The organism is Kutzneria buriramensis (assembly GCF_003387475.1).
GTDB lineage: Bacteria > Actinomycetota > Actinomycetes > Mycobacteriales > Pseudonocardiaceae > Kutzneria > Kutzneria buriramensis.
Genome location: NZ_QUNO01000005.1, coordinates 54,955 through 168,879, shown reverse-complemented (window position 1 = coordinate 168,879; position 113,925 = coordinate 54,955). Strand labels below are relative to the sequence as shown.

113 protein-coding genes and 1 pseudogene (2 of these 114 cut by a window edge) are annotated in these 113,925 nt (G+C 69.2%); 73 read left to right on the top strand and 41 right to left on the bottom strand.

Annotated features, from left to right (window positions below):
- From BCF44_RS16085 to BCF44_RS16030, 12 genes are all read left to right on the top strand, one after another.
- On the top strand, positions 1-877 hold the 3' portion of the coding sequence (locus BCF44_RS16085) for a 3-dehydroquinate synthase II family protein (protein ID WP_116175102.1). It extends 221 nt beyond the left edge of the window; the window shows 877 of its 1,098 coding nt (coding positions 222-1,098); its start codon lies beyond the left edge, outside the window; its stop codon occupies positions 875-877.
- On the top strand, positions 877-2,238 hold the full coding sequence (locus tag BCF44_RS16080; protein ID WP_116175101.1) for a class I adenylate-forming enzyme family protein: 1,362 nt from the start codon (positions 877-879) through the stop codon (positions 2,236-2,238). Before BCF44_RS16085 ends, BCF44_RS16080 begins: the two co-directional genes overlap by 1 nt.
- 12 nt (positions 2,239-2,250) lie before the next feature.
- Complete coding sequence (locus BCF44_RS16075; RefSeq protein WP_116175100.1) at positions 2,251-2,520, top strand: acyl carrier protein; 270 nt, start codon at positions 2,251-2,253, stop codon at positions 2,518-2,520.
- A 73-nt stretch (positions 2,521-2,593) separates the two neighbouring features.
- On the top strand, positions 2,594-2,824 hold the full coding sequence (locus BCF44_RS16070) for an acyl carrier protein (protein WP_116175099.1): 231 nt from the start codon (positions 2,594-2,596) through the stop codon (positions 2,822-2,824).
- Entirely contained in the window at positions 2,821-3,936 is a 1,116-nt protein-coding gene (locus BCF44_RS16065; RefSeq protein WP_116175098.1) for a beta-ketoacyl-[acyl-carrier-protein] synthase family protein, read from the top strand. Before BCF44_RS16070 ends, BCF44_RS16065 begins: the two co-directional genes overlap by 4 nt.
- A complete protein-coding gene (locus BCF44_RS16060; RefSeq protein WP_116175097.1) occupies positions 3,933-4,430 on the top strand; it encodes a hypothetical protein in 498 nt (165 codons plus the stop codon). The genes BCF44_RS16065 and BCF44_RS16060 overlap by 4 nt, the downstream gene beginning before the upstream one ends.
- The gene (locus BCF44_RS16055) at positions 4,427-6,082 is read left to right on the top strand and encodes a class I adenylate-forming enzyme family protein (RefSeq protein ID WP_116175096.1); all 1,656 of its coding nucleotides are present in this window, start codon (positions 4,427-4,429) and stop codon (positions 6,080-6,082) included. The genes BCF44_RS16060 and BCF44_RS16055 overlap by 4 nt, the downstream gene beginning before the upstream one ends.
- 14 nt (positions 6,083-6,096) lie before the next feature.
- Positions 6,097-6,570 carry a hypothetical protein gene (locus tag BCF44_RS16050; RefSeq protein ID WP_116175095.1) on the top strand — a complete coding sequence of 158 codons (474 nt, stop codon included), beginning with the start codon at positions 6,097-6,099 and terminating at the stop codon, positions 6,568-6,570.
- 4 nt (positions 6,571-6,574) lie between these two features.
- Positions 6,575-7,501: an NAD-dependent epimerase/dehydratase family protein gene (locus tag BCF44_RS16045; protein ID WP_116175094.1), complete on the top strand. Its 927-nt coding sequence runs from the start codon at positions 6,575-6,577 to the stop codon at positions 7,499-7,501.
- Complete coding sequence (locus BCF44_RS16040; RefSeq protein ID WP_211353044.1) at positions 7,498-9,369, top strand: FAD/NAD(P)-binding protein; 1,872 nt, start codon at positions 7,498-7,500, stop codon at positions 9,367-9,369. Before BCF44_RS16045 ends, BCF44_RS16040 begins: the two co-directional genes overlap by 4 nt.
- Positions 9,366-10,706, top strand: coding sequence for a class-II fumarase/aspartase family protein (locus tag BCF44_RS16035; protein ID WP_246015129.1), 1,341 nt, complete (start codon positions 9,366-9,368; stop codon positions 10,704-10,706). Before BCF44_RS16040 ends, BCF44_RS16035 begins: the two co-directional genes overlap by 4 nt.
- Positions 10,707-10,956: 250 nt before the next feature.
- Positions 10,957-14,982 carry a carboxypeptidase regulatory-like domain-containing protein gene (locus tag BCF44_RS16030; protein ID WP_116175093.1) on the top strand — a complete coding sequence of 1,342 codons (4,026 nt, stop codon included), beginning with the start codon at positions 10,957-10,959 and terminating at the stop codon, positions 14,980-14,982.
- Positions 14,983-15,025: 43 nt separating this feature from the next.
- Here BCF44_RS16030 and BCF44_RS16025 read toward each other — a convergent pair whose 3' ends face one another.
- Positions 15,026-15,367, bottom strand: a complete 342-nt coding sequence (locus BCF44_RS16025; RefSeq protein WP_116175092.1) for a glycoside hydrolase family 25 domain-containing protein — start codon at positions 15,365-15,367, stop codon at positions 15,026-15,028.
- Between the two features lie 53 nt (positions 15,368-15,420).
- Here BCF44_RS16025 and BCF44_RS16020 point away from each other — a divergent pair, with 53 nt between their 5' ends.
- Complete coding sequence (locus BCF44_RS16020; protein WP_116175091.1) at positions 15,421-15,627, top strand: type II toxin-antitoxin system antitoxin; 207 nt, start codon at positions 15,421-15,423, stop codon at positions 15,625-15,627.
- A gap of 211 nt (positions 15,628-15,838) precedes the next feature.
- Here BCF44_RS16020 and BCF44_RS16015 read toward each other — a convergent pair whose 3' ends face one another.
- Positions 15,839-16,042, bottom strand: a complete 204-nt coding sequence (locus BCF44_RS16015; protein ID WP_116175090.1) for a DUF397 domain-containing protein — start codon at positions 16,040-16,042, stop codon at positions 15,839-15,841.
- Positions 16,008-16,934 (bottom strand): helix-turn-helix domain-containing protein, encoded by a 927-nt coding sequence (locus BCF44_RS16010; protein ID WP_246015127.1) that lies wholly within the window; start codon positions 16,932-16,934, stop codon positions 16,008-16,010. The genes BCF44_RS16015 and BCF44_RS16010 overlap by 35 nt, the downstream gene beginning before the upstream one ends.
- Before the next feature lie 201 nt (positions 16,935-17,135).
- On the opposite strand from BCF44_RS16010, the gene BCF44_RS16005 reads away from it, so the two are divergent.
- The 12 genes and pseudogenes from BCF44_RS16005 to BCF44_RS57520 form a co-directional block, all read left to right on the top strand.
- Positions 17,136-17,342, top strand: a complete 207-nt coding sequence (locus tag BCF44_RS16005) for a hypothetical protein (protein ID WP_116175088.1) — start codon at positions 17,136-17,138, stop codon at positions 17,340-17,342.
- 244 nt (positions 17,343-17,586) lie between these two features.
- Complete coding sequence (locus BCF44_RS16000; protein WP_116175087.1) at positions 17,587-17,775, top strand: hypothetical protein; 189 nt, start codon at positions 17,587-17,589, stop codon at positions 17,773-17,775.
- A gap of 572 nt (positions 17,776-18,347) precedes the next feature.
- A complete protein-coding gene (locus tag BCF44_RS15995) occupies positions 18,348-18,584 on the top strand; it encodes a hypothetical protein (protein ID WP_116175086.1) in 237 nt (78 codons plus the stop codon).
- Entirely contained in the window at positions 18,584-19,291 is a 708-nt protein-coding gene (locus tag BCF44_RS15990) for a hypothetical protein (RefSeq protein WP_147328506.1), read from the top strand. The genes BCF44_RS15995 and BCF44_RS15990 overlap by 1 nt, the downstream gene beginning before the upstream one ends.
- Entirely contained in the window at positions 19,288-19,929 is a 642-nt protein-coding gene (locus BCF44_RS15985; protein ID WP_116175084.1) for a hypothetical protein, read from the top strand. Before BCF44_RS15990 ends, BCF44_RS15985 begins: the two co-directional genes overlap by 4 nt.
- Positions 19,930-20,000: 71 nt before the next feature.
- Positions 20,001-20,288 carry a hypothetical protein gene (locus BCF44_RS15980; RefSeq protein ID WP_116175083.1) on the top strand — a complete coding sequence of 96 codons (288 nt, stop codon included), beginning with the start codon at positions 20,001-20,003 and terminating at the stop codon, positions 20,286-20,288.
- Between the two features lie 278 nt (positions 20,289-20,566).
- A complete protein-coding gene (locus tag BCF44_RS15975) occupies positions 20,567-20,893 on the top strand; it encodes a hypothetical protein (RefSeq protein ID WP_116175082.1) in 327 nt (108 codons plus the stop codon).
- Positions 20,894-21,487 carry a DUF3558 domain-containing protein gene (locus BCF44_RS59140; protein WP_116175081.1) on the top strand — a complete coding sequence of 198 codons (594 nt, stop codon included), beginning with the start codon at positions 20,894-20,896 and terminating at the stop codon, positions 21,485-21,487. It begins immediately after the preceding gene.
- Positions 21,488-21,493: 6 nt separating this feature from the next.
- Positions 21,494-22,885 (top strand): hypothetical protein, encoded by a 1,392-nt coding sequence (locus BCF44_RS55495; protein ID WP_170217560.1) that lies wholly within the window; start codon positions 21,494-21,496, stop codon positions 22,883-22,885.
- Positions 22,886-22,889: 4 nt separating this feature from the next.
- Positions 22,890-23,681: an ESX secretion-associated protein EspG gene (locus BCF44_RS15960; RefSeq protein ID WP_116175079.1), complete on the top strand. Its 792-nt coding sequence runs from the start codon at positions 22,890-22,892 to the stop codon at positions 23,679-23,681.
- A gap of 199 nt (positions 23,682-23,880) precedes the next feature.
- Complete coding sequence (locus BCF44_RS54725; RefSeq protein WP_147328504.1) at positions 23,881-24,417, top strand: hypothetical protein; 537 nt, start codon at positions 23,881-23,883, stop codon at positions 24,415-24,417.
- Between the two features lie 451 nt (positions 24,418-24,868).
- Positions 24,869-25,051 (top strand): annotated as a pseudogene (locus tag BCF44_RS57520) (cell division protein SepF); the annotation flags it as partial.
- 497 nt (positions 25,052-25,548) lie between these two features.
- On the opposite strand, the gene BCF44_RS15950 reads toward BCF44_RS57520, so the two are convergent.
- Both BCF44_RS15950 and BCF44_RS15945 read right to left on the bottom strand, forming a co-directional pair.
- Positions 25,549-26,046, bottom strand: coding sequence for a hypothetical protein (locus BCF44_RS15950; protein ID WP_116175077.1), 498 nt, complete (start codon positions 26,044-26,046; stop codon positions 25,549-25,551).
- 1 nt (position 26,047) lies between these two features.
- Positions 26,048-27,397, bottom strand: coding sequence for a NucA/NucB deoxyribonuclease domain-containing protein (locus tag BCF44_RS15945; protein ID WP_147328503.1), 1,350 nt, complete (start codon positions 27,395-27,397; stop codon positions 26,048-26,050).
- A 959-nt stretch (positions 27,398-28,356) separates the two neighbouring features.
- Between BCF44_RS15945 and BCF44_RS15940 the strand changes: the two genes are divergently transcribed.
- Positions 28,357-28,854, top strand: a complete 498-nt coding sequence (locus BCF44_RS15940; RefSeq protein ID WP_116175075.1) for a hypothetical protein — start codon at positions 28,357-28,359, stop codon at positions 28,852-28,854.
- Positions 28,838-29,152: a winged helix-turn-helix domain-containing protein gene (locus BCF44_RS15935; RefSeq protein WP_211353043.1), complete on the top strand. Its 315-nt coding sequence runs from the start codon at positions 28,838-28,840 to the stop codon at positions 29,150-29,152. The genes BCF44_RS15940 and BCF44_RS15935 overlap by 17 nt, the downstream gene beginning before the upstream one ends.
- A 181-nt stretch (positions 29,153-29,333) precedes the next feature.
- On the opposite strand, the gene BCF44_RS15930 is transcribed toward BCF44_RS15935, so the two are convergent.
- Both BCF44_RS15930 and BCF44_RS15925 read right to left on the bottom strand, forming a co-directional pair.
- Complete coding sequence (locus tag BCF44_RS15930; RefSeq protein ID WP_147328502.1) at positions 29,334-30,095, bottom strand: hypothetical protein; 762 nt, start codon at positions 30,093-30,095, stop codon at positions 29,334-29,336.
- A 684-nt stretch (positions 30,096-30,779) separates the two neighbouring features.
- Positions 30,780-31,007 carry a hypothetical protein gene (locus BCF44_RS15925; RefSeq protein WP_116175073.1) on the bottom strand — a complete coding sequence of 76 codons (228 nt, stop codon included), beginning with the start codon at positions 31,005-31,007 and terminating at the stop codon, positions 30,780-30,782.
- A 573-nt stretch (positions 31,008-31,580) separates the two neighbouring features.
- On the opposite strand from BCF44_RS15925, the gene BCF44_RS15920 reads away from it, so the two are divergent.
- The 7 genes from BCF44_RS15920 (at position 31,581) to BCF44_RS15895 (ending at position 38,828) form a co-directional block, all read left to right on the top strand.
- Positions 31,581-32,318: a hypothetical protein gene (locus BCF44_RS15920; protein WP_116175072.1), complete on the top strand. Its 738-nt coding sequence runs from the start codon at positions 31,581-31,583 to the stop codon at positions 32,316-32,318.
- Positions 32,319-32,639: 321 nt separating this feature from the next.
- A complete protein-coding gene (locus BCF44_RS55490) occupies positions 32,640-33,209 on the top strand; it encodes a hypothetical protein (protein ID WP_170217559.1) in 570 nt (189 codons plus the stop codon).
- A gap of 95 nt (positions 33,210-33,304) precedes the next feature.
- Positions 33,305-34,165 carry a DUF2637 domain-containing protein gene (locus BCF44_RS55485; RefSeq protein ID WP_170217558.1) on the top strand — a complete coding sequence of 287 codons (861 nt, stop codon included), beginning with the start codon at positions 33,305-33,307 and terminating at the stop codon, positions 34,163-34,165.
- A 315-nt stretch (positions 34,166-34,480) separates the two neighbouring features.
- On the top strand, positions 34,481-35,752 hold the full coding sequence (locus BCF44_RS15910) for a hypothetical protein (protein WP_147328501.1): 1,272 nt from the start codon (positions 34,481-34,483) through the stop codon (positions 35,750-35,752).
- On the top strand, positions 35,739-37,355 hold the full coding sequence (locus BCF44_RS15905) for a type IV secretory system conjugative DNA transfer family protein (protein ID WP_170217557.1): 1,617 nt from the start codon (positions 35,739-35,741) through the stop codon (positions 37,353-37,355). The genes BCF44_RS15910 and BCF44_RS15905 overlap by 14 nt, the downstream gene beginning before the upstream one ends.
- Positions 37,355-38,239, top strand: coding sequence for a replication-relaxation family protein (locus BCF44_RS15900; RefSeq protein WP_116175068.1), 885 nt, complete (start codon positions 37,355-37,357; stop codon positions 38,237-38,239). The genes BCF44_RS15905 and BCF44_RS15900 overlap by 1 nt, the downstream gene beginning before the upstream one ends.
- Positions 38,240-38,459: 220 nt before the next feature.
- Entirely contained in the window at positions 38,460-38,828 is a 369-nt protein-coding gene (locus tag BCF44_RS15895) for a helix-turn-helix domain-containing protein (RefSeq protein WP_170217556.1), read from the top strand.
- Positions 38,829-38,924: 96 nt separating this feature from the next.
- On the opposite strand, the gene BCF44_RS15890 is transcribed toward BCF44_RS15895, so the two are convergent.
- Positions 38,925-40,508, bottom strand: coding sequence for a recombinase family protein (locus tag BCF44_RS15890; protein WP_116175066.1), 1,584 nt, complete (start codon positions 40,506-40,508; stop codon positions 38,925-38,927).
- Positions 40,509-40,618: 110 nt separating this feature from the next.
- Here BCF44_RS15890 and BCF44_RS15885 point away from each other — a divergent pair, with 110 nt between their 5' ends.
- Positions 40,619-40,981: a hypothetical protein gene (locus BCF44_RS15885; protein WP_116175065.1), complete on the top strand. Its 363-nt coding sequence runs from the start codon at positions 40,619-40,621 to the stop codon at positions 40,979-40,981.
- 57 nt (positions 40,982-41,038) lie between these two features.
- Here the strand turns inward: BCF44_RS15885 and BCF44_RS15880 are convergent, their stop codons facing one another.
- Positions 41,039-45,028 (bottom strand): discoidin domain-containing protein, encoded by a 3,990-nt coding sequence (locus tag BCF44_RS15880; RefSeq protein ID WP_116175064.1) that lies wholly within the window; start codon positions 45,026-45,028, stop codon positions 41,039-41,041.
- 208 nt (positions 45,029-45,236) lie between these two features.
- Here BCF44_RS15880 and BCF44_RS15875 point away from each other — a divergent pair, with 208 nt between their 5' ends.
- Entirely contained in the window at positions 45,237-46,115 is an 879-nt protein-coding gene (locus BCF44_RS15875) for a patatin-like phospholipase family protein (protein WP_116175470.1), read from the top strand.
- A gap of 53 nt (positions 46,116-46,168) precedes the next feature.
- Positions 46,169-47,353 (top strand): cytochrome P450, encoded by a 1,185-nt coding sequence (locus BCF44_RS15870; RefSeq protein WP_116175063.1) that lies wholly within the window; start codon positions 46,169-46,171, stop codon positions 47,351-47,353.
- Between the two features lie 40 nt (positions 47,354-47,393).
- Here BCF44_RS15870 and BCF44_RS15865 read toward each other — a convergent pair whose 3' ends face one another.
- A complete protein-coding gene (locus BCF44_RS15865) occupies positions 47,394-47,852 on the bottom strand; it encodes a nuclear transport factor 2 family protein (RefSeq protein ID WP_170217555.1) in 459 nt (152 codons plus the stop codon).
- Between the two features lie 184 nt (positions 47,853-48,036).
- On the opposite strand from BCF44_RS15865, the gene BCF44_RS15860 reads away from it, so the two are divergent.
- The 3 genes from BCF44_RS15860 to BCF44_RS15850 are packed head-to-tail and all read left to right on the top strand — an operon-like array spanning position 48,037 to position 53,413.
- Entirely contained in the window at positions 48,037-51,018 is a 2,982-nt protein-coding gene (locus BCF44_RS15860) for a type I polyketide synthase (protein WP_170217554.1), read from the top strand.
- A 14-nt stretch (positions 51,019-51,032) separates the two neighbouring features.
- Positions 51,033-52,205 (top strand): acyl-CoA dehydrogenase family protein, encoded by a 1,173-nt coding sequence (locus BCF44_RS15855; RefSeq protein WP_170217553.1) that lies wholly within the window; start codon positions 51,033-51,035, stop codon positions 52,203-52,205.
- Entirely contained in the window at positions 52,202-53,413 is a 1,212-nt protein-coding gene (locus tag BCF44_RS15850; protein ID WP_246015125.1) for a cytochrome P450, read from the top strand. Before BCF44_RS15855 ends, BCF44_RS15850 begins: the two co-directional genes overlap by 4 nt.
- Positions 53,414-53,504: 91 nt before the next feature.
- On the opposite strand, the gene BCF44_RS58510 is transcribed toward BCF44_RS15850, so the two are convergent.
- The 4 genes from BCF44_RS58510 to BCF44_RS15835 are packed head-to-tail and all read right to left on the bottom strand — an operon-like array spanning position 53,505 to position 55,660.
- Positions 53,505-53,636, bottom strand: coding sequence for a hypothetical protein (locus BCF44_RS58510; protein ID WP_281283112.1), 132 nt, complete (start codon positions 53,634-53,636; stop codon positions 53,505-53,507).
- A gap of 16 nt (positions 53,637-53,652) precedes the next feature.
- On the bottom strand, positions 53,653-54,084 hold the full coding sequence (locus BCF44_RS15845) for a hypothetical protein (RefSeq protein ID WP_246015124.1): 432 nt from the start codon (positions 54,082-54,084) through the stop codon (positions 53,653-53,655).
- A 34-nt stretch (positions 54,085-54,118) separates the two neighbouring features.
- Positions 54,119-54,706, bottom strand: a complete 588-nt coding sequence (locus BCF44_RS15840; protein ID WP_116175059.1) for a PadR family transcriptional regulator — start codon at positions 54,704-54,706, stop codon at positions 54,119-54,121.
- A gap of 33 nt (positions 54,707-54,739) precedes the next feature.
- Complete coding sequence (locus BCF44_RS15835) at positions 54,740-55,660, bottom strand: LysR family transcriptional regulator (protein ID WP_116175058.1); 921 nt, start codon at positions 55,658-55,660, stop codon at positions 54,740-54,742.
- Between the two features lie 71 nt (positions 55,661-55,731).
- Between BCF44_RS15835 and BCF44_RS15830 the strand changes: the two genes are divergently transcribed.
- The 3 genes from BCF44_RS15830 to BCF44_RS15820 are packed head-to-tail and all read left to right on the top strand — an operon-like array spanning position 55,732 to position 59,077.
- The gene (locus BCF44_RS15830; RefSeq protein WP_116175057.1) at positions 55,732-56,421 is read left to right on the top strand and encodes a succinate dehydrogenase cytochrome b subunit; all 690 of its coding nucleotides are present in this window, start codon (positions 55,732-55,734) and stop codon (positions 56,419-56,421) included.
- 2 nt (positions 56,422-56,423) lie between these two features.
- Positions 56,424-58,346 (top strand): fumarate reductase/succinate dehydrogenase flavoprotein subunit, encoded by a 1,923-nt coding sequence (locus BCF44_RS15825; protein WP_116175056.1) that lies wholly within the window; start codon positions 56,424-56,426, stop codon positions 58,344-58,346.
- Positions 58,343-59,077 (top strand): succinate dehydrogenase/fumarate reductase iron-sulfur subunit, encoded by a 735-nt coding sequence (locus tag BCF44_RS15820; RefSeq protein ID WP_116175055.1) that lies wholly within the window; start codon positions 58,343-58,345, stop codon positions 59,075-59,077. Before BCF44_RS15825 ends, BCF44_RS15820 begins: the two co-directional genes overlap by 4 nt.
- 683 nt (positions 59,078-59,760) lie before the next feature.
- Here BCF44_RS15820 and BCF44_RS58505 read toward each other — a convergent pair.
- From BCF44_RS58505 to BCF44_RS15815, 3 genes are read right to left on the bottom strand one after another with little or no spacing between them, the layout of a single operon-like run.
- Positions 59,761-59,892: a hypothetical protein gene (locus tag BCF44_RS58505; protein ID WP_281283111.1), complete on the bottom strand. Its 132-nt coding sequence runs from the start codon at positions 59,890-59,892 to the stop codon at positions 59,761-59,763.
- Positions 59,889-60,059, bottom strand: a complete 171-nt coding sequence (locus tag BCF44_RS55480; RefSeq protein ID WP_170217552.1) for a hypothetical protein — start codon at positions 60,057-60,059, stop codon at positions 59,889-59,891. Before BCF44_RS55480 ends, BCF44_RS58505 begins: the two co-directional genes overlap by 4 nt.
- 44 nt (positions 60,060-60,103) lie before the next feature.
- Positions 60,104-61,075 carry a sigma-70 family RNA polymerase sigma factor gene (locus tag BCF44_RS15815; protein ID WP_211353042.1) on the bottom strand — a complete coding sequence of 324 codons (972 nt, stop codon included), beginning with the start codon at positions 61,073-61,075 and terminating at the stop codon, positions 60,104-60,106.
- A gap of 144 nt (positions 61,076-61,219) precedes the next feature.
- Here BCF44_RS15815 and BCF44_RS15810 point away from each other — a divergent pair, with 144 nt between their 5' ends.
- Genes BCF44_RS15810 through BCF44_RS54720 form a run of 3 tightly spaced genes read left to right on the top strand, consistent with a single transcriptional unit; the run spans position 61,220 to position 62,827 of the window.
- The gene (locus BCF44_RS15810) at positions 61,220-61,798 is read left to right on the top strand and encodes a dihydrofolate reductase family protein (protein ID WP_116175054.1); all 579 of its coding nucleotides are present in this window, start codon (positions 61,220-61,222) and stop codon (positions 61,796-61,798) included.
- Positions 61,799-61,854: 56 nt separating this feature from the next.
- Positions 61,855-62,649, top strand: coding sequence for a class I SAM-dependent DNA methyltransferase (locus tag BCF44_RS15805; protein ID WP_116175466.1), 795 nt, complete (start codon positions 61,855-61,857; stop codon positions 62,647-62,649).
- Positions 62,618-62,827: a hypothetical protein gene (locus BCF44_RS54720; RefSeq protein ID WP_147328500.1), complete on the top strand. Its 210-nt coding sequence runs from the start codon at positions 62,618-62,620 to the stop codon at positions 62,825-62,827. The genes BCF44_RS15805 and BCF44_RS54720 overlap by 32 nt, the downstream gene beginning before the upstream one ends.
- Here the strand turns inward: BCF44_RS54720 and BCF44_RS15800 are convergent.
- A complete protein-coding gene (locus BCF44_RS15800; RefSeq protein ID WP_116175053.1) occupies positions 62,796-63,173 on the bottom strand; it encodes a PPOX class F420-dependent oxidoreductase in 378 nt (125 codons plus the stop codon). The two genes, BCF44_RS54720 and BCF44_RS15800, sit on opposite strands and share 32 nt — an antisense overlap.
- Positions 63,174-63,191: 18 nt before the next feature.
- Positions 63,192-63,785 carry a dihydrofolate reductase family protein gene (locus tag BCF44_RS15795; protein WP_116175052.1) on the bottom strand — a complete coding sequence of 198 codons (594 nt, stop codon included), beginning with the start codon at positions 63,783-63,785 and terminating at the stop codon, positions 63,192-63,194.
- 91 nt (positions 63,786-63,876) lie between these two features.
- Here BCF44_RS15795 and BCF44_RS15790 point away from each other — a divergent pair, with 91 nt between their 5' ends.
- From BCF44_RS15790 to BCF44_RS15780, 3 genes are all read left to right on the top strand, one after another.
- A complete protein-coding gene (locus tag BCF44_RS15790; protein ID WP_116175051.1) occupies positions 63,877-64,329 on the top strand; it encodes a winged helix-turn-helix transcriptional regulator in 453 nt (150 codons plus the stop codon).
- A 152-nt stretch (positions 64,330-64,481) separates the two neighbouring features.
- On the top strand, positions 64,482-65,468 hold the full coding sequence (locus BCF44_RS15785; RefSeq protein ID WP_116175050.1) for a hypothetical protein: 987 nt from the start codon (positions 64,482-64,484) through the stop codon (positions 65,466-65,468).
- Between the two features lie 36 nt (positions 65,469-65,504).
- A complete protein-coding gene (locus BCF44_RS15780; RefSeq protein ID WP_116175049.1) occupies positions 65,505-66,113 on the top strand; it encodes a hypothetical protein in 609 nt (202 codons plus the stop codon).
- Here BCF44_RS15780 and BCF44_RS15775 read toward each other — a convergent pair.
- Genes BCF44_RS15775 through map form a run of 3 tightly spaced genes read right to left on the bottom strand, consistent with a single transcriptional unit; the run spans position 66,103 to position 69,034 of the window.
- The gene (locus BCF44_RS15775; RefSeq protein WP_116175048.1) at positions 66,103-67,863 is read right to left on the bottom strand and encodes a hypothetical protein; all 1,761 of its coding nucleotides are present in this window, start codon (positions 67,861-67,863) and stop codon (positions 66,103-66,105) included. The genes BCF44_RS15780 and BCF44_RS15775 overlap by 11 nt on opposite strands.
- Positions 67,856-68,215 carry a hypothetical protein gene (locus BCF44_RS15770; protein WP_116175047.1) on the bottom strand — a complete coding sequence of 120 codons (360 nt, stop codon included), beginning with the start codon at positions 68,213-68,215 and terminating at the stop codon, positions 67,856-67,858. The genes BCF44_RS15775 and BCF44_RS15770 overlap by 8 nt, the downstream gene beginning before the upstream one ends.
- A 54-nt stretch (positions 68,216-68,269) precedes the next feature.
- Positions 68,270-69,034 (bottom strand): type I methionyl aminopeptidase, encoded by a 765-nt coding sequence (gene map, locus BCF44_RS15765; RefSeq protein ID WP_116175465.1) that lies wholly within the window; start codon positions 69,032-69,034, stop codon positions 68,270-68,272.
- Positions 69,035-69,113: 79 nt separating this feature from the next.
- On the opposite strand from map, the gene BCF44_RS15760 reads away from it, so the two are divergent.
- On the top strand, positions 69,114-69,383 hold the full coding sequence (locus tag BCF44_RS15760) for a helix-turn-helix domain-containing protein (protein ID WP_116175046.1): 270 nt from the start codon (positions 69,114-69,116) through the stop codon (positions 69,381-69,383).
- A gap of 7 nt (positions 69,384-69,390) precedes the next feature.
- Here BCF44_RS15760 and BCF44_RS15755 read toward each other — a convergent pair whose 3' ends face one another.
- The 4 genes from BCF44_RS15755 to BCF44_RS15740 all read right to left on the bottom strand — a co-directional run bounded on the left by BCF44_RS15755 (position 69,391) and on the right by BCF44_RS15740 (position 74,869).
- Complete coding sequence (locus tag BCF44_RS15755) at positions 69,391-70,677, bottom strand: alkaline phosphatase family protein (RefSeq protein WP_246015123.1); 1,287 nt, start codon at positions 70,675-70,677, stop codon at positions 69,391-69,393.
- A gap of 121 nt (positions 70,678-70,798) precedes the next feature.
- Entirely contained in the window at positions 70,799-72,658 is a 1,860-nt protein-coding gene (locus BCF44_RS15750; RefSeq protein ID WP_116175045.1) for a glycosyltransferase family 39 protein, read from the bottom strand.
- Between the two features lie 41 nt (positions 72,659-72,699).
- The gene (locus tag BCF44_RS15745; protein WP_116175044.1) at positions 72,700-74,166 is read right to left on the bottom strand and encodes a sensor histidine kinase; all 1,467 of its coding nucleotides are present in this window, start codon (positions 74,164-74,166) and stop codon (positions 72,700-72,702) included.
- The gene (locus BCF44_RS15740; protein WP_116175043.1) at positions 74,144-74,869 is read right to left on the bottom strand and encodes a response regulator transcription factor; all 726 of its coding nucleotides are present in this window, start codon (positions 74,867-74,869) and stop codon (positions 74,144-74,146) included. The genes BCF44_RS15745 and BCF44_RS15740 overlap by 23 nt, the downstream gene beginning before the upstream one ends.
- Positions 74,870-75,017: 148 nt before the next feature.
- Between BCF44_RS15740 and BCF44_RS55475 the strand changes: the two genes are divergently transcribed.
- The gene (locus tag BCF44_RS55475; protein ID WP_170217551.1) at positions 75,018-75,617 is read left to right on the top strand and encodes a hypothetical protein; all 600 of its coding nucleotides are present in this window, start codon (positions 75,018-75,020) and stop codon (positions 75,615-75,617) included.
- Positions 75,618-75,726: 109 nt separating this feature from the next.
- Here BCF44_RS55475 and BCF44_RS15730 read toward each other — a convergent pair whose 3' ends face one another.
- Complete coding sequence (locus tag BCF44_RS15730) at positions 75,727-77,175, bottom strand: DUF7405 family protein (protein WP_116175041.1); 1,449 nt, start codon at positions 77,173-77,175, stop codon at positions 75,727-75,729.
- Between the two features lie 325 nt (positions 77,176-77,500).
- Between BCF44_RS15730 and BCF44_RS15725 the strand changes: the two genes are divergently transcribed.
- From BCF44_RS15725 to BCF44_RS15695, 6 genes are all read left to right on the top strand, one after another.
- A complete protein-coding gene (locus BCF44_RS15725; RefSeq protein ID WP_116175040.1) occupies positions 77,501-78,085 on the top strand; it encodes a hypothetical protein in 585 nt (194 codons plus the stop codon).
- A gap of 93 nt (positions 78,086-78,178) precedes the next feature.
- Positions 78,179-79,390: an FGGY family carbohydrate kinase gene (locus BCF44_RS15720; RefSeq protein ID WP_170217550.1), complete on the top strand. Its 1,212-nt coding sequence runs from the start codon at positions 78,179-78,181 to the stop codon at positions 79,388-79,390.
- 53 nt (positions 79,391-79,443) lie between these two features.
- On the top strand, positions 79,444-79,923 hold the full coding sequence (locus BCF44_RS15715; RefSeq protein WP_246015122.1) for a GtrA family protein: 480 nt from the start codon (positions 79,444-79,446) through the stop codon (positions 79,921-79,923).
- 78 nt (positions 79,924-80,001) lie between these two features.
- Positions 80,002-81,189: an alginate lyase family protein gene (locus BCF44_RS15710; RefSeq protein WP_116175037.1), complete on the top strand. Its 1,188-nt coding sequence runs from the start codon at positions 80,002-80,004 to the stop codon at positions 81,187-81,189.
- 59 nt (positions 81,190-81,248) lie between these two features.
- The gene (locus BCF44_RS15705) at positions 81,249-81,998 is read left to right on the top strand and encodes a class I SAM-dependent methyltransferase (protein ID WP_116175036.1); all 750 of its coding nucleotides are present in this window, start codon (positions 81,249-81,251) and stop codon (positions 81,996-81,998) included.
- Between the two features lie 785 nt (positions 81,999-82,783).
- Positions 82,784-83,497: an HNH endonuclease signature motif containing protein gene (locus BCF44_RS15695; protein ID WP_342775616.1), complete on the top strand. Its 714-nt coding sequence runs from the start codon at positions 82,784-82,786 to the stop codon at positions 83,495-83,497.
- 1 nt (position 83,498) lies between these two features.
- Here the strand turns inward: BCF44_RS15695 and BCF44_RS55470 are convergent, their stop codons facing one another.
- The 5 genes from BCF44_RS55470 to BCF44_RS15670 form a co-directional block, all read right to left on the bottom strand.
- Positions 83,499-84,380 carry a hypothetical protein gene (locus BCF44_RS55470; RefSeq protein WP_170217549.1) on the bottom strand — a complete coding sequence of 294 codons (882 nt, stop codon included), beginning with the start codon at positions 84,378-84,380 and terminating at the stop codon, positions 83,499-83,501.
- Positions 84,377-85,285 (bottom strand): sensor histidine kinase, encoded by a 909-nt coding sequence (locus BCF44_RS15685; protein ID WP_116175033.1) that lies wholly within the window; start codon positions 85,283-85,285, stop codon positions 84,377-84,379. The genes BCF44_RS55470 and BCF44_RS15685 overlap by 4 nt, the downstream gene beginning before the upstream one ends.
- 15 nt (positions 85,286-85,300) lie before the next feature.
- Positions 85,301-85,762: a DUF6328 family protein gene (locus BCF44_RS15680; protein WP_116175032.1), complete on the bottom strand. Its 462-nt coding sequence runs from the start codon at positions 85,760-85,762 to the stop codon at positions 85,301-85,303.
- Positions 85,763-85,795: 33 nt separating this feature from the next.
- Positions 85,796-86,197 carry a DUF6292 family protein gene (locus BCF44_RS15675; RefSeq protein ID WP_116175031.1) on the bottom strand — a complete coding sequence of 134 codons (402 nt, stop codon included), beginning with the start codon at positions 86,195-86,197 and terminating at the stop codon, positions 85,796-85,798.
- Positions 86,198-86,276: 79 nt separating this feature from the next.
- Complete coding sequence (locus BCF44_RS15670; protein ID WP_147328499.1) at positions 86,277-86,705, bottom strand: ATP-binding protein; 429 nt, start codon at positions 86,703-86,705, stop codon at positions 86,277-86,279.
- A gap of 110 nt (positions 86,706-86,815) precedes the next feature.
- On the opposite strand from BCF44_RS15670, the gene BCF44_RS15665 reads away from it, so the two are divergent.
- Positions 86,816-87,082 (top strand): DUF3040 domain-containing protein, encoded by a 267-nt coding sequence (locus tag BCF44_RS15665; RefSeq protein WP_170217548.1) that lies wholly within the window; start codon positions 86,816-86,818, stop codon positions 87,080-87,082.
- Positions 87,083-87,137: 55 nt separating this feature from the next.
- On the opposite strand, the gene BCF44_RS15660 is transcribed toward BCF44_RS15665, so the two are convergent.
- On the bottom strand, positions 87,138-87,581 hold the full coding sequence (locus BCF44_RS15660; protein WP_116175028.1) for a YdeI/OmpD-associated family protein: 444 nt from the start codon (positions 87,579-87,581) through the stop codon (positions 87,138-87,140).
- Between the two features lie 18 nt (positions 87,582-87,599).
- Between BCF44_RS15660 and BCF44_RS15655 the strand changes: the two genes are divergently transcribed.
- On the top strand, positions 87,600-88,340 hold the full coding sequence (locus BCF44_RS15655) for a nucleotidyltransferase domain-containing protein (protein ID WP_246015121.1): 741 nt from the start codon (positions 87,600-87,602) through the stop codon (positions 88,338-88,340).
- Positions 88,341-88,479: 139 nt separating this feature from the next.
- On the opposite strand, the gene BCF44_RS15650 is transcribed toward BCF44_RS15655, so the two are convergent.
- Complete coding sequence (locus tag BCF44_RS15650; RefSeq protein WP_116175027.1) at positions 88,480-89,484, bottom strand: helix-turn-helix domain-containing protein; 1,005 nt, start codon at positions 89,482-89,484, stop codon at positions 88,480-88,482.
- A 155-nt stretch (positions 89,485-89,639) separates the two neighbouring features.
- Here BCF44_RS15650 and BCF44_RS15645 point away from each other — a divergent pair, with 155 nt between their 5' ends.
- The 10 genes from BCF44_RS15645 to BCF44_RS15600 all read left to right on the top strand — a co-directional run bounded on the left by BCF44_RS15645 (position 89,640) and on the right by BCF44_RS15600 (position 103,845).
- Positions 89,640-90,728, top strand: a complete 1,089-nt coding sequence (locus BCF44_RS15645) for a mandelate racemase/muconate lactonizing enzyme family protein (RefSeq protein WP_211353041.1) — start codon at positions 89,640-89,642, stop codon at positions 90,726-90,728.
- Positions 90,729-90,781: 53 nt separating this feature from the next.
- Positions 90,782-92,842: a fibronectin type III domain-containing protein gene (locus BCF44_RS15640; RefSeq protein WP_116175025.1), complete on the top strand. Its 2,061-nt coding sequence runs from the start codon at positions 90,782-90,784 to the stop codon at positions 92,840-92,842.
- Positions 92,843-92,860: 18 nt separating this feature from the next.
- A complete protein-coding gene (locus tag BCF44_RS15635) occupies positions 92,861-93,799 on the top strand; it encodes a carbohydrate ABC transporter permease (RefSeq protein WP_246015120.1) in 939 nt (312 codons plus the stop codon).
- Positions 93,800-93,829: 30 nt separating this feature from the next.
- Positions 93,830-94,726, top strand: a complete 897-nt coding sequence (locus BCF44_RS15630) for a carbohydrate ABC transporter permease (protein WP_211353040.1) — start codon at positions 93,830-93,832, stop codon at positions 94,724-94,726.
- On the top strand, positions 94,726-97,083 hold the full coding sequence (locus tag BCF44_RS15625; RefSeq protein ID WP_116175024.1) for a glycosyl hydrolase family 95 catalytic domain-containing protein: 2,358 nt from the start codon (positions 94,726-94,728) through the stop codon (positions 97,081-97,083). Before BCF44_RS15630 ends, BCF44_RS15625 begins: the two co-directional genes overlap by 1 nt.
- Positions 97,077-98,057, top strand: a complete 981-nt coding sequence (locus BCF44_RS15620) for an acetylxylan esterase (protein WP_116175023.1) — start codon at positions 97,077-97,079, stop codon at positions 98,055-98,057. Before BCF44_RS15625 ends, BCF44_RS15620 begins: the two co-directional genes overlap by 7 nt.
- 3 nt (positions 98,058-98,060) lie before the next feature.
- Positions 98,061-99,422, top strand: a complete 1,362-nt coding sequence (locus BCF44_RS15615) for an ABC transporter substrate-binding protein (protein ID WP_211353039.1) — start codon at positions 98,061-98,063, stop codon at positions 99,420-99,422.
- A gap of 9 nt (positions 99,423-99,431) precedes the next feature.
- The gene (locus BCF44_RS15610; RefSeq protein ID WP_116175022.1) at positions 99,432-101,552 is read left to right on the top strand and encodes an alpha-galactosidase; all 2,121 of its coding nucleotides are present in this window, start codon (positions 99,432-99,434) and stop codon (positions 101,550-101,552) included.
- A gap of 37 nt (positions 101,553-101,589) precedes the next feature.
- Entirely contained in the window at positions 101,590-102,276 is a 687-nt protein-coding gene (locus BCF44_RS15605) for a GntR family transcriptional regulator (RefSeq protein ID WP_211353038.1), read from the top strand.
- A gap of 93 nt (positions 102,277-102,369) precedes the next feature.
- Entirely contained in the window at positions 102,370-103,845 is a 1,476-nt protein-coding gene (locus BCF44_RS15600; protein ID WP_116175458.1) for an aldehyde dehydrogenase family protein, read from the top strand.
- Between the two features lie 122 nt (positions 103,846-103,967).
- On the opposite strand, the gene trpC is transcribed toward BCF44_RS15600, so the two are convergent.
- Both trpC and BCF44_RS15590 read right to left on the bottom strand, forming a co-directional pair.
- Entirely contained in the window at positions 103,968-104,747 is a 780-nt protein-coding gene (gene trpC / locus BCF44_RS15595) for an indole-3-glycerol phosphate synthase TrpC (protein WP_116175021.1), read from the bottom strand.
- A gap of 150 nt (positions 104,748-104,897) precedes the next feature.
- Positions 104,898-105,506: a TetR/AcrR family transcriptional regulator gene (locus BCF44_RS15590; RefSeq protein WP_116175020.1), complete on the bottom strand. Its 609-nt coding sequence runs from the start codon at positions 105,504-105,506 to the stop codon at positions 104,898-104,900.
- 80 nt (positions 105,507-105,586) lie between these two features.
- On the opposite strand from BCF44_RS15590, the gene BCF44_RS15585 reads away from it, so the two are divergent.
- From BCF44_RS15585 to BCF44_RS15575, 3 genes are all read left to right on the top strand, one after another.
- Positions 105,587-106,138 carry an ester cyclase gene (locus BCF44_RS15585; RefSeq protein WP_116175457.1) on the top strand — a complete coding sequence of 184 codons (552 nt, stop codon included), beginning with the start codon at positions 105,587-105,589 and terminating at the stop codon, positions 106,136-106,138.
- A gap of 111 nt (positions 106,139-106,249) precedes the next feature.
- Entirely contained in the window at positions 106,250-106,864 is a 615-nt protein-coding gene (locus BCF44_RS15580; protein WP_116175019.1) for a DUF4232 domain-containing protein, read from the top strand.
- A gap of 36 nt (positions 106,865-106,900) precedes the next feature.
- Positions 106,901-107,524: a maleylpyruvate isomerase family mycothiol-dependent enzyme gene (locus tag BCF44_RS15575; protein ID WP_116175018.1), complete on the top strand. Its 624-nt coding sequence runs from the start codon at positions 106,901-106,903 to the stop codon at positions 107,522-107,524.
- A 6-nt stretch (positions 107,525-107,530) separates the two neighbouring features.
- Here the strand turns inward: BCF44_RS15575 and BCF44_RS15570 are convergent, their stop codons facing one another.
- Genes BCF44_RS15570 through BCF44_RS15560 form a run of 3 tightly spaced genes read right to left on the bottom strand, consistent with a single transcriptional unit; the run spans position 107,531 to position 112,196 of the window.
- A complete protein-coding gene (locus BCF44_RS15570; RefSeq protein ID WP_147328498.1) occupies positions 107,531-110,011 on the bottom strand; it encodes a WD40/YVTN/BNR-like repeat-containing protein in 2,481 nt (826 codons plus the stop codon).
- Between the two features lie 56 nt (positions 110,012-110,067).
- On the bottom strand, positions 110,068-111,174 hold the full coding sequence (locus BCF44_RS15565) for a M20/M25/M40 family metallo-hydrolase (protein WP_116175016.1): 1,107 nt from the start codon (positions 111,172-111,174) through the stop codon (positions 110,068-110,070).
- Entirely contained in the window at positions 111,171-112,196 is a 1,026-nt protein-coding gene (locus tag BCF44_RS15560) for a pyridoxal-phosphate dependent enzyme (RefSeq protein ID WP_116175015.1), read from the bottom strand. Before BCF44_RS15560 ends, BCF44_RS15565 begins: the two co-directional genes overlap by 4 nt.
- 82 nt (positions 112,197-112,278) lie before the next feature.
- Between BCF44_RS15560 and BCF44_RS15555 the strand changes: the two genes are divergently transcribed.
- Positions 112,279-113,160 (top strand): LysR family transcriptional regulator, encoded by an 882-nt coding sequence (locus BCF44_RS15555; protein ID WP_116175014.1) that lies wholly within the window; start codon positions 112,279-112,281, stop codon positions 113,158-113,160.
- Between the two features lie 2 nt (positions 113,161-113,162).
- Here the strand turns inward: BCF44_RS15555 and BCF44_RS15550 are convergent, their stop codons facing one another.
- Both BCF44_RS15550 and BCF44_RS15545 read right to left on the bottom strand, forming a co-directional pair.
- Complete coding sequence (locus BCF44_RS15550) at positions 113,163-113,786, bottom strand: L-threonylcarbamoyladenylate synthase (protein ID WP_116175013.1); 624 nt, start codon at positions 113,784-113,786, stop codon at positions 113,163-113,165.
- 35 nt (positions 113,787-113,821) lie between these two features.
- Positions 113,822-113,925, bottom strand: partial view of a cytochrome P450 gene (locus BCF44_RS15545; RefSeq protein ID WP_170217547.1) — the final stretch only. 922 nt of this gene lie beyond the right edge of the window; 104 of the gene's 1,026 nt are visible here — the last part of the coding sequence; its start codon lies off the right edge, out of view; it ends in the stop codon at positions 113,822-113,824.

Sequence of the window (113,925 nt, the reverse complement as noted above, 5' to 3'; positions counted from 1 at the left end):
CCAGCTGGACCGGCTCATCGCCGAGAACTTCGCCGGGGCGGCGTTCGTCGAGGTGAGCGACGACCGCACGCTGCAGCTGGCCTGCACCGCGGCGGCCCGGCTGCCGTGGACGATCGTCAGCTTCACGGATCCGACGAAGATCCCGCTGGAGATCGTGATCGCCGCCGCCGACCGCGCCGACGGCAAGCTGGTCTGCGTCGTCGGCGACATCGAGGAGGCCGGCATCGTGCTGGACGTCCTCGAGCACGGCTCGGACGGCCTGCTGCTCGCGCCGCGCGACGCCAACGAGGTGTTCCAGCTGGCCCGGCTGCTCCAGGCCGGCACCCAGGACCTCCAGCTGTCGACGCTGACGGTGGACCGGATCGACCACGTCGGTCTCGGCGACCGGGTGTGCGTGGACACGTGTTCGCACTTCGAGCAGGACGAAGGCATCCTGGTCGGCTCCTACTCGTCCGGTTTCATCCTGTGCGTCAGCGAAACGCATCCGCTGCCGTACATGCCGACCCGGCCGTTCCGGGTGAACGCCGGCGCACTGCACTCGTACGTGCTCGGCCCGGACAACCGCACCAACTACCTCAGCGAGCTGCGTTCCGGCAGCGCCGTCCTCGCGGTGAACACCGAGGGCCGCACGCGGCGGGTCGTGGTCGGCCGGTCGAAGCTGGAATCCCGGCCGCTGCTCCAGATCACCGCGCACTCGCAGGACGGCGTCGAGGTGAGCCTGACGGTGCAGGACGACTGGCACGTGCGGGTGCTCGGCCCGGGCCCGAAGGTCCGCAACGTCACGGAGTTGCAGCAGGGCGACGAGCTGCTGGGCTACATCGCCACCGACAAGCGCCACGTCGGCATCCCGATCGGCGAGTTCTGCAAGGAGAACTGATGGAGCTCGTGGCCGACCTGCTGTCCGAACATCCCGACGACCTGCCGTACCTGATCGCCGATCACGTTGTCACGCACGGAGAGCTGCGCGATGCGGTCGACCAGGAGGCGGCGCTGTTCGCGTCCTCCGGCGTGCGTGCCGGCAGCACGGTCGCGCTCCAGGTGCCGCCGAGCTTCACCCAGATCGAAGCGCTGCTGGCGTTGTGGCGGCTCGGCGCGCAGGTGATGCTCGTCGATCACCGGCTCAAGCCGGCGGAACTGGAGCAGCTGCGCGCGTTGTGCCGACCGCAGCACGTGGTCCGCGCCGGCACGGCGTCGCGGCTGGTCTTCCGGTCGCGGCACGAACTCGTGACGGAGAAGCGCGCCGACGGAGTGCCGGCGTCGACCACACACCGGCTGATCCAGTTCAGCTCCGGATCCACCGGCCGACCCAAGGTCATCGGCCGCACGGAAGCGTCGATGCGGCAGGAGATCCGCCGGTTCAACCGGCTCCCTGGCATGCCGGTGACGGGGGAGCGGGTGCTACTGCTCAGCTCCACCGCGCACAGCTTCGGCCTGATCGCCGGCCTGCTGCATTCGCTCTACGCCGGGGTCGGGGTGGCGTTCGCGCCGCGCGTGGCCGCCACCGACATCCTACGCGCCGCCGCCGAGCACGAGGTCAGCGCGATCTTCGGCGTGCCGTTCCACTACGAGCTGCTGGCCACCGCGGAAAACCCGCCGGTGCTGCCGTCGCTGCGGGCCGCGGTGTCGGGCGGCGAGATCATGCCGCCGGCCGTCGCCGAGCGATTCCACGACGTGTACGGGGTTCGCGTCGGCGAGTCGTACGGCACCACCGAGACCGGCGTGATCGCGATGGACATCAGCGGGCGGCTGCGGCCCACGGTCGGCCCGGCCGCCCCGGGCACGCTGTTGCGCATCCGCGACGGCGAGCTGGAGGTGCGGCTGCCGGACACGCCGTACCTCACCGCCGACGGCCAGGACCGCTACGTCGACGGTTGGCTGCGCACCCGGGACCGGGCCGAGCTGACCCTGGACGGCACGGTCCGGCTGCTCGGACGCGGCGACTCGCTGGTCGTCATCGGCGGTCTCAAGGTCGACCTGACCGAGATCGAGGACGTGCTGACCCGGCACGGCTCCGTGGCCGAGGCGGTGCTGGTGCACGGCGACGTCATCGAGGCGTACGTGTCCACAGTGGACTCGGACGTCGCCGCCGAGGACCTCGTGCGGTGGTGCGCCGAGCACCTGGCCGACTACAAGCTGCCGAAACTGGTGCGGGTGCTGCCGCAACTTCCCCGCACCCCCAACGGGAAGCTCGTCCGCGACCGCGGCGCCCTGCGCGCCGCGGCGCTGGTCTCCTCCTGAAAGGAACTACCCATGACCGCGTCCACCACCGACGTGCGCGAGTTCGTGCTGAGCACGCTGGCCGGCGAGATGAACGTGCCGATTGACCGGGCGAAGGTCGGCGACGACAGCCCGATCGGCACCGGCGGCATCGACCTGGAGTCGCTCAGCCTGGTCGAGCTCACACTGCGGATGGAGCGCGAGTTCGGGGTGAAGATCCCCGACTCCGACATCGAGGCGCTCGGCGCGATGACGCTGGGACAGCTGGCCGCCGACATCGTGCGCCGCAAGGCCGTCCAGTGACCGAGCTTGCGAGGGCGCCATTGGGCACAGAGGCCTGGGTCGCAGACCTGCCGAGCGCCAGCGAGGGGGGACTGTGACTGAGAAGGATGTCCGGGAGCTGTTGGCCGACCAGCGCATCTTTCCGGACCTGCCGGCCGATCTGCCGTCCGATGCCGAGCTGGTGATCGACTCGATGGCGCTGGTGTGGCTGCTGCACCAGGCCAAGGCCCGGTTCGGGGTCGACGCCGACCCGGAGGACTCGGACCTGGACGAGTTCACGTCCATCGCGCGGATCACGTCGTACTTGAACTCGGTCCGGACATGACCGGCGGGGTCGTCGTCACCGGGTACGGCGTGTTCACGGCGTTCGGCTGGGGCGAGAAGGCGTTGCGAGACGGGGTGTTCACCGGCACACAGGTGTTCGCGCCGTCCCGGCGCTTCGATCCCGCGCCGTTCCGTACGCCGATGACCGCCGCCGCGGCCGGCGACCCCGAGCTGGTCGAGGTGCTGGTCGGCTGCGCCGACGACGCCGTCGACATGGCCGGACTGGCCGCCGTCCAGGCCGCTGTGTTGCTGGGGTCGGCCGGGGACTGGAAGGCGGTGACGCGTTTCTCGCGGGGCCAGCCGTATCGGCCGGGTGAGTCGATCCCCGGGGTGCTCGCCGGAGTCCTCGGCGACCGGCTGGGGCTTCGCGGGCCGCGGCTGGCGTTCACCAACGCCTGCGTGGCCTCGGCGACCGCGCTGATCCACGGCTGGCGGCTGATCGCCGCCGGTCGCCAGGACGTTGCCCTGTGCGCGGGGGCGTACCTGGTCGAGGAGGAGAACATGGCTAAGTTCGACTCCGGCCGGGCGCTCGCGCGCGACGGCGTGATCCGGCCGTTTTCCTCCGGTCGTAGCGGTTTGTTGCTCGGCGACGGCGTCGCCGCGATCGTGCTGGAATCCGAGGAGCACGCGTCGCGCCGCGGCGCTCAGGTACTGGCCCGGATGACCGGCTTCGGCGTGGCATCGGACGCCTACCACATCGCCAAGCCGCACCCCGAGGGGCGGGGCATCACTTCGGCCGTGCGGCAGGCATTGCGTCGAGCAGGTGTGTCCGATGTGGACTACGTCAACGCACACGGCACCGGGACCCCGTTGAACGACGGTGCCGAGACGAATGGCCTGCGGGCGGCGTTGGGCGGCGATACCCCCGTGAGCTCGACGAAGAGCACGACCGGCCACATGCTGGAAGCCGCCGGGGCGGTGGAGTTCGTGGTGTCGCTGCTGGCCTTGCAGGACGGGGTGTTGCCGCCGACCGCTGGGTATCTCACGCCGGATCCGGCCTGTGACCTGGACTATGTGACGGAGGGCCCGCGGCGGACCGCGCCGCGACGGGTGCTGTCGCTGAACGCGGCCTTCGGCGGCATGAACACGGCGATCCTCTTGGAGAAGCCATGATCACCGTCGCGCGGACCGAATGTGTCGAGGCCGAGCCGGTTCCCGGCTTCATCGAATCCGCCTTCAACCCTCTGGCCTACCGCGCCGCCGCGGACTGCCTGCGCGGCCGGGAGTTCGACGGCTCCCGGCTGGCGGTGATCGTCACCAGCCTCGCCGGCGACTCGACCACCACCGGCCTGGCCAGCCGGCTGCTCGTCGGCGGCCAGGTGCACAACGCGATCCTGTTCATGCAGGCCACCGCCAACGCCGTGCTGGGCTACCTCAGCCGCGAGTTCGACCTGAGCGGCCCGCTGCTCAGCGTGTCCACAGTGGATGACGATCCGCTGGACACCGCCGACCTGCTGCTCACCGACCCGGAGCTGGACGCCGTGCTGCTGCTCACCGTCGAGCTGGCCGCCGACGAGCGCATCGCGGCCGCGTACCGGCTGCTCGGCCGCACCCCACCGACCCACGACGGCGCGTCAGCGCTCCTGCTGGAAAGGGACTCGAAGTGATCTCCAAACAAGAGCGCGCGCGCATCGCTGCCGACACCGAGCTGGGCGCCGGCAACGTTCTGCACCGGATCAAGGAGTACGGGCGGCCGCTGGACGAGCCGGTGCTGTGGACCGACGGCACCTGGCAGGCTCCGGACGGCAGCTACCCCGAGGTGCTCACGCTCGGCGAGCTGTACGAGGCAGTCGAGACCTACGCCGGTTTCTACGCGAGCAAGGGGATCAAGCCGCGGGACGTGGTCGGCGTGCTCACAGCGTCCAGCACCGAGTTCGCGATCAACTTCATGGCAGTGAACTCGCTCGGCGCGATTCCGTCCTTCGCCAACGCCAAGCTGCGCCCGGAGATCGCCCGCGAGTACATCCGACGGCAGGGTGCCTCCGGCGCGATCACCGACGCCGAGCGGCATGAAACCCTCAGTGGTGAGTTGGGTTTCGTCGTCACCGCGGAGGACGTCAAGCCGGCGCACCGCGAGCAGCTGCCGGCGTCGTGGCCGTACCGGCACGACAAGACCGACCCGATCATCATCTCCCACTCGTCCGGCACCACCGGCATGCCCAAGGCGGTGCCCCACACCCATGAGACGCTGCTCTACGCGCAGCTGCACCGGCTCAAGCTGTCCGTCGGCGGCTCGATGGGCCGGCTACTGGTGGCGCTGCCCGGCAACCACAACGCCGCCATGTCGGTGATGATGTTCGGGCTGCTGCTGGGCTCGCCGGTGATGCTGCTGTCCAGCCAGCGCGGCGAGGACGTGCTCGACGCGGTGCAGGAGTTCAAGCCCACCACCGTCTTCGGCTTCTCCGGCACCTACGCGCAGATGGCCACCGCAGATCTGTCCAAGTGGGACACCTCCAGCATAGAGGCGTACTACAACACCGGCGACGCCGCCCACGAGGCGCACATCAGGGTGCTGGTGGGCCTGGGCAGCCACGAGGAGGTCGGCCCCGACCTCAAGCCCCGGCGGGTGCCGGGCTCGGTGTTCACCGACGGCCTCGGCTCGTCCGAGACGGGCTACTCGATCTTCCACAACGGACACCGGCCGGGCAGCGCCTCCTTCGGCCGCTGCATCGGCAAGCCGATGAGCTTTGCCCAGGCCGCCGTCCTGGGTGAGGACGGGCGTCCGATGCCGGCCGGGGAAGTGGGCCGGCTCGGCGTCAAGTCCCCGACGCTGACCCCCGGATACTGGAACGACACGATCACCTGGCATCGGCTGCGCCTGGGCGGCTACTGGCTCACCGGCGACCTGGCGTACCAGGACGCCGAGGGCAACTTCTACCACCTGGACCGGGCTCCGGACGCCATCCGCACTCGTGAGGGCATCGTGTTCAGCACCCGCACGGAGGAGTTGCTGCTGGCCAACCTCCCGGAGCTCGTCGACTGCACCGTGACGGCGATCGTCGAGGACGGCGTGCGGGCCGACTGGGACGGCGACGGCGTGGGCGACGCGTACGCGCTGTTGCAGTTCGCGGGGGCCGAGGAGCCGGCCGACCTCACGGCGTGGGTCAACGATGTGTTGGCGCGGCACGGATTCCCGCCGATCACCAGGGCGCTGCGAATGGACTACACGGACGTTTCCGTCGGCGTCACCGGCAAGGTGCTCAAGCGTGTGATGCGGGAACGGGCCAGGGAGCTGGTCGCTCGCGCGGAAGGCCTGTGACGGTGGGCTCTCCGATGGAGGTGTACCGGCTGTGGTGGCTGCACGACGCCCGCTGGTACCAGGGGGTCGCCGCCCGCTACGGCCAGGACGTCGCCAACGAGATCAACGCCGAGGCGATGCGGTTCGTCGCCACGCGGGTGGGAAAGCAGGTCGCGCGGGCCCACGGCGAGCCGGTGACGGATGCCGCCACGCTGGCCAAGTTGTACGAGCGCTGCGCCGACATCATGTTCCCGAACGAGCTGCGGGACGGCGGTGTGACGGCGCTCGACGACGAGCTCCTGGAGCTCACCATGCGGCAGAACTTCGCCGTGGTGATGGTCCGGATGGCGGGCTCCCTCGACGGATACCAGTGCCCCTGCACGGAAATCCACGCCGGCTGGTCGGACGGCCTCGGCGTGACCCTGACCGAGAACAGGGCGACCGGATGCCTGCGGCACGGGGATCCCGAGTGCCGCCTGCTGATGCGGATCGCCGAACGGAGAGGCTGAGGACATGCGGGTGCTGCTGGCCGGCGCGACGGGGGTAATCGGGCGGGAACTGCTTCCCCTGCTGCGGCGGGAGAAGCATCACGTGACGGCGCTGGTCCGCCGGCCCGACTCCGACCTGGAGGCGGACGCCGTGGTCGCCGCCGATCTGCTTGATGCTCCCGGGCTGACGGCCGCTGTCGCCGCGGCGAAGCCGGAAGTCGTTGTGCACCAGGTGACTGCGTTGCGGCCGGTCAGCGGCGACACTCGCTGGGAGGTCTTCGAACGAACCGCCCACGTGCGCAGGGTCGGCACCGCGAATCTCGTCGACGCGGCGCGGAAGGCCGGCGCGCGGCGGATCGTGGCGCAGAGCATCGCCTTCGCCACTACGCCCGAAGGTGGCCCGCTGCTCGACGAGAACGCGCCGCTGTACGTGGACGCGCCGGACGCCATGTGGTCCATGACGGTCCGGGCCGTCGCGGACCTGGAGGCAACGGTGCTCGGCGCCGAGGACATAGCGCCGATCGTGTTGCGGTACGGCAGTTTGTACGGCCAGTACACCCAGTACGACGCGTCCGGCGCAATAGGACAAGCCGTACGGCTCGGCCGGCTTCCCCTGGTGGGAGACGGCTGCGGACTCACGTCTTTCGTTCAAGTGCGGGACGCGGCCTTGGCGGCAGCGCTGGCCGTCGGCCACACTGCGTCCGGCGTTTTCAACATCGTGGACAACGAGCCAACGCCCGCGCACTCCTGGCTTCCCGGCTACGCCGAGCTTCTCGGCGCGCCGGAACCCAAACGGATTCCCCTGGAACTGGGGGAGCGCCTGCTCGGCTGGTACGGCGCGTACCAGCAGACCGGACAGCGCGGCGCGGACAACGCGAAGGCTCGCGCCGAGCTGGGATGGCGGCCCACGGTGTCCTGCTGGCGGGACGGAGTCTGTGAGGTGGTCCGGTGAAGATCTGTATCGTCGGGGCGGGTCCGCGCGGCACATCGGTGCTGGAGCGGATAGTCGCGAATCATTCGGGACCGGTGGACGTGCACGTCGTCGACCCGTACCCGCCCGGCGCGGGCGGCGTGTGGCGGACCACCCAGTCCGACCGCCTGCTGATGAACACCGTTGCGTCGCAAGTGAGTCTGTACACCGACGCCAGCGTGCCGATCGAGGGTCCGGTCGTGCCGGGGCCGAGCCTGTACGAGTGGGCGAAGACGATCTCCGGCTCGGAATACCCCGACTGGGTACTGGACGAGGCGTTCCGGCTGGGCCCGGACTCCTATCCCAGCCGGGCGATCTACGGCTACTACCTGGCGGGGGTGTTCAACCGGCTGGTCGCCGACTCCGGTGAGGTGTCCGTGACGGTGCACAGCGGCACCGCCGTCGCAGTGGACGACCAGCCCGACGGCCGGCAGACCGTCCGGCTCAAGAGCGGGTCCACCGTAGACGACATCGACGCCGTGGTGCTGGCGCTCGGCCACGGTCCGGTGGTTCTCACGCCCGAGGAGACCAAGCTGCGCGACTTCGCGGCCGCGCGCGGGCTGACCTACATCCCGCCGAGCAACCCCGCCGACCTGGACCTGTCCCGGATCGAGCCGGGTGAGAAGGTGGCGCTGCGCGGTCTGGGGCTGAACTTCTTCGACTACCTGGCGCTGTTCACCGAGGGCCGCGGCGGCCGCTTCGAGCGCACCGAGGACGGCCTCGTCTACCACCCGTCCGGTCAGGAACCCGTGCTGTACGCGGGATCCCGCCGCGGCATCCCGCACCACGCGCGCGGCGAGAACCAGAAGGGTCCGGTCGGCCGGCACACGCCGCTGTTCCTCACGCCGCCGGTGATCGAGCGGCTGCGCCGGTCCGGCGGGGTGCGGTTCATGCGGGACGTCTGGCCGCTGGTCGACATGGAGGTACGGGCGGTCTACTACTCGACCCTGCTCGAGGATCGCCTGAACTCGGCCCAGGTGACCGAATTCCTCGACCTGTACGTGGAAGCGCTGCGTGCCGGCGGCGACGGCGCCGAGCTGCTGACCCGGTTCGGCGTGCGGCCGGACGAGCTGTGGAACTGGGAGCGGATCGCCAAGCCGTACGGGGAGAAGGCGTTCGAGGATCGCGCCGACTACCAGCGCTGGCTGCTCGGCTATCTCCGCTCGGACGCTCGGGAAGCCCGGCGCGGCAACGTTTCGAGCCCGCTCAAGGCAGCCCTCGACACGCTTCGGGACCTGCGCAACGAGATCCGGATGATCGTCGACCACGGGGGCATCACCGGCGGCTCCTACCGCGACGAGCTCGCCCGCTGGTACACGCCGTTCAACGCCTTCCTGTCCATCGGCCCGCCGCTGCGCCGTATCGAGGAGATGACCGCGCTGCTGGAGGCCGGCGTGCTGAGCGTGCTCGGCCCGGGCGTCCGCGTGTCGCTGGGCGACACGTTCATGGTCGACGCGACGACCGTGCCGGCCCCGCCGATCGCGGTGACCACGCTGATCGAGGCGCGGATCCCGGACGTCGACCTGCACCGCAGCGCCAACCCGCTGCTGCGGTATCTGAAGGCGACCGGGCAGTGCCGCTCGTTCCAGATTCCCGACGAGGGCACGGAGTCGTTCGAGAGCGGCGGGGTGGCGGTCACCGCGCGGCCGTACCGGGTGATCGACGCCTCGAACCAGCCGCATCCCGCTCGCTTCGCCTACGGCGTGCCCACCGAGTACGTTCACTGGGTGACCGCCGCCGGGATCCGGCCCGGCGTCGGCTCGGTGACGCTGGAGGACTCGGACGCGATCGCCCGCGCCGCGCTGTCCGTGCCGGCGGCATCGGCGAGGGAGGTAGGGAGGCCGGCGTGACCGGTAGGGATGCTGGGCTGCTGGCCCCGACGTGGGCCGGCACGCCCGTCGCCGGCGAGACCGACGACGAGGCGTGGCTGCGGGCGATGGTCGACGTCGAGGCGGCGCTTGCCCGTGCGCAGGCGCGCCTCGGCGTGGTGCCGGACGGCGCCGCCAAGGCGATCTCCGCCGTGTCCGCCGACCAGTTGGACGTCGTCGAGTTGGCGGTCGCCTCGCGGGGGGCCGCCAACCCGGTGGTGGCGTTCGTGCCGGCACTGATGAAGCTGGTGCCGGCCGACGTCGCCGAGTACGTGCATCGCGGCTCCACCAGTCAGGACATTCTGGACAGCGCCACGATGCTGGTGGTGCAACGGGTTCGTGCCCTGCTGCTGGCGGATCTCCGGCGGTGCGCGGACGCGCTGGCCTCGATGGCCGTGGCCCACCGGACGACACTGATCGCCGGGCGGACGCTGACCCAGCACGCCGTGCCCACCGCGTTCGGGCTCAAGGCCGCCGGCTGGCTTTCGCTCGTGCTGGACTCGATCGAGCGGCTGGAGTCCCTGGTGCTGCCGGCCGAACTGGCCGGCGCGGCCGGAACCCTCGCCGCGTACGTGGAATACGGGCGGCTTGCCGGCGTCGACGCCGGCGAGCCGCTGATCGCGCCGTTCGCCGAGGAGCTCGGGCTCGCCGAGCCCGTCGCCGCATGGCACACCCTCCGCACGCCCATCCTCGACGTCGGCAACGCCCTCCAACTCGTTGCCGGCGCCCTGGGCAAGATCGCCATCGACGTGCAGGTGTTGTCCCGCACCGAGATCGGCGAGGTGGCCGAGCCCGCCGCCGAGGGCCGGGGCGCGTCGTCGGCCATGCCGCAGAAGCGCAATCCCGTGCTGGCCACCATGATCGTCACCGCCGCGCGTCAGGTGCCCGCGCAGGTTTCCGTGCTGGCGGCCAGCATGGTCGCCGAGGACGAGCGTCCCGGCGGCGCCTGGCACGCCGAGTGGCAGCCGCTGCGGGAAGCCCTGCGTCTCGTCGGCGGGGCCACCCACACCGCCGCGGAGTTGTTGGCAGGACTGGAAGTCTTCCCCGAGCGGATGGCCGCCAACCTGGCACTGTCCGATGGCAGCATCGTCAGCGAGCGGTTGAACGTCGCGCTGGCCCCCGTGCTGGGCAAGGCCGTAGCCAAGAAGCTCCTCGGCGAGGCCACGCGCGAGGCGTCGGCGTCCGGGAAGTCCCTCCGTGACGTCCTCGCCGGCAAGATCGACACCGCCCTGCCCCTCGACGACCTCCTCGACCCCGCCCAGTACATCGGCGACGCCCCGGCCCTGGTCGACCGGATCCTGCGCCGCTACCGGGCCTGACCTCATGCAGGGAAGGACGCCTTACCCTCGTTGAACGCGGGTAAGGCGTCCTTCCCTGCGTTGGGGGAGCCGTCGAGACGCGAGTGGGTCACGTCCTCGGGACGAGCTCGGTGCGGTGTAACCCGTTCGGCCCCTTTTTCTGTCAAGTATCAAAAAATTGCGGGGCGCGGTCCGGTTCTTGTCCGGTTTTCCGGGACCGCGCGGTGCGAAGATCGAATTCGTTGGCCGCCACGCCAGCGAAAGGACACGCATGCCCGCATTACGAACCCTGCTCGCGGTCATGGCGACCGTCGCTGCGGCGCTCACGCCCGTGGCGACGGCGTCGGCTGCCCCTGCGCCGCCGACACAGCATCCCGCCGAGCACGTATGCCCGCAGACGCCCAAACCCGGCGAAGTCACCTGCTTCGCGTTGCAGCGCAGCGATGTGCACGGCGCGGCCGGTGTGCACGCGGACGCGGCCCCGGCCGGCTATGGCCCGAGCGACCTGGACAGCGCTTACAACCTGCCGTCAGCGACCGCGGGCGACGGCCAGACCGTGGCCATCGTCGACGCCTACGACTATCCGACCGCCGAGGCGGAGTTGGCGGTCTACCGCCAGCAGTACGGCCTGCCGGCCTGCACCACGGCCAACGGCTGCTTCCGACGCGTGGACCAGCGCGGCGGCACGCAGTACCCGGGGCCGAACACCGGTTGGCAGCGCGAAGAGGCGCTGGACCTGGACATGGTGTCGGCGACCTGCCCGAGGTGCCACATCGTGCTTGTGGAGGCCGACGACCCGACCGTGGCGAACATGGGCGCGGCGGTGAACGAGGCGGTGGCGCTGGGCGCGAAGTTCGTCTCCAACAGCTACGGCGCCGGTGAGGACCCGTCGGAGCTCCAGATCGACAGCGCCTACTACGACCACCCGGGCGTCGTCATGACGGTCAGCGCCGGTGACTACGGCTACGGCTCGGAGTTCCCGGCCTCGTCGCCGCACGTCACGGCGGTCGGCGGCACCACGTTGCAGCGCGACGGCGGCACCCGCGGCTGGACCGAGTCGGTGTGGCCGGGCAGCGGCAGCGGGTGCTCGGCGTACGAGCCGAAGCCGGCAGTGCAGAAGGACTCCGGCTGCGCCAACCGGACCGTCGCCGACGTCTCGGCCGTCGCCGACCTGAACACGCCGGTCGCGGTGTACGTGCAGGGCGGCTGGGTGGTCATGGGCGGCACCAGCGTGTCCTCGCCTATCGTCGCCGGCATCTACGCGCTGGCCGGCACCCCGCCGGCCGGCTCGTACCCGAACACGTTCCCGTACAAGGATCCCGGCGCGCTGAACGACGTGACCGCCGGCAGCAACGGGAAGTGCACGCCGGCGTACCTGTGCACCGGCGGCCCCGGCTACGACGGCCCGACCGGTCTCGGCACGCCCAACGGCACCGCGGCGTTCACGGCGGGCCCGACCGGTGCGGTCACCGGCACGGTCAGCGACAACACCGGCAAGGCGCTGGCCGGCGCGGTGGTCAAGGTCGGTGACCTGGCCGCGAACGCCGACGCCGCCGGGCACTTCACGCTGGACGTGCCCGCCGGGGCGTATGACGCCACGGCCAGCAAGTTCGGCTACACGGATGCGTCCGTGCGCGGGGTCGTGGTCGGCGACGGCCAGACCGTGACGGAGAACTTCACCCTGGCGGTCATCCCGACGACCACGATTTCCGGTCTGGTGCGGGACGGTTCCGGCCACGGCTGGCCGCTGGCGGCGCAGGTGCAGGTCGCCGGCCAGCCGACGACCGCCGTGCACACCGACCCGATCACCGGCCGATACGTGCTGACGGTGCCGCAGGGCGCCACCTATTCCGTGCAGGTCGACCCGTCGTATCCGGGTTATCTTCAGGACTCGCAACAGGTTCCGGTCGGCAAGGCGGCCGTCGGCCACGACGTGGCGATCAAGGTCGACCCGGTGACCTGCGGGGCTCCCGGCTACGGCGACAAGTTCAGCGGCGCCACGCAGTCGTTCGACGGGGCATCGACGCCGGACGGTTGGACCGTGCAGAACAACGTGCCCGGCAGCCGAGCGTGGGAGTTCGACAACCCGGGCGGCCGCAGCAACAACACCGGCGGCAGCGGCAACTTCGCCGTCGCCGAGAGCAACCTGGACTCCGGCAACCAGGACACCACGCTCACCAGCCCGGTGTACGACCTCAGCGCGGCGACCGATCCGACGCTGACCTTCGGCACGGACTTCGAGGCGTACGGCGACTCGATGAACGCTTCCGCCGAGTACACAGTGGACGGCGGTGCGACCTGGACGCCGGTGTGGCGGCACAACTCCCAGGGCGCGACGGGCAAGCAGGTGCTGCCGCTGCCGGTGGCGGTCGGGAAGTCGGCCGTGCAGGTGCGATTCCACTACGTGGAGCAGACTTTCGGCTTCTGGTGGGAGGTCGACGACGTCTTCGTCGGCGACCACACCTGCACCGTCACGCCGGGCGGCCTGGTCACCGGGCACGTCACCGACAAGGTCGCCAACGTGCCGCTCGCCGGTGCCTCGGTGACCAGCGCCGGCGGACACGCCGCGACGGCCGCCGACGGCTCGTACTGGTACTTCTCCACCCAGACCGGAACCCAGCCGGTCAGTGGTGCGGCGACGAACTACGTCACCGCGACGAAGTCCGCCACGATCACGCCGGACGGCGCGACGCCGCTGGACTTCGCACTTGACTCGGCACGGCTCACCGTGAGTCCGACGACGATCAGCAAGAGCGTTGCCTGGCAGGGGAATGCGACCGCCACGGTCAAGGTGACCAACACCGGCAGCGCGCCGGCGGACGTGCGCCTCGACCCGCGGCCGGGCGGCTACACGCCGGCGGCGCAGGTCTCAGCGCCGTTGCAGAAGATCAAGGGCGACTTCAGCACCGGTCCGTTGCTGGGCAAGGTGAAAACGGCACCAGCCGACAGCCTCGAACCGGCCGCCGCCTGGCAGACGGTCGCCGACTACCCGACGAAGATCATGGACAACGCCGCCGTGACGGTGAACGGCAAGGTGTACTCGTTCACCGGCCTCAACGGCACCGACCTCACCGCCAAGAACTACGTCTACGACCCGGGAACCCAGGCCTGGTCGCCGATTGCGGACCTCAGGGAGCCCAGGGAGAATCCGTTCGCGGTCGCCATCGGCACGAAGGTGTACCTCGCCGGCGGCTGGGGTGTGTCCGGACCGCCCAACGGTGACCTGGAGATCTACGACACCGCCGCCAACGCGTGGAGCACCGGCGCGCCGATGCCCAAGGCGTACTCGGCGATGGGGTCCGCGGTGGTCGGCGGCAAGATCTACGTCATCGGCGGCTGTCTCCAGGATTCCTGCGGCGTAACGGATGTGCAGGTGTACGACCCGGCCACGAACGCCTGGTCGGCCGGGCCGTCGCTGCCGACCCCGTTGAGCTGGACCAGCTGCGGCACCATCGCCGGCAAGCTGTACTGCGCCGGCGGCGCGAGCGGCCTGAACCAGGTCGGTATCGGCTACGGGCTCGACCCGGCGGGCGGTGTCTGGTCGCCGATCGCCAGCCTGCCGGTGTCGGTGTTCGCGGCGTCCAGCACCGTCGCGAATGGACAGTTGGTGGTGTCGGGCGGCATCCAGGACGGCAGCCTCACCAACGCCGGCTACGCCTACGACCCGTCGACCAACAACTGGGGCCCGTTGCCCAACGCCAACGCCACGCTGTTCCGCGGCGGCAGCGCCTGCGGGTTCTACCGGATCGGCGGCTCGGCCGGCGGCTTCAGCCCGACCACGCAGGACCAGTTGCTGCCCGGCTACGACCAGTGCGGCGAGTACGTGTCCATCCCGTGGATGACCGTCACCCCGACGAATGCGGTGACGATCGCGCCCGGCAAGTCGGCCACCTTCACCGTGCAGCTGGACGCCTCCGCGTTGCAGCAGCCCGGCGCCTACACGGCGACGCTCCAGGTCGGCGCGGTCGAGCCGCACCCGGTCGCGCCGATTCCTGTGACGTTCACGGTGAAACCGCCCTCGACCTGGGGCAAGATCACCGGCACGGTGACCGGGCTGGCGTGCAAGGGCGGGTCGGCGCCGATTCCCGGTGCCACCGTGCAGATCGACACCTGGACGGCGTCGTACACGCTCAAGACCGACGCCGCCGGCAACTACGTGCTGTGGCTGGACTACCGGAACAACCCGCTGACGCTGATCGTCGCGCGGGACGGCTGGCAGCCGCAGACCCGTCAGGTGAAGATCGCCAAGGGCACGTCGGTGACGGCCGACTTCGCGCTGAAACCGGATTCCTGCTGAGTAAGGATCGGGCCGGGGCTGGGTGCCCCGGCCCGACCCCTTGTCACGGCGTGTTGTCGGCGAGCGCGGACAGTCGGGTGGCGGAGCCGTTGAACTGGTTCTGATCGCCGGGGAACGTGCCGGAGTCCGCGAACTGCGCCCAGTTGCGCATCGACGCTTGCGACCGGCCGTAGCGCTGGTCGCCGTCTGGCGCGTACTCGATGTCCGGCATCGGCGGCAGCGCCTTGCCGTCCTTGGACCGGCCGCCGCCGTGCGCGACGAAGTAGTCGGGATAGGCCGCGCCGCCGGACGGGTTGGGCCGGGCGAACTTCGCGCCCTGGTCGGATGGTGGCCAATCGGCAACGGGATTGCTGGAGTTTCGGTGAATTGGCCACCGTTCGGGCAAGGTGATATCTACATGCTAGAGTCGAAGTATCACTCGTCAGCCGAGGGGGTGCCGTGGCCGAGCGCAAGGGCGTGTTGCTCAGGTTGGACCCCGCGGTGCACGACGCGCTGGCCCGCTGGGCCGCCGACGAGCTGCGCAGCACCAACGCCCAGATCGAGTTCCTGCTGCGCCGGGCCCTCGTCGACGCCGGACGCATGCCCTCGGGCGTCGGCGGCATCCCCCGCCGCGGCCGCCCTCCCAAGGACGCCCCCGGCGACTGACCCCCGCGAGTCGCGCTCTGGGGAACCGGCATTTAGTTACGTACCCGTTACCTTGCGGCGTCGGGCGGCCGGCACGCCGCACCATGGTCACCAGGGGTGATGGCTCGCGGTTGGGCCACCCTGGTGATGCGTTAGCCCGGTGCACAGTGGACGATGTGACAGAGCCCCCGGCAGCATCCATGCCGGGGGCTCTGCTCTAGCTCATCAACCGCTACGGCGCGTCGGCAGTGAACCCGCGCCGCGCGGCCGTCGCCAGGAACCGCCGCCACGACGCATCGGACACCCGGAGGTCGCCGACGGCGGGGTTCTTCGAGTCGCGCATCGATACTTCGTCACCGATGAATGCGACCTCTACACAGTCCCCCTGCTCGCCGCTGTAGCTACTCTTTCGGTACACGGGGGTACCTGATGTCATTCCCTCTCTCCCACTCCTCTAGCAGTTCGGCAATGAAAGCGAGCGATTCCGGCTCACTCATTGCCCGTCGACGGAGCTTTCCCGCCGCGATCTTGTAGTCCCGCACGTCAGGCTCGTCGTAGAGAAACGAGCCCGAACGGTGAGGCTCAAGACTGACAATCGAGGGGTTCTTTGCAAAGTTGTAGATGGTGAACGGTCCGCTGCGTCCAGAGTGCCACCCCTGGCCGGTCGGCACCACGCGCACCTCAACACGGTCGCCGTACACGGTGCCGACCTCGACGAGGTGGCGGAGCTGCTCAGCCCAGATCGTACGGTCGCCGGTCGACGACAGAAGGTCGTATCCGATGGGGTCACGGAGCGCGGCCTCACCGATGAGGCATGAGAGAACGAGCGGCGGCAGTGAGTCACGCTCGACGGTGAGCACTTCCTGTCGTTCCATGCGAACAGTGGCGCGCTCGTCGACTTCTATTCGCGTTAGCGTCTCGTCGCCGCTGATGACCTCTCGCGCCACGCGCAGCGTTTGAGTCAATCCGGGGACGTTCCACGGTTGCCAAACGACGATCTCGGTCGCCGTCTGTTCGCACTGAATCACTCCGGCAAGGTGCTGGTTGATACCTGGCACGCCGGTGGTCAGCCAATTCGGGTCGACCGCGTGTTTGGCGAGGTCGAGGATCTCGTCCCGCGTCTCGCCGGTCACGCCGACGGCCCCAAGCACCGCCGCGACGTCCTCGACCTCAGGCACGCGCTTGCCGTTCTGCCACTGTGACAGCGTGGTGTGACTGAGGTCGAGGTGTCGACCGATTTCGCGCAGGCTCATGGGCGACGCGTCAAGCACACGCTTAAGCGCTGCCGCAAGTGCTCGAACTCGCGGTGTACCTGCGGTGTCAGCCACGAACCACATCCTACGGGCACGTTCGGTCATCGCGTCGGATCACCCCATCGGACTAGGTCAGCCTGGTTGCGAGTGGTTCGTGACCACCCCATTATGGTTCGTGACCAGTCTCGCACCGGTCACATAACAAGTTCGCGAGACGCACCGTGTGCCACCCAGATGGGTCCGACTCTGCGTTTCCGCTCTGGGGAAGGGACTGCCGTGGACACCCTGACGTTGTTCAGCGTGGTCGTGGGCTTGCTCGGTGTGCTCGCCGCGTGGGGCGGTCTGGTCGGTTTCAGGAGGTTCTGGGCGCACCTCGGCTACCTCCGCGACATCGACGCCGCCGACCCGGTGACGGTCCACCGGCCACCGGTCAGAGCTCACGAGCGCTCACGGCTCGTGTGGGGCGGTCGCCGTCGTGACTAGGTACCTACTGCCCCTGCTGTGCGCCGTGTTGCTGACCGGCGTCGTGTGCTCAGTGGTGTTCGGCAGCGTGTGCGCGCTGACATGGCTTGACGACTGGCTAGCCGAGCGGGCTGAGCACACCAAGCGGGAGGGCCGGTCGGATGACTAACCTCCGCATCCCTAGCGGCGTCGTGTTCGGCGTGGTGCCTGTGCTCGCCAGGCCGACCGAGGCCGGTCGTCCGGTCCTTCTGACCGGCGGCCGGTCATGATCGACCGAACGTCACTTGCCTTGTGCACCATAGGGATTATTGGCGGCGTCGCGGTGCTGATGATCCTCGGCGTGCTCTGGTCCGTCCGGTACGGCAGTCTCCGCGCCGGGCTCGCCGCGATCATGCGCACGGTCGGCCGGCCTGTTCTGCGGTGGCTGGAGCGGGGTGGCAGCGATGATCGTTGACCTGTGCCGCGTAAGCCTCATTGTCGCCTATTCCTTGCTATGGATGGGTTTGCTCGCTCACGCCGCCCTGCATGCCTACGTGATGACCTGGGGTGACCTCTACGCCATGTTCCGGCGCGTGCGCGCACGCGTCTTGCGGCCCGTTCGTGTTGTGCTGCGCCGTTTCCGGCAACGGCAGCGCCGACACGTCGGGCCGGTCTGCCGGGCCGCTCTCGCCCCCACGAGCAGTCCGGCCCCGAACCCGGTCGCCCGCGCGACCGCCGAGCCGTGCGACCTCGCCCCCCGAGTCGCCGACCGGCGGGCAGCGACCGGGAGAGCCGAACCGGTGGTGCCGTCGCCCCGCGCGGCGGCGGTCCCCGGTTCGGCCTTAGCCCCGGCCTGTCAGGGCCGGACCGTCCCGAACCGCCACTCGGGACGCAGCGCCACCCCGCCCGGTCGAGGAACGCCCGGGGAACGCACCTGGAATGCGCCGGGTCTCTCGGGCGGGGTGGCTTCTCAGACCGCGCCGGGGGCACACGTGGTGACGGCTGGTCCGTGTGCCCCCGACGTACCCAACCTTTCGGAGTGAAGACATGACATGGTCGTCGGGCGCGGGCGCACGCGCGGGGCAATGGCAATGGGCAGCGGCGGCTGAACCGCAGGACGGTCACGAGCACGCCTACCCGTTCCCGGACGACTTCGAGATGCCGCCGGGCTACTACGAAGCGGCGTGCGACCTCTCGACGCTGATCGGGCACGGCTACCGGGAGCTAGCGGCGGCGAAGGGTCGCTGCCCGGCGTGCCTGGCGTATGTGAATCGGGACTTCTGATGACGGACCTTGCGTGGTATTGGCTGCGCCCGGTTCAGGTGAACGGTGAGCCCTATGTGTTGCACGCGTTCGCCGGGCGTGAGCTGTACCCGCCCCGGATCGCTGTCGGAGCACCAACGCTGTATGCGGCGGCGTGTATGCGTCTGAGGTTTCTGCCGCCGGCACGTGCGCCCCGTGAGGGTTTGCCGCTGTTGGAACGGTGTCCCGACTGCGCTGTGCAGATGTTCCAGGCGCACGCGGACGGCATCACCGTCTTTGCGCCTCTCCGTCGCGACGAACTGAAGCGGCCTCCAGAGCCACGGCCGACGGACAGATTGACGCCGTATGTCGAGCCGAGTGATGGCGCGTCCCCGGACCATCGTTCGCCGGACATCCCGTCGACGGTAGAGCGCGCATTGCGCTCGGTGGCCTATCCCCAGGGCTCGTATGCGCTGTATCAGCTCGTGTGCGGCTACGCCGACGCTGGGGCGGGAACGCTCGACCTCGTCGCCTTGGTGGAGGGATGGAGCCGTGCTCGTCACCACGACGGGCCGCCGTTGGGATTGGACACGATCACCCAGGTGCTGGACTGCGCGGACGCGTTGGAGCGCGGCGGCTTCCTACTCCGAACAGAAGACCCGGGCGGTGAGCGGTGGACCGCGCTTCTGAAGGGCGCGAAGCGTCAAATTCCGGGATCACAACGACGCATGTGGGGTGAGACGACATGAGCGGCGCACACATCTCGAAGGGCGAACCGTTCGATAGTTTCCCCGGAAGGCCCGACCTCCAAACCGCGTTGAGTAGCGTGGTGACGATCGCGCCGAGCATCGGGGCAGCGCCGGGCCAACTGTGGGGCTTCTACGAAGTGCCCGACCAAATTCGGATCTGGCTTCAAGATCAGGAAAGCGCCGGCTACGACCACGGCCTGTACGCACTCTACAGTCAGCTGTGTCAGATGGCCGATAGCGCATTCGGGACGGTGGATTTCGACCGTGACACACTGAACCTAGCGGGGTTCCATGGCGCTGCCGACGTATTCGAGTGCGTACTCATCCTGAAGCGTCGCGGCTTGTTGCATTGGCAAGAGATTTCGGGCGGTCACTTCTGGATCATCCTTGACGGAACCGGGCAGCCTCGCGCCATTTCAGACCGACAGAGAGAGCAAGGGCTCTCATTCCCCTACACCAGACGACAGCGGCGCGGAATATCAAGCAAACCGTGTTGGCAGCAGTACCGTGAGAGCGGGGGGCACTGCGCGATGCCTCTGAATCACACTGTCGACCATGTCGCATTCTCCGGAACAATGACGGAACCGGTCGACGTTTGGCCAACCGGAAGGCAGTCGACGTTGACGGGGGAGCAATAGGGAGAAGGCTTGACGGCGGTCTCATACATACCCAGCGGAAAGTTGACACCATCGTGAATTCTGATCAGCCGATGAGCGCCTCCGACCTGTGCTCTCACATCGTCAATCACCTCGAACACGAGACTCCGCACACGTACGCCTACGGAGCGAGTCCAAAGGACGCCATCCTGGTTGGCGGCGAGCACACCACAACCGTGCTCAGCACCCAGGCCGGAGAGGCTCGCTGGTTCCGGATCGTCATCGAGGAGTTCCACCCGGACACCGATGACCCGCTGTGGCTGGACTACTCCCTGCTCCGCACGCTGGCCCGACGGGCCGGGATACCGGAGCCCGTGTTTCGGCTCGGCCCGGGCGTCTGACCGAGGCGAGCGGTTCGCCAGCCAACGCCCGTCCCATCTGTCATGCGCGAAGCAGCAGGATGGGGCGGGCGGCGTATGCCGCCGTACGGCGCTTCCGTCCGGGCGTTCGGTTAGGCCCTGGCCCGGGACGGCACTGGTTGCGGATGGTCACGTATCGGGCACCCGTGGTGGCTTCGGGCTGTACCCTGACCGGTTGGGAACGGGGGTTCGCCAGGAACCGGCGCGTGTGGTGCTGCGTCGAACCCCGAGACTGAGCCGGCGACGGACGGGGTAGCGGCATGGCAAGGGTTGACCTGGGCGGCGGGACGTACTTCGACCCAGACCAAGTCCAGCAGGCGATCAACCATCTCAAAGCGGTGTTGGCGATGATGGTCCCCGACATCGCAAAGGCGGAGAGTCTGTTGCATGTCCGCGCCCCGGGAAATGACCCGCTGACTGCCCAGTTTCACAAGCCGATGCAAGATGCGCATCAGAATGATTATAAGGCGTTGTTGGACTTGCAAGCCAAGACCAAGAACGATGTGGCCAACTTGGAAGCGGCTATGAAGCACTATCTTGGTGCTGACGAGGCTGCCAAGTACGCGTTGAGTGCGAAGGGGCAGTAAGTGCGGGCGCGATTGATTGCGGGGGTCGTTTCGCTTACCGGGTTGGTGCTCGCAGGGTGTTCATCTCCTAGCATTACAGGAGGCACCCCCGGGCCAACACCTACATCGTCGGCCGAGTCACTGCCGCCAGGCACGCCAAATGTAACACATCCATTGAATGTCTCCAACTTTCACAAGACGCCATGTTCGACACTGACAGCTTCCCAGTTGCAGTCTTTGAGTGTGACCGTTGCCGGCAAAGATGTTTCAGATGCAAATGGTCCATCCTGCACGTGGGTAGATCTGGACGGTCCGGCGAAGATGGGAATAACGGTAATAATTCCCAATGCAAGTCAGGGTCTGGCTGGAATCTATGGCCAAAAGGACACCTTTCCCGTCTTCACACCGCTCGCGAACATCGGCGGATTCCCTGCCGTTATTGCATTGTCGGCCGACGGCAGGAGTCAGGGGAACTGTCAGGTGTCCGTAGGTGTAAGCAACAGCCAGCTTGTGGAAGTTGCGGTAACCATTGGCGCTGGCGCTACGGACGAGGCTACGCCGTGCGGTCGGAATCAGACAGTCGCTGCCGATGTAGTGGCCACACTTAAGGGGTGATCACGGATGGGACTGGGGGACTGGCTCAGCTCCGTGGGCAACAGCGTCGTCAAGGGGATTGACGATGCCGGCAACGCGGTGGGCCATGCTGTCGGCACGGCCGTCGGAGACGGCTATACATTCATCACAGGCGACTCGGCCGGCGGGCAGCGCATCACAAACTCGATTGATAGCGTCAGCAACGCTGTCTTCTTCGACGGTGCCGTTGCCGGCACCAATCCAGCCCAGATCTACAAGTGGTTCCACACGGGTCCGGGCACGGGCGACTACGGTACCGCGGAGAACAACTGTGGCACCTTGCATACGAATCTTGCACAGTACGCCGACCACTTCGCTAAGGCCAATGCCGCCGTGCAAGGTGGATGGACCGGACCTGCTGGCGCAACGGCACTACAAAACGTCAGCCCGTCCCAGACGATAGCCGAGGCGCTGGCCCAGCGTGCCGGGGCCAAGCAGGGCGCATACGGTGGTCAGATTTCCGTGTTCGACGGGACGAAAAGCAAGCTCGTCAATGTTCCGGACAACCCGCCACCGCCGAACAACCCATTGATGTCGGACCCGATCAGCGCGGCGTCCGATGCCGTTGGCGCCGCTGCCTATCAATCGGGCGCGAAGAACAATCAGCAGGCGTACACCGCGTATCTGCCGCCGACACAGTCTCACATGGCGACGATTCCTCAGGGTGACACCTCGATCAACACGGGCCAGAGCAATGATTCCAGTTCGACTCAGCAGCAGGGAACGGGGATTAATCAGCCTGGCGGCTACAACCCGACGTTCGGGCATTCCAGCACCGGTCAGCAGTCGAACGCCGGGCACCGTGTCGCCCCGCCTAATGCAGGGCCGGGCGATTCGGGGCCGGGCGGTGGGCAGAGCGGCACGCCGAGCGCGCTGCCTCCGACGACGCCCGGCGGCTCGTCGACCAACGTGGCCGGCTACCAGGGACCGCCGACGGGCAGCGGGGGTGCCACGCAGGGTGGTTACGACAGCGGTTTCGGGCAACGTGGCGGTTCCGGTGGTGGTTCTGGTGGTGCGGGCGGCGGGTTCGGCAGCGTGTTCGCCGGTGGTGGATTCGGTGGTTCGGGTTCGGGTTACGGCAGTGCTGCTGGTGTCGCGTCGGGCGGGCGCGCGGGAGCGCTCGGGTCGGGCAGCTCGGCCGGCGCAGGTGCGGGGGCTGCGTCGGAGGGCATGGCTGGACGTGCCGGCGCTGTTGCCGGTGCTCGGGGAGCGGCCGGGCAGGCCGGTGCGGGTGGCGCGGGCGCGGCCGGGCGCGGGGGTAAGCGGGAAGAGGACAAGGAACACAAGACCGCCGCGTACTTGATCAATGAGGACAACGGCAGCGAGGTCGTGGGCGACCTGCCGCCGTCGTTGCCGGCCGGCGGCGTGATCGGCGGATAGAACGATGCTCCACAGCAGCGTGACGCTGTCGCGGTCCACCTATGCCCTCACCTGGCTTGCCGAGAAGATCGGCGATCAGCACGAAGCGTTGTTCGTCCTGCCGGACACCGCCGAGCCGGACCGGTTGATCGCCTCCACGCGGCGGGCCGGTGACGAGCTGGGTCGGGCGGGTCTGTTCGACGCCCGGCGCGGCGTGCACCCCGACCTGGTCCACACGTTCCGCGCCTTGGCACGACCCGACATCGACCTCTACGGAACCATTGCCCACCAACACCATCCGGAACCGATGTCTATCGTCGCTGCGGCCGAGAGCGGCTCAGCGGTGCTCGCAGTGCTGGACGCCACGACGCTGACGCTGCATCCGATCCGACCGGACTCCGTTGCCGATGCGGTACTCGGTCTACTGCCGCCCACGCAGCCCGCGCACGGGCAGTCCCTTTCGGTGCCGGCGAGCGCCGTGCAGGGCGCGGCAGGCCGACACGCGAGTGAGGACGAGGAGTTCAGCGTGTTCGCCGGGCAGGGCCGCACGGACCCGTCGGTGGCTCGGCTGCGGCAGCTGGTGGCGCAGCCCCGCAGCAGCGCGGCGCAGATTCACGTCGCCGTCCGGGATCAGCTGGGGCGTCGGCGGCGGAGTGAGTTCCCGGTCCACGTGATCGACGTCGACTCCGGCCGGTGGTTCCTCCACCGACGGCGCAACACGGCCGGCGACGTGTGGATCACCGCAGCGCCGGCCACGACGGCGGCTGTGGCGAAAACGCTCGCGGACGTCTGCCGGGTGCTCACCGCCGCAAGGTAAGGCCTGTCCAACCCTCTCGTCGTTCGCTCCGTTTCCGACGAGCCGCGCGGCGCGTTACGTATTTCTGCGCCCCGGGTCACGGCAGGGTGCACCGGGATGTGCGCGGGGTGGTGGGCCACGACTTGCGAAGGGCTTGACAGTGCACCGATTGTCCGATCTTTACCAGGTACCGCGGTCGGGTTACTGCTATATTGTTCACGTGACTAGCATTCTGGTTCCTGCCCTAGTCTCGGCAGTCGTTGCCTTGGGGATCGAATGGATTGCCAAGCCGACACTGGAGGTTAGAAAGGAACGCATTCTTGTAGCTGCACGGTCAAAAAGGGAGGTCTACCGCCTCACTTGGGAGATAATGAACGTTGCAACCCCTCTACTGGATGCCATGGAGGATGGAGGGGGTGATCCGAGGGAAGTGGCACTTCGGGAGGAGTTGACCATACTGCTGGGCAAGTATGTTGAGCACCTGTACTCAGTACACCCGAGGATTTTCAGCAAGGGGCAGGACGTTGTCACCCGGTATCAGCACGAATTCAGCACGTTTCTAAGGTCACCGGACCTAAGTTCTGACCGACTAAAGAACATTTCAACACTCCTTACGGGCGCCTCCGTCATCTGTTTTCGCTTGGCACCATGGTGGCGGCCCCTCAAACGCAGGAGGCAGTGTAAAGCCGCCATTGGATACGTTAGTACGTATCGTCAAGCAGTTGACAACGAAGGGGTGATTTCAGCACGCTGTTAAGATTCACCCTAACGATCTATTGAAGCCTTCGCGTCAGTAAGTTCGACATCAATACCAATCTTGGGAGCATTGCAAACGGCAAGAATGAATCGCCAATCGGAGTGACCGCTCCAGGTGACGTCGGCGCCGTGGCGGACTTCCGATGCGATCACTCAAACAGCCCAGCGCACGGAAGCGCTGACCAGCTAGGATAGAGCGCGTGAATGTTGCAGATACGGCGCTGGAGTACGTCAAAGTCTTGGTCTGGCCTATCCTGATCGCCGGCATACTGATTGGATTTAGACGTACCTTAACCCGCCTGTTGGGACGAATTATTCAGCTTGACGCCCCAGGCGTATCTGCAAAGTTCGACAAGGTTGCCAACGAAGCGGAGGTGTTGAGCCAGGCGGGTACCGACGCGAAGAAGCGGTCGGAGATCAGCTTGGACGACACACCCCGCATTGCGCCAAGGAAGTATACCGAAGCTCGCGAGATTGGCGAGTACTACCGCGACGATAGGCCTGTAATTGTTGATCTTAACAAACTTGCAAACGAAGACGCCAAGCGTCTAGTGGACTTCATGGCAGGGCTTGTTTTTCACGCTCGCGGATCGATGGACAAGCTGTCCAACAAAGTCTTCATTTTAACGCCTCCGTAGACACGCTGCGCCGTAATTGGGAATTTGTAAACCGACGCCCGTTAGAGCAAATGTCACGAATCATGTCGCCGGGTGTTCTGTATTGAATCCCAGTTCGACGGCTCTTGCAATGGAGTCCGCCGGTCCGAATGCGCGAGCCACTGAAGCCATAGGCTCAGCGCATCCGGAGCCGATCACGGCATGATCGACTAACGCGTTGGCGAAGGCCGAGGGTCGAACACCTGGCTGTGAAGCCGCTCAGCGAGTGAAGTCGTCGGTGCCAGTGGCAGGCCGGTGGCGTCTCGCTGCGCGGTCAAACCAGCAGCCGGACTCGTGGATCCAGGCGCATCATTGCGCGGGGGTCGACCCGAATCGGCCTGCCGCATGCCGACAGCGACCAGTGCAGCCAGGACAACCGCCAGCGCGCAGGAGGTCACTGCGGCACCCACCAGCAGACGGCGATTCACCTGATCACCCCTTCGGAGCGCGAGTAGTGCCCGCGTGCAGCCATGTTGTCAGGAGTAGTTCGTAGAGTACTCGTCAGGGCCGGTGAGAAGCTGCGGGTCTTGCAAGCCATCGGTGGGCCAGATCCAGAGTTCGTGGCTTTCCAGGGCCTCTGTCAGGCCTCCGGCCTGGTATGCCACCATCCTGTCTTTCGCGTGGACGCGGACACGGAATGTGCCAGCTCCTGTCGCGATCGCACTGCCTTGACCAGCCGCGTAGATCTCCACTAGGTGCAGCTCGTCGTCCGTAACGATGTCACGCTCAGTGACAATCTCCCACTGGCTGTCCGTACCGTCGTCGGGTGGGCTGTCGAGGAGTCGCACTCGGACCGTGACCGGTCCGTGCGCCGTTCCACAGATGACGGCGAACCAGTTCTCTTCGCCTGTGGTCAGGTTTTCGGTGCTGTCGGGCCAAGGGTCGTCGCGCTCGTGGGATGCTTGGACGTGGTACTGGCCGTCACGTACACGAACGGTCAGTACCACGTCGTCACCGTAGCCTATGGCGGTCATGTCACCATGATCGCGAACCATCCGCGCGCACCGCAAGTACGTAGAACTGATCGTCATCGATCACGCGATAGAAGCTGTAGAAATTGTTCAGAATGCCGCCTTGCGAGTTATTCGCCGAGGCTGGCACCGTCACAGCTGACCAGTCTCCGGGCGGCGTCGTGGCAGCGCCTTGGTTTGTGGACGCCATCGGATACTCATCACACGAGGGCGGTACGTTAGCGCATGCCGCGGCACGGTTAGCGTCGATGACCGTCTCGTTGGTAGTCCGTGTGAGGGCCTGGCCGATATTGGGGTTGCCCCAATGGCTTGGCAGAGTCGCCTCAGCGGTGTAAACGTGGTCTGCGACGGGGCCGATCTTGGGATTTGTGGTGGCGTCGAACGCGACCGCGATAGAGGCGAGCGGATCCACGCAGTCGAAGCCGGGGTTCACAGTGTCACATCGGCCCCACAGGCTGTTGTCGCCAGCATCGTTGAGCTCAAATGGGTCGCCGGCGGGCCCGGTCAGGTCGAGCACGACTCCGATATACCCGGTCAAATCATCGACCGTGTTGTTGGTGGAGCGGGCGGGGCCGACGTCAATTTCGTCCCATTCGCCGAGGATGGTGGTATCGCTCGTGAGGTCGACAGGTTCGGCGCCCCCGGTGGTGATTTCACATACATCGGGGTTGTGTCCACATCCGGTGCTCATGTCGCCGGCTACGCCCCCTTCCAATGTTCCGACCCCTGTACCCACGTTGAGGATGGTGGATAGGGTCCAGTCGGCCGTGTCGTCGGTGCCGAACTGGGCGGATGACACGACGTCCACCGGTAGGGTTCCCGTCACAGTCGTCTCACCGTCGACTGTTTCGGTTTCCGTTATCGTCCACTGTTCGTCGCTGCACGACGTGAACCGGTCGGGGTTTGAGTAGCCCTGCGCGCAAACACCCGGAACATCGTGCGGCGCAACTCGCGGTTGCTTTCGGTTGAGACTTTCGTGTGCCGCGTTCAGGACGTCGGCACGTTTCACATCCTTTTTTGTCCCTTTAGTGGCGGACAGGCATACAGTTTTCGACTTGCCGACTTTTTGCGCGCCGGTCGAACAAGCGGACGTGTTCGCGTGAGTCGCCGTAGGATTTCCGTGCGGTGACTGGGAGGTTGAGGCACCGGCCATAGCCGGCGAGCCGAGTGTAAGAGCTGAGACGGATAATACCGCTGCCGCGTAGACGATTACGTGTCGATTTTGTCTCACGCCTATCAACCCCAGGTAGGTATCGAAGAAACCCTGCGGGAGCCTAGGGGTGACGCTAGATACCGCCCGCAAAGTGAGCGCGGAGCGGCGCGAAACTTGTTCATCGGCGAGATATTTCAGCACCGAACCAAGGAATGATTCATGTCACGCAAAGGCCCCCCTTTTGGTGATGCGACCCCACGGTAGCAGGGTGTAAAAAGTCACGCCACTGCTTTGAAAAATATCACTTTCCGTAATAATGGCCCTGTTAAATGTGAACAGAACACCACCCGCGCGCCGTATCTGTCCAATAAGTCCAATTGAAGTGCGACGGAGCGTTGCATGTAATTGACCTTATGAGACATATCGCGCGAGCCGTAGTCAATTGAACCAATCCGGTTCAGATAGGTGAACCGGCGCACATGGCCTGTTGTCGCGAGGCAGCCCGGCTGGCCGACCTGGTCTCGTCGTCGTGAGCGCGGATCACGCCCACATGCATGACGTCTACATGGTGCGACAGTGCAGACTTGCGTCGGATGCCGGGCTCAGGCCAGGCGGAACGGCTCCTTGCTCTGACACGAACCGCCGATGCGCCATGCCACGTCCAGGACTTCCAACACGTCCGAGCGCACCACGCGGCGGCGGTGTCGAGGCCTCCCGGTCTCAGCGTGGCCAACGGACGGTGGGCAGAGCGGTGCGCCGACCGCGCGGTGCGGCCGACGTCGCCGGGTGGCTTGTCGGCCAACCTGGCCACCGGTTGCCAGGGCCACCGGCGGGCAGCGGGGGTTCTACGAGGGGTGGTTACGACAACGGTTTCGGGGACCGTGGCGGCTCCTGTGGTGGTTCTGGTGTGGTGGGTTCGGCGGTTCGAGTTCGGGGTTACGGCGGTGCTGCCGGTGGGACGGACATCAGCGCCACCATCTCGACCAGCGCGCAGGAGGAGAGCGGCGATTCCGCCAGGTGGTAGCCGGTCTCCCGCGCGGCTTCAGCAGCTCCACCCGCCGGATCTCGGGCGGCACGTAGCCGTCTGGCGTGCTCGTATTGCTCGCCGCCGTCCAGGAAAGTACTATCCAAATGGAAAATTTCTGACCTGGGGGTTTCATATGACGGACGACGCTCGTCAGGCGTTGGACGAAGTGACGCGGCAGCGACAGGCCATGGCAGCGCGCGTCCGATTGCCCTGGTGGCATCCCGTGTTGATCACTGTCTGCTGGGCGGTGCTGATGGTCAGCGGCTTCCCTGCCCACGACTACCAGCTTCTCGGCCTGCCCGGGTTGCCGTACAGCTTCCTCGCTGGTGTAGGACTGCTCGCGCTGATGGTGATGTTCCACTTCCGGTCGGCTCTGGATCAGGGGCCGGGGTTCCCGACGTATCCAGCCTGGAAGCAGCATAGGGGGCCGGCAGTTGGCGTGATCATCGCGAGCGTGGTCGTCGAACTCGTCCTATACCTGGTCGACAGCACGTCCACAGCCGTGTTTCCCGCAGCGATCGTGTTTGCCGTGCTGTCTGGCGCCGCAATCGCGACCATGACATACAGGATCAACGCTGGCATCCGCCAGAACATCCGCGACGGCGTGGTCGGCAGTGACCAGCAACGATGAGCGGCTGGATCCGCTCATCCACCCATTGCCGCGCCTATCCATCTGCGCACTGCTCGCCGCAGGACCACAATGGGTGGACTTCGCCTCCGTGCGGGAAGCAACCGGCTTGACCGACTCGGCAGTGTCCAAGAATGCGCGAGCTCTCGAAGAGGCAGCGTATCTGGAGGTACGCAAAGGAGGTGTGGGTCGACGCCCGCGGACATGGTTCCGACTGACCCCCCTTGGTCGAAGCCGCTACCAACTACACGTCAAATCACTCCAGAAGCTACTGAGCAACAAGCTCGCCGAAGGCTTCTAAAAGATGGGGCTCTGTCGTTAACGCGATGGACGTCTGGGCAGCTTCTGACACGCTGGCAAGAGCGCCGGTCTCCTGTTCCGACTATGGTGCGAGAGACCGACGCTCTTGCTCATACTTCAGGATGGAATTACTAGGTGGCGCGCTGGGACGCACCTAATGGCATGGACGCGCCTGATGGAGACTAGGCACCGTAGCACTGAGCGATGACACCGGCGTACCACACCGCCACGCCGATGGCGCAGTCCACTGCAACTCCAGCAAGACCACAGATGGCGCTGATCGCCGCCGCGACCCAGGCCGGGACCCCGTGGTCGCTGAGGCACTTGGTGAAGTCGTCCCACCAGTCCATCGGCTTCATGGTGCCTGCCGGCGTGGCTGACGGCACCTGCGTGTTCGCCGAAGTCATGGTGCCGTTGTCGTTGCTGGCAAGGTGTCGGTAGAGCTGGCCGTCGATCCAACTCGTCAGCACACCGGACGTCGCGCTGGTGGAGGCTGCCTGCACTTCGCTGGTGTGCATGGCGCCATCCAGCCCGATCTGCACGACCAGCGCGCTGGGCGCTACCAGGCCACCGCCCTGGATTGGGATGGACACGACGGTGACGCCGGAAACGCCGACGACCACTCCCGCGCCCCCCGCGGCCAAGCCCGCGCCAACGGGCAGGTGCACGACGATGGCACCCTTGGTGATCTGCCGCTTGACCTGCGCTAATGCCTGAGCCTTCGCGCTGGCCGAGGCCGGCTTGTAATTGTTGTGAAGGTCCTGCGCGATCTGCGCGAACTCCTGGCTGCCAGTAGAGACGTTGGTCGACGCAGCCATAATCGAGTGACTGCCGGCCGAGACGGGCTGAGCACTGGCCACAGCCCCGCTTTGCATGCAGAGCAAAATCGAAGCAGTTCCCACGGCAACGGCCGAGGCAACCTTCGCCCCCAGATTGATACGCATATTCGCCAATACCCCTCAGATGGTTGTGTACATGTGCGACCGTCGAGACTTGGGCATCAGTAGAGACGATCCGGGGCAGGCGTCAAGCCAAATTCGAACATACAGAATCCCCCGTGGTCGTTGTTCTTGCGAACAACGCATCGCCCCCTCTCGACCGAGGTCGAGCTCGACGGGAGCGATGCTATCCACATTCACGGCGATTCGGTCAAGACAAAAAGGAAGTGTGAGGCAGGCCACACTCAATATCAAGTCCTGATCAAATGTCCACTACTCGGCGTTCACAACCGTACATTCGACGCGACCAAACGGGTGATCTTCGAGAAAATGCGACATATGTGTATCTGTCGCCCGGCGATATACGTTGCTCCCAACGGCTTAACGCGAGTCGGTCACCGTCGGAGTCCCGCACTATGGCAAAGGCTTCGGGCTGGCGCGCCGCCACGAGACAGCGGGCTGCCGGGCTGAATGCGGAGCCACATCGCGCGCGGCTGGCGCGGTGCGGCGGCTGCCGCGCGGCGTCGACTCGTGCGCTGTTTCGTGACGGTTGCCGTAACGGCACAGGAATCGCGGCGCGACCTCATCCCAGCGGGAGCCGGCTGTTCTGCTTCCTCTGTTGCCGGTGGTCCAGTCGCACTTCGTGTTCGACGGGCTGACGGAGGGATCGGTACAGCTGCGCGTGGCCGGTCACAGTGGGCGGTAGTAGACGCGGAGTTGGTACTTGACGGGGTGGCCGACTGACTCGTAGCCGCCGGTGCGCCATGCCACGTCCAGGACTTCCAGCTCGTCTGAGTGTCGAGCGCACCACGCGGCGGCGTCGGCCATGACCTCCCGCGCGGTGTTGCCCGTGATGCACACGCCGTCGATCGGGTCGATGACGTCGACTTGCGACAGGTCCTCACGTCCGTTTCCCATGCCAGCAGTCTTGCCATCCTGGTAGCGGTTGGCTATCCCTCGGTCGGAGGCGGCGTCAGTGTCGAGGACTCCAGGCCTCAGCGCGACAGGGTGCGCGGCGAACTGGTCAGCCCGCTGTGCGAGGCGGCGCCGAGATTTGCTTAAGTAAACCCTATTGCGCCGATCGCCCCCGGATGGGAGTCTAGAGGGTCCTGGGGTTTTAGCCCGCGTGCCGTACCGGTGTCAACCAGGAAGGCTACAGGGTACGGCCGGGGTGCTGCTGTCCCGGGCTCCGCCGGATGTAACCGACTCGCGATGATCGTTTCAAGGCCGCGAGTGTCTTGAGTCCCGGCGGTGCGCAGCGCCAAGGACCGACGTCCTTGCGTCCCGGCGGCGGCTTGCCGTCACCGGTGTTTACGTCCGCGTGGACCACGCATGTCCCGTGCGCGCTGTCGATCTGGTTCGTCGGCCATTCTCCGACGGTTCTCCTTGTCACACAACCGAATACGGCATCGGTGCCCCTGGCCTGTCCGGCCTCGGTTCGCCGGGCCGAGATGACGGCATCTTCCTACGATGAAAGGTCAGGTTTCGATCATGAACGACTCATGGCGCGCCGATGGTGAGCCGCTCTCGGTTCGCGGCGGTGACGGCGCGGTGTTTCTTCGGCTTGTCAACAACGAGCAGAAGTGGGAGGGCACCGAGATGGACGACCACGACGACGCCAAGGACGTCGAGGCGGACGACTTCGAGGTGGAGGACTTCACGCACATCCCGTATCCGGCCGCGTGGGACCGGCACCCAGACGACCAGCGGGACGCCGACGACCCGTGGTCGGCAGACGACCCGGTGTACCGCGCCGCCAACATGTGGTATCGGGCCATGGAACTGGTGATCGCGCAGGGCTTCACGGCAGAGGACGGTGAAGCCGAGATCCTGCGTCGCTGCGCACGGGTGTCGCGTCGACAGCGGGCGTTGGAGCGGCAGATCGAGCAGGACGAAGCGGAGTACGGCGCACTGGCCGCCGACGAGACCGTGTGCGAGTTCCCCTGGGGCCGGCTGTGCCCGGACCACGGCAACACGCTGACCGAGACCCGCCGGGGCGTCACCTGCGGGCATGAGGGATGCGCGCGGCGGTGGCCGCCGGGACACAAGTTCGGCCACTGCGACCTGCCGGCCGCCGTCGTCACGCACAGCACGATCAAGCCGAGTGGGCAGTGGCGGTTGTGCGCCGGGCATCGGCGCATGTTCCCCGCTGGAACGGTGCTGCGCACTCTGCCGACGCCGTCAGCGGCGGGGCCGGTCGATGCGGAAACGCCCCACGACGGTTCGTGATCTTCGGGTCCACTGGAGGCGCTGCCGGGCCGGCTCGTGAGGGTCGGCCCGGTGGGCCCCGGGCGCGTGGCGGATCGGGGCACCGCCAACTTTTTGGGTCACATTGTAGTCACGAAGCGGGAAAAGCGGGCCGATTTTCGGAGTCGGGGGATGGACGGCGAAGGACCACGCCGCCGTCGCCGCCCTCCGTTTGGGTGACGTTGGGCGGGGCGGTGTCCCGAACCAGCCGTATTTCGGGAGTTAAGGGGTGTTAGAAGCGGGACCGCCTGGCTGTCCGGTGTGGACGGCAGCGACGAGAAACGACGAGACAGGAGACTGATCATGATCAAGCGCACGTATACCGAGTTTGATGTGCGGCGGGACGCGGCATGGCCGTCCGGGTTCGCGCCAGAAGACCACATGCCGGCCGAGATCCGGCGGGCCGAACGGCTGCGGGCCCGGGAGACCGGGTATCGGCTGGCGGAGTCGCTGATCGCGCACGGCGCGCCCGTCGACGTGGCGGCACTGCTGATGCCCGTGCCCTACGAGGAACGCTCCCCGGAGCGACGGTGGACCGTCCGGGTCGAGGAGGCCACGCTCGCGGGCGACACGCGGCGGTGCTCGATGCCGGTGCGCGGCTGCCGGCGACACGGGGACACCCTGGAGTGGCGATACGGCGGGTGGCGGTGCCGCGTGGCGAAGTGCCAGGGATACCAGTACGCCAAGCGGCAACGGCGGCACTGCGACCAACCGCGCGTCGCGGTGATCGACTACCCGTCCGGGCACCGTCGCCGGGTCTGCGCCGGACACCTGGCCTCCGAACGCGCGGTATGGGCAGAGGCCGCCGAGGACGTCACGATTCGCGTCACGCAATGCAGGGTGGCAGGCGAGGCCGCCGGGGTGATCGGGTGACCAGTCCACCGACAGTCCCTCACCCTCACCCTGACCGGACCGGCCGTCACAGTGGCGTGTGGTGGCGGCGATGGCTGCAAGGCGGCGCGGCCGGTGTGGTCGCCGCTGTGGCCGCGTACGCCTCCTACGACCACCAGTGGGCCTTCGCCTCCGGCAACGGCGCGCGGGGTGTGCCGGCGGTGGTGTGGCCGCTATCGGTGGACGGGCTGTTGGTGCTGGCGAGTCTGACGCTGCTGGACCCGGCGCTGCGCCGGGCACGGCCCTGGGTCCGGGCGGTGGTGCGGGTGGCGTTCACCACGGGCGTGGCGGTCTCGCTGGCCGCGAACGTCGCGGCGGCCGACCGCTTCGACTGGGCCGGCGTGCTGGTGGCCGGCTGGCCGCCGGTCGCGTTGCTGCTGGCGGTGGAGATCCTCATCTACTCCACCGGCCGGGACAGTCACGCCGAGACAATGACCGCTGTCACGGCCGACGAGACAAAAAATCTTCGTCTCGGTTGTCTGAAACAGCCCCGCGAGACGGACTTACTAACTGTGAACGAGACACCAGCCGAGAACGAGACCACCACCCCCGGCCGTCAGGCCCCGTGGGGGCAGGCGCAACGAGTGATGTGGGAGCACTACCGGTCCGCCCGCGCGGCGGGCCGGGTGCTCACGGGAGCGGAGTTGGACCGGATCGCGGGCACCCGCGACTACGGCCGCGCCGTGCTGGCGCGATGGCGTCGCACCGGCCGCATCCCCACCCCCGCGAACCACGACGGTCCCACAGTGGACGACAACAGCACCGCGGAATTGATCACCACGGGACCGGCAACGCTGGTTTCCGCGTCGTCGGGCGAGACGACCGAGACAACCATCCGAACGCCCGCCGGCAGCACATCACCGCCGGACAACCGAGACAGCGCACGGGAATTCCCGGCCGTCACCGAACCAGACGACCCGGGCCTTGCCGCCGCATGACACCCCGAGACCACCGAGGATGACCGAGACACGTCACGGACACCGTCACAGATTCGAGAAAGGAGCGGCACAAGCCTCGATGACACACCGACCGTCCCAGTGAGACAGACGGTCGCCAACTGAACAGCGACTGGAAACACGCGCGTGGTGGAAGGCCGAGACAACAGGCTGCCTGCACCACGGCGAGAACTGCGCCACGCATCAAACCCAACCGAAAGGAGTTTTCTCATGCTACGCAAGCACTTTATCACAATGATGGCGGCAGCGGCGCTGCCGGTCCACGCGTCACCGCCGTCCTGTGCGACGGGTTCTCCGGTGACCACGTTCGCCTGCGACCCGGCCGGCACTACCAACACGTTCCTGTCGTGGCTGTCGTTCACCCTATCCCGCTGGGTGCAGGCGTGGTGGCCGCTTCTCGTGGTAGCCGCCGTGCTCGCGCTGACGGTCGGCGCGGTGCTGGCGGTCGCGGTCGCCCGCGCCCGGCGTGAGGCGGTGGAATCGGCGCGGTGGGTGGAGATCATCCCGCCCGCGTCGATGCCGCGTGACGGCGCGCATGCGTTGTGGCACAACATTGTCGGGACGCTGCACCGCACCCGGCGCCGGGGCCTGGCGCCCCGGCAGCTCGCGATCGAGTTCACCTCCGACGCCGGACGGGTGCGGGCCGGGATCTGGGTCCCGCCGGCGCTGCCTGCGGAGCCGATCGCGGACGCTGTCACCCACGTCTGGCCTGGCGCGCGGGCCCATACCCACGCAGGCGCTCCACAGTGGATTGTGCCGCCCGGTGTCCGGGTGTCGGCGGCGGAAGTCCACCCACAGGGCGGCCCCTGGGTTCCTCTGGTCGACACCGCCCGGCTGGCCCGGCCCGTCGACACGGGTGAGGCGGACTCGTTGCGCGCGGTGCTCTCAGCGCTATCACGCCTCGGCCCGGGTGAGCGGGCGTGCGTGCAACTGATCGTCACCCCCGAACGCGCCACCGTGCGCACGGGTGGCCGGTCGTGGTGGGCGCGCGGCCTGCTGTGGCTGATCACCCTGCCGCTACGCCTGTTCGTCGCCGGAATGGACCTGTTCCTGCCCGGGCCGACCAGCACTGCCACCGCGCCGACGGTCCGCCCGCGCGGTGCCGACCAGGCCGGGCAAGACCCGGCGACCGAAGCACGCCGCAAGACAATCGCGGTCAAGCAGGGCCACGGCCCGCACCTACGGGCCACACTGCGCGTCGGCTACGCCGGGCCGGGCACCCGGGACACCCACAACCGGGCGTTGACCACGCTGGTAGGCGGGTTCGACCTGACGGCCCCACTGGCGTCGGTGCGCGTGCACACCACCGGAAACGCCTCGGCCCGGCTGGACGGCCGCCGCCCGACCCGCACCCGGTACAGCATCGTCGCCACCGTGGGCGAACTGGCCGCGCTGTGGCACCTGCCCGCCACCCCCAGCGAGTACGGCATGACCGACACCACCGCGCGCATCCGCCCGGCGGCCCGAGACCTGCCCCGCGTCCGCCGCACTGTCCACAAGCGCATCCACAGGAATGGGGACAACCCCAACCGCCGCAAGGGAAAGGACACCCGCGATGAGGCAGCCTGACACCAGTCGATCCGACACCGGACCAACCCACCACGCCGATCGAACCCACGCACAGCAGCAGCCCCAGCAGCGGGGGCCGCGTCGGCTACGGCTCACCCCCGCCGAGCACCCGGCCCGCCGCCACCCCAAGCCACTCGGCGTCACCATCGACGACCGGGGCGAGGGAATCGGGCTGGCAGTCGCCGACGCCCGCCACCACCTGCACGTGCAAGGCGTGACCGGCTCCGGCAAATCCACCTGGCTGGCCAACCACGTGCTCGACGAAGCCGCCGCCGGGCGCGGTGTCGCGCTGCTGGACTGCCAAGGCGACCTCGCCCGCAACGTGCTCGACCGCCTCCCGGCCCGCTGCGGGGACCGCCTGATCATCCTCGACCCGGCCGAAACCGACGCGCCTGCGGCGTGGAACGTGCTCGCCCCCGCGCCCGGCGCGGCCACCGCCAACGCCGGGCGGGAGTGGGCGGCCGAGAACGTGGTCGGGGTGTTCCGGCAGCTCTACCACCAGTGGTGGGGACCGCGGATGGACGACGTGATGCGCGCGGTCTGCCTCACACTGGCGCGGCGGCCAGGCTCCACGCTGGCCGACGTGATCCCCATCCTGACCCGCCCGCAGTATCGCCGGGACCTGCTCGCACACTACGGGGAGCCGGACGGGTTGGACGGGTTCTGGGACGGCTTCGACCAACTGTCGGTCGGGCAGCGCGCCCAGTTGTGCGGACCGATCCTGTCCCGGCTGCGCGGGGTGCTCTCGCGGCGGTTCGCCCGGGACCTGCTCGGCGCGGCCCGCTCGACGATCAACCTGACCGACGTGTTGGACGGCGGCATCCTCATCGCCCGGCTCGCGAAAGGCGAGATCGGGGAGAACACCGCCCAAATGGTCGGTTCGCTGCTGCTGGCCGGATTGTGGTCGCACGCAATACGCCGCTCCGCGTTGCCGCCGGATGATCGACGGGACGCCACCATTGTGGTGGACGAGTGTCACAATTTTCTGCACTTGCCGATCGGTGTCGACGACACCTTGGCCGAGGCCCGCGGTTACCGTATTTCGTTGGTGTTGGCGCATCAGCATTTGGCGCAACTGCCGGCCGAGGTGCGGGAAGCGGTGAACGCGAACGCCCGGAACAAGATATTTTTCACGGTGTCCCCGGACGACGCCGCGAAGCTGGTCCGGCACGTGACACCGTATTTCACCGACACCGATCTGTGCCGGCGCGGCGCGTTCGAGGTCGTGGCCCGGATCGTGCACCACGGACACGACGCGGCCCCGTTCACTGTGGCCTCGGAGCCGCTGCCGCCGGCGATACCGGGCCGGGCGGAGGCGTTGCGGGCCGCCGCGCGGGCCCGCATCGGTTTGCCAGTGGCCGACCGGACTGACGCCGAGAAGCGGCAACGCCTGGCCACCGCCCCCGGGGCGCCGCAGGTGCGTCCCGGCACCCCGAACCCGGCAGACCCTGCCGGCCCAACAGTGCCGACACAGCCGAGTGATTCACCGCCCCAGTCACTACCCCACTCAGTACCCCGTTCACTACCCCGCCTAGGAGCGGGGCAGCCGACCGGGACGCCGTGGCCTGCGAAACCGCAGGTAGACCGGGATTGGGAGGACTGATGTCGCAACTCCGACTGGCTCATATAGCCACCCACTCGGCCGTTCGTGCGCTGCCCGGCAGCGTCGCTGACGCGATCGCCGCCGGGCAGCAACTCACCGGCCGAGACCGGGAGCTGATCGCCCTGCTGGCCGATCACCGGGCGCTGACGGCCGGGCAGATCGCGCGCCTGTTCTTCGCGCACGACAACACCGCGCGCAAGCGGCTGGTCCGGCTCACCGAGCGCGGCGTGCTCGCCCGGTTCCGTACCTGCGTGCGGCCCGGCTCTCAGTCCTGGCGCTACACCCTGGGCACGCTGGGCGCGATGATCCACGCCGCCACCCACGGCGACACATTGCCCACGGCGGCGAAAACACAAGAAAAGGTGCTGAAGCTCGCCCAGAATCCGCGCCTGAATCACCTCCTTGGCGTCAATGACTTCTTTGTCGCACTCACGGAACACGCCAGAAATAAAGAAGGATGCGAGTTGGTGGAATGGTGGAACGAGTGCGCCATTACCGAGGCGTGTGCGCGAATCGTCCGGCCGGACGGCTACGGAAAATGGGTCGACAGCGGCCGCTCAACAGGGCTTTTCCTTGAATATGACACGGGCACGGAAAAGCTGGAAACGGTGCTCAATAAGCTCGGTGGATATCGTGATCTGGCGTCGGCGGACGTGAGTCACCCGATTCTGTTCGTGCTACCAGGCGTGACACGGCACAACAACTTCCACCGCATGATGTCCGCGCAACCGGCTGCGCTCGGCGCGCTTACCGTGGCCACCGCCGCCATGGACGACCTCCACGCGGACAGCCCGGCCGACGCGGTGTGGCTGCTGGCCGGCACCCGCACCCGATACCGCCTGATCGACCTACCCCAACCAGCCGCGCTCCGCCGCGCCGCCTGACGGCCAGCCAGCGGCAGAGAAGGAGCCGCCAAGAACACACACCACGCCACCCGCAACACCCGCCACACCCATCCACCACGAGAGAGGGGGAACCGCCGTGCCATCCCGCCCACAACGCCACCAGACACCCAGTCGCCTACGCCGTGAGCCCACCGCCCGACGTCACCTCACCGCCCTACCCGACCCCGGTCAGGACACGCCCACACAGCCCGAACCCGACGTGTTCTCGCCCGGACGACTGGCCGCCTACCGGGAACTGTTCGGCTACACCCCGGCGACCTTGGCCGCCCGGACCGGGCTGGACACCGACACGATCGCCGCCTACGAGGAGGGCAGCGCCACACCGGACGCCGACACGCTCACCCGGCTCGCCGGGGCGGTCAACGTCCGCCCAGAGCAGTTGTTCGCGCCGCCCGGCGCGGATGACTCACAGCAGTACTGGGGCCTGATCTGCGCGGCCATGCCGCCGATGACCGCCGACCAGATCCACGCCGTAGCCACAGTGCTGCGCCGGATCGACCGGCAATGCGCCCAACGCCCCGGCCAAGATCCGCCCACCGAACAACCACCGGTGCCGCGCGCCGCCTGACCCGCGCCGCACCCACACGTGAGGGTGCTCCCCGCCGTCGTGTGACAGCTGGGAGCACCCTCACGTCTACGCGCACCACATCGGGCGGCAACGGGGTCACTGGGCCGCCGCCCGCGCCGCCATCTCCGCCGCTACCTCCGCCGCCCGCGCGGCCACCTCCGCCGCGCTCTTGGGCTTGACCGGGTGCACCCGGCGCGGGTTGAACCTCTTGCGACCGGACTGAGTGAACGGCTCGACCATCATCCAGTTGCGCCCCAACGCCTGCGTCAACAACGACCGTTTCTCGGCGAACCCGCCGGCATCCCACTGCCGCGCCACCTCCTCCGGGCTCTGCGCCTGCGTCGGGCCGTCGGCGTTGCCGCCCGACAACGCCTCGCGCTCGGCCGTCAACCGCGCCAGATCGGCCACCAACGGTTCGTTGGCGGCATCGAACGCGTCCAACGTCATCTGCCGCGCCCCCAACCGCGCCGACAACGCCTGGTGCAGCCGCTCGATATCGTCGATCTCGTCGTTGACCTCGGCCAGCCGATCGGCCACCCGGGCGCGGGCCGCCGCGATCGCCGCCGCGTGCCGGTCATCGGACAGCCGGTTGATCGTGAACGTCCGCAACTCCCGGTCCACCGAACCGCCGTCGGCATAGACCCCGCCGCATCCCCGGTGCTGTTTGCAGCAGAAGTAATCGAACCGCTTCGTACCATCCTTGTAGGTCTTGCCGGTCTGCACGTGCGCGGACAACTTGTGGAAGCACTTGCCGCACCGCAGCAACCCCGTGCCGACGTAGCGTTCCCCCGCCACCCGGCCGCGCTTGCGCCCGGCAATCAACGCCCGCACCCGGTCAAACGTGCGCTGCGACAGGATCGGCTCACCCGGCAGGCGACCGACCGGCTTGCCCTCGTGCTCGATCACCCCGGCCAACGTCGGCCGCTTGAGCGTGTCCCGGACGGTGACCTGCACCCAGTTCCGCCCGGCCGCCGTCCGCAGCCCGGCCGCGTTCCACTGGCGCGCGATCTCGCACATGGACACCCCGGTCAGCACCGCCTCAGCGGCGTCCCGGATCGCCTGGCGCTCCCGCGCCACCTGATCCGCCGACACCAACGGCTGATCGTCTTTGGTCTGGCCGGGTCCGGGCGTCCAGGTCAGGTCCTTGCCGGGGAACCCGAACCGGCGCGGCCCGCCAGTGCCCTTGCCCTGCTCCCGGAACGTGGCGAACCGGCGTTTGATCCGCCGCGCGGTGTCATCCGACGAGCGGGCCGCGTGGGCGACCTCGATCCGCAGAATGAACCGATCGTCAGGGTCGGACAGGTCCCGCGTGCCGTGCGCGGAGTAGACCTTGAACCCGCGTTCACCCAGCTCGATCAGCTTTTCCAGGTCGCGGGGCTGCCGGAACAGTCGGTCGGTGTGCCAGACCACGACCCCGTCCACCACACCGGACTCGACCCGTTCCAACAACGCTTCCCAGCCGGGCCGGCGCACACCGCGCTTCCACGCCGACAGCCCGTCTTGAAGCTCCTGGCCCAGCCGTGCACCGACCCGCTCGACCACCTTGCGGTTGTCGGCCCACTGGACGTCGATCTTCTCCAGCTCACCGGTCTCCGGGACCCGGGACAGCCGCCCATAGGAGTCCAATGTGACCGGTCGTGCAGCGTCCTGACCTGCGCTAACGTTCCGTTTGGGTGTCATGTCATCGACGGTAGCTCACCAAATGAGGGTTCGCCCTTGGACACACCGAATGTAGGTTTCGGGCAGAAAACCGGGCGAAGTCCGCGCCGCCGGTCGCCACACTGAGTGGCATGCAGGACGTTCCATGGTCGGGTGGCCGCCGCGACATCCCGGCGACCGCCGTGCGCTGGGTCGACGACGAGCCGTTCCCCGGCATTGTGCTGGTGCGGTTCGGCGACGACGAGCGGCACGAGATCACCGACAAGTGCGTGATCTTCGCCGGGGACCTCGCCCCCGACAGTCCTTACCCGACGCCCACCGCCGTGACCTGCGACGTGCTCGAAGTGGACGGCGAGACCGCGCTGGTCCGGCTCACCTGGTCCGAGACCGACGCCGGCCTGACCGAGATCCGCGTCCCGCTCGGCCTGAACCCGGATGCAGGGAAGGACGCCTTACCCGCGTTGAGCGAGGGTAAGGCGTCCTTCCCTGCGTGAAGAGGTGCCTGAGACGCGCATTCGGTGTGCCTGAGAGCGCGACTCACGGGGGGTGTGTCAGTTGCGGGTGATGGTGAAGGTGCTGGTCGTGTTCTTGATGTCCTGGAAGTTGTTGGAGAGCTTCAGGTTGGTGAAGGTCGCGGAGCCGACGGCCGGGCCCTGGCCCGCCTCCGGCAGCTCGTTGGCCCAGATGCCGAAGCCGGACTTGGCGTTGTAGGCGTCACCGCTCTGCTGCGCGCCGCTGATGGACACGTTGGTCAGCACGGTGTCGGTGATCGGGTTCAGCGGCGCCCCGCCGACGTAGTCGGTCTGGAACATGATGCCGCTGTAGGTGGGATTGACGATGTCGACGTCGCTGACCCGGATGCCCTGGAACTTCTGGTTGGCCGAGAACATCCAGATCCCCGGGAAGGTCTGCGCGCCCCAGAAGTGGCCGCCGGCCCGCACGATCGACACGTTCTGGATGGTGGTCGGATCCGGCCCGAAGTCCCGCATCGGGTAGCCGAAGTTCAGCGAGCTGACCGTGATGCCGGCGTAGGTCAGCATGTCGGCGACGTAGAGGTTGCGGAACGTGTTGTCCTCGCCGCCGTACACGGCGAAGCCGGCGGCCCGCCACGTGAGGATCGCGGTGAGGTTCTCGAACACGTTGCCGGTCTCGTTGCCGCCGCCGGCGTCCGTGGCGGCGAACATGGCGAAGCTGTCGTCGCCGGTGGCCCGGGCCTCGTCGTTGACGATGTGGTTGTTGGAGCTGCCGTTGGTCATGTTGACGCCGTCGGCGAAGGTGTCGCGGATCCGGGAGTTGCTGATCGTGACGCTCTGCACGTTCTGGCCCCAGAACATGCACATCATGTGCTCGACCCAGATGTTGTCCAAGGTGATGTTCGAGACGTTGGTCAGGTTGAACACCTTGCCCGGGCCGTCCTGCCGGCTGGTGTAGTTGCCGAAGTAGGCGAAGCCGGACAGCTTGGACCCGTTGGCGCTGCTCTGGATGTCGATGCCGATGTCGGTGTTGGTCTGCCCGCTCGGCGCGTCGAACCGGGTGAACCAGGGGCCCGCGCCGACGACGGTGATCGCCTTGCCGTACACCGTCATCTTCGAGCTGACCTGGTAGTCGCCGGCCGGCAGGTAGACGCCGGTCAGCGTGCTGCTCTGCCGCACGGTGTCGAACGCGTTCTGCACGTCCTGCTGGGTGAAGCCGGCCGGCACGGCGTAGTGCGCCGGGTCCGGGTTGGCCTGCGCGGTGGCCAGTTCCAGGTTGACGAAGTCGATCGCGAAGGCGCCGCTGTTCGAGGCGTCCTTCTGCAACCTGATCTTGTGGCCGGCCGGCACGGTGGTGCCGAGCAGGATGTTCGCCTCGTCGTAGATGTGCCGCGGGGAGCCGGCGCCCGGGTCGTTGCCCGGCGAGGCCTCCGCGCCGTACAGCCACGCGTACTGCGAGGTGAGGCTGATCGGCTTGAGCAGCGTGCCGTCCACGTAGATGTCCAAAGTGGACGACGTGCCGTCGGGGATGGAGAAGCGGGTGACCAGCGTGTTGGTCGCCTCGCGGGTGGTGAACTCCACCGACGCCCCGGTCTGGTTCAGCGTGACGGCCTGCCGGCCGGACGCCTCGCCGGCGAGGTCGCCGATCGTCCTGTTGGGACCGACGATCGCCGCGCCGCCGGCCAGCACGCCGCTCTCCGCCTCGTACGAGTCGTACGGCATGTTCGCGCCGCGCCCGACGAACAGGTTGGAGGTGCTGGTGTTGTTGCCCTGCTTGACCGGCAGCTCGTTGGCGTCGTTGGCCACCGTGGTGGTGACCGTGTAGTTGCCGTTGGCCGCGGTCCAGCTGCCCACGTTCACCGGGCTGGCCGTGGCCCCGGCGTTGATCACGCCGCTGTACGAGCCGGTCAGTGTCGCCACGGTCGCCCCGCTGGAGGCGTCCGCGACCTTCACGGTGATGCCGTGCGAGCCGCTCGCCGAGGCGATCGTGCCCTGGTTCTTCAGCGTCACCGAGAACTGCACCGGGTTGCCCGCGGACGGGTTGCTCGGCGTCCAGTTCGTGGTGGCGACCAGGTCGCTGCTCTGCACCGGCGTCACGACGAGCGCGGTCGGGTTGGTGTAGGAGTTGTTGCTCTCGCTCTGCTCGATGACCTTGTTGGACTCGTCCACCTTGGCGGTCAGCTGGTACGAGCCGGCCACCTGGGTGCCGATCGACGCCGACACGGTGCTGGACGCGCCGGCGGCCAGTGCGCCGACCTGCGCGGTGCCGACCTTGGTGGTGCCCAGGTAGAAGTTCACGTCGGTGGCGCCGGCGGACAGCGTGCCGATGTTCTTCACGGTGGCGCTGGCGGTGATGGAGTCCGTCTCCACCGGCGACGCGGGCGTCCACGAGGACCCGGTGATCGTCAGGTCCGGGTTGGGCGCCGGCACGCCGATCACCTGGAACTCGGCGGCCTGGCCCCCGCCGGCCCCGGAGTTGGCGGTGAACTTCAGCTGCACGTCGGCGACCCGCGCGGACACCGGGATGGTGACCGTGTTTCCGGTGGCCGGGTCGAACGAGTACGTCGTCGGGGCCACGAGACTCGTGAACCCGGTGGCGCTCTGCTCGCGGCCCAGCACCTCGATGGTCTGCGTGCGCGGACCCCAGATGCTGGCCGGGTTCAGCTTCACCACCACGGAACTGGTGTCGGCGTTGGATCCCAGCTGCGTGGTCAGCGTCTGCGGATAGGTGCCGCCGGCGCCCTCCCAGTAGGTGGTGACGTCGTTGTCGTTCGCGTTGGTGGCGACGAAGTTCAGCTGCGTCGAGGAAGCGCTGATCGGCTTGCCCACGGCCAGGTTCGTGCCGGGGTTGCCGCCGCCGCTGCCGGTGCGGGTGACGCTGTTGCTGTTGCCGGACTGGTTGCCGGCCGCGTCGTGCGCCCGCACGAAGTACGTGACGGTGGCGGTGTCCGGCTGGCTGTCGGTGTAGCTCAGCGTGCTGCCGGAAACGGTGGTGCGCAACGAGTTGTTGGCGTAGACGTCGTAGCCGGTGACGCCGACGTTGTCCGTCGAGGCGCTCCAGGTGAGGTTGATCTGGCCGGAGGCCGGCTGCGTGAACGCGAGGTTGGTCGGCGCGCTGGGCGGCGTGGTGTCGCCGCTGGCCGGTCCGTAGACCTCGAACTCCGACACCTGGCCGGCGGGCCACCCGGTGTTGCCGGTGAAGTTCAGCCGCAGGTACCGGGTGGTGACGGGGGAGTAGTTGATCGTCACGGTGTTGTTCGACGCCGGGTCGAAGGTGTAGCCGGCGGACGCGACGATCTGCGAGAAGTTGCCGCCGTCGGTGCTGCCCTGCACGGATAAGGTCTGTGTGCGGGCGCCCCAGTTCGCGGTGGGCAGCTTGAGCACGATCTGCGTGCTGCTGACCGACGCCCCGAGGTCGACCTGCAACCACTGCGGGAACGCGTTGTTGGCGCTCTCCCAGTAGCTGCCCTGGTTGCCGTCGTTGGCGTTGCTCGGTGGGTACCCGCCCTGCGAGCCGCTGGCGCTCATCGTCTTGCCCAGAGCCAGGTTGGTGGCGTCGACCGTGGCCGGCACGACCTCGAGGTCGGACAGCTGGGCCTGCGAGCCGGCGGAGTTGCCGGTGATCTCGACGCGTACGTACCGGGACAGCGTGGTCCCGAAGTTGACCCGGACGGTGTTGTCGGACTTGGGATCGAACGTGTACGCCTTGGACGCGGCGATGGTGTCGAAGCCCTTGCCGTCGTCACTGCCCTGCACGGCCAGCGTTTCCGTGCGGCTGCTCCAGCCTGCCGGCACCTTCATCACGACGCCGCCGAAGCGGGTGATCCTGCCCAGGTCCAGCTGCGCCCACTGCGGGAACGCGGCCCCCGAGCTCTGCCAGTACGAGTTCCGATCGGCGTCGGCGATCTTGCCGGCGCTCGGGGCGTCCGTGCTGGCCGAGGCCGTGACCGCCGGCGCCTTCGAGGGGGCGGGTGGCGCGCTCGCGGCCAGCGCCGGGCCGCCCATCGCTAACAGGCCGAGACCGAGCAGCGCCGCTGCCAGTCTCCGCAGGGGTCGGGGTGCGCTCATCGACTGGTCTACCTCTCGTCCGAAGTGCAGGGGAAGGCGAGGAGGCCGGGTTCTTCCACCACAGTGTGAAGAATTGACGGCAGTCTGTTCAGTTTTTGCGTGACAGGTCTCACAGCGTTACAGACCGGATACGTGCTCGTCAACGGCCAGTTAGGGCGCTGTCCGGGTCTTCCCGGCGGCCGAGCGGGTGAGCTGGCACGATGCGGCCGTGGACCCCATCTCCTTGCCCGGCCCGGTCGCCTTCGTGCTCGGGGGCGGCGGCAGCCTGGGCGCGATCCAGGTCGGCATGCTGCGCGCGCTCGCCGACCGGGGCATCGCGCCCGACCTGGTCACCGGCACGTCCGTCGGCTCGGTCAACGGCTCGCTCGTCGCGCTGGACCCCGGGCACGCCGCCGACCGGCTGACCGAGATGTGGGCCGGCATGACCCGGGCGCGGGTGTTCCCCGGCGGGCCGCTGGCGCAGCTGCGCACCCTGCGCCGCGAGCGGACGTACCTGTTCCCCAACACCGGTTTGGTCGAGGTGCTGACCGAAGGCCTGAACGGCGCGACGGACTTCGCCGAGCTGGCGCTGCCGTTCGGGGCCGTCGCGGTGGACGCCGTGACCGGGCTGCCGGTGCTGATGACGTCCGGTGAGCTCGTGCCGGCGATCGTGGCGTCGGCGGCGATCCCGGGCATCTACCCGCCGGTGCACCGCGAGGACAAGGTGCTCTACGACGGCGGCGTGCTGGCCAACGTGCCGATCCGGCAGGCGCTCGCGATGGGTGCGAAGTCGTTGGTGGTGCTGGACTGCACGTTCCCGGGGCACCTGCCGGAGGTCCCCGGCACGCTCGCGGAGACGCTGTTGTTCTGGGCCACGCTGGGCATGCGCAACCAGGCCGTGCTGGAGGCCGATCTCGCCGCCGCCGAGGTGCCCGTGGTCTACCTGCCGGGCGCGCCGGTGCAGGCGGTGACGCCGCTCGATTTCGGCCACACCGCGGAACTCATCGAGTCCTCCTATCGAGCGTCCACGGAATTCCTCGAGGAGCTCGCCGTCACCGGTCCCGGCCTCTACGGCGCGCCGGCCGGACCGGTCCCCACCGCGACCTGATGTATCGAAAGTCGAATTGACGGGAAATTCGACGCGCCGATGTACTCGGCGCCATGACACGGCCTTTTCCGTTCCGCGCCGCCCACCGCCTCGACCTCGACCCCGAATTCCGGGACCTCCGCCGGACCGATCCGCTGCTGCGGGTCGAACTGCCCTACGGCGGCGACGGCTGGCTGGCGATCGGCCACGAGACCGTCCGGGCCATCCTCGGCGACCCGCGGTTCAGCCGGGCGGCGGTGCTCGGCGCGGACGTTCCGCGGCCGCAGCCGGTGATCGCCCGCGCCAAGACCATCCTGACCATGGACCCGCCCGAGCACACCCGCCTGCGCCGGCTCGCGGCCCGGGCGTTCACCAGCCGTCGCATGGACGAGTTCCGCCCGCGCGTGCAGGCCATCGTCGACGACCTGCTGGACCGGCTGATCGACGCCGGCCCGCCGGCCGAGCTGATCGAGGGGCTGGCCCTGCCGCTGCCGATCACCGTGATCTGCGAGCTGCTGGGCGTGCCGTTCGAGGACCGCAATCGCTTTCGCGCCTGGTCGGAGCGGGTGGTGTCGATCACCGCGTATCCGGCCGAGGAGATCGAGGCCGCCGGCGCGGCGCTCAAGGCCTACCTCGCCGAGCTGGTGGACGTCAGGCGGGTCGAGCCGACCGACGACCTGCTCGGCGTGCTCGCCCAAGTCGATCACGAAGGGGCGGAGCTGGAACGCGACGAGCTGGTCAACTTCGGCGTGACGCTGCTGGTCGCCGGGCACGAGTCGACCGCCAACCAGATCGGCAACTTCGCGCACACCCTGCTGACCAGGGCCGACCAGCGCGAGCTGCTGCTGGCTGACCCCGGCCTGGTGCCGTCGGCGGTCGAGGAGATGCTGCGGTACGTGCCGATCCAGACCTCCGCCGGCGGGCCGAGAGTCGCGCTGGAGGACATCCGGATCGGTGACGTGCTGGTGCGCAAGGGCGAGACCGTGCTGCCGCAGCTGGCGTCGGCCAACCGGGATGAACTGGTCTTCGACGACCCGGAGCGGCTGGACGTCACGCGCGGCCGCAACCCGCACCTGGCCTTCGGTCACGGCGTGCACTTCTGCATCGCCGCGCAGCTCGCGCGGATCGAGCTCCAGGTGGCGATCGGAACCCTGCTGCGCCGGCTGCCGACGGTTCGGCTGGCGGTGCCGGAGGAGGAGTTGCCCTGGAAAACGGGCATGTTGGTGCGGGGGCTGAGGGCGCTGCCGGTGACTTGGTGACCAGCGGGTGGCTGCTGGTGGTTGGTTGGTTGGTGCGCGGTCACGAACTGGGCGGCGCGGGGCGCAGGTGCTGATTGCCGTCGGCCCACAACACCGTCAGCCGCAGGGCGTCGATCTGCCAGCCGTCACCCGTCCGGACCAGCCCGAAGTCGTAGGTCCCGGCCACCGTCCAGAGCGGATTGCCCAGGTGCGTGGCCTTGCGGTGCACGGCGACGACGTTGGCGGCGGCGATCGCCTTGTCGCCGTCCACCGTGGCCAGCACGCCCAGGATCAGGTGCTGGACCATGTCCAGCGCGGCGACGAACCGGGTCATCCGGCCGACGAGCTCGTCCCGGCTGACCCGGTGCGGCGCGCCGCCGTAGAGCGAGGAGTAGTCCAGGGCGATCTCCGGCGCCAGCACCTCGGCCAGCGCGGGCCAATCGGCGCGGTCGATGTGCCGACCCATCCGCGTGACGGTTTCGGTGATGAGTAGCCGATCGACCACTTGCGAATTCGACATTGCTCCTCTATTCGACGGTGACGGACAGATGAATTGCCGGTGACGCGATTCATAAATGGCGATCCGGCCTGTCGGGAAGATAACAGGCGACACGGAACGCGCCGCCATGTGAGTTATCGTCGGCGGTACATTCACCGGCACTGGGGGAGATGTGACTGATCACGGGAAAGCGCTTACCCCGCGCGTGCCCGTCGCCGTGGTGGGGATCGGCTGCCGGTATCCGGGCGCGGCCGGGCCGGACGAGCTGTGGCGGCTGGTCCGCGACGGCCGCGACCAGGTCGGCGAGGTGCCGCCGGACCGCTACGACGTGGAGGCGGTCTACCACCCGGAGGCCGGCACACCCGGCAAGACCGCGACGCGCCGGGGCGGCTTCCTCGACGACGTCAGGGGATTCGACGCCGCGTTCTTCGGGATCTCCCCGCGCGAGGCGGAAACCATGGACCCGCAGCAGCGGCTGCTGCTGGAGACGGCCTGGGAGGCGATCGAGGACGCCGGCATCCGGCCGCGCGACCTGGCCGGCAGCCGCACCGGCGTCTACGTCGGCCAGGCCATGAGCAACTACTGGGACCTGCTGAGCCGGGCCGGCGTCCTCGACATCCACTCCGGCGTGAACTCCGGCACCCGCGCGGCGCTGCCCGGCCGGCTCTCGTTCTTCCTCGACCTGCGCGGCCCGAGCGTCTCGCTGGACACCGCCTGCTCGTCGTCGCTGGTGGCGGTGCACCTCGCCGTGCAGAGCCTGCGCCTCGGCGAGTCCGAGTTCGCGCTGGTCGGCGGCGTCAACATGATCCTCCAGCCGCACGAGACGGTGGCGCTGTCCCAGGGCGGCGTGTTGTCGCCGGACGGCCGCTGCAAGTTCGGCGACGCCGGCGGCGACGGCTACGTGCGCGGCGAGGGCGTCGCGGTAATCGCGCTCAAGCCGCTGCCGGCCGCGCTCGCCGACGGAAACCCGGTGTACGCGGTGATTCGCGGCAGCAGCGTCACCGGCGACGGCCGGGGGAGCGGCTACCTGATGACGCCCGCGCTCAGCGGCCAGGAGGAGATGCTGCGCGCCGCCTACGTGGACGCCGGCATCGACCCGGCCTCCGTGGACTACGTCGAGGCGCACGGCACCGGCACCTCCGTCGGCGACCCTGTGGAACTCGGCGCCCTGGGCGCGATCCTCGGCGCCGGGCGGCCGGCCGGCCGGCCGCTGCTGGTCGGCTCCGTGAAGACCAACATCGCCCACGCCGAGGCGGCCGCCGGCCTGGCCGGCCTGATCAAGGCGGCGCTGGTGCTGCGACACCGGATCGTGCCGCCGAGCCTGCACCTGGACCGCCCCAACCCGGCGATCCCGTTCGAGGAGCTGAACGTCGCCATTGCGACGGAGACCACGGCGCTGCCCGATCGGGGCCGAGCCGCGGTCGCCGGCGTCAGCTCGTTCGGCATCTCCGGCGCCAACGCGCACGTCGTGCTCACCGAACACGTCGAGGGGCCGTGTTCGGTCGAGCCCGCCGGGCCGCTGCCGCTGGTGCTGTCGGCCGCCACCGAGCCGGCGCTCGACCAGCTCCGCAAGTCCTATGTGGACTACCTGCGGGGAGAGGGCCTGGACAACCTGGCCGACATCTGTGCCACGGCGGCGAAGCACCGGCAGCCGCAGGAGTACCGGCTGGCCGTGGGCGGCGGCAGCCGCCAGGACCTCGCCGAGCAGCTGGACAGCCCGCTCCCGGCGACCGACGCGACGCCCGCCGACCGGCCGCGGATCGCGTTCGTCTTTCCCGGCCAGGGCTCGCAGTGGGCCGGCATGGGCCGCGAGCTGCTGGCGAACTCCCCTGTCTTCGCCGACCAGCTGGCCGCCTGCGACGAGGCCGTGCGGGCCGAGGCCGGGTGGTCGGTGATCGAGCTGCTGCTCGGCGAGGACACCGGCTGGCTGACCGAGCTGGACCGGATCCAGCCGGTGCTGTGGGCGATGGAGGTGTCGATCGCCGCCCAGTGGCGGCACTGGGGCATCGAGCCGGACGTCGTGATCGGACACAGCATGGGCGAGTCGGCGGCGGCGTACGTGGCCGGGGCGCTGAGCCTGGCCGACGCGGCGGCGGTGATCTGCCGACGCAGCCGCCTGTGCAAGCAGATCGCCGGCCAGGGCGGCATGGCCACCGCCGAACTGTCCGAGGCCGAGGCCGCCGAGGTGATCGGACCGTACATCGACCGTGTCGCGATCGCGGCGCTGAACAGCCCGCACTCCACGGTGCTGTCCGGTGATCCCGAGGCACTTCGCGAAATCCAGGAGACTTTGGACCGGCAGGGCGTGTTCTGTCGCCTGGTCGACGTCACGTTCGCCTCACACAGCCCGCAGATCGACCCGCTGCGCGAGCCGCTGCTGGCCGAACTCGCCGACGTGAAGCCCCAAGCCGGCTCGGTGCCCATCCACTCGACGGTGCTCGACGAGGTGGTGGACGGCGCCGGGCTCGATGCGGCGTACTGGGTACGCAACCTCCGCGATCCGGTGCGGCTGGCGTCGGCGGTCCGGGCCACGGGCGACGCCGTGTTCATCGAGATCAGCCCTCATCCGGTGCTGCGCACGGCCCTGCTCGGATCGGGCGTTCGCGTGGTGCCGTCCTTGTATCGCAACGAGTCCGAGCTGGAGTCGCTGGCTCGTGGGCTGGGCGCGCTGTACACGCACGGCGTCGAGGCGGAGTGGGACCGCGTGTTCCCGGCCGGCACGCGGTGCGTGCGGCTGCCGCGGTATCCGTGGCAGCGGGCGAACTTCTGGTTCGCGGCACCGACGGCCGCGCCCGAGAACGTGATCGAGCTGCCCGGGAACGCCAGCCTGGTCGACGCCGAGGGGCGGACCGTGGCGGAGATTCCCGGGCTGCGCCTGAGGTTCACGCTCGGGATTGGAACGGCGCTGCCGGCCGCGCCGGCTCCGGCCGGTCCGCCGCTGCCGGACGCCCCCTCGGACACCGTGGGTCTTCTGGCCGCACAGGTCGCCGAGTCGCTGGGCATGCGCGCCGGTTCGGTGCCGCTCGACCGCCCGCTCCGCGCGATCGGGCTCGACTCGCTGATGGCGTCCCGGCTGCGGACGCGGGTCAATCAGGCGCTGGGAACGGCGCTCCCGATCGCCGACTTCGTCGGCGACACAACGCTTCGCGGGCTCGCCGGCGCGGTGCGCGCCGCGCTCGTGAACTGAACCGGAGGTACACAGTGGACTTCAGCCTCGGACCCGAGGCGCTCAGGTGGCGTGACACCGCGCGGGAGTTCGCCGCGAAGGTGGTCCGGCCGGTCGCCGCCGACCTCGACGCGCAGCCCGATCCGCGCGACGCCTGGTCGTGGGACATCATCGAGCTGGCCGATGCCTACGGCCTGCGCCAGGCCCCGCTGCCCGCGGAGTTCGGCGGCAGCGGGACCGACCACGTCACCAATGTGACCGTGCTGGAGGAGATCGCCGCGGCGGACCTGGGCATCGGCGTGGTGCTGGGCGTGCACTGGAAGATCGCGCAGGTGTTCCACGCCATGGCCACGCCCGACCAGCGCGAACGCCACCTGTCCCGGCTTGCGGCCAACCCGCGCGGCCTGTTCGCCGCCTCGGTCACCGAGCCGGCCGCCGGCTCGGACAACTTCCTGCCCTACACCGGCCCGAACGGCGGCCTGCGCACCCGGGCCGAGCGGGTCGACGGCGGGTACGTGATCAACGGTGTCAAGCACTACATCTCCAACGCCAACCGCGCCGAGATCATCCTGGCCTACGCGCGCACCGGTGACCAGGGCATCACCGGCTTCATCGTGCCGGCCGGCACCGAGGGCCTGCGCATCGGCCAGGTGCACGACAAGTGCGGCGAGCGTACCGCCAACAACTCGGAGATCTTCTACGACGACGTGTTCGTGCCCGATTCCGATGTGCTCGGCACACCGGACACCGCCCGCCAGGACGCGATCTCGGCCATGCGCGCCGGCAACACCTACGCCGCCGCGTGCGCGCTGGGCATCGCCCGCGAATGCTTCGACCGCACGCTTTCGTTCTGCCGCAGCAGGATTCAGGGCGGAAAGCCGATCATCGAGCACCAGGCGGTCGGCTCCTACCTGGCCGACATGTACGTCAACGTGGACGCCTCCCGGACGTATGTGCTGCGGGCGGCCAGTGAGGCGACCCGCACCGAGGGCTACGACCCGGCGCTGAGCATCGTCCCGAAGCTGCTGGTGTCCGAGCGCACCTTCGACTCGGCGCGGCGGGCCATGGAGCTGTGGGGCGGCGCGGGCGTGATGCGGGAGAACGGGATCGAGAAGTTGTTGCGGGACGCGGCGATCTGGCTGCACTCCGACGGCACCAACATCATCATGCGGGAGAAGCTGGCCGACCTGCTGCGGGCGGCGTCGTGAGCTTGCCCAAAGACGTTGTCGCCGACTACCCGATGGCGCGGGCGAGCCACACCTTCGACCCGCCGGTGACGTTCTCGGTAAGGCGCGAACAGGATCCGGTCGGCAAGGTGAAGCTCTGGGACGGCACCGAGCCCTGGCTGATCACCCGTTACGCCGACGCGCAGGCGGTGCTGACCGACGAGCGGTTCAGCGCGGACCCGCACACTCCCGGCTTCCCGTTCATCACGCCGGCGGTCAAGGCGAATCTCCGGTTCCGGCAGCTGATGATCCGTGACGACGACCCGCAGCACGGCCGCCTGCGGCGCATGCTCAACAAGGACTTCATGGCCCGCCGCATGGAGCTGCTGCGGCCGTCGGTGCAGCGGCTGGTCGACGGTCTCGTGGACGACCTGATCGCCGGCGGCGAGCCCGGCGACCTCGTCAAGACGTTCGCGATTCCGTTGCCGTCCATGGTGATCTGCCTGCTGCTGGGCGTGCCGTACGAGGACCACGGCTTCTTCCAGCAGCGCACGCTGCGGGTGGCCGATCGCCGTACCTCCGAGGAGGGCGTCAAGGCGGCCAACCAGGAGCTGTCCGAGTACATGATGCGACTCGTCGCCGCCAAGGACGCCGAGCCCGGCGACGACCTGGTGAGCCGGCTGGTGGTGGAGCAGTACCGCAACGGGGCCATCACCCAGCAGGAGATCGCCGACCTGGCCCGGATGATCCTGGTGGCCGGGCACGAGTCCACCGCGCACATGACCGCCCTGAGCGTGCTGGCGCTGCTGCGCCACCCCGACCAGTTAGCCGAACTGACAGCCCACCCCGCCAAGATTCCCAACGCCGTGGAGGAACTCCTGCGCTACCTCACCGTCGTCCACAATGGACTGCCCCGTGCGGCGAAGGAAGACGTGGAGATCGGCGGGCAGCTGATCAAGGCGGGGGAGGGGCTGCTGGTCGCGCTGCCGTCGGCCAACCGCGACGACGCCGCCTTCCCGGACGCCGACCGCCTCGACGTCGACCGGCCCTCGCCGCGGCACCTGACGTTCGGCTTCGGCATCCACCACTGCCTCGGCCACTACCTGGCCCGCGTCGAGGTGCAGGTGGCGATCGAGACCCTGTTCCGGCGGCTGCCCGGCCTGCGGCTGGCGATTCCCTTCGAGCAGCTGGAGTTCCGCCACCAGATGGCCGTCTACGGCGTGTTCGAGCTGCCGGTCCGCTGGTCCTGACAGCACGATGTGACGTTGCCGACGCAACGGTCAGGAGGTCAGCCGCTCGGCGACGAGCCGGCCCGCCTGGTGATCGACGTGTGTGTTGACGTCAAAGGGATTGGCGTTCATCGACCACCTCGACCCCCGCTGTGCCGGGTTCGAGGTCCACCACCGCCAGGGCGACGCCGGCGCAGTTCGCGTATGTGCCGTAACGGACCTCGATGTCCCGGATCGGCAGCATGGCATCGATCGTACGGTCAGGAGTAGAGGGCCTTGGCGAGGGCGTCGACGCTCTCCTGGAGGTGGGCGCGGTAGCCGATGAACATGCGGTTTGCCAGCGGCACGCCCCAGCGAAGCCGCTCGGCGACGTTGTACACGCGGTGCACGAGCCGCGAACCGGTCGCCTCCGGCACGACCGTGTACGTGCCGCGGTACCACCAGTGGCCCTGGATGCCGATGGTGTTGGTGTCGCGGTCGACGTCCACATAGAGCAGGTGCTGCCCGCCGGCGTGGATGTCGAAGCGGTCCGGGCCGCCGGACACCACCCGGCCGGCTCGCGCCTCGCCGGCGGCGATGATGCCGACGTTGTCCGGGCCGACCGGCCCGGGCGCGACCCGCAGCACGCGCGGCGCGACCTCCGCGGCGGGCGCGGAGATCGGGGCGGACACCTCGAACAGCGGTGTGGACATGGCTTCCTCCTGGCAGACCCGGCCGGGTTTCTCGTTACGGCAGCTGCGCGATGAACTCGGTGGGGTCGTCCGGCCAGGCCAGCCGGCCGCTGACCAGGTCGGCGACGATGCGGTCGACCCAGGCCTTTTCGGCACGGTCCCGCGCCAGCTGGTACTCCAACTCGATGAGGAGCAGCCGCGGCGCCTGGATCTCCTCCAGCGCCTTCGCCGCGGCGGTCGCGGCGGCGTGCAGCGTCGCGGCCCGCTCGTCGAGGGCCGCTCGCACGTCCGGAACGGGTAGGCAGGCCATGAACGTGAGCGCCGCGACGAACAGCGTCGAGTCGGCGTCGGGGGTGCGCAGCAGCCGGCCGACGCGGTCCTTCAGCGCGGCGCGGCCGGCGCCGGTCAGCGCGTAGACCGTCCGCTCCGGTCGCGGACCGTCCCGCAGCGTGCCGACGACCTCGATCAGGCCGTCACGCTGGAGCTTCTCCACCGCGTGGTACATGCTGCGCGGTAGCCCGGTGACGAAGTCCTTGTGCGTGTCGATCATCAGCCGGTGCATCTCGTACGTGTGCTTCGGGCCCATGGTCAGCAGACCGAGCACCGTCAGCGCGACCACGTCCCGATCGGCCCGGCTCAGCATATAGTGCAGTCTGCCTTATGGCGGCTTACACTATCAACCCCGCGCCAGTGACTGGGTGCCGCGAGGGAGGTCGGCGGCGGCCAGGTAGTGGGTGACGGCATCGCGGAGGGCCTGCACGGCCCGTGAGGGCTGGACGTCCTGCCGATAGGCCAGCCGCACGACCCGGCTGAGCCCCGGATCGGCGAACCGGGTGACGCGAAACCCGTCCCGTACAACGGTGCTCGGCACCACGGCGATCCCCATGCCGGCCCGCACGAGCTCCAGCACGGCGTCCATCTCGCCGCCCTCGATGGCGAAGGTCGGCTCGAACCCCTCGGCGCGGCAGGCGCTGACGGTGGCGTCGCGCAGGTCGTAGCCGCGACGGAACATGACCAGCGGCTTGCCGTTCAGGTCGGAGATCCGCATCCGGGCCCGCCGCACCGGGGCGGGCCGGTCCAGGGCGGAGATCACCACCAGCTCCTCGATCAGCAGCGGCTCGGTGGACAGCAGGCTCTGGTCACGCAGCCGGGAGTCGACGATCAGCGCGAGATCCAGGGCGCCTTCGGACAAATCGGTCTGGAGGTCGCGGGAGCCGCTCTCGTGCAGTGTGAGCTCGATCCCAGGGTAGGCGGCGCGGAAGCCGGCGAGCATGGCCGGCAGCAGGCCGGTGCACAGGCTCGGCGTGGCCCCGAGCCGCACCCGGCCGCGCCCCAGCTCGTCGAGTTCGCGCACGGCCTGGTACGCGGACTCGGTGTCGGCGAGGATGCGCCGCGCGAACGGCAGCAGCGTCTCGCCGGCCTCGGTCAGCGAGAGATTTCCCCGTATGCGGTGGAAGAGCTCGGCGCCGACGTCTCGTTCCAGCGCCCGGATCTGCTGGGACAGCGAGGGCTGCGCGACCCGCACCCGCTCGGCGGCCCGGGTGAAGTGCCGGGTGTCGGCGACGGCCACGAAGTAGGCGAGTTGATGCATCTGCATAGTCACAGCCTATCTTCACGAGACAAAACTTCTGTTTGCCCTCTGATCGGCGCGCTCCTAGCGTCGATGGGGTGTCCACGGATATCGCTGTCCCACCACAGAAACAGCGCCCCGTCGGCCGGTTCTGGGCGTCGACGATCGGCAAGAAGACCGTCATGGCGGTGACCGGCCTGGCCCTGGTGGCGTACCTGTTCGCGCACATGCTGGGCAACCTGAAGATCTTCCTCGGCGCCGCCGACATCAACGGCTACGCGGCATGGCTGCGCACCATCGGGGAGCCCGCGCTGCCGTACGGGGTGTTCCTGTGGATCGCGCGGGTCGGCCTGATCGTCGCGGTGGTGCTGCACATCGTCGCCGCGGCGCAGCTGTCGCTGCGGGACCGCCGCGCCCGGCCGGTCCGGTACGTGCACGGCCGGGTCAGCTTCGCCACCAGCACGATGCGGTGGGGCGGCGCGACATTGGCGGTGTACGTGGTGTGGCACATCCTGGACCTGACGGTGGGCGTGGCCAACCGCGACTACGTGGACGGCCAGCCGTACCACAACATCGTCGCCGACTTCAGCGTGTGGTGGGTCAACGTGATCTACATCGTGGCGCTGCTGATGCTCGGCCTGCACCTCAACCACGGCTTCGCCAGCGCGGCCCGCACGCTCGGCGTCGCCACCGGCACGATCAGGACCGTCGGCACGGTGGTGGCCGTGGTGATCACCGGCGGCTTCCTCGTCGTGCCGATCGCCGTGATGACCGGATTGGTGGCGTGACCATGTTGCAGCACACCGTCGGCGCTCCGCTCGCCGATACCAGGGCGCCGGACGTCCCGCTGGAGAGGCGTTGGAGTGAAAGGAAGTTCACCGCCAAGCTGGTGAACCCGGCGAACCGCCGCAAGCACCGGGTGATCGTCGTCGGCACCGGGCTCGCCGGCGGCTCGGCCGGCGCGACGCTGGCCGAGCAGGGCTACCAAGTGGTGCAGTTCTGCTTCCAGGACTCCCCGCGCCGGGCCCATTCGGTGGCCGCGCAGGGCGGCATCAACGCCGCGAAGAACTACCGCAACGACGGCGACTCGGTGTACCGGTTGTTCTACGACACGGTGAAGGGCGGCGACTTCCGCTCCCGAGAGTCCAATGTGTACCGACTGGCGGAGATCTCCGAGCAGATCATCGACCAGGCCGTCGCCCAGGGCGTACCGTTCGCCCGGGAGTACGGTGGCCTGCTCGACACGCGGTCGTTCGGCGGCGTGCAGGTGCAGCGGACGTTCTACGCCCGTGGCCAGACGGGGCAGCAGCTGCTGCTCGGGGCGTACCAGGCGCTGAGCCGGCAGATCGACGCCGGCACCGTGGAGATGCACGCCCGCACCGAGATGCTGGACCTGATCGTCGTCGACGGCCGGGCGCGGGGCATCGTGGCGCGCGACCTGGTCACCGGCGAGATCACCACCCATCTCGCCGACGCCGTCGTGCTGGCGACCGGCGGCTACGGCAACGTGTTCTACCTGTCCACGAACGCCAAGGGCTCCAACGCGAGCGCGATCTGGCGGGCGCACCGCCGCGGGGCGTGGTTCGCGAACCCGTGCTTCACACAGATCCATCCCACGTGCATCCCGCGTTCCGGCGACCACCAGTCGAAGCTGACGCTGATGAGCGAGTCGCTGCGCAACGACGGCCGCATCTGGGTGCCGAAGCGCCGTGCGGACGGCCGGGCGCCGGGCGAGATCCCGGAGGCGGAGCGGGACTACTACCTGGAGCGGATGTATCCCAGCTTCGGCAACCTCGTGCCGCGCGACATCGCCTCCCGCGCGGCGAAGAACGTCTGCGACGCCGGATTCGGTGTGGGGCCCGGGGGCTTGGGCGTGTACCTGGACTTCGCCGACGCCGTCGCGCGCCTCGGGCGGCCGGCGATCGAGGCCCGCTACGGCAACCTTTTCGACATGTACCAACGGATCACCGCCGAGGACCCGTACCGGGCTCCGATGAGGATCTATCCCGCGATCCACTACACCATGGGCGGTCTGTGGGTGGATTACGACCTCCAGAGCACCATTCCCGGACTGTTCGTCATCGGTGAGGCCAACTTCTCCGACCACGGCGCGAACCGGCTCGGCGCGTCGGCGCTGATGCAGGGGCTGGCCGACGGCTACTTCGTGCTGCCCACCACTGTCAACGACTACATCGGACGCGGTGAGTTCGAGCCGGTGGAGCCGACGCATCCCGCCGTCAGGGCCGTGGAGGCGGAGGTTCGGGAACGCCTGCACCGGTTGTTGTGGGTCAAGGGCGACCGGACCGTGGACTCGTTCCATCGTGAGCTGGGCCTGCTGATGTGGGACCACTGCGGCATGTCCCGCAACGAAAGCGGCCTGCGCAAGGCGTTGGAGCGGGTGCCCGAGTTGAGGGAGGAGTTCTGGCGCTCGGTGCTCGTGCCCGGTGGGGGCGGCGACTTGAACCAGGAGTTGGAGAAGGCGAACCGGGTCGCCGACTACCTCGAACTGGCCGAGCTGATGCTGCTCGATGCGTTGCTGCGGGAGGAATCGTGCGGCGGGCACTTCCGTGAGGAGCACCAGACCGCCGACGGCGAGGCCCTTCGCGACGATGATCGCTTCGCGTACGTCGCCGCGTGGGAGCACGGTGCGGTGATGCACCGTGAGCAGTTGGTTTTCGACCACGTCCATCCCAGCCAACGGAGCTACACGTGAAACTCACCCTGCGCATCTGGCGGCAGTCCGGGCCTCGGGACCGGGGGCGGATGGTCACCTATCGCGTCGAGGACGTCAGCCCGGACATGTCGTTCCTGGAGATGCTGGACGTGCTCAACCAGGACCTGATCATGAGGGGCGAGCAGCCCGTGGCGTTCGACCACGACTGCCGCGAGGGCATCTGCGGCTCGTGCGGCGTCGTCATCAACGGCCGGGCGCATGGTCCCGAGCGCACCACGACGTGTCAGCTGCACATGCGGTCCTTCGCCGACGGCGATGTGGTTGATGTGGAACCCTGGCGGGCCAAGGGCTTTCCGGTGGTGAAGGACCTGGTGGTGGACCGGTCCGCCTTCGACCGGATCATCGCCGCTGGTGGCTACGTGACCGCGCCGACCGGCAGCGCTCCCGAGGCGCATGCGACCCCGGTGCCGAAGCCCGACGCCGACGTCGCCTTCGACAACGCGACGTGCATCGGGTGTGGCGCATGCGTCGCGGCGTGTCCGAACGGTTCGGCGATGCTGTTCACGTCGGCGAAGGTGACGCATCTGAACGTGCTGCCGCAGGGACAGCCGGAGCGGGAGCGGCGGGTGCTCGACATGGTGGAGGCGATGGATCAGGAGGGGTTCGGGGGATGCACCAACACCGGTGAGTGCGTCGCGTCGTGCCCGAAGGGAATCCCGCTCGCGAGCATCGCGAATTTGAACCGGGAGTTCTTGAGGGCGTCGCGGTGATGGTGTTTTCGGCGGTGGTTGGTCCGGGTGGCTCTTTGGCGTGCGGCTTGATGGTTTTAGGTACGGAGGGGTGCGTGCGTTTGGGATTTGTTTTTGGTTGAGGCGGTTTGCCGCCCGGTGATGTGGTTCTGGGTGGCGCTGGGGACGGTCCCGGATTTTTGGGCGGCGTGGTTCGGGTCGATTTTGTGCGGAGCGTCCACCTCCACACAAAATCGACCCGAGGTGATGGTTGCCGGGGGTGTGTTGGCGGGTTTTCGGTTCGCTGTGGAATTGTCAAAGAACGAGGGGCGGGGTGGGGCGGTTGAGTGGTTGGGGTGGAGGTAGGGCGGTGGCCTGGTGGGGCGGGCAGTACCGGTGTCGCGGAGGTCGGGTCGTTTGGGAGGGGAATGGTTCGGCGGGGTAGGGACCTGTGGCCCGCTGGGGCTTGGTGGGGAGGTGGCCTGTGGGCCGCCGGGTGGTTGGTACTGGTGGGTTGTGGCTTGGTGAGGGTGGTGGTCGGGCGGGGCGGAGGTTCCGTCGCCTGGTGGGGGAGGGGCAGGTGGGGCAGGGGCTTGCGTCCCGTTGAGGAATGGCTTGGTGGGACCGGGGCCTGTGGCCCATCGGGGTGATCAGTACTGGTGGGGTGGAGGTTGGTCGCCTGCCGGGGGCTGGCCGGTGTGTGGGTCTTTGGCCCGACGGGGCGGTCAGTAGCAGTGGGGTGTGGTCGTGTAGCTGCGGTTGAGCGGCGTGGTCCAGTGCAGGGTGCCGTCATCGTCGACCGTCACCTTGTGCGTGCCGTGCTTGAGATGGTGGTGCCAGGTGCAGAGGCAGCTCAACGACCTGATGACATGATGATGCCCTGAGTGACGGCGACCGTATGCTCGACACCGTCATCGTCCATGTTGGACACTTCGCAACGGCAGACCGCCTTGCGCCGCCCCGCATGTACGACGCTGGTGAGCAGCGCCGGCCCGAGCACCGAGCCGGCGGCGTAGCAGATCACGCCGCCGGGCAGGAACCGGACTCGGTTTCGGTCACCGCGAAAGCCTAGCGACTGGGCAACGACCGCGGCAGCCCGAACCACGGCAGCACGCTGTTGTCGAAGCGGGCCATGGCGCTGATCCGGTCGCCGGCGAGGGTGAGGACGTACAGCCCCGTCCCGTGGCTGACGCCGTTGGCGCCGCGCAGGTACGCCCCGAACGCCGGCTGCCCGTTGGCGCGCGTCGGCACGAGCTCGAACCGCCGCCCGGCGCCGAAGATGGTGGCGCAGAAGCGCCCGGCGAGTTCGCGGCCGTAGTACTCGAACGGCACCGGCGGCATCGACACGAACACGTCGTCGGTGAGCAGATCCACCAGCGCGGCCAGATCCGCCGACTCCCACGCCCGTACGAACTTCGCGGCGATGGCGTCCTCGGCGGGCGACCCGGGCGCGGGCGGCGGCTCGGAACCCGCCGGCTGGCGGCGTTGCAGCGCGGCACGGGCCCGTTTGAGGGCGCTGTTGACGGAGTCGACGGTGGCGTCCAGCATCTCGGCGACCTCGCCGGCCGGGAAGTCGAGGACGTCGCGCAGGACCAGCACCGCGACCTGCCGCGGCGGTAGGACCTGCAAAGCCGTGACGAAGGCGAGGGAGATCGACTCGATCCGCTCGTACCGGGATTCCGGCAGCAGCGAGTCCGGGCACGGCTCCAGCCACACGACCTCGCCCAGACGCGTCGGCTCCGGCGGCTGGACCTGCGGAATGTCCCATTCCCGGGCCTGGCGGCGGGCCGTCGAGCGGCGCGCGTTGAGGCAGCGGTTGGTGGCGATCCGGTACAGCCACGTGCGCATCGACGCGCGCTCCTGGAAGCCGCCGAGCCCCTGCCACGCCGCGAGCATCGTGTCCTGCAACGCATCCTCGGCGTCCGCCAGCGAGCCGAGCATCCGGTAGCAGTGGACCTGAAGCTCCGCGCGGTACGGCTCGGTCAGCTCCGCGAACGCCGCCCCGTCCCCGCCTCGCGCCCTCGCCATCAGCTCGCCCATGCCGATGTTCCCTTCTCCAGCACCTCTTCCCCATACCGACACCGCCCGCCCGGCCAACTGGGCGGTCCGCCCGCGCCCAGTTTCCCCGCCGCGGCGGTGTCTATCTCACCGGCAGTTCGACCGTACGAACAAGGAGCACCCGAGATGGGCACGATCGTCGTCTTCGAGAACGTGACGCTGGACGGGGTCACGCAGGACCCCACCGCGGAGGAGGGCTTCACCACCGACAACTGGATCACCGCGCTGCCGCCGGCCGACCGCGAGGCGTGGGCCAAGATGGTGCTGGACGACGCGCTGGGCGCGCAGGCCCTGCTGCTGGGCCGGGGCGGCTACGAGTACTTCGGGTCGCGCTACCCGTCCCGCACCAGCGCGCTGGCCGACGTCATGAACCGCCTGCCCAAGTACGTCGTCTCCACCACCCTGACCGATCCCGAGTGGCACAACTCCACCGTGATCGACCTGGCCGAGGTTTCGGCGCTGCGGCAACGGATCGACGGCGAGCTCCGCGTCTACGCCAGCTCCCGGCTCGTGCGCACGCTGATCAAGCAGGACCTCGTCGACGAGCTTCGGCTGGCGGTTTTCCCGCTGCTGATGGGCGCGGGCGACCGCCTGCTCGACCAGACCGGCGCCCCGCTGCCGGTGCGGCCGTGGCCGCTGCGTCTGGTCGACTCCCGGACCGTCGGCGACAGCATCGTCCACCTCACGTACCGACGCGATCTGTGAGATAGCACCGCCAAATTCGGTGGACAGCGCCGGAGGTCGTGACGAGGGTGGGCGACATGCGGCAGGACGAGATCTGGGATGTCGACGCGGCCCAGCGCTACGACACGCCCGGCAGCGGCATGTTCGCCCCCGAGACCCTCGGCCCGACCGTGGACCGCCTCGCGGAGCTGGCCGGCGGCGGGCCGGTGCTCGAGTTCGCCGTCGGCACCGGCCGCGTCGCGGTCCCGCTCGCCGCGCGGGGCGTGCCCGTCACCGGCATCGAGCTGTCCGAGCCGATGATCGCGCAGCTGCGGACCAAGGCCGACGAGCGGACGATCCCGGTCGTGGTGGGGGACATGGCCACCGCCGCCGCGCCGGGCCGGTTCGCGCTGGTCTACCTGGTGTACAACACCATTTCGAACCTGCTCACCCAGGCCGAGCAGGTCGCCTGTTTCCGCAACGCCGCCCGGCACCTGACGCCCGGCGGCCGGTTCGTGATCGAGCTCGGGGTGCCCTCGCTGCGCCAGCTCCCACCCGGCCAGGACGGCATCGTCTTCCACGCCGAGACCGGCTACATCGGGGTCGACACGTACGACCCCCTCAGCCAGCTCCTCGTCTCGTACCACTTCACTTTCGACGACGGCAAACAGGCGCGCGTGGGCCGCTGCCCGCAGCGCTACATCTGGCCGGCGGAGCTCGACCTCATGGGCCAGTTGGCCGGGTTCGACCTGGAGAGCCGGCACGCGGACTGGACCGGCGCCGAGTTCACGGCGGAGTCGCGTTCGCACGTCTCCGTCTATAGGCGCCGCGAGGACAATCGGGGTGACGATTGGAGTCGGCGTGACACAAGCACGGACCACCCCACAGCCTGAACCGGACGACGACTGGGCGCCGGTGCCGACCGAGCGGAGACTGCCGCCGCTGCCCACCGACGAGGTGCCCGAACTCGAGGAGGAGGAACTGCCGACGGTTCCGGCGAGCGACGTTCCGCAGGTCGACGAGGAGCCGGAGGCCCAGCTCAGCCCGCACTCTGCCGATCGGGAGCGATGAGCGCGACGATCCGCTGCTCGGCGCGCGAGTAGGGGCCGCCGATGTACTTGGCGGCGATCCGGTCGACGACCTCCCAGCCGGCGTCGCCGTCGAGCCATTCGACGACCCGGCCGCGGACGATGACCGGCTGGAAGGGGTTGTCGGCGGGGGTCAGGGACAGCGCCACCCGCGGGTCGCGGCGCAGGTTGCGGGCCTTGCGGCTGTCGGGGCCGGTGAGGATGGCGATGTGGTCGCCGTGGGTGCCGATCCACACCGGCACGGAGTGCGGCGCGCCGTCGGGCAGGACGGTGGCGAGGTGGGCGATGGGGGTGCCGTCGAGGACGCGGCGGACGTCGGTGTCGATCATGGCGGTTTCCTTGAGGGATCAGTGCTGGACGGCGTAGTGGAGGTGGGTGACGCCGGGCGCGGGCACGACGTCGATGAGGCGGAGGCGGATGTGCTCCGGTAGCGACTGGAAGAAGGGGCGGCCGCCGCCGAGCAGGACGGGCACCTGGTGCAGGACCAGCTCGTCGACGAGCCCGGCCCGCAGCGCCGACGTCACGACGCCGCCGCCCATGAGGCCGACGTCCTTGCCGGCGCCGGCCTTCCGTGCGGCGGCAACGGCGTCCTCGATGCCGGTGGTGACCAGGGTCTGCCGCTCGCTGATCTCGGGCGCCGGCCGGTGGCTGAGCACGACCAGGTGGGCCGCCGGATGCGGGCTGCCGCCGCCGAAGTGGTCGGAGTCCTCGTACGTGTTGCGGCCGGCGACGATCGCGCCGACGCGTCCGGCGAGGGCGTCGAAGATCGGCGCGCTGGCCCCGGCCAGCGTGAACCCGTCGAACACCTGGCTGGGCGTGTCGCCGTCGAAGTACCAGTCGAACAGCGTGGACCCGTCGCCGAGCCCGTACCCGGCGCGCGGGTCGCGGCCGGTGATGTACCCGTCGACGGACACCGCGAGGGCGGTGAAGACCTTGCTCATCCCCTCGATCCTCTCTGGAGTTCCTTCAAGAGACTCCACGACCGTAACAGGCGGAGTTCCCTGAGGGAACCCTGATTGCTAGACTGGCCCCATGCAGCGGACGGACTTCGGCACCATGGCCTGCTCGATCGCACGGACGTTGAACGTCATCGGGGAGCCCTGGTCACCGCTGATCCTGCGAGACGTCTGGGTCGGGCTCACTCGCTTCGATCAGCTCCAGGCCGACCTCGGCATCTCCCGGAAGGTCCTGACCGAGCGACTGAACCACCTGATCGACCACGGCGTGCTCGACCGTCGCCCCTACGACCGGCGGCCGCGCTACGAGTACGTCCTGACGGAAAAGGGCACGGAGCTGATCGACCTGCTCATGGTCATGGTCGGCTGGGGCGACAAGTGGCTCGCCGGCGAGGCCGGCCCGCCGGTGCTCTACCGCCATCACGCGTGCGGCGAGATCAGCAGCGTCGACCTGCGCTGCGCCCACTGCGGCGAGCCGATGCACGCCGACGACGTTGACGTCATGGCAGGTCCCGGCGCGGCGGTGTGAGTACCCCTCGGCTGACGCGGGCCGAGTCCGACGCCGTTGCGGGCCAACGGGTTGCACGAGGTCACGCACGAAAAAGGTCACGACGAAGCTGACAACCGGTCGAGCTCCATGATCGTCGATCCCGACGGGAACCTCGTCGAGAAGGAGCTCGAATGCCTTACCGCACACTGCAATACGTCATCGCCGCGGTGCTCGCGACCGGACTGGCCGCGGCGCCGGCGCAGGCGGCTGACCAGGCGACATGCACGTGGACCGTGCAGAAGCTGGCGGCCGTCGCCGGTTACAAGCAGTCGTACAGCTACGGTACCGACCACGCCTCCCACGTGTTCGGCGCAGTTTCCAATGACGGCACCCTGACCGAGACTCCCGTCGTGTGGAGCACCAACCCCGCCACGCCGCCACACGTGCTCGGCTCAGCACACGGCGATCCCACCAGAATCGCGGCGCTGAACGCCTCCGGGGTAGCCGTCGGCTACTACCACGACGACACCGGCCGCCACCCGGTTCGGCACGTCAACGGCGGCTATCAGGACTTACCCGTCCCGGCCGGTGCCACGGGCGAAGCCGTGGACATCAACGCCCGCGGGGACATCGTCGGCACCGTGGACGGCAGCAGCGTCATCCTGTGGCCGGCGGACAAGCCGGGCACGTTCACCTTGCTGCCCAAGGCGCCCGGTGACAGCGCTTCGGCCGACGGCATCGACAACGCCCGTAACGTCATCGGCGTTGTCGGCCGTGGCGACCAGCTCACGGGCTACGTGTGGACTGCGGCGGGCAAGGCCGTCACGTTGCCGGTCGCCGCCGCGGGCGACTGGGCGCGTCCCACCGCGATCCGCAACGGCCGGGTGCTCGGCTCCGAGGAAGGCCCGGGTCGCGGCGCGGCCGTCGTGTGGGACCTGTCGGGCCACGTCCTCTGGCGCCTCGCCGACCACGGCGTCGAGTCGATCAACGCCGACGGCCTGGTGTCCGGCTGGCTGAGCGTGCCCGACGGCCTGGTCCAGCAGCTGATGCGCGCCGGCAAGGTGGTCGCACCGGTCCCGACGGAGTTCCGGCCGGCCGGCAACCGCTCGGCGCTGACCGACGGCGGCCTGCTCGCCGGCAGCGTGGACCAGCAGGTCGCGACCGCGCGCTGCCGCTGACCGTTACGTTCCGGGTGGTTCGGCGATGTACCGGCAATGCGCCTGTTCGTCGATCATGCCGATGGCCCGCCGTCCGATGACCGGTTCGCCGGGCCGCTGCGGTTGCGGGAGCGGCCCGGCGGGCTCGACGAGATCGAGTGGCGGCCGCGCCCGCACCTGCCGGCGTTCGTCCTCTACCACGCCAGGATGACGTCCTCGATGTCCGTGCTGCTGGCGTGCTGCGGAAACACGTTCGACTCGACCTTCGCCGGGATCAGCGACGATCTGGTCACCGAGCTCGGGCAGCACTGGACGTCCTTCGCGCACATGCTGGTCAACGGGGAGCGGGGTGATCTCTCCGACCTCGGGATCACCCGTATCGCCGACCCGGTCGACGGCGTCAAGGGCGGCTGCGTCGGCAGGGTGGTGAACCCGCGCGGCGGCGAGGACGAGTTGAAGGACGGCCTGGCCCGCGTGATCAGCGGCGCGGTCTCCGCCATCGGCGAGGGGGTCGAGGCGGCGGAGAAGTCGCCCCTGATCCGCGGGCTGCTGGCCACCCAGTCCGACCACGCGCTGCTGGACGAACGGCTGGAGGCCATCGCCGCGGCCGGCTTCTCCTTCCGTCACACCAGATCCATCCTCGATCTGGAGTGGGCTACAGGATGAACAGCGGCCGGCCGCCGCGGACCGTGTAGAGCGGGTTGCCGAGCTTTTCCTTGCCGGTTCGGCAGATCAGGTCCACGGTCTCGTCGAACGTCTCGGCGACGCCGTGGATGTCCCGGTCCTCCTCGAACAGCCGCCGCGCGCTGTCCACGTCCGGCAGCGCGCCGGTGGACATCACCAGGCCGCCCCAGGCCAGCGCGCGGACGTGGCGGATCTTGTCGAACACGCCGGCCAGGCCCTTGTGCTCGAGGAGATCGACCGATCGGTCCACCGCCTCGAAGTCGGGCACGCGCTCCTCCATCGCCGCCATGAACACCGCCGTCGCCAGCCGGGTGAACACCTCGGTGGCGCTGGTGGCGCGGTCCCGGGCGATTTCCAGCGGGTACATCACGCCGGCCGCCTGCCGGGCGACGTCCCGCAGCAGCACCAAAAACTCCTGCGCCTCGCCCTCGGCCCGGGACAGCGCGGCCCGCGTGTTGAGGAAGGACTGCCGCCAGTCCTCGCTCGCGTCGTCCGAGAACCAGTACCCGGGCGCGCCGTCGCCGATCGTCAGCTCGATCGCCGCGCAGCCGCTGTGGGCGTCGATGGAGACGTCGACGTGACCGTCGACAGTCGTGCCGGTGGGCAGGTCGAACGTGCACTTGCCCGTCATGACGACGTGTTCGCCGTCGGTGACGGTGTACCGGTCGTTCTCGTCGACGGCGACGCTGACCGCGTGGCGGCCGAGGGACAGCACGCTGCGCTGGAACATCAGCGCCACGTTCCGCACCACGTCGTCGCCTTGCAGCGTCTCGTCGTGCAGCGCGACCAGCCGGTCCGCGCCGAGGTCGGCGGTGGCGTCGTCGACCGACCAGCGCACGTTGCCGTGCCGGGCCCAGTCGGCGAATTCCGTGTACGTCGTGCGGTTCCGGTGGTTCTCGATGAAGTCGTCGATCTGCTTGGCGTGGTCGGAGAGGCCGAATTCGACGACCCGCCCGACGAAGTACTCGATCAGCCGGTCCACCGCGCGCAGGTCGTCGTCCTCGTCCAGCAGATGCGCGATCAGCCCGAGGTCGGTGTAGAAGTACGCGATGGCGTAGGCGAAGAACAGCTCGGGGTCGCCGAGCCGCGCGTCCACGCCCATGCCGACGCTCCACAGCGCCTTCACCAGCAGATACCCCGGCAGGTAGCCGCCGTCCTCGGGATCGGCCGGCCGGACCAGCACGTCGCAGCGGCGGCCGACGACGTCCGGTTCGCGCCGCCGCGACCCGAGCACGAGGTCCAGGACGTTGCGGGTCACAGCGTCCCGATGTTCCTCCGGTTTGAACGAGGCGATCACGCTGGGCCCGAAGTAGTCCGCGACGCGGGCCAGCACCGTGCTCAGCTGCGGCAGCGTGCCGTGCGACGACAGGTCGAACTCGGCGTACAGCGCCAGGCCCTCCGCGAGCGGCCGCTGGAGGGCGATGAACGCCTCGTACCGCATCATCGTGCCGGTCAGCCGGCGCGCGACGTCCTTGTCGAACTTGCTGCGGTACGCCGCCGCGTCGGTCAGGGCGCGCTGGTGCATCAGGCTCACCGCCAGGCCGACGGTGTGCATGAAGCACCAGTGGTGCGTCGCCTCGTGCAGGAAGGCCGGCAGGCAGTCGGGCGGCATGTGCCGGTGGATCAGGCCCTCGACGTGTCGGCCGGCCCGGAACGACGAGATGACGGTCTCGTTGGTGACGGGGTTGATGAAGCTGCGCCCGCTCAGCGCGGACGCGAAGTGTTCAGTCACCGTTGTTCCACGGCAGGCCGGTGGCGGAGGACAGCTCCTTGGCCACCGCGGCGTCGATGGGCTCGCTGGAGGTGTCGCGCCACTTCACGGTCCGCCGCTCGATCCGGCCGTCGGCGTGCTCGATCTCGATGACCTGCTCGAACGACTTGCCCCGGTGCCGGTAGGCCAGATAGCTCACCATGCCCTTGAGCGCGATCGCGGAGACGGCCACCACCCCGGTCACCAGGCCGAGATCGCCGAAGCTGCCGTCGGGCACCGGTTCCTGGAGGAACTCGACCGGTCCGACGAATTCCCCCAGTTCGAGGGCGTCGGACCGGGACAGCCCGGGCAGGCGGAGTTTGCTTGCAGGCACCGAAATCTCCCAACGACGCGAGGCAACGCAGCACTCATCGTCGGGAAGGTCGTTTCAGTTAGCGGTGAGGATCATCGGACCGTCGTCGGTGATGGCGACGGTGTGCTCGGAATGGGCGGTGCGGGAGCCGTCCGCCGAGCGGATGGTCCAGCCGTCGCGGTCGTAGACGATACGGTCGGTGGTGCGGGCGAACCACGGTTCCAGGGCGAGAGTCAGCCCCGGGCGGAGTTGGAGGCCGCGGCCGCCGCGGCCGCGGTTGGAGACGTGCGGTTCCTCGTGCATGGTGCGGCCGAGCCCGTGCCCGCCGAACTCGTTGTTCACGGGATAGCCGTACGCCTGCGCGACCGCGAAGATGGCGGCGGAGATGTCGCCGAGCCGGTTGCCGGGGACCGCGGCGGCGATCGCGGCGTCCAGGGCCTCCTCGGTGGCGCGGACGATCCGCTGATCCTCTGCGTCGGGCGTGCCGACGATGACCGTGCGGGCGGAGTCGGCGACCCAGCCGTCGATCGACACGGCGAGATCCGCCTTGAGGACGTCGCCGTCGCGCAGCGCGTAGTCGTGCGGCAGGCCGTGCAGGACGGCGTCGTTGACGGACAGGCAGATGACGTTGCGGAACGGGCCGTCGCCGAAGGAGGGCGCGTAGTCCCAGTAGCACGACTCGGCGCCGCGCCGCTTGATCATGCCCCGGACGTGGTGTTCGAGGTCCATCAGGTTGACGCCGACGGCGGCGAGGCGGCAGACCTCGGTGAGCGCCTCGGCGACGAACCGCCCGGTCACGCGCATCCGCTCGATCTCGGCGGGTGTCTTCAGCTCGATCATGGCCATCCCCTGTGCTGGTATTTCTATACCGACACCCTAGCGCTTGACGGTATAGAAATACCAGCCCTACCCTGGGGGCATGGTCCGCCAGCCGCTGACGCCCGAACAGATCGAGGCCGGCCGGCGCCTGGGCGCGCTGCTGCGCCGGGCGCGGGCGGACCGTGAGCTCACCGAGGTCGCGCACGCGGCCGGCATCTCGCCGGAGACCCTGCGCAAGATCGAGACCGGCCGGCTGCCCACGCCCGGCTTCGGCACCATCGTGTGCCTGGGCGACGCGCTGGACCTGCCGGTACGCGAACTGGCCGCCGCCTGGAGAGGCGACGGCCAGCCGTGGGAAGCGGCTTCCTAGCGGGGGATCAGCCCCAGATGTCGGTGATCGGGGTGGCGGAGGCGGCCGCGCCGGCGTGCGGCAGGCCGTAGGCGTCCTCGATGGTGCGCAGGACGCTGTAGTGGCTGATGTTCTCGCCGTAGTTGCCGGTCTTCACGCCCGCGCCGGTGATGATGGTCGGGATGATGTTGCCGTTGGAGCTGTCGTCCTCGTCGAAGGTGAGCACGAAGACGCTGTTGTGCGTCTTGGCCCACTGGACGTAGCCGTCGAGGTGGTTCTTCAGCCAGGTGTCGCCCTGGTTGACGGTGCCGTCGTGCATGTCGTCCTGGAGGTTGGGCACGACGAACGACACCGCGGGCAGCTTGGTGAAGTCGGTGGGGAAGTCGGTGAACCGCAGGTTGGACGACGCCGGCACGTCGGCGAAGTCCACCCACGGGTTGTGCTTGCGGGCGTAGGTGCCCGAGGTGCAGCCGGTGTAGCCGTCGCTGGGCATGCTCTCGGAGTAGCCGTCGAAGCCGATGCCGGCGGCCAGCGCCTGGCCGCCGAGGTCGGGCGTGGTGAAGGCCTTGCGGGGGCAGGTGTCGCTGGTGGTGCCCTGCGTGCTGCCGGAGAACAGCGCCAGGTAGTTGGGCTGGCTGGGGTGCGTGATGGCGTGCGAGTTGGTGAAGTTCGCGCCGGACTTGGACAGGCCGGTGATGTACGGCGCGTTCGCGTTGCCGACGATCTCGCCCTGGGCGTGGTTCTCGTCGATCACGACCAGGATGTGGTCGGGACGCGGCACACCGCCGGCGGCCGGGGCGAAGCTCGCCGACAGGCCCACCACCGACAGCGCGGTGGTCCAGTTGGTGGCGATCGCCTTGCGGGCGGCCGCGAGCGTGACCTGGCCGTCGCAGACCGCGGTCTTCAGCTTGTTCTCGATCGAGTCCTTGCTGTACGAGTTCTTCGCGCCGGCATGTGGTTCCGGCCACAGGTTGTGCGGATCACGCGGCGCGCCACCGAGTTCGAGGGGGATCAGGTGGTCCTCCTCGTAGTCGGCCATGCTGGTGTCGCTGTAGCCGTAGTCGGAGATGCCCTGCTTCTTCAGGGCGTTGGTGTACGAGGTCGGCGGCCGCACGGTGGCGGTCCAGCCCGACACGCAGATGGTGCTGTCGATGCTGGACTGCGTGACGTCCGGGTTGATGGCCCCGGGCGTGCACGAGGCGTCGGGTAAGGGAAGCCTCGCCGTCGAACAGGTGGCGGCCTGGGCGGTGCCGGGCAGGGACAGCCCCGCGGCCACGAGGGCGACAATCAGGATGGGCAGGGAGAATCGGGACATCGAGCGCTCCTCGGGTCGACTCCCCGGGAACGGTAGGCAGGTCACGGCCGGCTGGGAACCGCCGGTATTTCACAGAACGGTTCCCAGCCTGTGAATCACGTCAGTCCACTATGGACGACGTTCACGAGTTGTTCAGGAGGTTGTACACCGTTGTCCCTCCGACGGTCTGCGCCTTGTAGTGCGCGGCCACCCAGCTCGCGATCTGGCTGCTGCCGCCGGCGCCGCCGCCGAAGCCGCCGCGCCCGCCGCTGACGTAGTAGGTGATCCTGCCTTCGGCCACGTACTTCTGGAACTGGGCCAGCGAGGGCGCCGGGTCGCCGCCGTTGAAGCCGCCGATGGCCATCACCGACTTGCCGCTGGCCAGCGCCAGCGGGGCCGACGACATGGAGCCGTCGGTGGCGGCGGCCCACTCGGTGGTGGTCGCCTGCAACAGGCTCACCAGCGCGGAGCTGGCGGTTCCGTTGTCGGAACCGGGACCGCCGCCGCCACCGAAACCGCTGTTGCTGGACGGGCCGGAGACGGGGATGGAACCGGTGTGCGGCGTCGCGGCCGTGGCCACGCCGAAGGCGGCGGTGCCGAGCACGCCGGCCAGCGCGGCCACGACGATCAGTCGCCGGAACTGGTCGCCCTGCAACAACACCAGTGCCGCCACGATGACGCTCGCGCCCAGCACGATCCAGCGCAGCCACGGCAGCCAGGTGGAATCCTCCGACAGCAGGACGAAGTCCCACACGCCGGTCACGCCGATCATCGCCGCGAGCCACGCCCGCACGGAGAACTTGGCGCGGCCGCGCCACAACTGCCGGCCGACGATCGCGACCAGCGCGGCGATCGCCGGGGCCAGCGCGACCGAGTAGTACGGGTGGATGGTGCCGCTCATGAAGCTGAACACCAGGCCGGTGACCAGCAGCCAGCCGCCCCACAGCAGCACCGCCGCCCGGGTCTGGTCGGTGCGGGGCGCGCGCCGGGTGAACCACAGCCCGGCGACCAGCGCGATCAGCGCCGCCGGCAGCAGCCACGAGATCTCCGTGCCGAAGGCCTGGCCGAACATGCGGGTGATGCCGGCACTGCCGCCGAACGACAGGTTCCCGCCGCCGGCTCCGCCCCCGCCTCCGCCGCCGAAGCCGCCTCCGCCGCCGTTCCCGGAACCGCCGAAGATGCGGCCGAGTCCGTTGTACCCCAGGGCCAATTCGAGCAGGCTGTTGTTGGTCGACCCGCCGATGTACGGCCGCGAGGACGCCGGCCACAGGTCGACCAGCGCCACGAACCACCCCGCCGACACGATCACCGCGCCGAGCGCCCCGAGCAGGTGGAAGATGCGGCGCCGCAACGAGGTCGGCGCGGCGACCAGGTAGACCACGCCGAACGCCGGCAGCACCAGAAAGCCCTGCAGCATCTTCGTCAGGAACGCGAAGCCGATGGCCACGCCGGCCAACGCCAGCCACTTGCCGCTGGCCTTCTCCGTCGCTCGCACCACGCAGTACGCGCCGGCGGTCATCAGCAGCACCAGCAACGCGTCCGGGTTGTCGAAACGGAACATCAGCACCGCCACCGGCGTCAGCGCCAGCACCGCGCCCGCGGCGAGACCCGCGCCGTGACCGAACCGGCGGCGCACCGCGGCGTACAACAGCCACACCGACAGCACGCCCTCCAGCGCCTGCGGCGCGAGCAGGCTCCACGAGTTGAAGCCGAAGATCCGGGCGGACAGGCCCATCACCCACAGCGCGGCCGGCGGCTTGTCGACGGTGATGACGTTGCCGGGGTCCAGCGACCCGAACAGCAGCGCCTCCCAGTTCTGGCTGCCGGCGAGCGCCGCCTGCGCGTAGAAGTCGTTGGCGTAGCCCGAAGCGCTCAGGTCCCACAGGTAGAGCACGGCGGTGCCCAGCAGCAGCAGCACCAGCGTGGGCCGGTGCCAGCCCGGCCGTCTTCCGGGCGCGTCGGCCGCCGGGGCAGCCGCGTGCCGGGTCATCGTCGTTGTCATGGCACCAGCCTCGGGGCGGGCGCTGTGCCGCCTGTGTGTGATCACTGTGCGGCGGCTGTGAGCCGCACCGTGAACACGGTCCGGCCCGGCCGGCTGTCCAGCGCGACCTCGCCGCCGTGCGCGGTGACGATCGCGGCGACGATGGACAACCCCAGCCCGGTGCCGCCGGACGCCCGCGAGCGCGAGCCGTCGCCGCGGGCGAACCGCTCGAACACCTCCGGCTGCAACTCGGCGGGAATCCCCGGCCCGTCGTCGGCGACCTCCAACACGATCTCGCCGGGATTTCCGTTGTGGATCCCGGTGATCACGGTGGTGCCCGGCGGCGTGTGCGCGCGGGCGTTGCCGAGCAGGTTGAGCAGAACCTGGTGCAGCGCCTGGCTGTCGCCGAGCACGGCCACCGGCTCGCCGGGAATCGCCAGCTGCCAGCGGTGGTCCCGGCTCGTCACGCGGGCGTCGCTGACGGCGTCGACCACGAGGCGGGACAGGTCGACGGGCTCCCGGGCGAGCGGCCGCCCGGCGTCCAATCTGGCCAGCAGCAGCAGTTCCTCGACGAGCGAGGTCATCCTGGTGGACTCGGACTGGATGCGCCGCATCGCGTGCGACACGTCCGGCGGCACTTGGGCGGCGTAGCGGCCGGACAGCTCGGCGTAGCCGCGGATCGCGGCCAGCGGGGTGCGCAGCTCGTGGCTGGCGTCGGCGACGAACTGCCGGACCCGGGTCTCGCTCTCCTGGCGGACGTTCAGCGCGGAAGCCACGTGGCCGAGCATCCGGTTCAGCGCCGCGCCGACCTTGCCGACCTCGGTGCGGGGATCGGTGTCCTGCTCGGGAACCCGTACGGACAGCGCGACTTCGCCCCGGTCCAGCGGCAGCTCGCCGACCCGCGTCGCGGTCGCCGCCACCCGGTCAAGCGGCCGCAGCGCGGCACGGATGATCACCGCGCCGGCCGTGGCCGCGACCACCAGCCCGGTCGCGGCGATCACCAGCAGCGCGACGCTGATGCTGTCCAGGGTGTGGTCGACGTCGTTGAGCGGCAGGCCGATGACGTTCGCGCCGTCGTTGCTGGAGATCACTCGGTAGTCGCCGAGACCCGGCACGCTCACGGTGGTCGGCAGGCCGTTCGACGGCGCCTTGGCCAGGGCCGCGAGCTGGTTGGCGGCCAGCGGCGTCGGGCAGACGTATTGGTTGAGCACGGCCGCGTCCTGGCCGTTGACGCCCAGCGCCCACGGGCCCAGGCCCGGCGGCAGCGCCTGCGACTGGTCGTTCGTGCCGCAGTGGTAGAGATCCGGCCGCGGCCCGTGCGGTCCGTCGCCGCCCGGGCCGTGGCCGCCGCGGTTGTTGGCCTGCTGGAGCTGGCTGTCCACCTGCGCGACGAGCGTCCGCTGGATGAACACCTCGCCGATCAGGCCGACGGCGAGCAGCACGACCGTCAGCAGCAGGACCACCGCGACGACGAGCTTGCGCCGCAGGGTCCAGCGACGTCGGCGGTCAGCCCGTGGGACGGAGGACATAGCCGGCGCCGCGCATGGTGTGGATCATCGGCTCGCGGCCGGCGTCGATCTTCTTGCGCAGGTAGGAGATGTACAGCTCGACGATGTTGGCCTGGCCGCCGAAGTCGTACTCCCAGACCCGGTCCAGGATCTGCGCCTTGCTCAGCACCCGGCGCGGGTTGCGCATCAGGTAGCGCAGCAGCTCGAACTCGGTGGCGGTCAGCTGGATCTCGTCGCCGGCGCGGCGCACCTCGCGGCTGTCCTCGTCCAGGGTCAGCTCGCCGACGACCAGCTGCGAGCTGGTGGGCGAGGCGACGGCGTTGCTGCGGCGCAGCAGCGACCGCACCCGCAGCACGAGTTCCTCCACACTGAACGGCTTGGTGACGTAGTCGTCGCCGCCGACCGTCAGGCCGGCGATCCGGTCCTCCACGGCGTCCTTGGCCGTCAGGAACAGCACCGGCACCTCGGGCTGGTCGGTCCGGACCCGGCGCAGCACCTCCAGGCCGTCCAGATCGGGCAGCATGATGTCCAGCACCACGGCGTCCGGCCGGAACTGCTTGGCCTCGCGGACCGCGGACACGCCGTCCGCCGCGCAGCGCACCGACCAGCCCTCGAAGCGCAGCGCCATGCTCACCAGCTCGGCCAGGGACGTCTCGTCGTCCACCACGAGCACCCGCAGCTGGCTGCCGTCCGCGCGCCTGAGTTCGCCGTTCATGGTTCCCATCCTGTGGCCGGCGACTTTGCCGACGCTGTGTGGTTCCTGTGTATCACCTGTGCGGCTCGCTCACAGGATGTGCGCACAGTGCGCACAGCTCGCGCACAGCGGCGGTGGCCAGGGTGGCTGTCACAAGCCCGAACGCAGGAGGAAGACGATGGACACCCAGCAGCCCGCCGAAGGCACCGAGCCGGTCTGGGGCGCACCGCCGCCGGCGGCGCCCGCCGGGGCCCCGCAACCGAAGCGTTGGTCCGCGGGCAAGACCGCGGCGGTGGTCGCCGTCGCCGCCGTGGTGGCCGCCGGTGGCGGCTACGGCATCTCCAAGCTCGCCGGCAGCACGGCCAGCGCCGCCACCCAGGGTGGTCCCGGCGGTGGTTTCGGGGCCGGTGGCGGGGGCGGATTCGGTGGTGGCCGGGGCGGGGGCATGGGCGGGTTGTTCTCCGCTCTGCACGGCGACTTCACCGTGTCCGACAACGGCAGCTACGTGACCGAGCGGATGCAGACCGGCGAGATCACCGCCGTCAGCGCCACGTCGATCACCGCCAAGAGCGTCGACGGCTACACGCAGACGTACGTGATCGACTCCTCGACGCAGGTCGACGAGGGGAACGAGAAGGTGACCGACCTGAAGACCGGCACCACGGTGACGATCATCGCCAAGCTGTCCGGGAGCTCCGGCACCGCGACAAGCGTCAGCGACCAGCAGTTCGGCCCCGGCCGCGGCGGCCAGCAGGGCCAGCAGCCCCAAGGAAACTGACCCCCGAACCCCGGGCCCCGACCCCCTCCGGGGCCCGGCCTGACGCAGGGAAGGACGCCTTACCCTCGGTCAACGAGGGTAAGGCGTCCTTCCCTGCATTCCGGTCGGATCAGGTGAGTTCGATGAGTGGGAAGGCGCGGTGGCGCCGCGGCGGGATCAGGTAGTTCTGCCGCCGGGTGGCCGTGGTGAACCGCTCCAGGCCGTGGTCCTCCTCGTCCAGGTTGTACTTGAGCAGCAGGTCGATCGCCGAGGTGTTGGCCCGCATGGTGGAGAAGAAGTCAGCGCTCGGGAAGAAGCCCGAGAACTGGAGCTTCGCCGTGTTGCAGCCGGTCGTGGTGTCCATCGCGTCGAAGCCGGGGCCGTCGATGCGGATGTGGATCGGCCGGCCGTCCGCGGTCCGGCTGGACCGGTGCAACGTGGACAGGTGGCCCATGCGCCCGAACTGCTGGGCGCTCTGCTCGGCGTAGCCGGGCCCGTGGAACTGGTTGGGCAGCATCGCGCCCTGCATGGTCAGGTTCTTCGGGCCGCCGCCGTTGTAGAACGGGTCGTTCGGGTCCTGCTCGACGACCGGCGGCGAGTGGAACATGTACTGCACCCGCTCGTCGAACGGCTCCCGGGTGTCGGGGCCGTCCGCCGGGTCGCGCCCGTCGACGTAGAACTGCTCCAGGTCCAGCAGCACGTGCGAGAGGTGCTGGATGGCGCCGTTGTCGAAGTAGGACCCGGCGGTGGCGTTGCTCAGGTGGATGCCGTGGTCGCCGAGGAAGGTCACGTCCGACGCCGGCGCGGCCGCCCCGACCTGCTGGTCGGCGAAGCCCATCCACATCGGCGAGTCCGAGTTCACGAACGTCGCGTACGAGGTGCCGGCGTTGGCCGCGATGTAGCGGGGGAGTCCGATCTGCACGAACATCGCCCGCGAGGACGTGATCTTCATGCCGGCGTCGAACCGCGGCGAGTTGATCGTGCGGCCGACCAGCCGGTTGCTGCCGGACAGCCACTGCACCACGTCCGCCACGTACGACGGGTCGTCGCCGCGCACGGTGAACAGCACGTCGTTGCTCTCCATGCGAACCGGCACGTTGAACTCGTCCCGGCGCAGTTGCAGCACGTGGTTGCCGGGCGCCACATCGGTGGGCGCCGGCACCGCGCGCTTCAGCACGGGTTGGTTGCCGGACAGGGTTCTCGGCATGTTCGCGTTGACCAGGCTCGCCGGCAGCCGGTTGAAGTAGTTGTCGCTGTAGGCGACGTGCGTGAAAATGCCGGCCGGCGCGTACGGGTAGTTCGCCTCGATGGTGCGCAGCGCCGATTCCATCCGCGACTGGTCGGCCTTGGACGGGGTGCGTGCCAGCGTCGCGGTGAGAAACACGGTGTGCACCGGCGGCATGCCGATCGGAATGCCGTCGTAGGTGACCGCGGGCGGCGAGAACGGCCCCAGGTCGAACTGTATGTCCGGGAAGGACGTCGCCGGGTCCGCCATCGCGAGCCGCTGCGGCACGAGCGCGCCGTCCTGGAGTATCGCCAGCGTGCCGAGGGCGCCGGTGATAGCGCCGGCGGTCCGCATCAGCGTTCGCCGAGAAACGGGTTTACCTAGTATGGGGGCCATCGGCGTCGCCTTCGCCGCGGACCGCGGGTCGGCCATCGGACAGCGCGCCGGTGCGAATTCTTCGGGCACGTACACCTCCGCGGAGATGGACACGGAAGGAATTGACGAGAATACTTCCTCACGTGCTGATGCAGGGTTGGAAATTGGTATTGCCGAGTGTACGCCCGGGTCTGTCCGGTTCAAACGTCCGAAAGGCCTGTCGAATGCGTCCGTTCAGGCTGGCTCGAATTACTTAGGAATCGTGTGGCGCGAACACCTAGGTATTCCTAGGTAGGGTGTCGGCATGCCCGTCACCGCATCCGATCTGGACGCCGCCACCGCCGCCCTGTCCGCCGCATTGGCGCCCGTCGTCGACCGCGACTGGACCGTTGCGACCGGCACCGGAGAGCTGAACGCCTTCCGCACCGCCGAGCACCTCGGCGACTGCGTGCTCTCCTACGCCGCGCAGCTGCTCACTCGCCGGTCCGACCGCTACGTCGCCTTCGAGGCGGCGCTCATGCCGCAGGCGACCGTCGCCGACGCGCTGGAGTTCGCCGTGACGGGCGCGGGACTGCTCGCCGCCACCGTGCGCACGACCGGCGAGGAGGTCCGCGCCTACCACCCGACCGGCATGGCCGACCCCGAGGGATTCGCCGGGATGGGCATCGTCGAGATCCTCGTGCACGGCGAGGACATCGCCCGCGGCCTGGGCGTCACGCTGACGCCGCCGGCCGACGTCTGCGCCCGCACCCTCGAGCGGATGTTCCCCGAGGTCCACGTGGACGCCGAGCCGTGGACCGCGTTGCTCTGGGCGACCAATCGCGTGCAGCTGCCCGGGCTAGAGCCGCGGGTCGGATGGCGGTGGCGCGGCGCCCCGCTCGGGGATTGACCCGGACACTTCGCCCATCGCTGTCAACTCGTCCACTACGCAGCGTAGAAGACCGCCATGATGGAGGTTCGGCCGGTGAGCGGAGGTGTGTCGATGACGGCGGCAGGTGCGGTCTTCGGGGTCGAGGTCGGGCCCGACTCGGTCCGGGTGGCCGTGCTCGGCGACAACCTCACCGTTCTGGACCACGTGCAGCTGCGCTATCCCCGCGGCACGCTCGATCCGTACGCCGCTCTGGACGTGGTGTTCGCGGCCGTCGACCGCTGCGTGCAGCTGTGCGCGACCCGACAGGTGCCGGTCCGCGGCATGGCGCTGGCCGGCTCCGGCGACACGCTCGTCGGCCTGGACGAGCTGGACCGCCCGATGACACCGGTGTTCGTCGGCCCCGACCCGCAGACCTGCGCGCTGGCCCGGCGGATCGGCGGCTCGCTGCGGCACACCACCGGCGTCACCCCGCACGGCGGCTCGCCGCTGGTGCGGCTGGCCTGGTTCGCCGAGCACGGACCCGACCTGCTCACCCGCGTCGCCCGATGGTGTGAACTCAAGGATTTCGTGCTGTCCCGCCTGACCGCCCGGGTGCTCGCCGACACCTCCTGCGCCTCCGCCGGCGGTCTGCTGGCCGTCACCGAGCCCGAGTGGTCCCCGAAGGCGCTCGAGCTCGCCGGCATCGGCCCGACCCAGCTGCCGCCGCTGGCCGACCCCACCGACCAGGTCCCGCTCGTGACGGAGGCGGCCCAGCTGCTGGCGCTGCCCGCGCTGCTGCCGCTGGTCGTCGGCGCGGCCGGGCTGCCGCTCGCGGCGCTGGGCCTGGGCGCGACCACTCCCGGCACGGCGGCGCTGTGGCTCGGTTCACGTCTGGTGCTGGCGGTGCTGACCAACCGGCCGGTCAGCAGCGACCTCCTGTTCACACAGCGGCTCGCCGACGGCGTCTGGGCGGTGGGCGTCGACCTCACCGATGGACACTCCCCGCCGGCAATTCGCGTGGACGGCCTGGGTCGGCTGCTGGTGGCGGCGAGGGAGGCTCTGGAGGCCGCCGGGGCCGGCATTCGGCGCGTACGCATCGATCCGGCGGCGTTGAAGGTGCCCATGGCCGCGGAGGTCGTCGCCACCGCGCTGGGCGTGCCGGCCGAGATCACCCCCGACGAGCCGGCGGCCGCCGTCGGCGCAGCGTTGCTGGCTGCCCGCACACTGGGCCTGACCCCCGGCATCGAGGCCGCCGCCCGCACCCGGCCGGCCGTGCGCATCGTGCTGCCGGATCCCCAGCTCAGCGCGGCCGAGCGGCAGCGGTTGAGCGGGACCACTCGTTGAACCTTTGGCGAACCCCCGGCGGCAATGCCGGAAGCCTTGGCAGTATGGAGGGCGTGCCAACACAGACCACCCCGCCTCAGACGCGTGCGGAGCGGTTCGGCGACGCGCTCACCTCCTGGGCGACGAAGCTGCCGAAGTCGCTGCGTTTCATCACGCCCGAGTTCGTGGGGTTCGCCGTCCTCGGCACCTTCACGTTCGCCATCGACATGGCCATTCTCGCCGCGCTGAAGGCGTGGACCGAGTGGCCGCTGCCGGTCGACGTGGCGATCGGCTATCTGTGCGCCTTCGGCCTGAACTACGTGTTGAACCGGACCGTGAACTTCAAGTCGCACGCCCCGGTCGGCGGCCAGATGCTGAAGTTCACCGCGATCACGCTGGGCGACCTCGCGTTCACCACGATCGTCACGACCTGGCTGAACTGGCTCGGCGTGCCGTTCCCGATCGCGCGGGTCGGCGCCGCCTGCTGCGTCGGCCTGTTCACATATGTGGGCGCCCGGTTCTGGGTTTTCAGGAAAGAACCCGTTCAGGATTGACGATTGTGGTCTGGACCACTAAGACTGGCATTCCCCTGCAACAACTCGGTCAGGCACCGCCGCCATCCGAGGAGTGTCATGTCCAAACGTGTGTCCACATCCCTGCTCTCGATTCTCTCGGTGCTCGCCTCGCTGCTGGTCGTCGGATCCGTTGGCCAGCAAGCCGGCGCCGCGCCCGCCGCCTTCGTCCATCCCGGCGTGCTGGTCGGCAAGGCCCAGCTGGACCATGTGCGGCAACAGGTCAACGCCGGTGCGCAACCGCAGACCCAGGCGTACCAGGCGATGCTGAACGACGCGCTGCTGTCGCAGAGCCGCGCGCCGCACCCGCGCTCCGTCGTCGAGTGCGGGCCGTACTCCAATCCCAACCTCGGCTGCACCGACGAGCGCCAGGACGCGCTCGCCGCGTACGGCAACGCCCTGGCCTGGTACGTCACGCAGAACGCGATGTACGCCAAGAAGGCCATCTCCATCATGGACGCCTGGTCCGCGGTGATCACCAGTCACACCAACAGCAACGCCCCGCTCCAGACCGGCTGGGCCGGTTCGGTGTGGCCGCGGGCGGCCGAGATCATCCGCTACACCTACAGCGGTGGCTGGGCCAACCTGTCCCGGTTCCAGAGCATGCTGCGCACCGTCTACCTGCCGGTGGTGATCAAGGGCAGCAACAGCAACGGCAACTGGGAACTGACCATGATGGAGGCCGCCGTCGGGATCTCCGTCTTCCTCGACGACAAGGCCGACTACGACACCGCCATGGCCAAGTACCTGGTGCGCGTGCCGGCGTACGTGTACCTGACCAGCGACGGCGCGCTGCCCAAGACCGTGCCCAGCATGGGTCTGAACACCAAGGCGAAGATCGTCAGCTACTGGCAGGGCCAGAGCACCTTCGTCAACGGCCTGACCCAGGAGACCTGCCGCGACTTCACCCACACCGGCTACGGCATCGCGTCCATCTCGGACGTGGCCGAGACGTCCCGGATCCAGGGCAACGACCTGTACACCGGGGACGTCGGCACCCGCCTGCGCTACGCGCTCGGTTTCCAGGCGCAGTACGAGCTGGGCGCGGCCGTGCCGTCGTGGCTGTGCGGCGGGACCGTGCACCGGGGGCTCGGGCCGGTGACCGAGGTCGGGTACAACGCGCTGGGCAACCGGCTGGGGAACGTCATGGCCGACACTCGCACCCTGGTCGTGAACAACCGGCCCGCCGGCGACAACATCCTGTTCGTGGCGTGGGAGACCCTGACCCACGGCGACCAACCGAACTGATCGGGTGAACTGCCCGCCCTCGGCGAAAATCGAGTTGCCCGCCGTGTTTGGGTGAAGGCGTGGCTACCTTCGATGAACTCGTCGCCGAGGGCGCGGCGGTGCCGGTCGACGGCTGGGATTTCTCCTGGTTCGAGGGCCGGGCGACCGAGCAGCGCCCGTCGTGGGGCTACGCGCGCCTTCTCGGCTCGCGGATGGCATCCGTTCAGTCCGCTTTGGACATTCAGACCGGTGGCGGCGAGGTGCTGAACACGGTGGCGTCGTTGCCCTCGCGGATGGTCGTGACCGAGGGGTGGCCGCCCAGCCTCGCGGTCGCGCGTCGGTTGCTGGAGCCTCGGGGCGTCGAGGTGGTGGAGTCCGGTGAGACGGATCCGTTGCCCTTCGGGGATTCGTCGTTCGATCTGGTCGTGAGCCGGCATCCCATCGGGGTGGACTGGGTTGAGGTGACACGGGTTCTGCGGCCCGGTGGGGTGTATCTCTCGCAACAGGTCGGATCCGGGTCGATGCACGAGGTCTCCGAGGCGATGATGGGGCCGTTGGAGATCGACCACTCCCGTGATCCCGCGTTGGCGGCGGAGGAGGCGGAGGCGGCCGGGTTGGAGGTCGTCGATCTGCGGGCGGAGTCCCTGCGGGCGGAGTTCTTCGACGTGGGGGCGGTGGTGCACTTCCTGCGGAAGGTGGTGTGGATCGTGCCCGGGTTCACGGTGGAGGAGTACTTGCCGCAGCTACGGGCGTTGTATGAGCGGATCCAGGCCGAGGGGCCGCTCGTGGCGTACACCAAGAGGTTCCTGATCGAGGCGCGTAAGCGGTGAGGGGGAGTGGGCTTCCCGCCCGCTCCACGTTGCCGACCGTCCTTGCCCCCGCGCCTTCGGGCTGTGGTGAGTGGGCTTCCCGCCCGCCCTCCCCATCCCTCGTCGCCGACCATCCACGCCGCTGAGGGCGCGGACCGTGGTTGCGGGCCTGCGTGATAGGTGCCCAGTTCGCTCGTTTCAGGTGGGGCGCACGGTAGCTGGTCTGCCCGCGGTTTCATCCGTGGTTGCGTCCACAGAGGGGCTTTGGACGGGAGGGGAAGTGAGGGAGGCCGTCGGTCGGGGAAAGCGCTTTCCATTCGCTCGCTCGAACGGGTATTCGTGGCGCCTACGAGGGAAAACGCCTGGTCAGGACGGTAGAATGGAGGCATGACGGCGACCTGGGATGCCAACGCCGTATGGCGGATGGATGAACCCTCGCTGTGGCACGCCTGCGCCGAAGCGCAAACCGTCCGTCAGTCCGCCTACGTGCGGATCGTGGAGATGGTCGCCGAGCTATGGGACCGCATGGGACGGTCGAAGGAAGACCGGGTGTCGTTGGTGGCGCAGGTGCAGAACCAATTGCGTGTCACCAAGAGAGACGCGTTGCAGATCGTCGGCCACGCAGAGTTGTTCGCCAGTGAGGCGATCCGGGATGCGGCCCGTGTCGGCGAACTCGATGCCGATCGGCTCACCGTTCCAGGGGAGACCCTTGCGGGAGTGCCGATCCTGGACCGGGACAGGGTTGAAGCGGAGCCGCTGCACAATACCCACTTTCACCTCAACAACTTTCGCACGCTCGCCGGGGGATCCTCGTCCTGCTCGACCAGGACGGCGCCGAACCCAAGGACGACCTCGCCGAGCCGAAGCGGGAGTTCCACTACAGCAATCGCGCTGACGGGTCGTTCGGCTTTCGGGGCAGCATTGATCAGGAAACCGGCGCGATGCTCGCCGGCCTGATCAGTCCGCTGGCCGAGCCGAAATCCGGGACGGACCCACGTACCACCCCGCAGCGGCAAGGCGACGCGTTCGCGGACATCATCGAACTCGCCGCCGGCAGCGAGAACCTGCCCGACGAGGGCGGCGAACGCCCCCATCTGGCGATTACCATCCCGCTGCAAGCCCTCAAAGACGCGGCGGGCAGCGCCGACATCGAGGCCGGTGACCCCATCCCCGTCGAAGTGGCCCGCAGGATCGCTTGCGACAGCACGGCGATGCGGACGGTCCTCGGCGCGAACGGCGTTCCGCTCAGCGTCGGCCGGAGCAAACGGATCATCCCCGCCGCCATTCGACGGGCACTGATCGTCAGAGACAAAGGCTGCGCGTTCCCGGGATGCCATCGCCGACCGAGACAATGTCACGCGCACCACGTGATCCACTGGGCAAACGGAGGACCTACCGAGCTCGGCAACCTCCTGCTGGTGTGCTCCACGCACCACAGAATGATCCATCACACACGATGGACCGTGGAGATCGTCAACCAGCTGCCGGTGTTCACGCCGCTCGGTGAAGCGCCGGGATGAACTACGGCCGGTGGATGCGGAGACCGATGCCGCCGGCCAGCAGGAGCACTGCGCCGGCGATGAGCACCAGAACGGCGGCGTTGACGGTGCCGCGCGTCCAGTCCCACACGGCCTCGGGCACGGCGATGGTGACGCCGATGACGCCGCCGATGAGCAGGATGGGCATGCGGTCGGCGAGGTAGCAGGCGAAGCAGACCAGGGCGACGGCGAGGGTGGCGCAGTAGACGACGAAGGCGTGCTCGGGGAACTGGGCGCCGATCAGGGCCAGGGCGGTGGCGACGCCGGCGGTCACGGCGCGGTGGCGTACGACGTCGAAGGCGACCAGGGACGCCCCGACGACGCCGAGGACCACGAGGCCGACACCGGTCCAGGTGGGGGAGGCGCCGAGGAGATCGACCAGACCGACGACCAGGGAGCCGCCGGCGATGCCGGCCACGGGAATGGCGAAGACGGCGGGGCAGGCGGCGTAGCCGGCCACGGCGAGGATCAGGGCGGCGATGCCGCCGGCCAGGGCGGGATGGGTGTCGAACGCGGCGGAGGCGGCAAGACCGCCGGTGACGGCGGCAAGGGCCAGCAGCAGGCCGGTGACGCGGTTGCGGAGGGCCACGGAGGCGCCGACCAGGACGACGGTGACGGCGATGAGGAGCCAGACGCGGCCGGCGTGGGAGAAGGAGTCCCACGACATGCCGACGATCAGGGCGGCGCCGGCCAACAACAGTGCACCGCCGACATAGCCGAGGACCTCGGCGATCCGGTGGCGCAGCGGGGCGGGATCAGCGTCTGTCAGGGCGTCCCGGACGGTATTGGCGTCCCGTGCGGACAGCTTGCCCGCCGAAACCAACTCACCCAGTGCGCGTTCCTGCCCATGCGCCAGCCTCGTCATGCGTGCGGGGTACCCGCTCCGGCGATCCGCAACCGCACGACGGTGCCGATCGCCGCAGACGACCGCACCTGCACCAGATCGCACAGCTGGTTGACCATCCACATCCCGCGGCCACGGGGCTGGTTCGTCTTGGGACGCCGCCGGCCGACGAGCGGATCGGTGATCACGCCCTCGTCCCGCACCTCGCACACCAGCTCGTCGCCCTCGGCCCACAGCCGCAGCATGCCGCCGCCACCGCCGTGATCGACGCTGTTGACCATCACCTCGTGCACGGCCAGCGCGAACCGCTCGACGGCCTCGGCGTCCAGACCGAGCCGCCGGGCCCTGCCGGCGACGTAATCCCGCACGCCGGTGATGCTGTCCAGGGCGAACCGCAGCAGTTTGGTGGGGCCGAACGGCTCGGGCAGCGGCTGCGCCAGCGTGTTCACGTCGTCGTCGAAACCCGGGTTCGCGATGCCCTCCCACCACGGATGGTTCGCTCGCGCCCGCGCCAGCACGGACTCCGGCTGCGCCTCCGAGTACGGGCACAGCAGCCGCCACTCGACCTGGGCGAAGGCGGCGTTCAGCAGGACCTCGTGCTGGTGGCATTCGACCACGGCCGGCGGGCGGCGGGCCTCGTACACGGGTTCGCCGACGCCGACGCAGCGCCGGGCGACGTTGTGGTCCAGCCAGTCCCGCCACATCGGGATGATCCGCGCCGGATTGCGGCCGATCTCGGCCATGTCCCGGAAGTCGATGTCACGGGCGTCGGCGCCGAGCTGGTCGCGGACGGGGCCGAGCCGTTCGGGCGGGGCGACCACCAAGACGGCGGCGTCGTCGGCGAGACCGGCACGAGCGAAGTCCGTCACGCGGGCCACGAAGGCGTCGATGCCGTCGTAGCCGAATGCTTCGTGCCGGAAGACCACGGGGCCACCGTATGCCTAGCGCGGGGCGATTCGCATCCAGAGCGGAAGGATGAACCAGAGCACCAGGAACAGCAGGCCGAAACCGGACGCCAGCAGCGCCGCGAACAGGCCGCCGAACACCACGTAGCCGACCATCAGCACGGTGCCGGTCATGGCCGCGGCGAGCAGCATCAGGCCGACCAGTGCGGACACCGACGCGGTGCGGATGATCTGCTCGCGATGCCCGTGCCGGAACAGGATCCGGTGCCAGGCGGCCGGCGCGATCAGGAAGGCCGCCGAGCAGGCGGCGAGCGAGGTCGTCACGACGTGCACGACGTGCACCAGGTGGCCGGCGGCGGCGTAGCGATCGGTGAAGGCGAGCGTGAGCAGGAAACCGAACAGCACCTGCACGCCGGTCTGCGCGACGCGCAACTCCTGGAGCAGCTCGGCGAGGTTGCGGGCCAGCCGCTGCGGTTCGGTCTCCTCGGGCTCGATCACGCCCGGCAGTAGACCACGGCAGCCAGATTCACGTCAGGCGGTGACGAACTTGGCGAGGCGGTCGGCGAGGTGCTCCCGGGACCGGCAGCGCGGCGGGTTCGGCTGGCCGGGGCAGTTGCCGACGACGACCTCGTCGACGAAGTGCCGGATCCGGCCGGGCGTGGGCAGCTGGTCGGGGCCGAGGTAGCTGAGCACGACCGGGCCGTCCAGGGTGTCGATCTCCAGCCCGACCGCCCACCCGTGCCGCTCGTCCCAGACCAGCATCAGGTCGTACTCGGTGAACAGCGGATGCCGCGTGGGCAGCGCGATGTACGCCGACGCGAGGTCGCCCACCTCGTGGTACATCGCGTCCTCGGACACGCCCAAGAGCCGCGCGACCGTGGTGACGTACCTGCCCAGGCCCAGGGCCGCCTCACTGTCAGGTGCGACGTTCATGGCTCGCCCCCCGCCGTTCGGTGATGTGTCCATCGGGGGTACCCGGTCGAGTGATATCTCAAACGCGATGTGACGCGGGTCACATGAAAGGCATGGTGAACGCCACCTCGGTGCCGTCCGACCTGCGGTTCAAGCTTACCTGCGCGGCCAGGGCCCGGATCAATGCCAGCCCGCGGCCCCGGTCGCCGGGGTCCTCCGGCTGCGGTCGCCACGTTCCGTAGTCGCGCACCCGGCCGTGCACGGCGCCGGCCCCGTCCACGGTCAGCCACACGTCCACCGAACCCGGCTCGCCCGCGCGGTAGCCGTGCTCGATCGCGTTCGCCGCGGCCTCGCCCACCACCAGCTGGATGTCCTCCAGCAGCTCGCCGGACAGGCCGGCGGTGGCGGCCCAGTCGCGCACCACCTTGCGCATGCCGGCCAGTTCCCCGGGTAGGCCGCTGAACCGCAGGGCCAGCGGGACGGTTTCCGCCCGCACCCCGTCGATGTCCTCGCGTCTCGACCCGTTCACCTGACCTCCGGCGATCAGGCTATCCAGCACCGGGGGCCGCTGCCAGTGAACCGGTGACGGGTCGGGGCCGGTATATGGGGACGCAGTCGCCCTCGACGCTTGGAGCCCCGATGCTCAGTCAGCACGAACGCCGCCAGCTGGACGGGATCGAACGCGGTCTGGCCGCCCAGTACCCGGCGCTCGCCACCCGCCTGAGCGGGAGCCTGCTCGACCGGTACCGGTGGGCGCTGGAGGTGATGTGGGTGTTCGGGCTGTGCTGCTTCGTGCTGGGCATCGTCGTCAACAGCGGCCAGCTCGGCATGTCCGGCCTCGCCTTCCTCATCGGCGGCCTGCTCCTGCGCCACCGCAAGTACCTCCGCAGCCTCTTCACCGGCTGACGTCAACCCCCGCGAGTCGCGCTCTCAGGCACACCGAATGTAGGTTTCAGGTAGATCAACTACCGCCCTTGAGCCGTTCGAGGGTCTTGGCCACGCGGTTCTGCCGGGTCTCGGCCTTCTTGGCCTCCTCGATCCAGCGCACGTACTCCTTGCGGTGTGTGAACGGCAACCCGTCGAACAGCCGCCGGGCCTCGGCGTCGGCGGCCAGTGCCGCGGCGAGGTCGGCCGGCACCTCCACCTCGCGGGGCGCGGTGTCCAGCTCGATGTCCACGTCGACGTCGTCACCGGCCGCGACCCCGGCGGCGGTCCGGTTCTCGGCGCTGAGCGGGATGAGGAACTGCCCGCCGCGCACGCCGACGGTGCTCCTGTACGTGTGGCCGCCGATCGTGACCGTCACCTTGGGGGCCCGGCCGGCGCCGAGGCCCTCGATCACCTCGGCCGGCACGGGCAGCCCGGTCGCGGTCTTGCCGCCGAGCAGCACTGTGGTCCGGAATCTCATGGTCGGCAGTATGAGCTCATGACCATCTTCACGCCCGGAGATCGCGACCGCCTGCTGACGTCACTGATCGAGAGGGCCCGCGGCGACGACCGGATCACCGGCGCGGCGGTGACCGGTTCCGGCGCGCTGCACGGCACGGACCGGTGGTCGGACGTCGACTTCGCGCTCGGCATCGCCGGCGGCCGCGACGAGGTGATGGCCGACTGGACCGAGCACCTCTACCGCGAACACGGCGTCGTCCACCACATGGATGTGCCGTACCGCGCCGCGATCTACCGGGTGTTCCTGCTGCCCGACACGCTCCAGGTCGACATCGCGTTCGTGCCGGCCGCCGAGTTCGGTGCGACGGCCCCGACCTTCCGGCTGCTGTTCGGCACCGCGACCGAACAGCCGCCACCCCCGCGGCCGGACGCCCGCGACCAGATCGACATGGGCTGGCTGTACGCCCTGCACGTGCGTTCCAGCATCGAACGCGGCCGCGGGTGGCAGGCCGAGCACATGCTCGGCGGCCTGCGCAACGCCGTGCTGACGCTGATGTGTCTGCGGCACGGGGTGCCGGCGAGTCAGGGACGAGGTCTGCATTTGCTGCCGGAGGATGCGACGAAATCCGCCCTGGCGGCACTTGTGGGATCGCTGGAGGACGAAGAGCTGCGCCGGGCGTTCCGAGCCGGCGTGCACCTGCTGCTGCAAGAGGCGGCGCATGTTGACCCGGAACTCGCCGCGACGCTGAAGGAACCTCTGGAAGCCATGCTCGGCTGAGCGGCACTCAAAAACGATCTACCCGGGAACTGCATTCGGTGTGTCTGTGCTTGTGCCGCGCGTGCCGCGCGGGGCGAGGCCGCTTCCGAGCCGGCCTCTTCCCTTGGCTTAGCTCGATCGATGAACAGACTCGATCGAGCTAAGCCTGCGGTCCAGAGGCCGGCGCGACCTCGAGCGCGACTCGCTGGCCTCGGGGGTGGGGGAGGCGCTGCTCGCGGGTGTCGGTGGGGGTGCAGCCGAAGCGGGACTTGTACTGGCGGGAGAAGTGGGCGATGTCCGTGATGCCCCACTTCGCGCAGATTGCCCCGATCATCAGGTCGGGGCGGGCCAGCAGGTCGGCGTGGCAGCCGTCGAGCCGGCGGTTCTTGATGTGCGTGGACACGGTCTCGCCGCGCTGCTGGAACACCCGGTGCAGGGTGCGCACGGAGATGTGGTGGGCGGCGGCGATGCGCTCGACCGACAGCTCGGGATCGCCGAGCCAGCTGTCGATGTACGCGCTGATCTGCGCCTCCAGCGCCGGCGACACCGGCTGGGCCCGCCGGGACAACGCCCCGATGAGCAGATCCGACACGGCCTCGGACGCGGCGGCGAGCCCGGCACTGTCCAGACCGGACGCCACCTTCATGGTGGCGAGCACGTGCTGCGCCAGCAGATCCCCGACGCCCTCGACGACCAGCGTGGAGCCGAGCAGCCGGTTGACGCCGGGCACCTGACTCTCCAGCCGGGCGGCGTCCACATAGATGGTGAGCAACCGGTTCTGCGTGGAGTGCAGCGCCTCCAACGGGTTCGCGGTCGTGCACAGCGCGGCCCGGCCGGGCTTGAGCAGCAGTTCGGCGCCGCGGTGCCGGATGCGAGTGGTGCCCTCGACACACAGGCACAGGTACGTCAAGGCGTTGGGGGACAGCCGGATCAGCGACTCGGTGCGCTCCATCGACGCCCCGGTGCCCTGGTACGTCCAGTCGAACGTGGTCACGCCGCCGATCAGCAGCCGCGTGACGGTGCGGTACCCGGTACCGGGCCGGCCGAGCGTGCCGGCGTACTGGAGGTTCTGCCCGCCGACGGGAAGTCCGAAGGTCTGGCGGGCACTGGTCCTGTCGACGACTCCCTCGAACACCCGGTGGTGGAAAGCGGCTGCCGGCGGCATGGCGCGAGTGTACGCGCGCGGGGATCTTGACCCCTCGACACCGCCGGGTAACGGGTGAGAAACGGGCAGTTGACACGGCACTTACACCAAGTCAAGAATCCAGTACCACCGATCGTATAGGATCCATGAAGACCGAACCCGATGGAGGGCGAGGCGTGGCAGCAGTCCGCAAGGCCGAGGCGTTCCTGGTGGACATCGCGGTCGAGCAGGTCCGCACGGACGCCGTCCAGGCGTTCCTCTCCCAGGAGACGGTCTTCGTCGAGCTGACCACCGACGACGGCGCGGTCGGACTCGGCTACACCTACACGATCGGCACCGGCGGCACCGCCGTCCTCGCCCTGCTCAACGACCATCTGCTGCCGCGGCTGATCGGCGCGGACGCCACCCGCATCGAGGCCGTCTGGCACGACCTGTTCGCCTCGACCCGGGCGACCACGGTCGGCGCGATCACCTCGCTGGCGCTGGCCGCGGTCGACACCGCCCTCTGGGACCTGCGCTGCCTGCGCGCCGGCGAGCCGCTGTGGCGGGTCGCCGGCGGTTATCGCTCCAGGGTTCCGTTGTACGACACCGAGACCGGCTGGCTGCACCTGAGCACCGACGAACTCGTCGCCGGCGCGGTCAGGGCTCGCGACGCCGGCTGGCAGGGCGTGAAGGTCAAGGTCGGCAAGCCGACCGGCGCCGAGGACGCGGCCCGGCTGGCCGCGGTGCGGGAGGCGGTCGGCCCGCGGTTCCCGGTCATGGTCGACGCCAACCAGTCGATGACGCTGGCCGAGGCGCTGCGCCGGGCCGACCTGTTCGCGCCGCTGGGCCTGACCTGGCTGGAGGAGCCGCTGCCGGCCGACGACGTGGCGGCGCACGAGCGGCTGGCGCACGCCACCAACATCCCGATCGCCGTCGGCGAGTCGCTCTACTCGGTCGCGCAGTTCCGCGAGTACCTCCAGCGCGGTGCGGCCTCGGTCGTGCAGGTGGACGTGGCCCGGATCGGCGGCATCACGCCGTGGCTGAAGGTCGCGCACACCGCCGAGACGTTCAACGCGGAGGTCTGTCCGCACTTCCTGATGGAGCTGCACGTGAGCCTCGCCGCCGCCGTGCCGGGCGGCCGGTTCGTCGAGCACATCCCACAGCTGCGGGCCATCACCACTGGGGAGATGTCCGTGGTCGACGGCTTCGCCGTCGCCCCGGACACGCCGGGACTGGGCATCGCCTGGAACCGGGACGCCATGGACGACCTGCGGGTCGCCTGACAATCGTGTCCTCACTGGACAGTCAGCAACGGTGCGACTGAGATGGAGTTTCGATGAGTCGGAGAACGACGCGGCTGCTGACAGCGGCGGCCGCGGCACTACTCGCGATCACCGTGGCCCAGGTGCCGCAGGCGGTCGCGGCGCCGGATGCCAAGCCGGCCAAGGCCGACAGCGCGGCCACGCCCTACATGGGCTGGAGCAGCTGGAGCCTGGAGTCGACCAACTATCCGGGCGTGAACCCGACCGGCCCGGCCAGCTTCCTCAACGAGGCCAACGTCGTCAAGCAGACCGACGTGGTGGCCAGCACGCTCAAGTCGCACGGCTACAACTACGTGAACGTGGACGCCGGCTGGCTGGGCGGCTTCGACGGCTACGCCCGCCCGCTGTCCAACGCCACGACCTTCCCGCACGGCATGAAGTGGCTCGGCGACTACATCCACCGCAAGGGCCTGAAGTTCGGCGCCTACCTGGCCGTCGGCCTGGACCTGCGCGCCTACAACAACGGCAACACGCCGATCTACGGCGCGAAGGACTGCTACACCCGCGACCTGGTCTACCCGGACCTGCGCACCACCAACGGCTGGAACAGCTCGTACAAGATCGACTTCAGCAAGCCCTGCTCGCAGGCGTACATCAACTCCATCGCCACCGTGCTGGCCGGCTGGGGCGTCGACTTCCTCAAGCTGGACGGCGTCGGCCCCGGCTCGTTCCAGGGCGGCGCCAACTACGACAACACCTCTGACGTGCAGGCCTGGAACACCGCGCTGGTCAACACCGGGCGCAAGATCCAGTTCGTCATCTCCTGGGGCCTGAGCCACCGCCAGGCCAGCGTGTGGAAGGCCAACTCCAACGGCGCCCGCGTCGAGACCGACGTCGAGTGCTACTGCGACACCATCGTCACCTGGAACAATTCCGTGAAGCAGCGCTTCACCGACGTGGTGCAGTGGATCCCCGACGCCGGCCCCGGCTACTGGAACAACCTGGACTCCCTGGACGTCGGCAACGGCCAGATGGACGGCATCTCCGACGCCGAGCGTCAGAGCTACATGACGCTGTGGGCGATCGAGGCGGCGCCGCTCTACGCCGGCGACGACCTGACCAAGCTCGACTCCTACGGGCTCTCCCTGCTGACCAACGACGAGGTCATCGCCGTCGACCAGGCCGGCATCGCGGCCAAGCCGGTCAGCCAGAGCACGCAGCAACAGGTCTGGTACGCCCGGAACAAGGACGGCAGCTACACCGTCGCGCTGTTCAACCTCGGCGACGCCACGGCCGGCGTCACCGCGAACCTGGCCCAGCTGGGCATCAACGGCACCGTCAAGGTTCGGGACCTGTGGGCCCGCAAGGACCTCGCGCCGGCCACCGGCACGATCTCCGCGCAGCTGCCGAGTCATGGCTCGGAGCTGCTGAAGATCACGCCGAACGCCAAGGACAACGCGCCGAACCCGCCCGGTGACCTGCGCGCCACCGCCGCGTCCGGCACCACCGCCGCCGGCAACAGTGTCACGCTGGCCTGGGATCCGTCCTACAGCGGCAGCACCGCCGCCAAGAGCTATGAGGTCTACAACGGCACCACCCGCCTGCTCACCACGACCAGCACCTCGGTGACCGTGGCCAGCCTGGCCCCGTCGAGCACGTTCGACTTCAACGTGGTCGCGGTGACCAAGGACGGCAAGAGGTCCTTGCCCAGCACCACGTTCACCGTCTCCACGCCGGACAAGAACGGCTCGATCAACTACGAGGGCGAGGCGGCGGTCAACATCGTCTCCGGCGGCGCGTCGATCAACGACTGCGGCCCGTGCTCGGGCGGCAAGAAGGTCGGCAACCTCGGCGGCACCGGCCACCTGACGTTCCCGAACGTCTGGGCGCCCAAGGACGGCACCTACCTGATGACGGTGGCCTATGTGGACGGTGACTCCGGCCGCACCGCGCAGGTGACGGTGAACGGCGTGCCGTTCCGGCTCCCGACGGCCGGCAGCAACGACAACGACTGGAGCACACCGCAGACCGTGGTCGTGCCGATCACGCTCAAGGCCGGCGGCAGCAACGTGGTCGAGTTCAACGGCCCCACGCCGAACGACTACGTGGCCGACATCGACAAGATCACCATCTGAGCCGAGAGGGGACACGCCGTGGTGACCGCGACACAGGAAACGACAACACTACCGGTGGCGCCGGTCGCCACGGCGCGTCGCCGCAGGATCCGGCGGGGGCACCTGCCGCTGGCGCTGCTGATGATCACCCCTGCCGTCATCGGCTTCCTGGTCTTCTTCGCCTACCCGACCGTCCAGGGCGTCTACTACAGCTTCACCGACTTCCACGTGCTGTCCGCGCCGAACTGGGTCGGCCTGGACAACTTCCGCGAGCTGCTGGCCGACGACGTGTTCTGGCGCTCGCTGTGGGTGACCGTCTACTTCGTGCTGCTCTCGGTGTTCTTCGGCATCGTGATCTCGCTGATCACCGCCGTGATCATGCACCGGCTGACCCGGTCCACGGTGATCCGCGGCCTGATCCTGTTGCCGTTCCTCATCTCCGGCGTGGTGGCGGCGATGACCTGGTCCTGGATGATGGACCCCGGCCTGGGCATCATCAACTCGCTCCTGGTCGAGCTGACGGGACATCCGCTGCTGTTCTTCGGCGACAGCTCGCTGGCCGTGCCGTCGTTGGCCGCGATCAGCGTGTGGAAGTCCATGGGCTACAACGCGATCCTCATCTTCGCCGGCCTCCAGACCATTCCGGGCACCATCTACGAGGCCGGCCGGGTGGACGGCGCCACCGAGTTCCAGATGTTCCGCCGGCTCACGGTTCCGCTGCTGCGCAACATCCTGGTGATGGTGGTCATCCTCACCGTGATCGGCTCCTTCCAGGTGTTCGACATCGTCCAGGTGACCACCAAGGGGGGCCCGCAGAACGCGTCGCTGGTGCTCCAGATGTACATCTACAACAAGGCGTTCACCCAGTTCGACTTCGGTTACGCGGCGACGATGTCGCTCGCCCTGTTCGCGATGCTGATCGCGATCACCTTCACCCAGCTGAAGATGACCCGCGCCGGCGAGTCCGACCTGAACTGACCCGATTCGATCGGGGGAGGAGTCCCTGACGTGGCAACCCGTTCCGTCACCAGCCGGCCCTCGGTCGGTCGGATCCTGGCCTGGGCCTACCTGGCCGTGATCATCCTGGTCACGCTGTTCCCGTTCTACTGGATCCTGCGCACCGCGCTGTCCAACAACTACGCGCTGCACACGAACCCGTCCTCGCTGCTGCCGGTGGACTTCACCTGGGGCGCGTTCAAGCGCGCGCTGGGCCTGGCCACCGTCGCCGAGGCGCAGGCCGAGGGCGGCTCCGGCGCGTCCGTGAACACCGCGCTGTACCTGCGCAACTCGATCGTCTACGCCGGCGTGCAGACCGCGCTGGTGGTGTTCTGCTCGGCCACCGCCGCCTACGCGTTCTCCCGCCTGCGCTGGCGCGGCCGCGAACTGGTGTTCTCGATCCTGCTGTGCGCGCTGATGGTGCCGGCGATCTTCACCCTGATCCCGAACTTCGTGACGGTGAAGAACCTGGGGCTGACCAACAGCTTCGCCGGCATGATCCTGCCCGGCGCCTTCTTCTCCGCCTTCAACATCTTCTTCCTGCGCCAGTTCATGCTCGGCCTGAGCAGCGAGGTGGAGGAGGCGGCGACCATCGACGGCGCCGGGCCGCTGCGGGTGTTCTTCCGCATCGTGCTGCCCATGTGCTCCGCGCCGATCGCCACGTTGTGCCTATTGACGTTCATCAACACCTGGAACGACTACTTCTGGCCGCTGATGGTGACGTCCGACGACAGCGTGCGGCCGCTGACCCTGGCGCTGGCGGTGTTCAAGCAGTCCTCACCGAACACTGCGGTCGACTGGGCCGGCCTGATGGCCGCCACGCTGATCGCCGCGGCGCCGATGCTGCTGCTGTTCGTGGTGTTCGGCAAGCGGATCGTCAACTCCATCGGCTTCACCGGGATCAAATGATGCGGCACAACGACTTGGCGCTCTCGTGGCCGGCGCCCGCGCGGGAGTGGATCGAGGCCGCGCCGGTGGGCAACGGCCGGCTCGGTGCGATGGTGTTCGGCGGCGCGGGCCGGACCCGCTTGCAGGTCAACGACTCCACCGTGTGGTCCGGAACCCCGCACGGTCCGGCGGACAGCCTCGCCGACGTCGTGGCCAACGGCGCCGGGCCGGAGCGGCTGGCTGAGGTCCGTGCCGCCGTCCGCGCCGGCGACCACCGCACCGCCGAGCGGCTGCTGATGTCGTTCGAGGGGCCGTACAGCCAGGAGTTCCTGCCGTTCGCGGACCTGTGGATGACGCTGGGGGAGGGGGCCCTCCAGGGTAGGACCCTCAACCTGGACAACGGTGTCGCGCACGAGTTCCTCGTCGTCGACGGCAACGAGGTGCAGCGGTCGGTCTGGGCGAGCCACCCGGCCGGCGTGCTCTGCGTGGAGATCCTCGGGCGCACGGACTTGTGGCTGGAGCTGGAGTCGCCGCTGCGGACCGTGCACAAGGTTTTGCGCGACAACGGGTTCGACCTCGGTGTGGAGATCCCGGTCGACGGCGCGCCCGAGCACGAGCCCGAGGTCGCCGAGCCGCTCCGCTACGCCGACGGCCCGATCGACGACTACGACCCGTTCGGCGCGGTGGTCGTGAGGATCGACACCGACGGGCAAGTGTCCACAACGGACAAGGCGCTGGTCGTCACCGGTTCGACCCGGGCGCTGATCGTGCTGGGCACCTCGACCGCAGCCAGGGACTTCTGGGACGGCCGGTCGACCAGGACCCGCACCGAGCACTTCGCCGCCGCCGAGGAGCGGGTTTCCGCCGCGTTGGCCCAGGGTGCCGCGGAGTTGTTGCGGGAGCACGACAGCGACCTGCGCTCCCTGCTCGGCGGCACCTCGCTGCGCATCGGGCGCCAGGTCAACGGCCCGACCTCCGTCGCGGAGGTGTTGTCCGGTCGGGACGAGCGGCTGACCGCCACGGTGATGTTCCAGTACGGCCGCTACCTGCTGGCGGCATCGTCGCGGCCGGGCAGCGGGCCGCCGGCCAACCTTCAGGGCGTGTGGAACGCCGACCTGCGGCCGGCGTGGTCGTCCAACTACACGACCAACATCAACCTCGAGATGAACTACTGGCCGGCCGAGGTGACCGGCCTGGGCGAATGCCACCTGCCGCTGATGGACCTGCTGGACAGGATGGCCGCCAACGGCGCGGACGTGGCTCGCGAGCTGTACGGGGCGCGTGGCTGGGTCACCCACCACAACACGGACATGTGGGGCTGGTCGCTGCCGGTCGGCATGGGGCACGGGAATCCGTCGTGGGCGATCTGGATGATGGGCGGCGCGTGGCTGGTCCAACACGCCTGGGACCACTACGAATTCACCGGCGACAAGGACTTCCTCCGCGATCGGGCGTGGCCGTTGCTGCGCGGCTGCGCGGCGTTCTGCCTGGACTGGCTGGTGGAGGGCGACGGCTGGCTGGACACCGTGCCGTCCACCTCGCCGGAGAACCTGTTCATGGCCGACGGCCGGCCCGAGTCGCTGACGTTATCGTCCACAATGGACATAGCCCTGATCAGGGCCGTCTTCACCCGCTGCCTGGATGCCGCGCAGCTGGCCGGCGTCGACGACGCGATCCTGCCCGAGATCAAGGTCGCCCTGCCGCGCCTGCGCCCGCCGGCCGTGGCCGACGGCGGCTGGCTCCAGGAGTGGGGCGAGGACCTGCCGGAGCACGACCCCCAGCACCGGCACATGTCCCAGCTGGTGACGGTGTATCCGTTGGGGCAGATCGATCCCGAAGCGACGCCGGAGCTGGCGCAGGCCGCGGCGCACCTGATGGACCGCCGGGGCAACGGGGCGATGGGCTGGTCGTGGGCGTGGAAGATCGCGCTGCGGGCCCGGCTCGGCGACGCCGAGACGGCGCGCTCTCTGCTGCTGGAGGCGACGCGCCCGCTCGGCTTCGCCTGGGACGTCAACGCCCCGACCGACGGCTCGAAATGGGGCGGCCTGCTGCCGAACCTGTTCAGCTCGCACCCGCCGTTCCAGCTCGACGGCAACTTCGGCTTCGCCGCCGGCATCGCGGAAATGCTTGTGCAGAGCCACCATGGCGTGATCCGCGTGCTGCCTGCGCTGCCGAGCAGTTGGCCCAGCGGAGCGTTGACGGGTGTGCGCTGCCGCGGCGGTCTCGCCGCCGACATCACCTGGAGGGACGGATCCCTTGCCGCGCTGACCATCCGCCGGCTGGCCGGCGATCCACAGCAGACGGTCACGGTCGTCCACGCCGGCCAGCGGACCGAGCTCACCCTTGCCGTCGGCGAGGAGAGGCGGCTTGCGTGCTGACCGACTACCGCAGCTCCTACAAGGAGCCGGAGGACTTCGACGACTTCTGGACCTCGACCATAGCCGAGGCTCGGCGGCACGAGCTGACCGTCGAGATCGAACCGGTTGACACGCACCTGGTCACCGTCGAGGTGTTCGACGTGACGTACCCGGGTTTCGGCGGTCATCCGATCCGCGCCTGGTTGCGGCTTCCCAAGCATCGCAAGGGAAAGCTGCCGGCCGTGGTGCAGTTTCACGGCTATTCCAGCGGTCGCGGCGCCGCCGTCGAGGATCTGCTCTGGTCGTCGGCCGGCTACGCCCACCTGTACATGGATGTCCGGGGTCAGGGCGGCGACTGGGCCGGCGGCGACACACCCGACCCGGTCGGCAGTGGCCCGGCATATCCCGGTTTTCTCACCAGGGGTATCGAGAACCGCGACGAGTACTTCTACCGCCGGGTGTACACCGACGCGGTGCGGGCTGTGGACACGGTGCGCGGCCTGGACTTCGTGGACGCGGAGCGGGTCGCGGTGATCGGCAACAGTCAGGGCGCGGGCATCGCGCTGGCCACCGCCGGGCTGGTGCCGGACCTTGCGGCGGCGCACTTCCAGGCCCCGTTCCTGGCCGATATCCAGCAGGCGACGCGCACTGTGAGCACGTTCCCGTACGCGGAGATCACGAAGTACCTGGCGGCGCGACGGAACAGCGCCGACAGGGTGTGGCAGACGCTGGCCTACTTCGACGGCATCGCCTTCGCCCGCCGGGCCGAGGCGCCGGCGTGGTTCTCGGCCGGCCAACTCGACGATGTGGTGCCGGCGCAGGCGGTGTACGGCGCCTACCACGAGTACTGGGGACCCAAGCAGATCCGGCTGTGGGAGCACAACGGACACGAGGCAGGCGGCGCCGAGGACCTGGCGATCGCACTGTCCGCGTTCGCGGGTGTCCTGCGCGCCGGCCACATTCACCTTGGACAGTCCCATCGAAACGAGGAATGACTGATGATGAGAAAGCTGCTCGCGGCCGCGCTGGCGTCCGCGTCCGTCGTCGCGCTGTCGGCCTGCGGCAGCTCCGGTTCCGGGGCGTCCTCCGGCACGATCAACTGGTGGACCTGGGACGACAAGCAGGCCGCGGCCTACCAGTCGTGCGCGACCGCCTTCGAGAAGGCCAACCCGGGCGTCACCGTGAAGATCTCGCAGTACGCGGTGGACTCCTACTTCACCAAGCTCACCGCGGGTTTCGTCGCCGGCGACGCGCCGGACGCGTTCCAGAACTCGGTGCAGTTCTTCCAGGCCTACGCCTCGCAGCACCAGCTGCTGCCGCTGGACGATCTGATCAGCAAGAACAACTTCGACCTGAAGAAGTTCTCGGTCGGCGTGGACGCCTGGAAGTTCACCGACGGCAAGCAGTACGCGCTGCCGCTGGACTGGGCCGCCTCCGCGATCTACTACAACACCGACGCGATCACCAAGGCCGGCTACACCCCGGCGGACGTGGCCAACCTGAACTGGAACCCGGACAACGGCGGCACCTTCGACAAGATGGTGGCGCACCTGACCGTGGACGCCAGCGGCAAGCGCGGCGACGAGCCCGGCTTCGACAAGAGCAAGGTCGCCACGTACGGCATGGGGCAGTTGGCGGCCAAGGACTTCATCGGCCAGACCACCTGGAACTCGTTCGTCTCCACCACCGGCTGGCGGCAGGGCGACAAGAACCAGTGGCCGACGAAGTTCAACTACGACGACCCGAACTTCGTCAAGACCATGAAGTACGTCAAGTCGCTGACCGACCGCGGCTTCGCGCCGAAGATCAACACGTTCAGCGCCGGCGAGGGCACGGCGACCATCAGCGACGTCGACCTGATGGGCACCAACAAGATCGCCATGGAGACCGCCGGCTCGTGGGAGGCGGCGACGTTCGCGAAGCTGCCCGGCGTCAAGGTGGGCATCGCGCCGACCGTCGAAGGCCCCGATGGCAAGACCCGCTCTGACATGTCCAACTCCAACGGCAACAACATCTGGGCCGGCACCAAGAACCCCGACCTGACCTGGAAGTGGGTCTCCTACATGGGGTCGCAGGAGTGCCAGGCGACGGCAGGCGCCTCCGGCTCGTTCTTCCCGTCCATCCCGGCGGCGATGGACTCGGCGGCCGCGGCGGTCGGCAAGCAGGGCGTCGACCTGTCGGTGTTCACCAAGGCGCTCAAGGACGGCTCGCTGTACGGCGCGCCGGCCTACGCCAACGGCGCCGACCTCCAGCAGACGCTGGAGCCCCTGTTCGAGGCGTACTTCAGCGGCAGCCGCGGCGACGACGTGTTCGCCGAGATGACCACGAAGGCGCAGACCATCCTCAACAAGAAGGGCTGAGCTGACGTGATGCGCCGGTTCGCCACGCTGCGGGCGGCAGGCACGGGCTTCGTGGTCGACCTGGCCGCGCGGCCGCTGCCGGTGGTCGTGCACTGGGGTCGCGACCTCGGCGAGCTTGACGAGCCGGGGCTGGCCGCGCTGGCCTTCGTCGGCGAGCCGGCGGTGCTGAACAACTCGGTCGACGTGCCGCGCCGGTGTTCGGTGTGGCCGACGGAGGCCGAGGGCTGGGCCGGCACGCCGGCGCTGTCCGGCCATCGCGACGGCGTCGCGACCACGCCCCGGCCGCGGCTGGTCGAGCACTCGCTGGCCGACAACCGGCTGGAGCTCGTGCTGGACGACGCGATCACGGGCCTGCGCATCACGTTGGTGTACGAGATGGACGACAGCGGCGTGCTGTCGGTACGAGCAACGCTGGTGGCCTCCGAGCACTACGAGGTCGCCGGCGTCTCCACCCTGATGCCGTTGCCGAGCCGGGCCGTCGAGGTCCTGGACTTCACCGGGAAGTGGTGCCGCGAGCGATCGCCGCAGCGCACCCGGCTCGGCCACGGCGCCCACGTGCGGGAGTCCCGCCGGGGCAAGCCCGGCCAGGACACGGCCTACCTCATGACCGTCGGTGTGCCCGGTTTCGGCTTCGGCGACGGCGAGGTGTGGGCCCTGCACGTGGCGTGGAGCGGCGATCAGCGCTACGTGGTCGAGCAGCTGCCGGAGACGCCGCCGGTGCTCGGCGGCGGGGAGCTGCTGCGCGCGGGTGAGATCCGCCTTTCGCCCGGCGAGCGCTACGAAACCCCGACTTCGTTCCACGCCTGGTCCGACGAGGGCCTGGACGGGCTGGCCGCCCGGTTCCACGCGTTGCAGCGCAAGGAGGTCCGCCCGCCCCGGCCGCTGGTTCTCAACACGTGGGAGGCCGTCTACTTCGACCACGACCTGGACCGGCTGCGGGCGCTGGCCGACGCGGCGGCCAAGGTCGGCGTGGAACGCGTGGTGCTGGACGACGGCTGGTTCCTGGGCCGCCGCGACGACACCGCCGGCCTCGGCGACTGGCAGGTGGACACGACGGTGTGGCCGCAGGGCCTCGCTCCGTTCGTGGATCACGTCAGGGGCCTGGGCATGCAGTTCGGGCTGTGGGTCGAGCCGGAGATGGTGAACCTGGACTCGAACCTGGCCCGCGAGCATCCCGACTGGATCCTCGGCGTGCCCGGCGAGCTCGGGCCGCCGTCGCGCAACCAGTACGTGGTGGACCTGAGCAATCCGGACGCGTGGTCGTACCTGCTGGCCTCGATCGACGATCTCGTCTCACGCTATGGGATCGACTATCTGAAATGGGACCACAACCGGGACCTGCACGAGGCCGCCACCTTCGACGGCCGGGCGAGCGTGCACAACCAGACGCTGGCGCTGTACCGGCTGATCGACGAGCTCAAGCGCCGGCACCCCGGGCTGGAGATCGAGTCGTGCGCGAGCGGCGGCGGCCGGGTCGACCTGGGGATTCTCGCCCGCACCGACCGGGTGTGGGCCTCGGACTGCAACGACCCCGTTGAGCGGCAGTCGATCCAGCGCTGGACCGCGCAGCTGCTGCCGCCCGAGCTGATCGGCTCGCACGTCGGCCCGGAACGTAGCCACACGACCAGTCGGCGCACCGACGCCTCGTTCCGTTTGGCCACGGCCCTGTTCGGCCACGCCGGCATCGAGCAGGACCTGACCGCGTGCTCGCCGGCCGAGATCGACGCGCTCACCGCGTGGGCGTCGATGTACAAGGAGTTGCGCTCACTGCTGCATTCGGGTCGCGTGGTTCGCGCGGACCTTCCTGACGAGGCCGGACTTTTTTTCCACGGTGTCATTTCTAATGGGCATGCATTGTTCTGTCTGGCGCGGATTTCCACCTCGGCTGCGGGACAATCGTGGCGGGTCCGGCTGGCCGGCCTGTCGCGGGGGCACGACTACCGGCTGCGGATCCGAGGCGACCTCGGTCTTCCGGCGATGCGGCAGGTCAGGGCCCCGGAATGGGTCCCGGCGGCGCTGGACGGCTGGGTGCGCGTGCCGGGCGCGGTGCTGGTCGACGCGGGCGTGGCGATGCCGACGCTGGATCCCGGTCAGGCGTTACTCTTGGAGGTAATCATAGATCGTGCATGATCCACCAGATCCGGTATGGTATTCCGGGGAGGTTGTGGTGCGGGTGAATGAAACGACTGGTGGTCCTCGCCTGTCGGCGCTCAAGGGCCGACAGGTGCTCGCGGACGGCGTCTACGACCAGGTCCGGACGCTGATCATGAATTACGGCATCGCGCCGGGCGATCGGGTCAACATCGACGAGGTGGCGCGCGAGCTCGACGTGTCCGGCACGCCGGTGCGGGAAGCGTTGGCACGGCTGGAGTCCGAGGGACTGGTCAGCCGGCTGCCGCTGCGCGGCTACCGCGTGACGGAGCTGCTCACCCGCGCCGAGGTCGAGGACATGTACGGGCTGCGGCTGCTGCTGGAGCCGCCGAGCGCGGCCAAGGCGGCGTCGGTGATGACCGACGCGCACGCCGCCGCGCTGGAGGCGGAGATGCTGTCCTGCCCGGTCGCGCCGGACGACGACAGCTACGACGACTACAAGGCGCTGTCCGCCCATGACGCCCGGCTGCACCAGCTGATCCTGCACATCGCCGGCAACGCCGCGGTGGAGCAGGCGTTCGACCGCACGCACTGCCATCTGCACTTCTTTCGGTTGGCGTACAACCAGACCTCGGGCGTGGCGGCGCTGGCCGAGCACCGCGAGATCGTGGACGCGCTCGTGTCGGGCAAGCCGTCGCAGGCCCGCAAGGCGATGATCAACCACCTGGAGACCGCGCGGGACCGGCTGCTCGTTCGGATGTGAACGACTGCACCCCGCGCATGGGGCCGATGCCTTCTTCGCATACTCGTCGCCGATCGTTGACCGGTGGATCCCCGCCGCGTCACCGTTTTCGGCATGACCGAACACCGACACCACCGCGGCGGCGAGTGGCCCGAGCACTCCGCCGCCTTCGAGGTCCATGACCCCTACACCGGCGAGGTCTTCGCCACCGTCGCCGCCTGCGACCAGAACGACGCCCGCCTCGCCGTCGAGGCCGCCGCCGAGGCCTTCCCGGCGTGGGCCGAACTTTCCGCCGAGGACAAGGCCACCCTGTTCCTGCGCGCCGCCGACGTCGTCGAGCGCCGGCGCGCCGAGATCGCCGAGACCCTGGCCCGCGAGACCGGCTGCACCATCTTCTTCGCCAACTTCCAGCAGGATCTGGTGAAGCAGGAGCTGCGGCAGGCCGCCAACTGGGTGTACCTGCCCAAGGGCGAGATCCTGCAGTCGAACGTGCCCGGCACGTACTCCACCGCGGTGCGCCGGCCGCTCGGCGTGGTCGCCAGCTTCACGCCGTGGAACGGCGCGAATGTCCTTGCCTGGCGGGCGGTTCTGTCACCGCTGGCCGCCGGAAACACCGTCGTGGTCAAGCCGTCCGAGCTGGCTCCGATCTCCGCCGGGCTGATCGTCGCGGAGATCGCCGAGGAGGCCGGCTTCCCGCCCGGCGTGGTCAATGTCGTCACGCACGCGCCCGGCGAGGCCAAGGCCATCGCCGACGAGTTCTTCGCGAACCCGACCGTGCGGTGCGTCAACTTCATCGGCAGCGTGAAGACCGCGCGGATGCTGGCCGAGCGGGCCGGGCGGGCGTTGAAGCGGTCGGTGATGGAGCTCGGCGGCTACAACCCGATGATCGTGCTCGACGACGTCGACCTCGACTACGCGGTGCGGACCGGGGCGTTCAGCGCGTTCTTCCACCAGGGGCAGATCTGCATGAACGCGCGGAAGATCCTGGTGCAGCGGGGAATCTACTCGGAATTTGTCGAGCGGCTGGCCGAGAGGGCGCGGTCGCTGCCGATGGGCGACCCGAAGGACCCGGCGACGATCATCGGCCCGTTGATCACGCCCGACGCCGTCGCGACGGTGCACGCACGGGTGGCGGAGGCCGTGTCGGCGGGGGCTCGCATCGTGACCGGCGGTCGCAGCGACGGCCAGGTCTTCGAGCCGACGATCCTGGTCGATGTGCCCGACTCGTGCACGATGTCGTACGAGGAGACCTTCGGCCCGGTGGTGATCGTGCAGCCGGTCGACTCCGCCGACGAGGCTGTGGAGATCGCCAACCGGCCGCTGTACGGGCTCACCTCGGCGATCCTCACCGGCGACACCTACCGCGGCTTCGAGCTCGCCGGGCGGATCAAGTGCGGGGCGGTGCACGTCAACATCCCCACCATCGACGACGAGATCCAGGCGCCGATCGGCGGCGTGCGGGACAGCGGCTGGGGACGGACCGGCCCCTACAGCCTGCACGACTTCAGCGACCTGATCTGGGTCAACGTCCAGTCCGGCCAGCGCAGTCTTCCTGGCGCCGCCTTCGGCGTCGCGGCTCGGCCCCTCTGATCCGCTGCCTTCGCTTGCTGGATTTCGATCGCCCGCGTCGGCTCGTGTGGTGAGCGCGTCGGATGGCGGTCGATCGAAATCCAGCAACCACTCCAGGCAGCGGCGGGGCCGAGCGACTCCGTTCAGACGGCGCGGAACTTGGTGATCGAGGAGCGCGGGTCGCCGGACTTCACCAGGGCCTCGCCGACCAGCACCACGTCGGCGCCCTGGCGGCGGTAATCGGCGACGTCCTCGGGGCCGGCGACGCCGGATTCGGCGACACGCACTGCGGTGTCCGGGATCAGCGGCGACAGCTTGGCGAAGATCGACTGGTCGACCTGGAGCGTGGTCAGGTCGCGGGCGTTGATGCCGATGACCTCCGCGCCGATCTCGGCGGCGCGGGCGACCTCGGCCTCGGTGTGGGCCTCGACCAGCGGCATCAGGCCGAGCTCGCGGGCCAGCCCGTACAGGTCGCCGAGCTGGTCGCCGTCGAGGGAGACGACCATCAGCAGGGCGAGGTCGGCGCCGTGCGCGCGGGCCTCCCACAGCTGGTACTCGGTGACGATGAAGTCCTTGCGCAGCAGCGGAACCGCCACTTCGGCGCGGACGGCGTCCAGGTCGGCCAGCGAGCCGTCGAAGCGGCGCTGCTCGGTGAGCACGCTGATCGCCGCGGCGCCGCCGGCGGCGTACTCGGCGGCGAGCTTGGCCGGGTCGGGGATGTCGGCCAGCGCGCCCTTGCTGGGGCTGCGGCGCTTCACCTCGGCGATGATCGACACACCGTCGGCGCGGAAGCCGGGCAGCGGGTCGAGGGCGGGCGGGGCGTCGGCCACCCGGGCCCGCAGCTCGTCGAGCGAGACCTCGCGCTGCCGCTGGGCCAGGTCTTCCAGCACGCCGTCCAGGATTCCGTCGAGCACCGTCGTCATACCACCGAGCCTATCCGCTACCGCCTCTCAACCCCCGCGAGTCGCGCTCACAGACACACCGAAATGCGGTTTCAGGCAGAAACGAGCCGCGAGTCTCAGATCTGCCCGAAACCGCATTTCGGTCTGACGCCGAGCGCGACTCGCGGGGGTTCAGAGGGCGGCGGTGGCGATGCGGCGGAGAACGGTCTCGGCATGGTCCCAGGTCCAGCCGTTCTCGACGACGAGGGTGTGCCAGCTGGTGGGACCGAACCAGAGCCAGAGCAGGCCTGCGGTCTCGTCGGGGGGACCGGCCGGGGCCGGCGTCAGGGTGTGCAGGTGCGCGGCGGTGGCCTCGAGGGCGGCGCGGTAGTCGGCGGTCGCCCGCCGCCACAGCTCCTCGCCGCTCTCATGGGACGGCAGCGCCTTGCGTATCGCCTGGTGGACGGCGAACTGGCCCTCGTTGCCGGCCCGCGTGCCCCGGGCCAGCGCGTCGATGACCGCGGCCGGGGTGTGCTGGGCGAGTACGTGCCGCGTCGCCTGCTCGTAGCCGGAGTCCGCGACGCCCTGGTCGACGATGCGGTTGAGGATGTCGGCCTTGCTGCCCACGCTGGCGAAGACGGTCTTCGCCGAGACGCCGGCCGCCGCCGCGATGTCCGCGACGGTCACCAGCCCGTAGCCGCGGCCGGCGAACAGCTCGACGGCGCTGCCGAGGATCAGCTCCCGGGTCCGGGTCGCGGCCTGCTCCCGGAGCGGCGACACGTAGCTGCGTTTGTCCGGCATCCGATTACCTTCACTTTTGGCCTATTGGTTAGGTCAACTGTAACCTCAATTGAACCGACCGTCGTGAAGGGGTGCTGACCATGGGATTCACCGCGACCGAACTGGCCCTCGGGGTCTTCCGGGTGCTGGAGACCGGCGACGCGGGCCTCGCCGCCGACGTCATCGGCGACGACTTCGCCAACCGGGAGGCGGCCGTCGCGCCGCCGGCCTGCTCGATCCCGGGCCCGGCCGGAGTGCTGGCGTCCGGCGCGTGGATGCGCGCCGCCTTCGCCGACCTGCGGTTCGTCGTGCTCGGCGCCGCCGAGAACGACGACCAGGTCTGGGTCCGGCTGCGGATGCGGGGCCGGCACACCGGGCCGTTCGTCCGGTACCGGGACGGCGACCCCGACCAGGTCGTCCCGCCGACCGGCCGGGAGATCGACTTCGAGCAGATCCACGTGCTCGACATCCGGGACGGCCGGGTCGTGCGGCACGAGGCCGTCCGCGACGACATCGCCATGCTCGGGCAGCTCGGTGTCTTCCCGCCGACGCCCGCGGCCGGCCTGAGCATGATCGGTTGGAAGCTGACCGGCCGGGCCGCCCGCGCCGCCGCGACCGTCGCCGAGCAGGCCGCGGCGGCCGCTCGGTTGTGAGGCGCCACGGGCAGGTCTGCTGCCCGTTCGGATGGAAACGAGTCGGTGGACCAACCTGGCCGCAGCCCGCGCGTCTAACTTGGTGAGACACCAAGAACCTGGAAGGTGCGCATGACTCGGATTCGGACCGCTTTCGGCGCCGTCGCAATGGTTGCGACCGCAGTGATGCTGACCGCCTGCGGCAACTCCGGCTTGACCGCCGGCTCGACGGCCGCGTCGACGACCACCAGCACGCCGCCGCCCACCACGACGACCGCCACGAAGGCGACGACGTCGGCGCAGAACGTGAGCAGCGGCAACGGAAAGATCACCGCCGACCTGAACCACCAGCAGGGGCCCGGCTCGGAAATCCTTGCCGTCACGAACAAGGGCACCGGGCCGCTGACCGTCAACGGGTGGCCGGCGCTGAGCTTCCTCAACGCGGCCAACGGTTCGCTGGCGGTGCCGGTGAACAAGGTGAACCAGCCGGGCGCGGCCAGCCCGATCACCCTGCAGCCCGGACAGAGCGCCTTCGCCGGCGTGAAGCTGATCCCCGGCGACAAGGGCGCCAACGACACCTTCGTGGCCACCACCACGAACCTCGCGCTGCCCGGCGCCCCCGCGGTCGTGGTCAACCTGATCGACGACAACGGTCACGCGTCCGAGTACCCCGAACTGGACCTCAAGTCGGTCCAGGTGGGCACGTTCCAGCCGGCCATGCAGGGAGTCAGCCCGGACGCGTGGTGACTGTCCGACTGCCGCGATCCCGTTCGACGTACTGCCATGGACATCAGAACGATGATCGCCGCCCAGCGGCGTGAGCTCGCGGAGCTGCTGGCCGGCCTGCCGGCGGGGGACTGGGACGCGCCGACGCTGTGCGAGGGCTGGCGAGTGCGCGAGGTCGTGGCGCACATGACCCTGCCGTTCCGCACATCGACGCCGCGATTCCTGCTGGAGATGGTCAAGGCCAGGGGCGACGTCAACCGCATGGCCGACACGACGGCCCGCCGCGACGCGGCCGCCCTGTCCACCGGCGAACTCGCCGCGAGCATGCGGGACAACGCCGACACCGCGTGGAAGCCGCCGGGCGGCGGGTTCGTCGGCGCGCTGTCGCACGAGGTCATCCACGGCCTGGACATCACGGTGGCGCTGGGCGTCGACCGGCCCGTGCCGAAGGACCGGATGCGTCCCGTGCTCGACGGCATCAACGCCCGGTCGGTCGGTTTCTTCGGCGTCGACCTCGCCGGCGTCCGCTTGGTCGCCGACGACCTCGACTGGACCTACGGAAACGGCGAGGTCCTGGGCGGCAGCGCCCAGGACCTCCTGCTCGTGCTGTGCGGCCGGAAACTGCCGGCCGGGCATCTCACCGGCGCGCCGACCGGACGGTTCGTCCAGGCGCGCCGGTGAGACGAGCTACCTGCGGATCCCGTAGCTCCACAGGCCACGGCCGTGCGTGGCCAGCAGCAGCGCGGTGCCCTCGGGGGCGACCACCAGCTGCTGTCCGGACGCGTTCGGCAGGCCGGTGCCGAGCTTGAACCAGCTGCCGGCCAGCCGAACGTAGACGCCGGCGTCGGTTGCCGCAGCCAGCAGGCCGTTCCACTGCACCAGCGACGTCGTCGGCAGGTCGGGCAGTGAGCCGGTGTCGTCGGCCCAGTTGGCGCCGCCGTCGCCGCTCTCGAACACGTGCCCCTTGCCCGCGCCCGGCACCCACTTGTCGGTGTAGCCGCCGAACGAGATGTACAGGTGGCCGTCCCGCGCGGGGTCCAGCGAGATGGACGTGATGTACCGGCTCGGCAGGTTCGGGGTCGACAGCCGGTGCCACGTGCCGCCGAAGTTCGTGTCGATCCCGGAGTGGTAGACGCCGGTCGTCGTGTCACGGAACTGCCAGGCCGCGTAGATCGTGCTGCCCTTCGCGACGACGGCCGTCACCTGAGCGCCGGTGTCGTGCACGATCTGCCAGTCGCAGGCGGTCGGCCCGCAGTTGGTGTCCCAACCCTTGCCCTGGTTGTCCCACACGTAGCGGCCGCCGGCCACCCAGTGGTTCGTGTTCGCGATGTCCGCGCTGTACGGCGCGATGAACAGGCTGCCCGGGTCGCACGGGTTGGCCACGGTGCCGGTGACGGGGTTGTCGCACGACGGGGACATCGTGGTGTAGCTGGGAGTCGTGAAGTCCGACTTGCCGCCGTTCTCGGTGCGGGCCGTGCTCAGGTGGACGTACTCGTTGACCGCCCGGAGCCCGTTGCGCGGGTCGACGATCACCTGGCCGCCGTCGCCGCCGAACGGCGACACCTGCTCCTTCGCGCCCGGCAGCAGCAGCGAGACCCCGTTGTCCTGCAAGCCGCCCCAGATCGCGTCGCCGCCCGGCACCCGACCGGCGCCGACCGAGTAGTACTGGAGCGTGTGCAGGCCCTCGTTGAGGTTGTTCCACTTGACGGTCTTGCGCAGCGCCGCCGGCCGCGAGTAGACGCCGCCGTCGTCGCCGAAGTACGCCGTGCCATCGCTGCCGAACGCCACCGCGTGCTGGTCCGCGTGCACGGTCGGCGGGCAGGTGAGCTTGCTCAGGTCGGAGCTCCAGCACGGCAGGCCGAAGTTCCAGTACGGGCCGATGACCTGCCAGCTCGCGCCGCTGTCCGACGTCTCGTAGATGTCTTCCAGGCCGAGGTAGATGTGGTTCGGGTCGGCCGGGTCGGCGGCCACGTACTGGTCGTACCAGCCCTGGCAGCCGCCGCAGCCCTGGGCGCCGGCCTTCACCAGCGACGGGGTGTCGGCGATCTTGGTCCACGGGCCGCCGGGCTGGCCGGAGTCGGCGCGGAAGACGCCGCTGAGCAGACCGGTGTTCTTGGCGTTCTGCACCACCGCGTAGAGCGTGGACCCGGTGGAGTTCCAGGTGAACGTGGTACGGCCGATGTCGCCGTCGGCCAGGTCGCCGGTGCTCGCCTGACGGGTGAAGGTGCCCGCCCCGCCGCCGGTGGTCGACAGGTAGAAGGCGTTCTCGTCGCCGGGCCGGACGCCGGCGTTGACGACGACCGCCGCGACGACGGATCCGTTGCTGCCCGGTCGGATCCGGACATCGGTCGCGAACGAGGTCTGGGTGCCGGTGGCCGGGGCAAGCACGGTCGTCCACGGCGCGGACCAGTTGTTCAGGTCGTGGCGCAGCAGGCCGGAGTTGGTGGCCGCGTAGACGTGACCGGCGCCGTCCAGCACGATGCGGGCGGTGCGCAGGCCGAAGAAGGACTGGCCGATCCGCTGCCAGGTGCGTCCGCGGTCCGCGGAGCGGTAGATGGCGTCGCCGCCGAGGCTGTCGGCGCTGAAGTCCGCCTCACCCGTGCCGACGTACACGCTGTGGTCGGACGGATCGACCGCGACCGCGCCGATGGCCAGGCTGGGCATGCCGTCCCAGAGCGGCTGCCAGTGCGCGCCCTGGTCGTCCGACCGCCACACGCCACCGTCGGCGGCGCCGACGTAGACGGTGCGCTTGCCGTCGGTGGCCATGCTGCTGACCCGGCCGGACACGTGGCCCGCGCCGCCGGTGGAGTTGGACCAGTTCGGATCGCGGTAATCGAGCGCGTCGCTCTGGTAGGGCTTGTTGGTCAGCTCCTGCCAGGCGCCGGGCAGCGTCGGCAGCTGCCGCCCCTGCTGCTCGCCCGCGTAGTACGCCTGCGGATTGGCCGGCGTGAGCCCGGGCGCGTTGCGGATATCGCTGTACTGCTGCGCCGCATCGGTGAGGTCCTCGGTCTCGTCCTCGGCGTCATGGCCGTCCTTGGGATCGGCCAGATGGCTGACGACGGCGTGCGGTCCGCGCGGCGGCGGTGCACTGGGTGACGCTGCGGCTGCGTTGGTGACGAGCCCGAGCGCGGATAATGTTGCGACAACGACGGTCACGGCCGATTTCACCGGCCGAGGCTAACCGTGCGCCCCGCTGAGCAGAAGCGATCACAGTTGACGGATTCCTAGCGGCAGTACCGCAGGGCCGCCGCCGTGAGCGTTTCCGCGCACCGAACCGTGTCGGAGATGCTGACCCATTCGACCGCGGCGTGGGCCCCGTCGCCGGATGGTCCGAAAAGGACAGTTGGGATCCCGGCGGCGGAGATGAACGCGGAGTCGGCCCAGTAGCTGACGCCGGCGATCTCGGCGGCGTCACCCAGCACGTCGGCGAGCGCCGACACGATGGGGCTGTCGTCGGCGGTCTCGAACGGCTCCCGCGACATGGTGGTCCGCGACTTCGCCACCAGGGACGGATCGTCGGCCTGGCAGGATGCCAGCAGCTCGGCGACGTCCCGCTCGACGTCGGCGACGGACTCGCCGGGCAGGGTTCGCCGCTCGATGGTGAGCACGCACCGGTCGGGGACGGTCGATTCCTCCCGGCCACCGGTGATGATCGACGCGTGCAGGTTGCCGGGCCCGAGGCGCGGATGCTGATTCCCACGCAGGGCGGCGTTGAGCCGATCGAGCGCGACGAGGACGGGACCGGTGCGCATGATGGCGTCCACGCCGAGGTGCGGTCGGGAGCCGTGCGCGGCCTTGCCGACGACCTCGATCTCCGTCCAGACGAAGCCCTTGTGCGCCACGGCGATGGTCGACTCGGTGGGCTCGCACACAATGGCGGCGTCGGCGCTCAGCGTCGCCAGGACCTCCTGCACGCCGAGGCTTGCGTACTCCTCGTCGGCGACGCAGGCGACGACGACCTCGCCGGCGAGGGACTCGACGTTCGCGTCCCGGCAGGCGATGAGGGCGGCGGCGAGGCCGGCCTTCATGTCGTACGCGCCGCGCCCGTACAGGCGGTCACCGTCCACATAGGACTCTTTGGAGTCCCCGAACCCGACGGTGTCCAGGTGTCCGCAGAGCATGAGCCGCCGGCCGGGGCCGCCGTTGGTCGTGCGGACGATCACGCTGGGGCGGCCGGGCGTTCCCTCCAGCACCTCGACAGCCAGCCCGCTCTCCAGTGCCCAGGCGGCGACGAAGTCGGCGATCTCGCGCTCGCCGGCCGCGCCGGGGACCAGGGACGGGTTGACGGAATCGATTTCTACCAAGCGCTTCAGCAGCTCGTCGACGGTCACGAGTGACGTCCCTCCGTGCTCACCAAGACAATGCGGCCATCAGGTGGAAGGTCGAGTTCGGATCGGGCGGCGCGGACGCCGGCGAGCGTCGCCGCGCCGGCCGGCCCGGCGTTCACGCCGAGATCCCGGAGATCTTGCAGGGCCTGACGGGTGTCTTCGTCCCGCACGGCGACGGCGGAGTCGAGGCCGGCCAGCAGCGCCGGCAGCGCGGTGCTGGATGGCGTGCCGCAGTTCAGGGCGGTCATGACCGTGTCGGTGGTCTCGAGGCTGACCACCCGCCCGGCGTCCAAACTGGACAGGACGCACGGGGCGTTGAGCGGCTCGACCCCGAGCAGCGACACGGCGCCGGGAGTGCTGCGGTAGTGTCGAACCGCCGCGTGCGCAAGGGATCCGACGCCCATGGGCACCACCACCAGCGAGGCCGGCACGGTGATCTCCCGGAACAGTGTCGAGTAGCCGTCGACGATCGCGGCCGGGATCCGCTCGTAGCCGTCCCAAGCGGTGTCCTGCAACAGAATCCCGCCGGCCGCGTCGGCGGCGCGGCACGCGTCGTCGTAGGAGCCGTCGACCCGCACCAGCTCGGCGCCCTCACCGCGAATCGCGTCCACGGCGACCTCACCGACCGCGGACGGCACGAAGACCGTCGAGGACACCCCGATCAGCCGGCCGAAGTGGGCGACGGCCCGGCCGTGGTTGCCGTCGGTGGCCGTGACGAGCCGAATGCCCCGCCCGGCGACCAGTTCGCGCAGGCCGTCGAGGGTGTCGGGGCCGTCGGGATCGAAGCCCGTCAACGCCTGGCGAATGCCCCAGGACGCCCCGAGCACCTTGAACGCCGGCAGCCCCAGCCGCGCCGACTCGTCCTTCACCAGCACCTGGCCGACGCCCAGTTCCACGGCGAGCTTGGGCACGTCGACCAGCGGGGTCGGCGCGTAGCCGGGCAGCTTCCGGTGGAACGCCGAGGCCTGCTCCGGCGCCGGCTCGCACCGCCAGTGCCGGGCCTCCGGGCGTCGGTAGAGGGTCATGGACCCAGTCTGCGGGCCGCGACACTGAAGGAAAAGCGCGCATTACTGGCGCATACCGTTCAGTTCTTCTTACCATTGACTGGTGTTCGACCTGCACCGGCTGCGCCTGCTCAAGGAGCTGCACACCCGCGGCACGCTCGCGGCCGTCGCCGCGGCGCTGGGTTACAGCAGCTCAGCGGTGTCACAGCAGCTGTCGCTGCTGGAGAAGGAGGCCGGCGCGCCGCTGCTGGAGCGGGTCGGCCGCGGCGTGCGGCTCACCCCGCAGGCGGTGATCCTGGCTGGTCACGCCGAGGCCGTGCTCAACCGGTTGGAGCAGGCCGAAGCCGAGATCGAGGCGTCGCTGACCGCGCCCACCGGCGTCGTCCGGGTCGCCAGCTTCCAGACCGCCATGCTGTCGCTGATGCCGCCACTGCTGGACCTCGTGGCGTTGCGCGCGCCGAATCTGCGTCTCGATGCCGTGCAACTGGAGCCCGATCAGGCGCTGTCGCTGCTCACCGCCGGCGGTTGCGATCTCGTGCTGGCCGAGGAGTACTTCGGCCACCCCCTGACCCGGCGGTCCGGCATCGACCAGGTGGAACTCGGCCTGGACGCCATGCGCCTCGCCCTGCCGCCGCGGCTGGCCGACCGCACCGAGCTGGCCCAGCTCGCCGGCGAACGTTGGATCCTCGAACCGGCCGACACCGAGAGCGGGCGCTGGGCGCGGACGCTGTGCCGGGAGGCGGGCTTCGAGCCGGACGTCGCGTTCCACTCGACCGACATCGTCACGCACATCCGGTTCGTGGAGACCGGCCACGCCGTCGGCATCCTGCCCGACCTGGTGTGGCAGGACGTCCCGCCCCGCGGCGTCGAACTCGGCCACCGGCGCCTCTTCACCTGCGCTCGAACCGGCGCGCAGCGCCGACCCGGCGTGGTGACGGTCCGCGAAGCCCTGCGAGATGTCTACGCCAGCCGGCTGGCGGCCTGATCTCAGCCTTCGAAGCGCGTGGGGTCGCCGGCGCCGTAGCGGACGATCTCCGGCTCGCCGTCCGAGAAGTCGATCACGGTGGTCGGCTCGGTGCCGCAGTCGCCGGAGTCGAGCACGGCGTCGACCACGTGGTCCAGCCGCTCCTTGATCTCCCAGCCCTGGGTCATCGGCTCCTCCTGGTCGGGCAGCAGCAGCGTGCTCGACACCAGCGGCTCGCCGAGCTCGGCCAGCAGCGTCTGGGCCACCACGTGGTCGGGGATGCGCACGCCGACGGTCTTCTTCTTCGGGTGCATCAGTCGCCGCGGCACCTCCTTGGTGGCCGGCAGGATGAACGTGTAGCTGCCCGGGGTGCTCGCCTTGATCGCCCGGAACACCGCGTTGTCCACGATCACCAGCTGCCCCAGCTGCGCGAAGTCGCGGCACACCAGGGTGAAGTGGTGCCGGTCGTCGAGGTGCCGGATCGACCGGATCCGGTCCAGGCCGTCGCGGTTGCCGAGCTGGCAGCCCAGCGCGAAGCAGGAGTCCGTGGGATAGGCGATCAGCCCGTCCTCGCGCAGGATGTCGATCACCTGGCCGATGGAGCGCCGCTGCGGGTTCGCCGGGTGCACGTCGAAGTACCGGGCCATGCCCCCGATCCTAGGTGTGCCCCCGCGAGTCCCGCTCAGCGGGACCAGGTCAGCCGCAGCGAGAGCACGTCCGTCCCGACCGGACTGTCGCGCGTGACCACGTCGTCGACGGTCCAACGACCCGGCAGCCGGTCGAGCA

Coding starts and splice junctions, on each gene's coding strand:
- BCF44_RS16080 (WP_116175101.1), top strand. CDS start 877: ATGGAGCTCGTGGCCGACCTGCTGTCCGAACATCCCGACGACCTGCCG.
- BCF44_RS16075 (WP_116175100.1), top strand. CDS start 2,251: ATGACCGCGTCCACCACCGACGTGCGCGAGTTCGTGCTGAGCACGCTG.
- BCF44_RS16065 (WP_116175098.1), top strand. CDS start 2,821: ATGACCGGCGGGGTCGTCGTCACCGGGTACGGCGTGTTCACGGCGTTC.
- BCF44_RS16060 (WP_116175097.1), top strand. CDS start 3,933: ATGATCACCGTCGCGCGGACCGAATGTGTCGAGGCCGAGCCGGTTCCC.
- BCF44_RS16050 (WP_116175095.1), top strand. CDS start 6,097: ATGGAGGTGTACCGGCTGTGGTGGCTGCACGACGCCCGCTGGTACCAG.
- BCF44_RS16045 (WP_116175094.1), top strand. CDS start 6,575: ATGCGGGTGCTGCTGGCCGGCGCGACGGGGGTAATCGGGCGGGAACTG.
- BCF44_RS16030 (WP_116175093.1), top strand. CDS start 10,957: ATGCCCGCATTACGAACCCTGCTCGCGGTCATGGCGACCGTCGCTGCG.
- BCF44_RS16015 (WP_116175090.1), bottom strand. CDS start 16,042: ATGACATCAGGTACCCCCGTGTACCGAAAGAGTAGCTACAGCGGCGAG.
- BCF44_RS16000 (WP_116175087.1), top strand. CDS start 17,587: ATGATCGACCGAACGTCACTTGCCTTGTGCACCATAGGGATTATTGGC.
- BCF44_RS15995 (WP_116175086.1), top strand. CDS start 18,348: ATGACATGGTCGTCGGGCGCGGGCGCACGCGCGGGGCAATGGCAATGG.
- BCF44_RS15990 (WP_147328506.1), top strand. CDS start 18,584: ATGACGGACCTTGCGTGGTATTGGCTGCGCCCGGTTCAGGTGAACGGT.
- BCF44_RS15985 (WP_116175084.1), top strand. CDS start 19,288: ATGAGCGGCGCACACATCTCGAAGGGCGAACCGTTCGATAGTTTCCCC.
- BCF44_RS15980 (WP_116175083.1), top strand. CDS start 20,001: ATGAGCGCCTCCGACCTGTGCTCTCACATCGTCAATCACCTCGAACAC.
- BCF44_RS15975 (WP_116175082.1), top strand. CDS start 20,567: ATGGCAAGGGTTGACCTGGGCGGCGGGACGTACTTCGACCCAGACCAA.
- BCF44_RS55495 (WP_170217560.1), top strand. CDS start 21,494: ATGGGACTGGGGGACTGGCTCAGCTCCGTGGGCAACAGCGTCGTCAAG.
- BCF44_RS15960 (WP_116175079.1), top strand. CDS start 22,890: ATGCTCCACAGCAGCGTGACGCTGTCGCGGTCCACCTATGCCCTCACC.
- BCF44_RS15950 (WP_116175077.1), bottom strand. CDS start 26,046: ATGACCGCCATAGGCTACGGTGACGACGTGGTACTGACCGTTCGTGTA.
- BCF44_RS15940 (WP_116175075.1), top strand. CDS start 28,357: ATGACGGACGACGCTCGTCAGGCGTTGGACGAAGTGACGCGGCAGCGA.
- BCF44_RS15930 (WP_147328502.1), bottom strand. CDS start 30,095: ATGCGTATCAATCTGGGGGCGAAGGTTGCCTCGGCCGTTGCCGTGGGA.
- BCF44_RS15925 (WP_116175073.1), bottom strand. CDS start 31,007: ATGGGAAACGGACGTGAGGACCTGTCGCAAGTCGACGTCATCGACCCG.
- BCF44_RS15920 (WP_116175072.1), top strand. CDS start 31,581: ATGAACGACTCATGGCGCGCCGATGGTGAGCCGCTCTCGGTTCGCGGC.
- BCF44_RS55490 (WP_170217559.1), top strand. CDS start 32,640: ATGATCAAGCGCACGTATACCGAGTTTGATGTGCGGCGGGACGCGGCA.
- BCF44_RS15905 (WP_170217557.1), top strand. CDS start 35,739: ATGAGGCAGCCTGACACCAGTCGATCCGACACCGGACCAACCCACCAC.
- BCF44_RS15900 (WP_116175068.1), top strand. CDS start 37,355: ATGTCGCAACTCCGACTGGCTCATATAGCCACCCACTCGGCCGTTCGT.
- BCF44_RS15890 (WP_116175066.1), bottom strand. CDS start 40,508: ATGACACCCAAACGGAACGTTAGCGCAGGTCAGGACGCTGCACGACCG.
- BCF44_RS15885 (WP_116175065.1), top strand. CDS start 40,619: ATGCAGGACGTTCCATGGTCGGGTGGCCGCCGCGACATCCCGGCGACC.
- BCF44_RS15880 (WP_116175064.1), bottom strand. CDS start 45,028: ATGAGCGCACCCCGACCCCTGCGGAGACTGGCAGCGGCGCTGCTCGGT.
- BCF44_RS15870 (WP_116175063.1), top strand. CDS start 46,169: ATGACACGGCCTTTTCCGTTCCGCGCCGCCCACCGCCTCGACCTCGAC.
- BCF44_RS15865 (WP_170217555.1), bottom strand. CDS start 47,852: ATGTCGAATTCGCAAGTGGTCGATCGGCTACTCATCACCGAAACCGTC.
- BCF44_RS58510 (WP_281283112.1), bottom strand. CDS start 53,636: ATGCTGCCGATCCGGGACATCGAGGTCCGTTACGGCACATACGCGAAC.
- BCF44_RS15845 (WP_246015124.1), bottom strand. CDS start 54,084: ATGTCCACACCGCTGTTCGAGGTGTCCGCCCCGATCTCCGCGCCCGCC.
- BCF44_RS15840 (WP_116175059.1), bottom strand. CDS start 54,706: ATGCTGAGCCGGGCCGATCGGGACGTGGTCGCGCTGACGGTGCTCGGT.
- BCF44_RS15835 (WP_116175058.1), bottom strand. CDS start 55,660: ATGCAGATGCATCAACTCGCCTACTTCGTGGCCGTCGCCGACACCCGG.
- BCF44_RS15825 (WP_116175056.1), top strand. CDS start 56,424: ATGTTGCAGCACACCGTCGGCGCTCCGCTCGCCGATACCAGGGCGCCG.
- BCF44_RS15815 (WP_211353042.1), bottom strand. CDS start 61,075: ATGGGCGAGCTGATGGCGAGGGCGCGAGGCGGGGACGGGGCGGCGTTC.
- BCF44_RS15810 (WP_116175054.1), top strand. CDS start 61,220: ATGGGCACGATCGTCGTCTTCGAGAACGTGACGCTGGACGGGGTCACG.
- BCF44_RS15805 (WP_116175466.1), top strand. CDS start 61,855: ATGCGGCAGGACGAGATCTGGGATGTCGACGCGGCCCAGCGCTACGAC.
- BCF44_RS15800 (WP_116175053.1), bottom strand. CDS start 63,173: ATGATCGACACCGACGTCCGCCGCGTCCTCGACGGCACCCCCATCGCC.
- BCF44_RS15795 (WP_116175052.1), bottom strand. CDS start 63,785: ATGAGCAAGGTCTTCACCGCCCTCGCGGTGTCCGTCGACGGGTACATC.
- BCF44_RS15790 (WP_116175051.1), top strand. CDS start 63,877: ATGCAGCGGACGGACTTCGGCACCATGGCCTGCTCGATCGCACGGACG.
- BCF44_RS15785 (WP_116175050.1), top strand. CDS start 64,482: ATGCCTTACCGCACACTGCAATACGTCATCGCCGCGGTGCTCGCGACC.
- BCF44_RS15780 (WP_116175049.1), top strand. CDS start 65,505: ATGCGCCTGTTCGTCGATCATGCCGATGGCCCGCCGTCCGATGACCGG.
- map (WP_116175465.1), bottom strand. CDS start 69,034: ATGATCGAGCTGAAGACACCCGCCGAGATCGAGCGGATGCGCGTGACC.
- BCF44_RS15760 (WP_116175046.1), top strand. CDS start 69,114: ATGGTCCGCCAGCCGCTGACGCCCGAACAGATCGAGGCCGGCCGGCGC.
- BCF44_RS15755 (WP_246015123.1), bottom strand. CDS start 70,677: ATGTCCCGATTCTCCCTGCCCATCCTGATTGTCGCCCTCGTGGCCGCG.
- BCF44_RS15750 (WP_116175045.1), bottom strand. CDS start 72,658: ATGACAACGACGATGACCCGGCACGCGGCTGCCCCGGCGGCCGACGCG.
- BCF44_RS15745 (WP_116175044.1), bottom strand. CDS start 74,166: ATGTCCTCCGTCCCACGGGCTGACCGCCGACGTCGCTGGACCCTGCGG.
- BCF44_RS15740 (WP_116175043.1), bottom strand. CDS start 74,869: ATGGGAACCATGAACGGCGAACTCAGGCGCGCGGACGGCAGCCAGCTG.
- BCF44_RS55475 (WP_170217551.1), top strand. CDS start 75,018: ATGGACACCCAGCAGCCCGCCGAAGGCACCGAGCCGGTCTGGGGCGCA.
- BCF44_RS15730 (WP_116175041.1), bottom strand. CDS start 77,175: ATGCGGACCGCCGGCGCTATCACCGGCGCCCTCGGCACGCTGGCGATA.
- BCF44_RS15725 (WP_116175040.1), top strand. CDS start 77,501: ATGCCCGTCACCGCATCCGATCTGGACGCCGCCACCGCCGCCCTGTCC.
- BCF44_RS15720 (WP_170217550.1), top strand. CDS start 78,179: ATGACGGCGGCAGGTGCGGTCTTCGGGGTCGAGGTCGGGCCCGACTCG.
- BCF44_RS15710 (WP_116175037.1), top strand. CDS start 80,002: ATGTCCAAACGTGTGTCCACATCCCTGCTCTCGATTCTCTCGGTGCTC.
- BCF44_RS55470 (WP_170217549.1), bottom strand. CDS start 84,380: ATGACGAGGCTGGCGCATGGGCAGGAACGCGCACTGGGTGAGTTGGTT.
- BCF44_RS15675 (WP_116175031.1), bottom strand. CDS start 86,197: ATGAACGTCGCACCTGACAGTGAGGCGGCCCTGGGCCTGGGCAGGTAC.
- BCF44_RS15665 (WP_170217548.1), top strand. CDS start 86,816: ATGCTCAGTCAGCACGAACGCCGCCAGCTGGACGGGATCGAACGCGGT.
- BCF44_RS15660 (WP_116175028.1), bottom strand. CDS start 87,581: ATGAGATTCCGGACCACAGTGCTGCTCGGCGGCAAGACCGCGACCGGG.
- BCF44_RS15655 (WP_246015121.1), top strand. CDS start 87,600: ATGACCATCTTCACGCCCGGAGATCGCGACCGCCTGCTGACGTCACTG.
- BCF44_RS15650 (WP_116175027.1), bottom strand. CDS start 89,484: ATGCCGCCGGCAGCCGCTTTCCACCACCGGGTGTTCGAGGGAGTCGTC.
- BCF44_RS15640 (WP_116175025.1), top strand. CDS start 90,782: ATGAGTCGGAGAACGACGCGGCTGCTGACAGCGGCGGCCGCGGCACTA.
- BCF44_RS15625 (WP_116175024.1), top strand. CDS start 94,726: ATGCGGCACAACGACTTGGCGCTCTCGTGGCCGGCGCCCGCGCGGGAG.
- BCF44_RS15615 (WP_211353039.1), top strand. CDS start 98,061: ATGATGAGAAAGCTGCTCGCGGCCGCGCTGGCGTCCGCGTCCGTCGTC.
- BCF44_RS15610 (WP_116175022.1), top strand. CDS start 99,432: ATGCGCCGGTTCGCCACGCTGCGGGCGGCAGGCACGGGCTTCGTGGTC.
- BCF44_RS15600 (WP_116175458.1), top strand. CDS start 102,370: ATGACCGAACACCGACACCACCGCGGCGGCGAGTGGCCCGAGCACTCC.
- trpC (WP_116175021.1), bottom strand. CDS start 104,747: ATGACGACGGTGCTCGACGGAATCCTGGACGGCGTGCTGGAAGACCTG.
- BCF44_RS15590 (WP_116175020.1), bottom strand. CDS start 105,506: ATGCCGGACAAACGCAGCTACGTGTCGCCGCTCCGGGAGCAGGCCGCG.
- BCF44_RS15585 (WP_116175457.1), top strand. CDS start 105,587: ATGGGATTCACCGCGACCGAACTGGCCCTCGGGGTCTTCCGGGTGCTG.
- BCF44_RS15580 (WP_116175019.1), top strand. CDS start 106,250: ATGACTCGGATTCGGACCGCTTTCGGCGCCGTCGCAATGGTTGCGACC.
- BCF44_RS15575 (WP_116175018.1), top strand. CDS start 106,901: ATGGACATCAGAACGATGATCGCCGCCCAGCGGCGTGAGCTCGCGGAG.
- BCF44_RS15560 (WP_116175015.1), bottom strand. CDS start 112,196: ATGACCCTCTACCGACGCCCGGAGGCCCGGCACTGGCGGTGCGAGCCG.
- BCF44_RS15550 (WP_116175013.1), bottom strand. CDS start 113,786: ATGGCCCGGTACTTCGACGTGCACCCGGCGAACCCGCAGCGGCGCTCC.